86 protein-coding genes, 1 tRNA gene and 3 pseudogenes (1 of these 90 running past the window's edge) are annotated in these 115343 nt (G+C 73.4%); 46 read left to right on the forward strand and 44 right to left on the reverse strand.

The genetic code is table 11. The annotated features are described in order from the left end of the window. A protein-coding gene (locus AF335_RS23125) for a class I adenylate-forming enzyme family protein (RefSeq protein ID WP_102920349.1) crosses the window boundary here: on the reverse strand, window positions 1–1493 show its 5' portion. The gene continues 88 nt to the left of window position 1, outside the view; the window shows 1493 of its 1581 coding nt (coding positions 1–1493); its start codon is at window positions 1491–1493; its stop codon lies off the left edge, out of view. 129 nt (window positions 1494–1622) lie between these two features. Here AF335_RS23125 and AF335_RS23130 point away from each other — a divergent pair, with 129 nt between their 5' ends. From AF335_RS23130 to AF335_RS23145, 4 genes are all read left to right on the forward strand, one after another. Further along, complete coding sequence (locus AF335_RS23130; RefSeq protein ID WP_102920350.1) at window positions 1623–2822, forward strand: amidohydrolase family protein; 1200 nt, start codon at window positions 1623–1625, stop codon at window positions 2820–2822. Between the two features lie 4 nt (window positions 2823–2826). Next, window positions 2827–3996, forward strand: coding sequence for an acyl-CoA dehydrogenase (locus tag AF335_RS23135; protein WP_102920351.1), 1170 nt, complete (start codon window positions 2827–2829; stop codon window positions 3994–3996). A 2-nt stretch (window positions 3997–3998) separates the two neighbouring features. Next, window positions 3999–5042 (forward strand): acyl-CoA dehydrogenase family protein, encoded by a 1044-nt coding sequence (locus tag AF335_RS23140; RefSeq protein WP_102920352.1) that lies wholly within the window; start codon window positions 3999–4001, stop codon window positions 5040–5042. A gap of 413 nt (window positions 5043–5455) precedes the next feature. After that, window positions 5456–5932: an ATP-binding protein gene (locus AF335_RS23145; RefSeq protein ID WP_184743797.1), complete on the forward strand. Its 477-nt coding sequence runs from the start codon at window positions 5456–5458 to the stop codon at window positions 5930–5932. Window positions 5933–6193: 261 nt separating this feature from the next. Here AF335_RS23145 and AF335_RS23150 read toward each other — a convergent pair whose 3' ends face one another. Next, window positions 6194–7120, reverse strand: a complete 927-nt coding sequence (locus AF335_RS23150; RefSeq protein WP_102920353.1) for a cyclase family protein — start codon at window positions 7118–7120, stop codon at window positions 6194–6196. A 97-nt stretch (window positions 7121–7217) separates the two neighbouring features. On the opposite strand from AF335_RS23150, the gene AF335_RS23155 reads away from it, so the two are divergent. From AF335_RS23155 to AF335_RS23170, 4 genes are all read left to right on the forward strand, one after another. Continuing rightward, window positions 7218–8138: an SDR family NAD(P)-dependent oxidoreductase gene (locus tag AF335_RS23155; protein WP_102920354.1), complete on the forward strand. Its 921-nt coding sequence runs from the start codon at window positions 7218–7220 to the stop codon at window positions 8136–8138. Window positions 8139–8159: 21 nt separating this feature from the next. Further along, complete coding sequence (locus AF335_RS23160; RefSeq protein ID WP_102920355.1) at window positions 8160–9317, forward strand: acyl-CoA dehydrogenase family protein; 1158 nt, start codon at window positions 8160–8162, stop codon at window positions 9315–9317. Then, window positions 9314–10777, forward strand: a complete 1464-nt coding sequence (locus tag AF335_RS23165) for an aldehyde dehydrogenase family protein (RefSeq protein ID WP_102920356.1) — start codon at window positions 9314–9316, stop codon at window positions 10775–10777. The genes AF335_RS23160 and AF335_RS23165 overlap by 4 nt, the downstream gene beginning before the upstream one ends. A gap of 169 nt (window positions 10778–10946) precedes the next feature. Next, the gene (locus AF335_RS23170) at window positions 10947–12017 is read left to right on the forward strand and encodes a Zn-dependent alcohol dehydrogenase (RefSeq protein WP_102920357.1); all 1071 of its coding nucleotides are present in this window, start codon (window positions 10947–10949) and stop codon (window positions 12015–12017) included. Between the two features lie 37 nt (window positions 12018–12054). Here the strand turns inward: AF335_RS23170 and AF335_RS23175 are convergent, their stop codons facing one another. Then, window positions 12055–13092, reverse strand: a complete 1038-nt coding sequence (locus AF335_RS23175; protein WP_102920358.1) for a GlxA family transcriptional regulator — start codon at window positions 13090–13092, stop codon at window positions 12055–12057. A 150-nt stretch (window positions 13093–13242) separates the two neighbouring features. Between AF335_RS23175 and AF335_RS23180 the strand changes: the two genes are divergently transcribed. Continuing rightward, window positions 13243–14613 carry an MFS transporter gene (locus tag AF335_RS23180; RefSeq protein WP_102920359.1) on the forward strand — a complete coding sequence of 457 codons (1371 nt, stop codon included), beginning with the start codon at window positions 13243–13245 and terminating at the stop codon, window positions 14611–14613. A 63-nt stretch (window positions 14614–14676) separates the two neighbouring features. Next, window positions 14677–15684: a hypothetical protein gene (locus AF335_RS23185; RefSeq protein ID WP_102920360.1), complete on the forward strand. Its 1008-nt coding sequence runs from the start codon at window positions 14677–14679 to the stop codon at window positions 15682–15684. Between the two features lies 1 nt (window position 15685). Here the strand turns inward: AF335_RS23185 and AF335_RS23190 are convergent, their stop codons facing one another. The 3 genes from AF335_RS23190 to AF335_RS23200 all read right to left on the reverse strand — a co-directional run bounded on the left by AF335_RS23190 (window position 15686) and on the right by AF335_RS23200 (window position 19569). Continuing rightward, entirely contained in the window at window positions 15686–16324 is a 639-nt protein-coding gene (locus AF335_RS23190) for a flavin reductase family protein (RefSeq protein WP_228773400.1), read from the reverse strand. A 79-nt stretch (window positions 16325–16403) separates the two neighbouring features. Continuing rightward, complete coding sequence (locus AF335_RS23195) at window positions 16404–17288, reverse strand: enoyl-CoA hydratase/isomerase family protein (protein ID WP_102920361.1); 885 nt, start codon at window positions 17286–17288, stop codon at window positions 16404–16406. Between the two features lie 55 nt (window positions 17289–17343). Beyond that, the gene (locus AF335_RS23200) at window positions 17344–19569 is read right to left on the reverse strand and encodes an acetate--CoA ligase family protein (protein WP_102920362.1); all 2226 of its coding nucleotides are present in this window, start codon (window positions 19567–19569) and stop codon (window positions 17344–17346) included. A 192-nt stretch (window positions 19570–19761) separates the two neighbouring features. On the opposite strand from AF335_RS23200, the gene AF335_RS23205 reads away from it, so the two are divergent. Then, window positions 19762–20181, forward strand: coding sequence for a Zn-ribbon domain-containing OB-fold protein (locus AF335_RS23205; protein ID WP_102920363.1), 420 nt, complete (start codon window positions 19762–19764; stop codon window positions 20179–20181). A gap of 46 nt (window positions 20182–20227) precedes the next feature. Here the strand turns inward: AF335_RS23205 and AF335_RS23210 are convergent, their stop codons facing one another. Then, window positions 20228–21403 carry a thiolase C-terminal domain-containing protein gene (locus AF335_RS23210; RefSeq protein ID WP_102920364.1) on the reverse strand — a complete coding sequence of 392 codons (1176 nt, stop codon included), beginning with the start codon at window positions 21401–21403 and terminating at the stop codon, window positions 20228–20230. Window positions 21404–21496: 93 nt separating this feature from the next. Between AF335_RS23210 and AF335_RS23215 the strand changes: the two genes are divergently transcribed. Together AF335_RS23215 and AF335_RS23220 are read left to right on the forward strand one after the other, a co-directional pair. Next, window positions 21497–22714: an acyl-CoA dehydrogenase family protein gene (locus AF335_RS23215; protein WP_102920365.1), complete on the forward strand. Its 1218-nt coding sequence runs from the start codon at window positions 21497–21499 to the stop codon at window positions 22712–22714. Between the two features lie 29 nt (window positions 22715–22743). Beyond that, a complete protein-coding gene (locus AF335_RS23220) occupies window positions 22744–23253 on the forward strand; it encodes a nitroreductase/quinone reductase family protein (RefSeq protein WP_376697855.1) in 510 nt (169 codons plus the stop codon). 108 nt (window positions 23254–23361) lie between these two features. Here AF335_RS23220 and AF335_RS23225 read toward each other — a convergent pair whose 3' ends face one another. Then, on the reverse strand, window positions 23362–24009 hold the full coding sequence (locus AF335_RS23225) for a TetR family transcriptional regulator (RefSeq protein WP_087927647.1): 648 nt from the start codon (window positions 24007–24009) through the stop codon (window positions 23362–23364). 506 nt (window positions 24010–24515) lie between these two features. Here AF335_RS23225 and afsK point away from each other — a divergent pair. After that, window positions 24516–27045, forward strand: a pseudogene (gene afsK / locus AF335_RS23230) (protein serine/threonine kinase AfsK). A gap of 87 nt (window positions 27046–27132) precedes the next feature. On the opposite strand, the gene AF335_RS23235 reads toward afsK, so the two are convergent. From AF335_RS23235 to AF335_RS23245, 3 genes are read right to left on the reverse strand one after another with little or no spacing between them, the layout of a single operon-like run. Beyond that, the gene (locus AF335_RS23235; protein WP_102920366.1) at window positions 27133–27915 is read right to left on the reverse strand and encodes an enoyl-CoA hydratase/isomerase family protein; all 783 of its coding nucleotides are present in this window, start codon (window positions 27913–27915) and stop codon (window positions 27133–27135) included. Then, window positions 27912–28397: a Zn-ribbon domain-containing OB-fold protein gene (locus AF335_RS23240; RefSeq protein ID WP_102920367.1), complete on the reverse strand. Its 486-nt coding sequence runs from the start codon at window positions 28395–28397 to the stop codon at window positions 27912–27914. Before AF335_RS23240 ends, AF335_RS23235 begins: the two co-directional genes overlap by 4 nt. A 6-nt stretch (window positions 28398–28403) precedes the next feature. Beyond that, window positions 28404–29555: a lipid-transfer protein gene (locus tag AF335_RS23245; protein ID WP_102920368.1), complete on the reverse strand. Its 1152-nt coding sequence runs from the start codon at window positions 29553–29555 to the stop codon at window positions 28404–28406. 102 nt (window positions 29556–29657) lie between these two features. On the opposite strand from AF335_RS23245, the gene AF335_RS23250 reads away from it, so the two are divergent. Next, window positions 29658–31481 carry an AMP-binding protein gene (locus AF335_RS23250; protein ID WP_102920369.1) on the forward strand — a complete coding sequence of 608 codons (1824 nt, stop codon included), beginning with the start codon at window positions 29658–29660 and terminating at the stop codon, window positions 31479–31481. 464 nt (window positions 31482–31945) lie between these two features. On the opposite strand, the gene AF335_RS23260 is transcribed toward AF335_RS23250, so the two are convergent. The 3 genes from AF335_RS23260 to afsR all read right to left on the reverse strand — a co-directional run bounded on the left by AF335_RS23260 (window position 31946) and on the right by afsR (window position 36941). After that, the gene (locus AF335_RS23260) at window positions 31946–32212 is read right to left on the reverse strand and encodes a hypothetical protein (protein WP_102920370.1); all 267 of its coding nucleotides are present in this window, start codon (window positions 32210–32212) and stop codon (window positions 31946–31948) included. A gap of 927 nt (window positions 32213–33139) precedes the next feature. Next, window positions 33140–33394: a hypothetical protein gene (locus AF335_RS23265; protein ID WP_102920371.1), complete on the reverse strand. Its 255-nt coding sequence runs from the start codon at window positions 33392–33394 to the stop codon at window positions 33140–33142. Between the two features lie 613 nt (window positions 33395–34007). After that, on the reverse strand, window positions 34008–36941 hold the full coding sequence (afsR, locus tag AF335_RS23270) for an SARP-family global regulator AfsR (RefSeq protein ID WP_102920372.1): 2934 nt from the start codon (window positions 36939–36941) through the stop codon (window positions 34008–34010). Between the two features lie 154 nt (window positions 36942–37095). Here afsR and AF335_RS23275 point away from each other — a divergent pair, with 154 nt between their 5' ends. From AF335_RS23275 to AF335_RS23305, 6 genes are all read left to right on the forward strand, one after another. Then, a complete protein-coding gene (locus AF335_RS23275; RefSeq protein ID WP_102920373.1) occupies window positions 37096–38325 on the forward strand; it encodes an amidohydrolase family protein in 1230 nt (409 codons plus the stop codon). Window positions 38326–38491: 166 nt separating this feature from the next. Continuing rightward, window positions 38492–39403 carry a TIGR03619 family F420-dependent LLM class oxidoreductase gene (locus AF335_RS23285; RefSeq protein ID WP_102920504.1) on the forward strand — a complete coding sequence of 304 codons (912 nt, stop codon included), beginning with the start codon at window positions 38492–38494 and terminating at the stop codon, window positions 39401–39403. Window positions 39404–39778: 375 nt separating this feature from the next. Further along, window positions 39779–40903 (forward strand): LLM class flavin-dependent oxidoreductase, encoded by a 1125-nt coding sequence (locus AF335_RS23290; RefSeq protein WP_102920374.1) that lies wholly within the window; start codon window positions 39779–39781, stop codon window positions 40901–40903. 170 nt (window positions 40904–41073) lie between these two features. Next, a complete protein-coding gene (locus tag AF335_RS23295; RefSeq protein WP_102920375.1) occupies window positions 41074–42828 on the forward strand; it encodes an N-acyl-D-amino-acid deacylase family protein in 1755 nt (584 codons plus the stop codon). A 252-nt stretch (window positions 42829–43080) separates the two neighbouring features. Continuing rightward, entirely contained in the window at window positions 43081–44688 is a 1608-nt protein-coding gene (locus AF335_RS23300; RefSeq protein ID WP_102920376.1) for an APC family permease, read from the forward strand. A 134-nt stretch (window positions 44689–44822) separates the two neighbouring features. Next, the gene (locus AF335_RS23305; protein WP_102920377.1) at window positions 44823–45233 is read left to right on the forward strand and encodes a hypothetical protein; all 411 of its coding nucleotides are present in this window, start codon (window positions 44823–44825) and stop codon (window positions 45231–45233) included. A gap of 24 nt (window positions 45234–45257) precedes the next feature. Here the strand turns inward: AF335_RS23305 and AF335_RS23310 are convergent, their stop codons facing one another. After that, entirely contained in the window at window positions 45258–45488 is a 231-nt protein-coding gene (locus AF335_RS23310; protein ID WP_102920378.1) for a DUF397 domain-containing protein, read from the reverse strand. After that, window positions 45478–46347, reverse strand: a complete 870-nt coding sequence (locus AF335_RS23315) for a helix-turn-helix domain-containing protein (protein WP_102920379.1) — start codon at window positions 46345–46347, stop codon at window positions 45478–45480. The genes AF335_RS23310 and AF335_RS23315 overlap by 11 nt, the downstream gene beginning before the upstream one ends. A gap of 261 nt (window positions 46348–46608) precedes the next feature. Here AF335_RS23315 and AF335_RS23320 point away from each other — a divergent pair, with 261 nt between their 5' ends. Together AF335_RS23320 and tgmC are read left to right on the forward strand one after the other, a co-directional pair. Then, complete coding sequence (locus AF335_RS23320; RefSeq protein ID WP_146045606.1) at window positions 46609–47079, forward strand: DUF6415 family natural product biosynthesis protein; 471 nt, start codon at window positions 46609–46611, stop codon at window positions 47077–47079. Then, window positions 47069–48208: an ATP-grasp peptide maturase system methyltransferase gene (tgmC, locus tag AF335_RS23325; RefSeq protein ID WP_102920381.1), complete on the forward strand. Its 1140-nt coding sequence runs from the start codon at window positions 47069–47071 to the stop codon at window positions 48206–48208. Before AF335_RS23320 ends, tgmC begins: the two co-directional genes overlap by 11 nt. Before the next feature lie 23 nt (window positions 48209–48231). Here tgmC and AF335_RS23330 read toward each other — a convergent pair whose 3' ends face one another. Both AF335_RS23330 and AF335_RS23335 read right to left on the reverse strand, forming a co-directional pair. Continuing rightward, entirely contained in the window at window positions 48232–49299 is a 1068-nt protein-coding gene (locus tag AF335_RS23330) for an EF-Tu C-terminal domain-related protein (RefSeq protein WP_102920382.1), read from the reverse strand. Window positions 49300–49344: 45 nt separating this feature from the next. Next, entirely contained in the window at window positions 49345–50865 is a 1521-nt protein-coding gene (locus AF335_RS23335) for a CehA/McbA family metallohydrolase (protein WP_170127788.1), read from the reverse strand. A gap of 622 nt (window positions 50866–51487) precedes the next feature. On the opposite strand from AF335_RS23335, the gene AF335_RS23345 reads away from it, so the two are divergent. Beyond that, window positions 51488–52348 (forward strand): TIGR03619 family F420-dependent LLM class oxidoreductase, encoded by an 861-nt coding sequence (locus tag AF335_RS23345; protein WP_102920384.1) that lies wholly within the window; start codon window positions 51488–51490, stop codon window positions 52346–52348. A gap of 200 nt (window positions 52349–52548) precedes the next feature. Here AF335_RS23345 and AF335_RS23350 read toward each other — a convergent pair whose 3' ends face one another. Together AF335_RS23350 and AF335_RS23355 are read right to left on the reverse strand one after the other, a co-directional pair. After that, entirely contained in the window at window positions 52549–54729 is a 2181-nt protein-coding gene (locus tag AF335_RS23350; protein ID WP_102920385.1) for a WD40 repeat domain-containing serine/threonine protein kinase, read from the reverse strand. A 78-nt stretch (window positions 54730–54807) separates the two neighbouring features. Next, the gene (locus AF335_RS23355) at window positions 54808–56865 is read right to left on the reverse strand and encodes a WD40 repeat domain-containing serine/threonine protein kinase (protein ID WP_102920386.1); all 2058 of its coding nucleotides are present in this window, start codon (window positions 56863–56865) and stop codon (window positions 54808–54810) included. 487 nt (window positions 56866–57352) lie between these two features. Here AF335_RS23355 and AF335_RS23360 point away from each other — a divergent pair, with 487 nt between their 5' ends. The 3 genes from AF335_RS23360 to AF335_RS23370 all read left to right on the forward strand — a co-directional run bounded on the left by AF335_RS23360 (window position 57353) and on the right by AF335_RS23370 (window position 62631). Continuing rightward, on the forward strand, window positions 57353–59947 hold the full coding sequence (locus AF335_RS23360) for a bifunctional FO biosynthesis protein CofGH (RefSeq protein WP_102920387.1): 2595 nt from the start codon (window positions 57353–57355) through the stop codon (window positions 59945–59947). A 454-nt stretch (window positions 59948–60401) separates the two neighbouring features. Beyond that, entirely contained in the window at window positions 60402–61421 is a 1020-nt protein-coding gene (locus AF335_RS23365) for a DUF8017 domain-containing protein (RefSeq protein WP_244927132.1), read from the forward strand. Between the two features lie 76 nt (window positions 61422–61497). After that, window positions 61498–62631, forward strand: a complete 1134-nt coding sequence (locus AF335_RS23370) for an ADP-ribosylglycohydrolase family protein (RefSeq protein WP_102920388.1) — start codon at window positions 61498–61500, stop codon at window positions 62629–62631. 133 nt (window positions 62632–62764) lie between these two features. On the opposite strand, the gene AF335_RS23375 is transcribed toward AF335_RS23370, so the two are convergent. The 3 genes from AF335_RS23375 to AF335_RS23385 form a co-directional block, all read right to left on the reverse strand. Continuing rightward, the gene (locus AF335_RS23375) at window positions 62765–62968 is read right to left on the reverse strand and encodes a DUF397 domain-containing protein (RefSeq protein WP_102920507.1); all 204 of its coding nucleotides are present in this window, start codon (window positions 62966–62968) and stop codon (window positions 62765–62767) included. A 196-nt stretch (window positions 62969–63164) separates the two neighbouring features. After that, entirely contained in the window at window positions 63165–64022 is an 858-nt protein-coding gene (locus tag AF335_RS23380; RefSeq protein ID WP_102920508.1) for a helix-turn-helix domain-containing protein, read from the reverse strand. A gap of 376 nt (window positions 64023–64398) precedes the next feature. Then, the gene (locus AF335_RS23385) at window positions 64399–65169 is read right to left on the reverse strand and encodes a GOLPH3/VPS74 family protein (RefSeq protein ID WP_102920389.1); all 771 of its coding nucleotides are present in this window, start codon (window positions 65167–65169) and stop codon (window positions 64399–64401) included. A 262-nt stretch (window positions 65170–65431) separates the two neighbouring features. On the opposite strand from AF335_RS23385, the gene AF335_RS23390 reads away from it, so the two are divergent. Then, the gene (locus AF335_RS23390; RefSeq protein WP_102920390.1) at window positions 65432–68491 is read left to right on the forward strand and encodes a D-alanyl-D-alanine carboxypeptidase family protein; all 3060 of its coding nucleotides are present in this window, start codon (window positions 65432–65434) and stop codon (window positions 68489–68491) included. A gap of 249 nt (window positions 68492–68740) precedes the next feature. Further along, window positions 68741–70651 carry an MFS transporter gene (locus AF335_RS23395; RefSeq protein ID WP_376697816.1) on the forward strand — a complete coding sequence of 637 codons (1911 nt, stop codon included), beginning with the start codon at window positions 68741–68743 and terminating at the stop codon, window positions 70649–70651. A 45-nt stretch (window positions 70652–70696) separates the two neighbouring features. Here AF335_RS23395 and AF335_RS33845 read toward each other — a convergent pair whose 3' ends face one another. Genes AF335_RS33845 through AF335_RS23415 form a run of 4 tightly spaced genes read right to left on the reverse strand, consistent with a single transcriptional unit; the run spans window position 70697 to window position 78783 of the window. Then, on the reverse strand, window positions 70697–72985 hold the full coding sequence (locus AF335_RS33845; RefSeq protein WP_107503492.1) for an ABC transporter substrate-binding protein: 2289 nt from the start codon (window positions 72983–72985) through the stop codon (window positions 70697–70699). Next, window positions 72982–74625, reverse strand: a complete 1644-nt coding sequence (locus AF335_RS23405) for a VWA domain-containing protein (RefSeq protein ID WP_146045608.1) — start codon at window positions 74623–74625, stop codon at window positions 72982–72984. Before AF335_RS23405 ends, AF335_RS33845 begins: the two co-directional genes overlap by 4 nt. Before the next feature lie 13 nt (window positions 74626–74638). Continuing rightward, window positions 74639–76939, reverse strand: coding sequence for a serine/threonine-protein kinase (locus AF335_RS23410; RefSeq protein WP_102920391.1), 2301 nt, complete (start codon window positions 76937–76939; stop codon window positions 74639–74641). Further along, window positions 76936–78783, reverse strand: a complete 1848-nt coding sequence (locus AF335_RS23415) for a S1 family peptidase (protein WP_102920392.1) — start codon at window positions 78781–78783, stop codon at window positions 76936–76938. Before AF335_RS23415 ends, AF335_RS23410 begins: the two co-directional genes overlap by 4 nt. A gap of 420 nt (window positions 78784–79203) precedes the next feature. Between AF335_RS23415 and AF335_RS23420 the strand changes: the two genes are divergently transcribed. Both AF335_RS23420 and AF335_RS23425 read left to right on the forward strand, forming a co-directional pair. Continuing rightward, window positions 79204–79734, forward strand: a complete 531-nt coding sequence (locus AF335_RS23420) for a hypothetical protein (protein WP_102920393.1) — start codon at window positions 79204–79206, stop codon at window positions 79732–79734. 1323 nt (window positions 79735–81057) lie between these two features. Continuing rightward, a pseudogene (locus AF335_RS23425) lies at window positions 81058–81878 on the forward strand (class F sortase). Here AF335_RS23425 and AF335_RS23430 read toward each other — a convergent pair. Continuing rightward, entirely contained in the window at window positions 81808–82380 is a 573-nt protein-coding gene (locus tag AF335_RS23430) for a MarR family winged helix-turn-helix transcriptional regulator (RefSeq protein ID WP_102920394.1), read from the reverse strand. The pseudogene AF335_RS23425 and the gene AF335_RS23430 sit on opposite strands and share 71 nt — an antisense overlap. A 113-nt stretch (window positions 82381–82493) precedes the next feature. Between AF335_RS23430 and AF335_RS23435 the strand changes: the two genes are divergently transcribed. Beyond that, the gene (locus tag AF335_RS23435; protein WP_102920395.1) at window positions 82494–83591 is read left to right on the forward strand and encodes a questin oxidase family protein; all 1098 of its coding nucleotides are present in this window, start codon (window positions 82494–82496) and stop codon (window positions 83589–83591) included. A 163-nt stretch (window positions 83592–83754) separates the two neighbouring features. Here AF335_RS23435 and recQ read toward each other — a convergent pair whose 3' ends face one another. Both recQ and AF335_RS23445 read right to left on the reverse strand, forming a co-directional pair. Continuing rightward, complete coding sequence (gene recQ, locus AF335_RS23440; protein WP_102920396.1) at window positions 83755–85635, reverse strand: DNA helicase RecQ; 1881 nt, start codon at window positions 85633–85635, stop codon at window positions 83755–83757. 299 nt (window positions 85636–85934) lie between these two features. Further along, window positions 85935–88049, reverse strand: a complete 2115-nt coding sequence (locus AF335_RS23445; RefSeq protein ID WP_184743474.1) for a restriction endonuclease — start codon at window positions 88047–88049, stop codon at window positions 85935–85937. Window positions 88050–88630: 581 nt separating this feature from the next. Between AF335_RS23445 and AF335_RS23450 the strand changes: the two genes are divergently transcribed. Then, window positions 88631–89131 carry an RICIN domain-containing protein gene (locus tag AF335_RS23450; RefSeq protein ID WP_102920397.1) on the forward strand — a complete coding sequence of 167 codons (501 nt, stop codon included), beginning with the start codon at window positions 88631–88633 and terminating at the stop codon, window positions 89129–89131. Between the two features lie 83 nt (window positions 89132–89214). On the opposite strand, the gene AF335_RS23455 is transcribed toward AF335_RS23450, so the two are convergent. The 3 genes from AF335_RS23455 to AF335_RS34795 form a co-directional block, all read right to left on the reverse strand. Next, window positions 89215–89287 (reverse strand) — tRNA-Arg (locus tag AF335_RS23455). A gap of 44 nt (window positions 89288–89331) precedes the next feature. Next, on the reverse strand, window positions 89332–89703 hold the full coding sequence (locus AF335_RS23460; RefSeq protein WP_376697817.1) for a DUF4190 domain-containing protein: 372 nt from the start codon (window positions 89701–89703) through the stop codon (window positions 89332–89334). A gap of 1 nt (window position 89704) precedes the next feature. Beyond that, the gene (locus AF335_RS34795) at window positions 89705–89854 is read right to left on the reverse strand and encodes a hypothetical protein (protein WP_170127789.1); all 150 of its coding nucleotides are present in this window, start codon (window positions 89852–89854) and stop codon (window positions 89705–89707) included. A gap of 106 nt (window positions 89855–89960) precedes the next feature. On the opposite strand from AF335_RS34795, the gene AF335_RS23465 reads away from it, so the two are divergent. Beyond that, on the forward strand, window positions 89961–90587 hold the full coding sequence (locus AF335_RS23465) for a TetR family transcriptional regulator (protein ID WP_102920398.1): 627 nt from the start codon (window positions 89961–89963) through the stop codon (window positions 90585–90587). Here AF335_RS23465 and AF335_RS23470 read toward each other — a convergent pair. Beyond that, window positions 90553–91851 (reverse strand): M6 family metalloprotease domain-containing protein, encoded by a 1299-nt coding sequence (locus AF335_RS23470; protein WP_102920399.1) that lies wholly within the window; start codon window positions 91849–91851, stop codon window positions 90553–90555. The two genes, AF335_RS23465 and AF335_RS23470, sit on opposite strands and share 35 nt — an antisense overlap. 324 nt (window positions 91852–92175) lie before the next feature. On the opposite strand from AF335_RS23470, the gene AF335_RS23475 reads away from it, so the two are divergent. Both AF335_RS23475 and AF335_RS23480 read left to right on the forward strand, forming a co-directional pair. Then, the gene (locus AF335_RS23475) at window positions 92176–92820 is read left to right on the forward strand and encodes a TetR/AcrR family transcriptional regulator (protein ID WP_102920400.1); all 645 of its coding nucleotides are present in this window, start codon (window positions 92176–92178) and stop codon (window positions 92818–92820) included. A gap of 89 nt (window positions 92821–92909) precedes the next feature. Further along, window positions 92910–94418, forward strand: coding sequence for an MFS transporter (locus AF335_RS23480; protein ID WP_102920401.1), 1509 nt, complete (start codon window positions 92910–92912; stop codon window positions 94416–94418). A gap of 94 nt (window positions 94419–94512) precedes the next feature. On the opposite strand, the gene AF335_RS23485 is transcribed toward AF335_RS23480, so the two are convergent. Beyond that, entirely contained in the window at window positions 94513–95073 is a 561-nt protein-coding gene (locus tag AF335_RS23485; protein WP_102920512.1) for a MarR family winged helix-turn-helix transcriptional regulator, read from the reverse strand. A gap of 125 nt (window positions 95074–95198) precedes the next feature. On the opposite strand from AF335_RS23485, the gene AF335_RS23490 reads away from it, so the two are divergent. Beyond that, window positions 95199–95993 carry a dioxygenase family protein gene (locus tag AF335_RS23490; RefSeq protein WP_102920402.1) on the forward strand — a complete coding sequence of 265 codons (795 nt, stop codon included), beginning with the start codon at window positions 95199–95201 and terminating at the stop codon, window positions 95991–95993. Between the two features lie 32 nt (window positions 95994–96025). On the opposite strand, the gene AF335_RS23495 is transcribed toward AF335_RS23490, so the two are convergent. Continuing rightward, window positions 96026–97108 (reverse strand): questin oxidase family protein, encoded by a 1083-nt coding sequence (locus tag AF335_RS23495; RefSeq protein WP_102920403.1) that lies wholly within the window; start codon window positions 97106–97108, stop codon window positions 96026–96028. Window positions 97109–97202: 94 nt separating this feature from the next. Then, the gene (locus AF335_RS23500; RefSeq protein WP_102920404.1) at window positions 97203–97634 is read right to left on the reverse strand and encodes a hypothetical protein; all 432 of its coding nucleotides are present in this window, start codon (window positions 97632–97634) and stop codon (window positions 97203–97205) included. Window positions 97635–98468: 834 nt separating this feature from the next. Here AF335_RS23500 and AF335_RS23505 point away from each other — a divergent pair. Beyond that, on the forward strand, window positions 98469–99596 hold the full coding sequence (locus AF335_RS23505; protein ID WP_102920405.1) for a sigma-70 family RNA polymerase sigma factor: 1128 nt from the start codon (window positions 98469–98471) through the stop codon (window positions 99594–99596). Between the two features lie 195 nt (window positions 99597–99791). Here the strand turns inward: AF335_RS23505 and AF335_RS23510 are convergent, their stop codons facing one another. Then, window positions 99792–100763 carry a helix-turn-helix transcriptional regulator gene (locus AF335_RS23510; RefSeq protein WP_102920406.1) on the reverse strand — a complete coding sequence of 324 codons (972 nt, stop codon included), beginning with the start codon at window positions 100761–100763 and terminating at the stop codon, window positions 99792–99794. A gap of 95 nt (window positions 100764–100858) precedes the next feature. On the opposite strand from AF335_RS23510, the gene AF335_RS23515 reads away from it, so the two are divergent. The 4 genes and pseudogenes from AF335_RS23515 to AF335_RS35900 all read left to right on the forward strand — a co-directional run bounded on the left by AF335_RS23515 (window position 100859) and on the right by AF335_RS35900 (window position 106581). After that, on the forward strand, window positions 100859–102388 hold the full coding sequence (locus AF335_RS23515) for an MFS transporter (protein ID WP_102920407.1): 1530 nt from the start codon (window positions 100859–100861) through the stop codon (window positions 102386–102388). A gap of 192 nt (window positions 102389–102580) precedes the next feature. Then, window positions 102581–103342 carry a DeoR/GlpR family DNA-binding transcription regulator gene (locus AF335_RS23520; RefSeq protein WP_102920408.1) on the forward strand — a complete coding sequence of 254 codons (762 nt, stop codon included), beginning with the start codon at window positions 102581–102583 and terminating at the stop codon, window positions 103340–103342. Then, window positions 103339–104226 (forward strand): annotated as a pseudogene (pfkB, locus tag AF335_RS35895) (1-phosphofructokinase); the annotation flags it as partial. The gene AF335_RS23520 and the pseudogene pfkB, both read left to right, overlap by 4 nt. A 324-nt stretch (window positions 104227–104550) precedes the next feature. Beyond that, window positions 104551–106581, forward strand: a complete 2031-nt coding sequence (locus AF335_RS35900; protein ID WP_170127792.1) for a PTS fructose transporter subunit IIABC — start codon at window positions 104551–104553, stop codon at window positions 106579–106581. Window positions 106582–106785: 204 nt separating this feature from the next. Here AF335_RS35900 and AF335_RS23530 read toward each other — a convergent pair whose 3' ends face one another. The 5 genes from AF335_RS23530 to AF335_RS23545 all read right to left on the reverse strand — a co-directional run bounded on the left by AF335_RS23530 (window position 106786) and on the right by AF335_RS23545 (window position 110860). Continuing rightward, the gene (locus AF335_RS23530) at window positions 106786–107325 is read right to left on the reverse strand and encodes a DUF6879 family protein (protein ID WP_102920513.1); all 540 of its coding nucleotides are present in this window, start codon (window positions 107323–107325) and stop codon (window positions 106786–106788) included. A gap of 26 nt (window positions 107326–107351) precedes the next feature. Further along, window positions 107352–108512 (reverse strand): methyltransferase domain-containing protein, encoded by a 1161-nt coding sequence (locus AF335_RS23535; RefSeq protein WP_170127790.1) that lies wholly within the window; start codon window positions 108510–108512, stop codon window positions 107352–107354. Next, window positions 108509–108643, reverse strand: coding sequence for a hypothetical protein (locus AF335_RS36285; RefSeq protein ID WP_260421988.1), 135 nt, complete (start codon window positions 108641–108643; stop codon window positions 108509–108511). The genes AF335_RS23535 and AF335_RS36285 overlap by 4 nt, the downstream gene beginning before the upstream one ends. Before the next feature lie 345 nt (window positions 108644–108988). Next, complete coding sequence (locus tag AF335_RS23540) at window positions 108989–110224, reverse strand: helix-turn-helix transcriptional regulator (protein ID WP_102920411.1); 1236 nt, start codon at window positions 110222–110224, stop codon at window positions 108989–108991. 99 nt (window positions 110225–110323) lie between these two features. After that, window positions 110324–110860 carry a DUF6879 family protein gene (locus AF335_RS23545; protein WP_102920412.1) on the reverse strand — a complete coding sequence of 179 codons (537 nt, stop codon included), beginning with the start codon at window positions 110858–110860 and terminating at the stop codon, window positions 110324–110326. 281 nt (window positions 110861–111141) lie between these two features. On the opposite strand from AF335_RS23545, the gene AF335_RS23550 reads away from it, so the two are divergent. Continuing rightward, window positions 111142–111609 carry a hypothetical protein gene (locus AF335_RS23550; protein ID WP_102920413.1) on the forward strand — a complete coding sequence of 156 codons (468 nt, stop codon included), beginning with the start codon at window positions 111142–111144 and terminating at the stop codon, window positions 111607–111609. Window positions 111610–111800: 191 nt separating this feature from the next. Continuing rightward, window positions 111801–112202: a hypothetical protein gene (locus tag AF335_RS23555; RefSeq protein ID WP_102920414.1), complete on the forward strand. Its 402-nt coding sequence runs from the start codon at window positions 111801–111803 to the stop codon at window positions 112200–112202. 66 nt (window positions 112203–112268) lie between these two features. Here the strand turns inward: AF335_RS23555 and AF335_RS23560 are convergent, their stop codons facing one another. Then, on the reverse strand, window positions 112269–112568 hold the full coding sequence (locus AF335_RS23560) for a hypothetical protein (RefSeq protein WP_102920415.1): 300 nt from the start codon (window positions 112566–112568) through the stop codon (window positions 112269–112271). Window positions 112569–112911: 343 nt separating this feature from the next. On the opposite strand from AF335_RS23560, the gene AF335_RS34815 reads away from it, so the two are divergent. Together AF335_RS34815 and AF335_RS23570 are read left to right on the forward strand one after the other, a co-directional pair. Beyond that, complete coding sequence (locus AF335_RS34815) at window positions 112912–114354, forward strand: ATP-binding cassette domain-containing protein (RefSeq protein ID WP_102920416.1); 1443 nt, start codon at window positions 112912–112914, stop codon at window positions 114352–114354. After that, entirely contained in the window at window positions 114351–115325 is a 975-nt protein-coding gene (locus AF335_RS23570) for an ABC transporter permease subunit (RefSeq protein ID WP_102920417.1), read from the forward strand. Before AF335_RS34815 ends, AF335_RS23570 begins: the two co-directional genes overlap by 4 nt. The last annotated feature ends 18 nt before the right edge of the window (window positions 115326–115343 follow it).

A 115343-nucleotide genomic window follows, 5' to 3' on the forward strand; every position in this document is an offset into this window, starting at 1 on the left:
TCCAGCTGCTCGGGAACCTTGTGCACGGACAGCCCCGCGTCCCGGAGGAAGGCGGCGACGTCCGTAAGGGTGAGCGGTGGGACCCCGGCGGGCTGCTGGACGACCGCGCAGACCCGCTCGCCGCGTACCTCGTCGGGGAGGCCGATGACGGCGACGTCGGCCACGCCGGGATGTCCGTGGAGGAGTCGTTCCACCTCCTGGGCGGAGATGTTCTCGCCCTTGCGGATGATGACGTCCTTCGTGCGCCCGGTGAGGACGAGATGCCCGTCGGCCGTCAGATGGCCGAGGTCCCCGGTGATCAGGAAGCCCTCGGGGTCGAAGGCCCCGGTGTGCTGCTCCGGGTCGAGGTAGCCCCGGCAGACCGCTTCGCCGCGCAGCCGGACGTGCCCGTCCGTCCCGGCCGCCACGGGCAGACCGGCCTCGTCGACCACCCGGATCTCCATCCCCTCCGGCGGCCGTCCCTCGGTCCCCGCCAGGTGCTCGTCGGTGTCGTCCGGGTCGCCCATGGTGATCATCGGGGCCTCGGTCATCCCGTAGCCGTGGACGAGCCGGCAGCCCAGTTCCCGGACGACCTGGTGGTACAGCTCGGGCGGCTTGGGCGCGCCGCCGCCCGCCAGCAGCCGCAGGGCCGGGAGCAGCGGCCGGCCGGGGTCCTTGCGCTGTTCGGCGAGGAACATCGCGTAGAAGGCGGTGGAGCCGCCCGCGACGGTCACCCCGTGGCGGCGGAAGGCGCCGAGGGAACCGGGGAGTGCGAAGTGCTCCATGAGCACGGCGGGGAAGCCGCACAGCAGCAGCATCACGGTGTAGTCGGGCCCGGCGACGTGCGCGTAGGGGAAGGCCATGGAGCCGACGTCGTCCGGGGTGAGGCGCAGGGCGCGGGCGAGGCAGGTGCCGGCGGCGATGAGCCCGCGGTCGGTGTGGAGGGTGCCCTTGGGGTCCGAGGTGGTGCCGGAGGTCCAGTAGACCCAGCGCACGGAGGTGCCCTCGGCGGGCGGCTCCGGAAGGACCGCGGGGTCGCCCTCCGGGAGGGTGTCGTAGGCGGTGAACACCAGGGGTGGGGACGGGAGGGACAGGGCGAGCCGGAAGCCCATCGCCGTGTGGTCGAAGCCCCGCCACACCCCGGGCACGGCGAAGAACCCGGCCCCGGTGGCGCGGAGCGCGTGGCCGGCCTCCCGGTCGCGGTAGTAGGGGATGAGCGGTGTCTGCACGGCGCCGAGCCGGGCCAGCGCGAAGGACAGGACGACCGTTTCGAGGCGGGTGGGCAGCTGCCAGGCGACCCGGCCGCCGGGCCGTACCCCGAGGCCGTGCAGGCCCGCCGCGACCCGCTCGGCGCGGTCCCGCAGGGCGCCGAAGGTCAGGCTCCGGTCGGTGCCGCCGGGCCCGGGGTCGTCGGCCTGGACGAGCGCGAGGGCGTCGGGGGTGCGGGCGGCGCGGCGGTCGAGCAGCTCCCACAGGGTCCGGGAGGCGGCGAGGTCGGCGGCGGTACCGGTCATGGGGGCTCCCGACTTGACCTGACTGGGTGTCAGGGTGAGCGGGAAGCGTAGGGCGCCGCGCCTTGTCGGTCCAGGGTGCCGGGGCTAGCCTCGAATCTGACGTGTCGTCATATATTTGGGAGGGGTGCCATGGAACTGCCGCGCATCGTCAGCGTCGACGACCATGTGATCGAGCCGGCCCACCTCTTCGCCACCTGGCTGCCCGCCCGGTACCGCGACCGCGGCCCCCGCGCGCTGACCACCGGAATCGGCGAACTCCGCTACACCGGAGGGAAGTACGTCACCACCATGGACCCCGACGGTCCGCCCGCCGACTGGTGGGTCTACGAGGACCTCGCCTTCCCGTACAAGCGCAACATCGCCGCCGTCGGCTTCGACCGCGACGAGATGACCCTGGAGGGCATCACCCGCGCCGAGATGCGGCCCGGCTGCTGGGACCCCGTGGAACGGCTGAAGGACATGGACCTCAACCACGTGGAGGCGTCGCTCTGCTTCCCCACCTTCCCCCGCTTCTGCGGTCAGACCTTCGCGGAGGCGCGCGACAAGGACGTCGCGCTCGCCTGCGTGCGCGCGTACAACGACTGGATGGTCGAGGAGTGGTGCGGTGACAGCGGCGGCCGGCTGATCCCCCTCTGCCTCATCCCCCTGTGGGACGTCGCTCTCGCCGTCGCCGAGATCCGGCGCAACGCCGCCCGCGGCGTCCGGGCCGTGACCTTCAGCGAGATCCCCACCCACCTGGGCCTGCCCAGCATCCACTCCGGCTACTGGGACCCCTTCTTCGCGGCCTGCCAGGAGACGGCCACCGTCGTCAACATGCACATCGGCTCGTCCTCGCAGATGCCGGCGGCGTCCCCGGACGCCCCCGTGGCCGTACAGGCGACACTGTCCTTCAACAACGCCATGGCCTCGATGGCGGATTTCCTTTTCAGCGGCGTCCTCGTGCGCTTCCCCCGTCTCAAGCTCGCCTACAGCGAAGGGCAGATGGGCTGGATTCCCTACGCGCTCGAACGCGCCGACGACGTATGGCGGGAACACCGCGCCTGGGGCGGAGTACGTGATCTGATCCCCGAACCTCCCTCCGTCTACTACTACCGGCAGATCTTCTGCTGCTTCTTCCGCGACAGACACGGGATCGCCTCGCTGGACGTCGTGGGTCGCGACAACGCCACCTTCGAGACCGACTATCCCCATGTCGACTCGACCTTCCCGCACACCCGGGAAGTGGCACTCGACCATATGCGGGGCCTCGACGACGAGACCGTCCACAAACTCGTACGGGGCAACGCGATCCGCATGCTCGGCCTGGACCTCGACCGGGCGGGCGGCTGATCCCATGGACCTTTACGAGACCCCCGAGGAGCAGGAATTCCGGCACCGGCTCCGCGCGTGGCTGAGGGGGAAGCTGCCTACGCTGCCGCCCGAGCCGGCCGCCACGGACTGGCCCGGCCGGCGGGCCTACGACTGCGCCTGGCAGCGCGCCCTCCACGACGCCGGATACGCCGGACTGCACTGGCCGGCCGACGCCGGCGGCCGGGGCGCCACCCCCACCCAGCACCTGATCTTCCTGGAGGAGACCGAGCGGGCGGGCGCGCCCTACGTCGGCGCCAACTTCGTCGGCCTGCTGCACGCCGGCCCCACCATCGCGGCCGAGGGCACCGACGGGCAGCGGGCCCGCTGGCTGCCGCCGATCCTGCGCGGCGAGGAGGTCTGGTGCCAGGGTTTCTCCGAACCCGAGGCCGGCTCCGACCTCGCCGCCCTCCGCACCCGGGCCGTCCGGGACGGCGACTGCTACGTCGTCGACGGCAGCAAGCTGTGGACCTCGCACGCCGAGGTCGCCGACTGGTGCGAGCTGCTCGTCCGCACGGACCCCACGGCCCCCCGCCACCGGGGTCTCTCCTGGCTCGCCCTGCCCATGGACGCCCCCGGCGTCACCGTGCGCCCGCTGCGGACCCTCGCGGGCTCCACGGAGTTCGCCGAGGTCTTCCTCGACGCCGTGCGGGTGCCCGTCACCCACCGGCTCGGCGCCGAGAACGACGGCTGGCGGGTCACCATGGTCACCCTGTCCTTCGAGCGCGGGACGGCCTTCGTCGGCGAGGTCGTCGCCTGCCGCCGCACCCTGGCCCGGCTCGCCCGCGCGGCCCGGGAGAACGGCCGCTGGGACGACGCCGTCCTGCGCCGCCGCCTCGGGTCGCTGCACGCCGAGTTCTCGGCGCTGTGGCGGCTGACCCAGTGGAACGTGAGCGAGGCCGAGCACGCCCCCTCCGGCGGCCGTGGCGGTGTGCCGGGCGTGGCGGGCTCCGTCTTCAAGCTGCGCTATTCCCAGGCCCGCCAGGAGCTCTACGAGGCGGCCGCCGAGGTCCTCGGCCCCGACTCCCTCGACGGCGGCCACGAATGGACCGCGGGCCGCCTCTCCTCGCTCTCCTACACGATCGCCGCCGGGACCTCGCAGATCCAGCGGAACATCGTCGCCGAGCGCGTCCTCGGCCTTCCCAGGGCCCGGTGACCATGGACTTCCGGCTGACCGACGACCAGCGCGCGCTCCGGGCCGGGATGCGCGAGCTCCTCGCCGCGAGGTTCCCCCGCGAGCGACTGCGCTCCCTGGTGGACGGCGACCCGCTGGACGGCGCCGGGGCCGTCCGCGAGCTGTGGCGGGCGCTCGGGGACGCCGGGCTCTTCGCCCTGCGGCTGCCCGAGAGCGACGGCGGGTCGGGCCTCGGACTGCCGGAGGCCGTGCTCCTCTTCGAGGAGACGGGGCGGGCCCTGCTGCCCGGCCCGCTGGCCGCCACCCACCTCGCGGCCGGCCTGGTGCCCGGCGCCGCCGAGGGCCACCGGCTCGTCACGGCCCTGGACCGCCCCGGCCCCGTCGCCCACCTCGCGCAGGCCGCCGCCGTACTGCTGCTCGACGGCGCCACCGCCCGTGTGCTGACCCCCGGCGAGGGCGAGGGCCCGAAGGCCCTGGGCGCCGCCCCGCTCCGGTCCGTGGACCCGGCGACGCCCCTGCACCGGGTGCCGCACCTCCCCCCGCCCTTGGGGGGAAGCTCACTTGAAGTGACCGCCGACGCCGGTCGGTTGTACGGGGAAGCGACTTTGCTGACCGCCGCGCAGCAACTGGGCAGCGCCCGCCGCACCGTGGAGACGGCTGTCGCCCACGCTCGTCGGCGCTTCCAGTTCGGTCGCCCCGTCGGAGCCTTCCAGGCCGTCCAGCACCTCTGCGCCGATATGCACGTACGCGCGGAACTCGCTCGCGTGAGCGTCTACGCGGCCTCGATCACCGCGGATCCGGCCGAGATCGCCGGCGCCAAGCTGCTTGCGGACAGTGCTGCTATCCGCAACGCACGTGACTGTCTGCAAGTGTATGGGGGCCTGGGCTTCACCTGGGAAGCCGATGTCCATCTGCATCTCAAACGCGCCTGGATTCACGCCGGTCAGTGGCAATCGGTTGCCGAAGGCGAGGAATTCCTGGCGAACAGGCTGCTCATGAGTGGTCCCCCGGAAACTTCCTCGGATGTTTTGGCCGGAGGTTTGGACGGCGGCAATGTCGCCCTGTAATCGGCATGGGTGAAATGCCGGGCATGTCATACATAACCCATCACAGGACGTCGATATCAGGCTGTGTCCTGTGCGTTACTCGTTACTGGGCGGAGTCGGCCCCGCCCTCCGGTACTCTCCCTTGGATGCGAGTGGTTCAGAGGCGCAGCGAGCCGGATGTTGTCCATGTGGCGACGTCTGGCGGGAAAATGTCTGGCACTCGTGTCGGAACGGGGCCCGTGGTCCCCCGATGTTCGAGTCTCCGCAGCGCGCGTCGCACAGTATGCAGTACGCATACTCCTTTGCGCCGGAATATGCCCGAAGCGCTTGTTGAGGTGACTGAGCGTCAACCATGCTGTCTTGGAAAGGGATCACGTTCCGTGACCCCTCGGAGACGCGAGGCGTTGTGTCCGCCGGTTCGGATGGTGTGAGCGGTGCAGGTGCTTCAGATGCAGATGGAGGTCCGGGCCGATCCCGCGGAGGTGGGGCGGGCCCGCAAGTGGGCGAGGTCGCGCCTCGCGGGTTCCGGGATAGGTGTCGACGAGCCCCTGGCGGAGACGCTGATCCTGCTCATCTCGGAGCTGGTCACCAACGCGGTGGTGCACACCGGCTGTCCGGCCGTCCTGCGCATGCTCTTCCCGGATGTGGGAGGACCCTCGGGTGCCGCGGGGTGCTGCGCTGGCACGGTCCGGGTCGAGGTCGCCGACATCAGCTCCCGCCCGCCCCGCCGACGGCGCGCCGAGGGTGATGACACCGGTGGCCGGGGCCTGGAACTGGTAGACGGCCTGGCCGACCGCTGGGGCTGGCAGCCCGAGGGTGACGGCAAGCGCATCTGGTGCGAGGTCGATCGCGGTGCCGCCTCCTGGGTCGGCGCTTTCGAGCCTCCGCGCGCCGTGACAAATAGGGCTTAGTCGACAAAGTCCAGACCAGGTGTTGACGTGAAGTGTCCACGTGATCACCCTTGGACGCAGCGATTCGTTGCGAGGGGACGTCGAGAGGCCCGTTCGTACTGGGCTGCCTCGGCGAGTGCGGGTCGCGGTCCGGCGCGTACAGGGCTACAGCGCCGGAGCCGGCGGCGACGTGCGGTGCCGTGCTCGGGGTGCGCATCGGCGCGTCGCCGCCCGCCCGTCCTGTCGCGGGTCGGCCGGCCCCTGGGGGCCGTTGTGTTCCGGTCAGAGGATCGCGACCGGCGCGACCGGGGATCCCACGCCGCCCACGAAGGGCTCGGGCGTGGCGGTCAGCAGGAAGGCGTACCGCCCTTCCTCGGCGCAGGCCGCCGACAACTCCTCCAGGTCCCAGTTCTGCCCCTGGAGCATCCCCATCTCGACCAGGTGGAGGGCGTGCACCGGGAGCCAGAGGCCGTCGAGCTCGGGCGGGACGATCTCGAAGGTGAGCGTGTCGTTGGCGACCGCGGCGACGTCGTGGGCGTGGAACCACTCCGGGGTGCGGATCGACAGCCCGGGCGACGGATAGCCGTACGCCTCTCTGTCGCCCGCCAGATACCGCTGTATCTGACCTGTCCTGACGAGCGCGATGTCGCCGGCTCGGACGGTGACCCCGGCCAGCTCCGCCGCCGCGTCGAGATCCTCGGGGGTCACGACGTGCCCGGCGTCGAGCCGCTCGACGCCCCGGGCGCGGGCCACGTCGAGGAGCACGCCGCGCGAGACGAGGTGCCGGACCGTCTGGATCCCGCTGTGCCCGGCCCGGCCGTGCACGGTGACGGAGCCCGACGGGCGTCCGTTGTAGATCCGCCCGCCGTGCGACACATGCGGCAGGGCGTCCCAGTGGGTACCCGCCTGGAGGCCCATCGTCACGGCGTCGTCGCTCGTGGCGATCGTGTCCGGGCCGAACATCTCCTGATTGACCGCGATCATTGTGTGCAGGGGGTTCACTCTGCCGGGGATCAGTCCGGTCTGCACCCCGTCCTGCCGTAAGGGCACCGCCAGGGGAACGCGGCGGCCGGTCCGTACGGTCGCGGCGGCCTCGTGGACGACCGGCCCGGTGATGAGGTTGAGCGTGCCGATCTCGTCTTCCTCGCCCCAACGGCCCCAGTTGTTTACTCGTTTGGCGATCTCATGGAATTCCGGCGGCAGTGACATGTGATCCCTTCCGGATCGGAGGTCGTGCGGGTCTTGTGCCCACGCCCAGTCTGCTCAAAAATCTAACGGTCCGTCAGATGGTGGGGAGGGGTGCCGCGTGGGGAACTTCTTGGCCGGCAAGGTCGTCGCCGTCACCGGGGCGGGCCGTGGCATCGGACGGGCGGTGGCCCTCGCCTGCGCCGCGGAAGGCGCACGGGTCGTCGTCAACGACTACGGCGTCTCCCTCGGCGGCGGGGAGCCGACGAGTGAGATCGCCACGGCGGTGGCCGAGGAGATCGAGGCCGCCGGGGGCACGGCCGTGGCCCTCGCGGACGACATCTCGACGATGGCCGGAGGCCGGCGCGTCGTCGACACGGCACTTACCCGCTACGGGCGGCTCGACGGCGTCGTGTGCGTCGCCGGCATCCTGCGGGAACGCATGCTCTTCAATATGACCGAGGAGGAATGGGACCCGGTCGTCGCCACCCACCTCAAGGGCACCTTCACGGTGTTCCGGGCCGCGTCCGCCGTCATGCGGCAGCAGAAGCACGGCACCCTCATCGGCTTCACCAGCGGAAGCCACCAGGGCAGCGTCTCCCAGGCCAACTACGCGGCCGCCAAGGGCGGTGTGATCTCCCTCGTCCGCAGCGCGGCCCTGGGCCTCGCCAAGTACGGCGTCACCGCCAACTGCGTCGCCCCCGTCGCCCGGACGCGCATGTCCGCCAACGTGCCCACGGAGCTCACCGAGATCGGCGAACCCGAGGACGTCGCACCGCTGGTCGTCTATCTCCTGAGCGAGCGCGCCCACGACGACGGCGTCACCGGACAGGTCTACACCGTCGCCGGCCCCAAGATCGCCGTCTGGGCCCAGCCCCGCGAGCTCCGCGCCGCCTACGCGGACGGCGCCTGGACCCCGGAACGGATCGCCGACCTCCTGCCCGGCACCGTCGGCACCGATCCGATGCCTCTGCTCACCCACCCGCAGGCCGCGACCCGTCCGAACGGGTCGAAACCGTCCGGAGAACGCCCCGACGCCTGACGGGCAGAGAGCGAGAAGCGCGTGGACTTCGCATTCGGGCCCGAGGACGAGTCCCTCCGGGAGGAGGCCCGCGACTGGCTCACCCGCCACCTCGCCCCCGGCCCCGCCCCCGACCCCCGTGCATGGGAGCGCAGGCTCGGCGCCGACGGCTGGATCGGCCTCGGCTGGGACGCCGCCCACGGCACCTACGGCAACCGCACCGCCACCCTGACCGGCCAGGTCGTCTGGGCCGAGGAATACGCCCGTGCCCGGGGCCCCGCCCGCCTCGGTCACATGGGCGAGCAACTCCTCGCCCCCACCCTCCTGGCCCACGGCGACGCGGCCCAGCGCATCCGCTTCCTTCCCGCCATCGCCCGTGGCGAGGAGCTCTGGTGCCAGGGCTACAGCGAGCCCGGGGCCGGCTCCGACCTCGCCTCCCTGCGGACCGCCGCGGTGCCGGACGGACGCGGCGGCTACCGGATCACCGGGCAGAAGATCTGGACCTCGTACGCCCACGAGGCCGACTGGTGCTTCCTGCTGGCCCGCACCACCAAGGGCTCCCACCGGCACCACGGACTCTCCCTCCTGCTCGTGCCGATGGACCAGCCCGGCCGGATCGAGGTCCGGCCCATACGCCAGATGTCGGGGACCGCCGACTTCAACGAGGTCTTCCTCGACGGCGCCCGAGCCCGGGCCGGGCACCTCGTCGGCGGCGAGGGCAACGGCTGGAAGGTCGCCATGGATCTCCTCGGGCGCGAACGGGGCGTCTCCACCCTCGCCCGGCAGATCGGCTTCGCGGCCGAACTGTCCCGGGTGCTCCAACTGGCCCTGGAGACGGGAGCCGCAGAGGATCCGGCCACACGCGACCGGCTCGTACAGCTGTGGGCCGAGCTGCGGACCATGCGCTGGAACGCCCTGCGGACCCTCGGGGCGGCGGGGGACCCCGGAGCGCCCAGCGTCGCCAAGCTGCTCTGGGGCCGCTGGCACCAGCGTCTCGGCGAACTGGCCATGCGGGTCCGCGGCCCGGCCGCCACCCTGGGCCCGTACGACTGGTGCGCCGAACGGCCCTATGAACTGGACCCGTTGCAGGGTCAGTTCCTCTTTTCCCGGGCCGACACCATCTACGGCGGTTCGGACGAGATCCAGCGGACCATCATCGCCGAGCGCGTGCTCGGCATACCCAAGGAGCCACGTCCATGACCACGTACGGACACTGGATCGACGGCTCCTGGCACGCGCCGGAGAAAGGGCACTATCCAATTGTCAATCCGGCGACCGAGAAGGTCGTCGGGGAGGCCCCGGAGGCGACTCCCGCCGAAGTCGCCTTGGCCGTGACCGCCGCGCGGGCCGCTCAGGACGGCTGGTCCCGCACCTCGCCACGCGAGCGCGCGGCCGTACTGGACCGGATGGCGGATCTGATCACCGAACATCAAACCGAGCTCGTGTCCCTCCTTCAGGCCGAGACAGGCGCGACCCTTCGCCTCACCTCGGCCATGCAGGTGCCCGTGGCGGCGGACCGCTTCCGCCGCTACGCGCAGGGCGCGCTCGAACCGACAGTCATCCCGCTCGCACCACACCCCGTCCAGGGCAGCCCGATCGCCCCGGGCGGCCTCATCGGCGCCGCGGCGGTCCGGCGCCCCGTGGGCGTCGTCGGGTGCATCACCTCCTACAACTTCCCGATCGTCAATCTCGCGGGCAAGGTCGCCCCGGCCCTGGCCATGGGGAACGCCGTCGTCGCCAAACCGGCGCCGCAGGATCCCCTCTGTGTGCTCGCGCTCGGCCCGCTGCTGCGCGAGGCGGGCCTGCCGAACGGCGTGCTCAACATCGTCACGGGTTCGGGCCCCGACGCGGGCCGAGCGCTCGTGGAACACCCCGGCGTCGACATGATCAGCTTCACCGGGTCCACCGCCGTCGGAAAACAGATCGCCGGGACCGCGGGGAGGTCGATGAAGCGCACCCTGATGGAGCTGGGCGGCAAGGGCGCGGCCATCGTCCTGGGGGACGCCGACGAGAAGGCGGTCAAGTCGGCGATCGGGGCGGTCGGTTCGGTCTGGTCCTTCCACAGCGGACAGATCTGCACGGCGCCGACCCGGGTTCTCGTCCATCGATCGCTGTACGAGGAGGTCGTCACCGGCCTCACACACTACGCCCGTACGCTGAGGGTCGGGGACCCTGTGGATAACTCCACGGTCGTCGGCCCGTTGATCTCCGCCGCCCAGCGCGACCGCGTCGAGGCGTACATCGCCGGGGCCCGCGCCGAGGGCGCCCGTATCGCCGTCGGCGGTACCCGCCCCGACCTCGCCCCCGGCTTCTACGTCGCCCCCACGCTCATCACCGGTGCCACCCCCGATATGACCGTCGCGCGCGAGGAGTTGTTCGGGCCCGTCGTCGTCGCGCTCGCGTTCGACGACGAGGACGAAGCCGTCCGGATCGCCAACGGCACCTCGTACGGCCTCCACGACTACGTCTTCAGCGCCGACACCGCCCGTGCCTGGGCCTTCGCCGCCCGTCTGCGCAGCGGGAACGTCGGCGTCAACACCGTCCAGCGGCACCCGGAGACACCGTTCGGCGGATTCAAGGAGAGCGGTATCGGCCGCGACGGCGGCTCCTTCGGCCTGCACTCCTACAGCGAGCTCCAGTCGCTCGTCTGGCCGTCCTGAGCCGGAACGCACGCCTCCAGAGCCCCGCTTGAGCCCTGCCCGAGCCCCGTCCGAGCCCCGTCCGAGACGAAACCGTTCCGCGGGCGGCCGCGCCGGACCACATGGAACTCCACATGACCGCATGGGAGCGGACGAGACCGTTCGTGACCGGATGAGAGGCGGAACCGCCATGAGAGGCGTCATCTTCGACGGCGAGCGACCGCAGGTCGTCGACGACCTGGAAGTCCGCCCACCCGGCCCCGGCGAGGTCCTTGTCGCGATCGCCGCCGCCGGGCTCTGCCACAGCGATCTCTCGGTCGTCGACGGCACCATTCCCTACCCCCTTCCCGCCGTCCTCGGCCACGAGGGAGCCGGGGTGGTCGAGGAGGTCGGGCCGGGCGTCACGCACGTGGCCCCCGGTGACCACGTCGCCTTGTCGACCCTCGCCAACTGCGGCACCTGCGGCGAGTGCGACCGCGGCCGCCCGACCATGTGCCGCACGTCGATCGGCCGGCCCGGCCGCCCCTTCACCCGGCGCGGCGCCCCGCTCCACCAGTTCGCGGCCAACTCGGCCTTCGCCGAACGCACCGTCGTCAAGGCCGTCCAAGCCGTCCCGATCCCGGCCGAGATGCCCATGACCTCGGCCGCCGTCATCGGCTGCGGCGTGCTGACCGGCGTGGGCGCGGTCCTCAACCGCGCGCGTGTCCGGCACGGCGAGACGGTGGTGGTCATCGGGGCCGGCGGTATCGGCCTCAACGTCCTCCAGGGCGCCCGGATCGCCGGGGCCACGACCGTCGTCGCCGTCGACGCGAACCCCGCGAAGGCGCCGGTGGCCCGGCTGTTCGGAGCCACTCACTTCATCGACGCCGGCACCGTCCCCGACACCCCGGCCGCCGTCCGCGCGATCCTGCCCGACGGCGCCGACCACAGCTTCGAGTGCGTCGGGGACACCGCCCTCGTCCGGCAGGCCGTCGACCTCCTCGGCCGCCACGGCCAGGCGGTGCTCCTCGGCGTGCCACCCGCCCACGCGGAGGCGTCCTTCCTCGTCTCCTCGCTCTACCTCGACAAGTCGATCCTCGGCTGCCGCTACGGATCGTCGCGACCGCAGCACGACATCGCCCTGTACGCGCGCCTCTACCGTGAAGGCCGCCTTCTGCTGGACGAACTCGTCACCCGGACCTATCCGGTCGAGGACTTCACCAAGGCCGCCGACGACGTGCACCGCGGCCGGGTGGCCCGCGCCGTCCTCACCTTCTCCTAGACCCCGTTGGACCCCGTCCGGTCCTTACGGAGCCCGCTCAGCGGCGCGCGTCCGCCGGACGGGCGGGCGCCGCGCGGAACGTGCGCCGGTACGCCGTCGGCGAGACGCCGAGCGCGGCCTGGAGGTGCTGCCGCATCGACGCGGCCGTCCCGAAGCCCGCGTCCTGCGCCACCTGGTCCACGGAGAGATCGGTGTCCTCCAGCAGGTGACGCGCCCGCTCGACCCGCTGCTGGGTCAGCCACTGCCCGGGGCTGATGCCCACCTCCTCACGGAAGCGGCGGGTGAAGGTCCGTACGCTCATCGCCTCCCGCTCCGCCATGTCGCGCAGCTGGATCGGCTCGTGCAGCCGCCCCAGCGCCCAGGCCCGCGCGGCCGTGGTCGTCGCGACCTGCGGCTCCGGCACCGGACGCTGGATGTACTGGGCCTGGCCGCCGTCGCGGTGGGGTGGCACGACGCTGCGCCTGGCCACCTCGTTGGCCACCGCCGAGCCGTGGTCACGCCGCACGATGTGCACGCAGAGGTCGATGCCGGAGGCCACCCCCGCCGAGGTCAGGAGATCACCGTCGTCGATGAACAGCACATCGGCGTCCACCCTGACCGACGGGTACAGCCGCTGGAAGCGGTCCGTGCTGCTCCAGTGCGTGGTCGCCGGCCGCCCGTCCAGGAGCCCCGCCGCCGCGAGCACGAACGAGCCGGTGCAGATCGACACCATGCGGGTCCCGGGGCGTACCCAGGCCAGCGCGGCCGCCTGCTCCTCGTCCAGCCGCCCCTCCGTGAACGCCGGGCCGAGCTCGTACGAGGCCGGTACGACGACGGTGTCCGCCGTCGCCAGGGCCTCCGGCCCCCGGTCGACGATGATGTCGAAGTCCGCGTCCGTACGGACCCCGCCGGGCGCCAGCGCACAGGTGACCACCTCGTACAGCGGGTCACCGGCGGAGGTCGTGGCCTTGCCGAAGATGCGGTACGGGATGCTCAGCTCGAACGGGATCACGCCGGGCAGGGCGAGGACGACGACGCGGTGCGGCGGCGCGTCCGGATGCTGATCGCTCCGCCTGACCCCGGTGGACTGCGACATGTGTGTACGCCCCCTCAAGCGATACCCGATGCCTGTCGGTCTGTGTCCTGACAAGGCTGCCCCGGAGCCGGGCATTCCAGGGACCCCACGACGGCGATCCCAGGGGTCCCACTACTCCGCCGCCCCTACCCTATGGCCCGATCCTGACGAATGCTGTCCTTCGGGCCACTCGATGCCCCGGGCGGTGCGCCCGATGCTGACCGGGTGACCCAGACGACCCGTCCCCCCACCCTCCCCGCGCGCGGCGACCGGCGGCGCCGTGTCCACCGCGCCTGGTCCGTCGCCGCCGTCACCTTCGTGACGATCATCGGCGCGGCGGGCTTCGCCTCCCTGCCGGGCCTGCTGATCGAACCCCTGCACGGCGAGTTCGGCTGGTCCCGGGGCACGATCGGCCTCGCCGCCTCGGTGAACCTCGCCCTCTACGGGCTCACGGCGCCGTTCGCGGCCGCCCTCATGGACCGTTTCGGCATCCGTAAGGTCGTCGCCTGCGCCCTTACGGTCATCGCGATCGGCTCCGGGCTCACCGTCTTCATGACGGCGAGCTGGCAGCTCGTCCTCTGCTGGGGCGTGCTCGTCGGCCTCGGCAGCGGCTCGATGGCACTGGCCTTCGCCGCCACCGTCACCAACCGCTGGTTCGTCGCCCGGCGCGGCCTGGTCACCGGCATCCTCACCGCCGCCGGCGCCTCCGGACAGCTGGTCTTCCTGCCGCTGCTCTCCTGGATCGTCGAGCACCACGACTGGCGGCCCGCCGCCGTGACCGTCTCGGTCGCGGCCCTGGTCGTCGTCCCCTTCGTCTGGCTGCTGCTGCGCGACCACCCGGCGGACGTCGGGCTCAGGGCGTACGGGGCCGAGTCGTACGCCCCCAAGCCGCCTCCCGCGCCGGGGGCGGCGCGGCGCGCCCTGAAGGCCCTGACCGAGGCCGCCCGCACCGGCCCCTTCTGGCTGCTCGCAGGCACCTTCGCGATCTGCGGCGCCTCCACCAACGGCCTGGTCAAGACGCACTTCGTGCCGGCCGCCCACGACCACGGCATGCCGATCACGGCCGCCGCCGGCCTGCTCGCGGTGGTCGGCGTCTTCGACGTCGTCGGCACGATCGCCTCCGGCTGGTTCACCGACCGCTTCGAGGCCCGTCGGCTGCTGGCCGTCTACTACGCGCTGCGCGGCGTCTCCCTGATGTTCCTGCCGATGCTGATGGCGCCGTCCGTCCACCCGCCGATGATCTTCTTCATCGTCTTCTACGGCCTGGACTGGGTCGCCACCGTCCCGCCCACCATCGCCCTGTGCCGGGAGCACTACGGCGACGACAGCGCGATCGTCTTCGGCTGGGTGCTCGCCTCCCACCAGGTGGGCGCGGCCCTGGTCGCCTTCCTCGGCGGCGTGGCGCGGGACGCCCTCGGCTCGTACGACCTGGTCTGGTACGCCTCGGGGGCGCTGTGCGCGGTGGCGGCGCTGATGGCACTCATCATCCGCAGGCGCCCCGCCGCCGCCCCGGCACCGGCCGGAGCGGCCGCCGCTGTGTGATCCCTCTCGCGGAGGCAACCTTGCGGGCCCCGGGGGAATCCTTCTGGGGGAGAGGGGCTGGTCATGACACAGCAGGCCGAGCCGGACGCGATGCCGGCCGACGACAAGCACGACGCCGCGCCCGGGGAGACCCCTCGGGCGCCGAAGCGTGTGACGCACGCGGACGGCTTCGGCGCGGCCTTCTGCGCGTCCATGGCCGCCCTGTGCGCCGAGGCCGCCATCGGTGGGACGGCCGCCCTCCTGGTGATGCTCTCGCGTGACCACGACAGCCTGCCGAGCGGCATCGTCGTGGTCGCCGGGCTGGTCGTCGCCGTCGCGCTGCTCGCCGTACTTGTCAGCGGCTTCGTCACGGCCGTGACGGTGATGCCCGTTCTGGCCCTCGCCCGCAGGGTCGCGCGGCGCGCCGGACGGGCGGAGCGCTGGTGGTGGACCCTGGCCGCGGTGCCACTGGTGGCGGCCGCCGCGGTGGTGGTCTTCGGCGGTGTGGCCGCACTGGGCAGCCTCTCCCTGGCGCCTCCGCCCGCCTACCTGCTGTGGTGGGGCGCCCTTACGGTCGGACTGTCGCCGGCGTCCCTGGTCGCCGGGGCGGCGAGCCGCCGGGTCCGCGACGGGCGCCCCGTGCGCATGGCCCGCAGAGTGGTGCGCGACGGACTGCTCGCCTGGCTCGCGGTCGGCGCCCTGGGCGCCGGGGCGTACGGCACCGGTCTGGTGAAGGTCTACGAACCGCCCCGGCTGGAGAAGGCGGACCTCGTGGGCGTCTGGAGCGACGGGCACGGCGGCGAGGTTGAGCTGACCTCCACCGGGACCGCGGTCGCCAAGGGCCTCGACAACTACGTCTGGGACGGCATGGGCCATGCCCAGCCGAAGGACTGCGACGGCTCCGGCAAATGGGTGCCGGTGAAGCGCGAGGGGAGCGTCGAGGGCGTGTCCCTGACCATAGGCAGCTGCGAGCTCGCCCGGACCTGGAGCGTCGGCGGCACCGGGAAGGAGCCGCGGATCTCCCACGAGGTCGGCAAGCCGGGCTCCGGGAAGCACTACACGCTCGCGAAGGTCGTCGCGCACAAGAAGTAGGTCAGGGGGTCAGTGTGCCGAACACGCCCCGGTGGAAGAGCAGCGGTCCCGCGCTGGCTGCGCCCTCGTCCGTCCCCAGCGCCTCGACCCGTCCGACGACGATGAGGTGGTCCCCGCCCGTGTGTACGGCATGGACCGCGCAGTCGACCCAGGCGGGCACCCCGGCGAGCAGGGGCGAGCCGGTGACGGGCGCAGGCGCGTGCCGTACGCCCGCGAACTTGTCGGCCGTCCGCGCGCCGCTGACCGCGAAGGAACGGCACAGCGCCTCCTGACCGGCGCCGAGCACATTGACGCAGAAGACCCCGGCGCGGGCGATGCGCGGCCAGCTGGTGGACGTCCGCGCCACCATGAAGACGACCAGCGGTGGGTCGAGGGAGAGCGCGGCGAAGGACTGGCAGGCGAACCCGGCCGGCGGCTCCACGGTGCCGGGCCGGTCCGTGCCCGGGGCGGTGACGACGGTGACGCCGCTGGCGAAGTGCCCGAGCACGCGCCGGAAGTCCTCCGGGGTCGGCGCGGGCCGGTCGTCCGCCCGGAGCGTTCGCACCGGCCGCGGGGCGGGGCGGGGCGCGACGGCGGTCGGTGCGCCGGCCGACCGCAGGTAGCGCACGGCGACGGCGGCCATCCCCGCGTGTCCCATCATGCCTCCATTGAATCTGATGGTCTGTCAGTTCGGAAGGTGTGGCGCGGGACGGGAAGGGGCCGGGTCCGGGCGGAACGGTTCAGCGGCCCCGGTAGACCGGGGCGCGGCGCTCCACGAAGCTCGCCACGCCCTCCCGCGCGTCCTCCGTCGCCATATTGATCTCCTGCGCGGCGGCCTCGGCGGCGAAGGCGGCCGTACGGTCCATCTCGAGCGAGGCGTTGACCAGCTGTTTCGTCAGGGCGAACGCCCGGGTCGGGCCGGTCGCGAGGCGGTCGGACCAGGAGCGGGCCGCGCCCGCCAACTCCGCCTCCGGCACCACGCGGTTCACCAGCCCCAGCCGTTCCGCCTCGGCGGCCGTGAGCGCGTCGCCGAAGAACATCAGCTCCTTCGCCCGGCGCGGCCCGACCAGCCGGGGCAGGAGATAGGCGCCTCCACCGTCGGGCACCAGCCCCCGGCGTGCGAACACCTCGATGAACGTGGCGCGTTCGGCCGCGACGACGAGGTCGCAGGCGAAGGCCAGGTGGGCGCCGAGCCCCGCGGCGGTGCCGTTGACGGCGGCGATCACGGGCTTCTCGCAGTCCAGCACCGCGCCGATCAGGCGCTGGGCGCCGCGCCGGATCACACGGGCCACATCGCCCGCGACGCGCCCGGCCGGCGGGCCCGGGCGCTGCGCGGCAGGCGCGCGGAGATCGGCCCCCGCGCAGAACGCCCGGCCGGTCGCCGTGAGGACCACGGCCCGCACGGCCGGGTCGGCGGAGTCCTGAACAAGTCGTGAAATCACGCGTTCCCGCTGCTCAGGGGTGAGGGCATTGCTCGCCCGGGGCCGGTTGAGGGTGATCCACGAGACGCCGTTGTCAGTGGTGTGGAGTATCACTGAGTCATCGGGCCCCACGGGCTCGACGGGCCGCGCCGCGTCCTCGGGACCGACGGGGCCGAGGGCATTGCCACGGGGGGATACGGGCATGGGGGAGCTCCTGGTTCTACGGGCCGTCGCGGTCCCGCGGGACGCCGCGCACGGCTCAGCGGCAGTAGGCCAAGGCGTCCAGGGCCACGGCGCCCTGGCCGCGCGGCAGCACCACGAGGGGGTTGATGTCCAGCTCGGCGAGTTCGCCGGCCAGCTCCAGCGACATCCGCTGGACGCGCAGGACGGTCTCGACGAGCGCGTCCACATCGGCCGGGGGCGCGCCCCGGACGCCGTCGAGCAGGGCACGGCCGCGCAGCTCGGTGAGCATCGTGCGGGCGTGCTCCTCGCCGAACGGCGGGACGCCCACGGCGGTGTCCCGCAGGACCTCCACCAGCGCCCCGCCCAGGCCCACCGTCACCGTGGGGCCGAAGAGCGGGTCGGGGGAGACCCCGACGACCATCTCCACCCCGCGCCCGACGAGCTGGCAGACCAGCACGCCGTCCAGTGGCAGCCCCTCGTAGCGCGCGATGTCGGTGAGCTCGCGATAGGCGTCCCGCACCTGGCTGGCCGAGGTCAGCCCGACCTTGACCAGACCGAGCTCGGTCTTGTGGGCGAGCCGGGGGCCGGACGCCTTCATGACGACGGGGTAGCCGACCAGCCCCGCCGCCCGGACGGCAGCCGCGGCGCTGGTCACCAGCTGCTCGCGGGGCACGCGGATGCCGTAGGCGCGCAGCAGCTGCTTGGCCGCGTGCTCGCTCAGCTGCTCGCCTGGGCGCATCAGCTCCTGGGCCTTGCGCGCGGAGGGGGAGAGGACGCGCGGCGCCTCGTTGAAGGGGGAGCGGTAGGCGGCGGTGAAGCGGTGGTGGCGGAGATAGGCGCTCACCGCGGTCACGCAGTTGGAGAAGGTGCGGAAGGTGGCCACGCGCGAGGAGCCGAGGAGGGTCGTGCGATAGGCGTCCTCCGTGCCGACGGGCGACCCCCACACCACACAGACCAGCTTGTCCGTCTCCTCCGCCGCGGCCACGAGATCACGCACGAGCCGGTCGCTCATGGGCGGGAAGGGCCCGGTGACGGGGCAGACCAGGACGCCGACGGCCGGGTCGGCGAGCAGGGCGTCGATGATCCTGCGGCCGCGCTCGTCGCCCACGGGGTGCCCGCCGCTGTCGACGGGGTTCTCGACGCTCAGGTACTCCGGTATCCACTGGTGGAGCTCGCGCTGCTTGGCGGCGGAGAGGGTGGGGAGGGCGAGCCCGACCGCGGCGGCGAGGTCCGCGAAGTGGGCGCCCGTGCCACCGGAGATCGAATAGACGGCGACGCCCTCGGCCCGTGGCGGGCGGGCGCGCGCGAGCAGGGCCGAGGTGTCCTGGAGCTCGTCCAGCCCGTCCACCCGGATCACGCCGAACTGCCGCATGGCCGCGTCCACGACCTTGTCCGCGCCGGTGAGCTTGCCGGTGTGGGAGGCGGCCGTGCGGGCGCCGGCCTCGGTCCGGCCGACCTTGACGGCGACGACCGGCACCTTGTGCCGCGCCGCGCGGTCCGCGGCGAGCAGGAAGGCGCGGCCGTCTTTGAGCCCTTCCACATACGCGGCGATGGCGCCGACCTCGGGGCGCGTGGCGAAGTAGGAGAGGAAGTCCGCGCACTCCAGGTCGGCCTCGTTCCCGGTCGGCGCCCAGTGGGAGAGCCGGATGCCCAGCTCCTGGAGGGCGAAGACGGGCCGGCCCTGGTGGCCTGACTGGGTGATCAGCGCGATGGCCGGGCCGTCGAGGTCGTCCCGGAACCGCTCGAAGGCGTTGAGGTTGGTGTTCGGCCCGAGGAGCCGGACCCCCGCCGCGCGGGCCGCGGCAGCGAGCCGTTCCTGGGCGGCGGCGCCCTCCGGGCCCGTCTCGGCGAACCCGGAGGCGAAGGCGACGGCGAACGCCGCCTTGGCGCCGGCCAGTTCGGCCATGACGGGCAGGGGATCGCCCACCAGGAGGACGGCGAGGTCGACCCGCTCGGGAAGGTCCGCGACGGAGGGATGGCAAGGGAGGTCGAAGACGGTTCCGCGGGTGGGGTGGACGGGGTGGAGGCGGGCGCCGACGCGCTCGCACCAGGCGAGGAGCTGACGGGTGATCCCGGTGTTGGGGCGGCCCTCGGCGTCCGAGGCGCCGATGACGGCGACGGTCTCGGGGCGGAAGAGCCGGTCGAGGTCGGGGACGCCCGAGTGCAGCGGCTGGCCGCTGACGTCGACGTCGGCGATGTCGGTGGCCAGGCCGTGGACGGCGGGGCCCGGACGCTCGCCGCAGGCCACCACGCGGGCCGGACGGGAGGTGGTGGTGAGTGTGCCGTGAGTCGATCCAAGCATCGTTCTCGTCCACTCCTGCTCAATGGCCGATACGTTGACGTATAGTCAGGCTACCGATCTGACGTCGCGTCAGGAATGGTGCGGAGCCGCGGTGCCGGCCGAAAGTGGCGCCTCTCCCTCCTCCTCGTCTGGGCTGCCGCTCACGGCGAGGGCCCGGCGTCGCGAGCGTCGCCGTGACGGGAGGCAGCCGACATGACCGTGTCCGTCCGTTTCGACGTGCCAGGGGTCGACGCGTTCACCCGGACCTACTGGGACGCCGCCGCCCGGCACCGGCTCCTGCTGCGCCGCTGCCGTGCGGCGGGGTGCGGCGCGGTCCACCACTATCCGCGCGAGTTCTGCCCGCGCTGCTGGGGTGAGGACGTCGTCTGGGCCGAGGCGAGCGGCCGGGCCACGCTCCACACCTGGTCGGTGGTCCATATGAACGACCTGCCGCCCTTCGGGGAGCGGCTGCCCTACGTCGCCGCGGTCGTGGACCTCGCGGAGGGCCCGCGCATGATGACCGAGATCGTGGAGTGCCCGGAGGACGCCCTGCGCATCGGGATGGGGCTGCGGGTCCGCTTCCGGCCGATACCCGGAACGCCCCTGAAGGCACCGGTGTTCGGGCCGGGATGAGCCGAGGGGCGACGGGGCCCCGGCCCTCCCGCCACGCCTCCCGCCGTCAGTCGCGGCCCAGGACCAAGGTCCCCGAGGAGCAGAACCAGCCCCCCGTCCCGGACGCGAGGGCGAGCCGTGGCGGCCCTCCGTCGCGGCCGCGCACCTGCCTGCCCTCCTCCGCCTCTCCCCGTAGCTGCCGCACGGCCTCGACCAGCAGGAAGAGGCCCCGCATCCCGGGGTGGCAGGCCGACAGCCCGCCGCCGTCCGTGTTCACCGGCAACCCGCCGCCGATGGTGAGCCTGCCGTCCGCCACGAACGCGCCGCCCTCGCCCTTCGCGCAGAATCCGAGGTCCTCCAAGGTCACCAGGGGCATGTACGTGAAGGCGTCGTACAGCTCCGCCACCTCGATCTCCTCCGGCGTGACGCCCGCGCGCCGGAACGCCTCGGGCCCCGAGACCGCTGCGGGGGACACCGTGAAGTCCTCCCACTCCGACATCGTCGTATGCGAGACGGCGGTGCCCGAGCCCAGCACCCATACGGGTGGTTTCGCCGTGTCCGCCACATACTCCTCCCCGGCCAGCAGCACGGCGCAGCCGCCGTCGGAACGTATGCAGCAGTGGAGCTTGGTGAACGGGTCGGCGATCAGCGGCCCGCCGAGGACATCGTCGACGGTGATCGGGGTGCGGTACATGGCGTGCGGGTTGTGCAGGGCGTTGGCGCGGGCCTGGACGGCGACGTCGGCGAGCTGCTCCAGCGTCGTCCCGTACCGGTGCATATGGCGGCGGGCGGCCATCGCGTACTTGGCGACGAGGGTGTGACCGTAAGGAGCCTCGAACTGCGCGGGACCGTAAGGCCCCAGGGAGAGGCCGGCGGCGCGGCGGCCCGCCTTGAGGTCGGCGCGGGCGGTGGAGCCGTAGACGAGGAGGACCGCGTTCGCGTGGCCCGCGGCGATGGCGTCGGCCGCGTGGGCGGCCATGACCTCCCAGGTGGAGCCGCCGACGGTGGTGGAGTCCACCCAGGTGGGCCGCAGGCCCAGGTAGTCGGCGATCTCAAGGGGGGCGAGGGTGCCGGTCCCGGCGGAGGCGAGACCGTCGACGAGTCCCCGGCCGAGGCCGGAGTCGGCGAGGGCGCGCCGGGCGGCTTGCGCGTGCAGGGCGAAGGAGGTGGCGTGGTCGACCCGGCCGCAGTCCGAGAGGGAGACGCCGACGACGGCCACCTTGCGTGTGCTGCCTGGGCTCATAAATCTGACGGTACATCAGTCATTGGGCCCCGGCTCTGGGAAAGTGCTCCACGCGCCTCTAATGTGACGACCCATCAGTATGGGAGGTCTGCCGTGGACGCCGCGCTGAGCGAGGAGCAGGAGAGGATCCGGCGCACCCTGCGTGACGTGCTGCGGGAACGCTGCGGCCCGGGCGAGGTCAGAGCCGCGGTCCGCACCGAGGCCGGTTACGACGAGGAACTGTGGCGCCGGCTCGCCGGCCGGGTCGGGCTGGCGGGGCTGGCCGTGCCGGCCCGCTACGGCGGCGCCGGCTGCGGCCCCACGGAGCTGGCGCTGGCCTGCGAGGAGACCGGCCGGGTGCTGCTGCCGTCCCCGCTGCTGGGCACCGCCGGCCTGGTGGCTCCCCTGATCGTCGCGCTGGGCACGGAGGCGCAGCGCGCGGAGCTGCTGCCGCGGCTCGCCGCCGGTGAGCTGACGGGCGCCTTCGCCGTGCCGGCCGGGGCGCTGCCCGCCGCCCTGGGACTGACGGCGCCCAATGACGGGGACTGGTCCGGCGGCGGGCGCGCCGGTGGTGTGCAGGCCCGGCCGGCCCCGACCGGGCCGGGCTGGCGGCTCTACGGGGAGGCGTCCCAGGTACTCGGCGGGCACAGCGCCGATCTGCTGCTGGTGGCCGCCCGCACCGGAGGCTACGCGCGCGGCCGGACGCTGCTGTTCGTCCTGCGCCCCACGGGAGCGCGCGGTGTGACCCGGGCCCGGCTGACCGCCCTGGACGAGACCCGCCCGCAGGCCCGCGTCCAGCTGCGGGACACGGAGGCCGCCCTCCTGGGAGACGCGGAGGCCGACGTGCCGGACGCGCTGGCGCGGCTCGGCCGGTGCGTGGCCGCCGTGCTCGCCGCGGAGGCGGTCGGCGCGGCGGACCGGGCGCTGGAGCGGACGGTCGCCCACGCGTGCACCCGGGAGCAGTTCGGCAGACCGATCGGGTCGTTCCAGGCGGTCAAGCACCGGCTGGCCGATCTGTACGTGGCGGTGCAGGCGGCGCGTTCGGCCGCGTACTACGCGGCCTGGGCGGTAGGCGGGGGCGCCACGGACGACGGCACGGCGGGCGGGCTCGCGCTCGCGCAGGCCCTGGAGGCGCTGCGCAAGGTCGCGGGCGAGGCCGTACAACTCCACGGAGGTATCGGAGTGACGTGGGAGCACGAGGTGCAGCTGTACTTCAAACGGGCCGCGTCGGACGAGCTGTTGTTCGGTCCCGTCCACCGGTTGCGGGCCCGCGCGGCGGACGAGGCCGGGCTGTTTGCCGGCCGGACGGCCGGGGAAGCGGTGGCCCTGTGACGAACGCCGTGGAGCGCATCGTGAGAAGGGTGTCCTCGACTCGTACGTTCGCGAGGATCGCGCCGCATGTCGTACCGGCCCTCGACCGGGCCGTGCACCGGTTGACCGGCGGCAGGAGGATGCTCAGCGACCGGATGCTGCCGAGCCTCGTCCTGACGGCGAAGGGGGCGAGGAGCGGGCGCCTCCGGCGGACACCGCTCGCGTGCATGCGGGAGGGCGATCCGGCGAGCGCCTGGGTGCTGGTCGGCAGCAACTTCGGCAGGCCGGGGCACCCCGCCTGGACGGGGAACCTGCTGGCGCACCCGGATGCGGAGATCAGCTGGAAGGGACGGGACGTCCCCGTACGGGCACGGCTGCTGGGCGGGGCGGAGCGGGAGACCGCGTGGGCGGCGGTGGTGCGGTTCTGGCCTCCGTACGCGCGCTATCAGGCGCGGGTGGAGCGGGAGATCCGGCTCTTCAAGCTGGTGCCGAGGGATGTGGCGGACCCGGGGGCCGCGGGGGCTTCGGGAGAGGGCCCGGTCGCCGGGCCCGGACGCTGAGCGGAGGTCGCGGGGCGACGGGCGGTGGAGGTCACTGCGGCGGGCCGCTCCGGGCCGAGCCGGTGCGGCCCGCCGCTGCGATGACAGGACGTGCGAGGAGCCGGCGCGCTACCTGGTCGGCTTCTTGCCGGTGATGCCGAGGTGGACGAGGAGCGCGAGGTTCGGCTTCAGCTCGGCCTGCTTGACCCCCCAGCTCTGGAAGCCCTTCTGGTGCGAGGCGACCGCGGCGAGCATCGCGACGAGCGAGCCCGCGACCGCCGCGGGGTTGACGTCCTTGTCCACCTTGCCCTTGGTCTGGAGCTCCTTGACGGAGTCGGTGAGGGAGCTGGTGACGGCGTTGAGGATCTTCATACGGATCTTGTAGAACCGCTTGTCGCCCTCGGCCGCCCCGAGGTCCACGACGCGCAGGATGGCGTCGTGCTTGCGCCAGAACCCGAGGAAGCCGTCGACCAGCTCCTCGGCCGCCTGCCAGCCGGACTTGCCGACCCAGGAACGTCCGGCGACGAGATCGGTCAGGCTTGCGCCTTCCTTCGCCATTTCCTCGGCGATCTCCAGCACCGCGCCCTCGACGTCGGGGAAGTACTGGTAGAAGGTGGCGGGGGAGGTGCCGGCCTTGCGCGCGACGTCGATGACCTTCACGTCGCGATAGGGCGAGGAGCTGAGCATTTCGCTGAGGCAGTCGAGCAGCTTCTGCCGCGTCGCCTGGCCGCGTCGGCCGGCCACGCGGCCGTCGACGGTGCGTACTTGTCCTGTCATGCCGTCAGCTTACCGAGGGGTGATCGGAGCGCGATTCGGCCGCATGCAAATGGGGGCAGGGGGGTGGGGAGGGGTGTAAGGCCAGCTCAGGCGGCATATCGAGGCCCGCCGGGAGATCGGGACGGATTGGCCCGTACCGGTGAATCGTCTTATCAACAGGCTGTGGACAAGGCCGGTCGAGCGGACTCCCCGGGGTTATCCACAGGGCCGGGCGAAACGCTCGGCACCCCGATAACGTGGCAGTCGGAACAGCGTGCGCGGGGCAGGGCGGAGCCCCTCTGATCGTAACGGAGAGTCACGGAGCGGGAGGCGGGCCGGAGGCAGGGTTCAGGTCGCGGGACAGGACGTTCCGCATGTGGTGGAGACACGGCGAAGCACGACCCGGGTTCGCAACCGCGGCCTTCGCCAGGAAGAATCAGCATGCGTACCCCCGGAGATAATTCGCGGTGAGACGCTGCACGGGGCTGAATCCCTTCAAGCCCCCACGGGGAGGTGGCAGGCCAGTGGTGGAGCAGCTTACGCAGCACGACCCGAGACGGATCGGCCCGTTCGAGGTGCTCGGCCGACTCGGCGCCGGCGGCATGGGGCTGGTCTATCTCGCCCGCTCGGCATCGGGCCGACGGGTCGCGATCAAGACGGTGCGCACGGAGCTGGCGGAGGACCAGCTCTTCCGGGTCCGCTTCACCCGTGAGGTGGAGGCGGCCCGGGCGGTCAGCGGTTTCTACACCGCCGCCGTCGTCGACGCCGACCCGCGCGCGGCCGTGCCCTGGCTGGCCACCGCGTACGTCCCCGCACCCTCGCTCGAGGAGATCGTCAACGAGTGCGGGCCCCTCCCGGCCCAGGCCGTGCGCTGGCTGGCCGCCGGGGTCGCCGAGGCCCTCCAGTCCATCCACGGCGCGGGCCTCGTGCACCGCGACCTCAAGCCGTCCAATGTGCTGGTCGTCGAGGACGGCCCCCGCGTCATCGACTTCGGCATCGCCTCGGGCGTCTCCAACACCCGGCTGACGATGACCAACGTCGCGGTCGGCACCCCGGCCTACATGTCGCCCGAACAGGCACGCGACTCCCGCAGCGTCACGGGCGCCAGCGACATCTTCTCGCTCGGCTCCACCCTGGTCTTCGCCGCCACCGGCCACGCCCCCTTCCACGGGGCGAACCCCGTGGAGACCGTCTTCATGCTGCTCAGGGAGGGCCCCGACCTCAGCGGCCTGCCGGACGAGCTGCGCCCGCTGATCGACTCCTGTATGCAGACGGCGGCGGAGCTCCGGCCGACCCCCGCCGACCTTCAGGCCGAGCTGGCGCCCCACCTCTTCGCCTCCGGCGGGGGCGACGACAGCGGCACGGCCTCCGCCTGGCTGCCGGACAACGCCACCGGCCTCATCGAGCAGCGCCGGGCCGGGCAGCGGCCCGCGGCGGCGGCCGGTGCCGGCGCCCGGGGCGGCCGGGCGCGGTCCGTGGCCCCGCCCGCCCCGCACAGCCTCCGACCCCGCCGCGCGGCCCCGTCCCGGCGTACGAGCCGCCCGCCGCCGACGCCCGCAGCGGCCCCGCGTGGGGTGACGGCGGCACCGGCCGCTCGGGCATGGCCGCCGTCCGTGACCCGCGCGGCGGCCTGGGCGCGCCGCCCGCCGGGCCCGGCACCGGCCAGGCCGGCGGGCAGGGCAGGCACGCCGCCGCGCCGGTGCCCGCGCACGACGGCTCCGTACGGCTGGCCGGCTCGCAGGTGCCCATCGGCCCCGGTCCACGCGTCGCCGACGGCCGGGAGTCCCAGGCCCGCACGGGCACCGGGCCGCCACCGGCTGGGTGCGGCCCCCGGCCGGCCTCCCGGCCACCGCCCCGGCCGCCGCGTCCGTGCCGGTGCAGGCGCCCGCCCCGCAGGGCGACGGCGGCAACACCCAGGGCGAGCCCGGCCGTTGGCGGCCGTGGCGCTTCCGGATGTCCAACGACGTCTGGGGCACGCCGACCGTCGCCGGTGATCTGCTGTACGTCACCTCCTTCGAGGTCCACGCCCTCGATGTCGCCAGTGGGCGACGGCAGTTCAAGACGCGGGACGTCGCCTGGGCGATGGCCGTGGCGGACGGCCGCATCCACGCCTCGGACGGCCCGACGCTCTACGCGCTGGACGCGGCCGACGGCGCCGAGCGGTGGCGGCTGGCCACCGACGGCTGGGTCTACTCCCTCCGCGCCGACCGGGGCACGGTCGTCACGGGCACGCGCGGCGGCGGCGTTCAGGCGTGGGAGGCGGCCAACGGCGAGCTGCTGTGGGAGATGGGCGGCCTCCAGACCGATTTCGAGACGCCCGACTGCGGTCCCTTCCTCCAGGACGGCACCGTCTATGTGTGGGCCGACGCCCGGCTGCGCGCCCTGGAGGCGCGCACGGGCGCCGAGCGCTGGTCGTACCCCGTGGGCGACACGGCGGCGTGCGGCGGTGTGCCGGTGCGGCTGCTGCCCGCCCCGGACGGCGTCGTCTACGTCGTGGCGGGCACGCGCGTCCTCGCCATCGACGTGGCGCGCGGCGACGTCCGCTGGCGGTTCGAGGCGCCGGCCGTCTTCCTCAGCCCGCCGGCCTACGCGCCGGGGCCCGCGGTGACGGGCGGCGGTGTCTATGCGGCCGACTATCTGGGCACGGTCTACGCCCTGGACGCGGCGACCGGCCGCGACCGCTGGCGCATCGCGACGGAGCCCCGGCAGTCGACGGAGCCGGTGCTGGTGGCGGCCGGTTCCGTGCACCTGGGCAGCGGCGGCGCGCTCTACACCCTGGACGCGGTCACCGGCACCCCGAGGTGGCGCTTCGCGGCGGGCGGCGACGTCGTGGGCGCCCCGGTCGTCGCCGACGGCCGGGTCCACTTCGGCTCCGCCGACCACTGCCTCTACACGGTCGACGCGGCGGGCGGCCAGCTCCGCTGGAAGCTGGCGACCGGCGGCGAGATCACGGGCTCGCCCGTGGCGACGGGCGGCGTGGTCTACGCGTGCAGCAAGGACCGCTGTGTCTACGCCCTGGACGCCGCCAAGGGCACGGGCCTCACCCAGCGCCGCTGAGCCCCGCCGCAGACGGCGGCGCGGACGGCGGCGCGAGGGGCGGCGGAGCCCCCGGGCGGTCGGCGGTGATGCCCGCGGCCCGTGCGCCTACCGCGTGCGGTAGGCGCGGCTCCGGGCGGTGAAGAGGCGCGCCTGGTCGGCCGCCGGGCGGTTGCCGAGGGAGATCAGGTGCGGGGCGAGGGCGAAGGCCCGCTCCCGGGTGGCCTCCTTGGCCGCCCACAGGGCCCGGACTGTGCCCTGGACCGCCTCGGTGGGGTAGGAGGCGAGGACCGCCGCCGCGCGGAGGGCGGCCGGGACCGCGCCGCCCGGCGGGGTGAGCTCGGAGACCAGCCCGGTCTCGTACGCGCGCCGGGCGGAGAGGCGCTCGGCCGTGCCCATCAGGGCCAGCCGGGCGGCTTCGCCGAAGGGCATGCGCTGGGCCAGGTGGACCGCCTCGTAGGCGCTGACCATGCCGTACGAGGTGTGCGGGTCGAAGAAGACGGCGTTCTCGGAGGCCACGACGAACTCCGACTCGCCCAGGAGGTAGAACGCCCCGCCGCACGCCATCCCGCCGACCGCCGCGACGACCGGCTTCCACAGGTCGGCGGCCTTGGGGCCGACGGTCAGGAGCGGGTCGTCGACCGAGTACGGGGAGGGTGGCTGCGGGACGTCGGCGGAGCGGTCGATGCCGGTGCAGAACGCCCGGTCCCCGGCGCCGGTGAGGACGACGGCGCGCACGGCCGCGTCGTGGCGGAAGCCCCGCCACACGTCGGCGAGCCGGGCGGCGGTGGCCGGGTCGATCGCGTTGTGGCGCTCGGGGCGGTCGAGGGTGACGAGGGCGACGCCGTCCGCGCCGATCTCCGTACGGACCGTCGGCGCGGCGCCGGTCATGGCCGCTCCAGCAGCCAGCGGGGCACGGTGACGCCTTCGGCGAGCTCGTCGAAGGTCACGCGCACGGACGCCCCGATCCGCAGCAGGGCGGGGTCCAGGGAGTCGAGCCGGGCGCCCGGCGCGGCGACGACGTTCCCGACGAGGCGGATGCGGGGGGCGTCGGCCAGCTCCACGACCGCCACGTTGTACGGGGCCCGGTCGGCGTAGAAGGGCAGGAGCGGCGGGTGGGGCAGCACGTACGACCAGATGCGGCCGCGGCCCGTCATCCGCCGCCAAGCGGTGGCGAAGGACTGGCAGTGCGGGCAGCACGGGCGGGGCGGGAAGCGCGGCTCGTGGCAGTCCGCGCAGGTCTGGACGCGGAGTTCGCCGCGGGCGGCGAACTCCCAGAAGGGGGCGCCGTCCTCGTCCGGTTCGGGCAGCAGGGGGCCCGGCGGCCGGGTGTCGGGCCCGTTGTCAGTGGTGCCCCTCATGATGGAGGACATGAAGACTCAACTCCTCAGCAGCAGTGCTGAAGTGGGGACTCCTTCGCCTGCCGTGACCAGACAGGCGGTGGCGTCGGGGACCTGCGCGGTGGAGGTGCCGCGGAGTTGCCGGACGCCCTCGTTGATCAGGTTGAAGCCATGGACGTAAGCCTCGCTGAGACCGCCGCCCGCGGTGTTGAGGGGGAGCCGGCCGCCGAGTTCCAGCGCGCCGCCCTCGGTGAAGGCCGCGCCCTCGCCGCGGCCGCAGAATCCGTAGCCTTCGAGCGAGAGCGGGACGAGGGCGGTGAAGGCGTCGTAGATCTGCGCGACGTCGACATCGCGCGGGGTGAGGTCGGCGTTCTTCCAGAGGTGCCGGGCGGCCGTCCAGGCGGGGCCGGTCAGCGGGTCCTCGTTCCAGTAGTTGACCATGCCGTGGTGCTGGGCGGGCAGGCCCTGTGCGGCGGAGTGCACATACACCGGCCGTCGGCGGCAGTCGCGGGCCCGCTCGGCGGAGACGACGACGCAGGCGAGGGCGCCGTCGGTCTCCAGGCAGTTGTCGAAGAGGCAGAGGGGTTCGCTGATCCATCGCGAGGTCATGTACATCTCGCGGGTCAGCGGGCGCTCGTACATGATCGCGCGCGGGTTCTGGTTGGCGCGGTTGCGGCAGGCGAGAGCGACGTGGAAGAGGTGGTCGCGCGTCGCGCCGTACTCGTGCATATAGCGGCGGGTGAGCATGGCGATCTCGTCGGCGGGGCGCAGCAGGCCGTAGGGGCGGGTCCACTGGGCAGGGGTGGGCAGCTGGGCCCGGGTGTCGCGCCACGGCCGGGGGCCGGAGCCGCGCTTGCGGGAGCGCCAGGCCACGCCGACATGCGCCTGGCCGGTGGCGATCGCCATGGCGAGGTGGGCGACGGTCGCGCAGGAGCCGCCACCGCCGTAGCCCGCCTTGGCGAAGAAAGTGACGTCGCCGGCGCCGATGGCCTTGGCGACCTCCACCTCGTCGGTCTCCTCCATCGTGTAGGAGGCGAAGGCATCGACCTGGGACGGAGGGATACCGGCGTCGTCCAGCGCTTCGAGGACGGCGCGGCAGGCCAAGGTCTTCTCGGATGAGGGGAGTTGCCGTGCGAAGGGGGTCTGTCCTATGCCGACGATCGCGGTCGCGTCCTTGAGTCCCGCCGACATCGCCACCTCCGTGCTGTCGCTGTTGTCACTGCTGACAGCGCGGAAGGGTATCGCTAATCTGACGCTTAGTCAGCCAATGGCGGTGGGCCGGGAGGTCACGCGATGCGCGGCGATCTGGAATTCATGTCCGTACCCCGGCTGGTCCGTACGGCCGCCGCGCGGTACGGCGACCGTGAGGCGGTGGTCGAGGGCCGGACCCGGATCGGTTTCGCCCAGCTGGCCGGGCGCGTCGAGCAGGCCGCGGCCGGATGCCTGGCCGCGGGGGTGGTGGCGGGCGACCGGGTGGCCGTCTGGGCCCCGAATACCCTCGACTGGATCGTCGCGTCGCTGGGCGCCGTCTCGGCCGGCGCGGTCCTCGTCCCGGTCAACACCCGGCTCAAAGGCACCGAGGCCGTCGAGGTGCTGGCGCGTACCCGGGCCCGGCTGCTGTTCGTCACCGGCACCTTCCTCGGCACGTCGTACGTCGCCGCCCTGCGGCGGGCGGCGGGCGGGGGAGCGGGCGCGGGGGCGGCGTGGCGCGGGACGGGGTGCCGGGGGAGGGCGCGGCCGGGGTCCGGGCGGGGCGCCGGGGCCGGTGCCGGCCCGGCGGAAGGGGCGTTGCCAGGGTTGCCGGAAAGGTCGCTGTCAGGGTTGCCGGAAGGGTCGCTGCCCGGGGTGTCCGAAGGTCCGCTGCCCGGGCTGCCGGATCTGCGTGAGGTCGTCGTCCTGGCCGACGACGCCCCCGCCGAGTTCCGCACCTGGAAGGAGTTCCTGGCGGCGGGGGAGTCGCAGCCCGGCTGGGCCGTACGGGCGCGGGCCAACACCGTCGGACCCGACGCGGCCTCGGACATCATGTTCACCTCGGGCACCACGGGTGAGCCCAAGGGTGTCGTCGTCACCCACGCCCAGACGCTGCGCACCTTCGGCGCCTGGTGCGATCTGGCAGGGCTGCGGAGAGGAGACCGCTATCTGATTGTGAACCCCTTCTCCCACACCTTCGGTTACAAGGCCGGTGTGCTGGCCTGTCTGATGCGGGGCGCGACGATGGTGCCGCAGTCCGTCTTCGCGGCGGACACGGTGCTGGCCAGCGCCGCGACCGAGCGGATATCCGTGCTGCCGGGCCCGCCCACCCTGCTCCAGGCACTGCTCGACCACCCCGGCCGGGCGGCGCACGACCTCTCGTCGCTGAGGCTGGTGGTGACGGGCGCGGCCATGGTCGACGGGAAGCTCGTGGAGCGGCTGCGGACCGAGCTCGGCGTGCCGGCGGTCCTGACCGCGTACGGGATGAGCGAGGCCACCGGCGTGATCACGATGTGCCGGCGCGGGGACCCGCCGGAGGCCGTCGCGGCCTCCTCGGGCCGGGCCCTCCCGGACACCGAGGTCACGGTGGTGGGCGCGGACGGGGAGGTGCTTCCCCCCGGGGAGCCCGGCGAGGTCCTGGTGCGCGGCTTCCAGGTCATGGCAGGCTACTTCGAGGACCCGGAGGCGACGGCGCGGGCGATCGACGCGGCCGGCCGGCTGCACACCGGGGACGTCGGGGTGCTGGACGCCGTGGGCTACCTCCGGATCACCGACCGCGTCAAGGACATGTTCGTGGCCGGCGGGTTCAACGTCTATCCGGCGGAGGTCGAGCGGCTGCTGGTCCGGCACCCGGGGGTCGCCGAGGTGGCCGTCGTCGGCGTGCCGCACGGCCGGCTGGGCGAGGTGGGGAAGGCGTTCGTGGTGCGGGGGCGCGACGCCGGGGAGCTGACCGCGGACGCGGTGATCCGCTGGGCGCGCCGGGAGATGGCGAACTACAAGGTGCCGCGCTCGGTGGAGTTCGTGACGGCACTGCCCCGCAACGCGGCCGGCAAGGTCCTCAAACACGCCCTGCGCGCCCTGCGGCAGGGCGGGGGCAGCGCGGACGGCGGGAACGACAGGGACGGCGAAGGCCGCAAGGGGCGGTGAGGGCGCCGGGCCGAAGGCTCCCGGAGGCCCCGCCCGCCGGGGCCGCGTGCGCCGTGCGGGACCCGGAAAGTCGCGGTGGCGGCGCCGAACCCCGCCCCCGTTCCTGTCCCCGCCCCCGTCCCCGCCCCCGCGGCCGCGGCCGCCGTCCGGCGTGAGTGGGACGCCGGGGCCGGTCAGGGGTGCGGCACGGTGCGCGTGCCCGGTCCGGGTATCGGCCGGGCCGTGGTGTCATGGCGCGTCACCGGCCGCACCCCCGCCGTGAGGCGCGGCTCGTCGCCGTTGCCGGGCGCCGCGCGCCCCGGCGGACCGGAGGGCCGTCGGCTGCCGTCGCCGACCGGCGGATGTGGCCGTGGCACGGCACGGGGCCTGGGTGCCGGCCGACTTCCGTGGCGGTGGGCGCGGTCGCCGTACGACCGTGGCGTCGGCTCTCGGCGGATCCGGGTGGTACGAGCGTGCCTCAGGTGCTAGCCGACGTGTTCATCGGTGGGGTGGTCGTCCCGCCCGCCGTTGAGACGGTGCGCCGTGGCGCCGGTGGGGTGGTCGTCGTCGATGCCGGTGGGGTGGTCGTCGTGCGGTGCGCCGTTACCGCCCCCGTGGCCCAGGAAGATGCCGGCCGGGGGGAGGGTGGGGTGGTCGTCGGCGCTTGCGGGCACCGCGGTGGCGATCGCCGCCGCTGCGGCGAAGGCGGCTATGGCGAGCGCCCGCCTCGTGCGGGTGCGCGTGCTGTTCATTTTCCAACTCCTTTGTTCGGGGGCGGTGTTGCGGTGGTGATGCCCGTGCACGCGAACGTAGCCTCCGAGGAAGACGGCGTCCGCGACTTGGTCCGGAAACAGGTGAACCTTGGCCTGTCCGCCCGTGTTCGACGGTGAAAGGCGGCGGCTCGGCGGTGGCCCACCGGCTCCGGACGCTGCGGTCCTGACGATTTCCTGACGCCTTTCGACACATGACCGCAGGGGCCGGCGTCGACGGCTCCCCCTCCGCGCTGCCGACGCCGGCCCCTGTCAGTCCCCCGTTGGTCGGTCCCCCCGTTGGGACTTACCTGTTCAGTTGTCGTGCGGGGCGCCCGGCGGCCGCGGTTCGACTCCCCCGTTCGAGAACGTCAGTCGAACCCCGGCCGCCGGGCGCCCCTTGGTGCTTTCCCCCCGGCGGTGGATCCCCCGTGTGCTTCCCCCGTGGCGGATCCTCCGTGGTATTTCCCCCCGTGTGGGTTCCCCGCGCGGCTTTTTTCCCCCCGTCGCGGATCTCCCTTACGGGGCCCCACGTGTGGTTCCCCCCACGTGGGGTTTCCCCCGGTGCGGCGGCACTTCCCCCGTCGTGCTCCCCCGTTGTCCGTGCCGCCGCCGCTATGGAATTGTCGGACTCATTCCGTGGTGCTCATTCGGTGCTTCCCCCGTGGGTGTTCCACCCGTGAAGTCTTTCCCCCGTGGAACTGCTCTCCTCCGGTTCGGGCACCCGTCCGCCCGGCTCGCGCCGGACGCCCCCGTGGTGCCTTTCCCTGGAGGTTCCCCACGTCTTTCCCCCTCCGGGTTCCCGCTGCTTTCCCCCGTGCGGTCCCCCGGTCGTTCCCCCGTGATTCCCCCTGTGGTTCCCCCGTGGTCCCCCAGGTCACCCGGCCGGCCCGGGATTCCGGTCGGCCGGGACCGCTCGGCGGCCCGTGGTCAGGCGGGCTCGCTGCCGGCGTGGTCGTCCTGCAGGACGTCCAGCGGCGTCGGGCTCCCGGCGTGGTCGTCCATGGGGGCGACCAGCGGCTTGGGGCTCCCGGCGTGGTCGTCCATCGGGGCGAGCAGCGGCTTCGGGCTGCCCGCGTGGTCGTCCGCCAGCACGTGCTGCGGTGCGGCGAGAGTGGCACCGCCGGCGTGGTCGTCCTGCGGTGTCGTCACCACTCCCGGCCTGAGCAGTTTTTCGTCGCTCATAGCGATCACTCCGTTGGTCAGTGCGAGTCGTCTTGGTGTGAAGGGGAAGTGGTGCGGTGGTTCTCCGGGATTGCAAAACCCGCCCGGCGACTCCCCCGAGGATCGCCGGACGGGGGATGGGGCTGATCAGGGTGACCACCCCAGAGGTGAAGCCGTATGCCTCACCTACGACCCGCCTGCCCCCCGACGCGACGGATCGACATGAGTAAGGTTGACGTGTCGCGATAAACGATCGATGAACGGCCACGTGAAAGCGCTTTTTCGGAGCCTTTCGGCCCTGGCGCGGTCACGCCGTCGCCCTGTATTGAGCGGTTCCTCACCGGCGTTGTCCGACGAGCCGGTGAGCCCTCGCACCTCCAGGACCCCGCCGAGCCCCCCGAGCCCCTTGCCCACCACCCCGCTCGGCCACCACCCCGCTCGGCCGCCCCGCCGCGAGACCGCCTCGCCGCGAGACCGCCCCCCACCGCCCAGCCGCCCGCCCTTCGCCACCGACCCGCACCGTCCTCCCCGCGTACACCCGCCCGCAAACCCCGGACACGGCGGAGCCGCCCGCTCCCCGGCCGACGGGGTGCGGGCGGCCCTGGCGGACCGGCCCGGTCGTGCCGGGCCCTGCCTAGGCGGCCGTCACGACTCCCGCGAGGAGCCTGCGGACGTCCGCGGCCTCCGAGGTCCCCAGCTGCTCGAAGATCGACAGGGCCTCCGTCCAGCAGGCGCGCGCCCGCCCCGGCTGGCCCAGCGCGTCGAGCGAGCGGCCGAGGACGATCAGGACGTTCCCGCGCCGCCACTCGCCGCCGATGCCCCGCAGCTTCAGCGCCTGCTCGGCGTGGTGCGCGGCCGCGGCCGGCCGCCCGGCGGCGAGGTGGACCTCGGCGAGGCGGTAGTTCGTCATGCCCTCCCACAGCCGTTGCCGGTTGTCCCGGAAGACGGGCAGCGCCTCCGAGAGCCGGTCGAGGGCCTCCTCGTACCTCCCGCCCTCGGTGAGGGCGAGACCGAGCGCGTAGAGGGCGTTGGCGACCCGCCAGGAGGCGCCGATCTCGCGGTAGAGGGCGAGCGCCTGCTCGGCGAGCTCCACGGCCGAGCCGACGCGCCCCGCGTCCAGCCGCACCCGGGAGAGGTTGCTGAGGGCGCTGGCCTCGCCCGGCCGGTTGCCGTCGGCGCGGAAGGCCGCGAGCGCCTGGCCCACGTACACCTCGGCGTCCTCGTGCCGGTGCTCGTAGATGGCGATGATGCAGCGGATGTTGGCGGCGTAGCAGCAGGGGATGGGGTCGCCGCAGGAGCGGCCGAGGAGGACCGCCTGCCGGGCCTGCTCGTCGGCGAGGTCGAACCGGCCGGCGATGCTGTGCACATGGGCCAGGACGTACCGGGCGCGCCCCTCGGCCCGCGGGTCGCCGGCCTCCCGGGCCGTGACCAGCAGGGCCTCCGCGGCCTGCTCGTACAGCCGGGAGTCGGCGCCGGACTCGGCGAGGTCCTTCGCGGCGAGCAGCAGGTCGACGGCGCGGCGCAGCGTGCTGCCGGTGGACGAGGCGTGCTGCCGCACGCAGGCGAGCAGGCAGCCGGCCTCGGCGAACAGCCAGTCGCCCGCGGCGCTGCGTTCGGCGAAGGTGAGGCCGGGGTGGGTGGTGGGGGTCAGGTGGGTGAGGAGCTGGTCGCCGGGGCGCTCCAGGACGTAACCGCCCGCGGCCGTCTCCAGATAGAAGTCGAGGAGCCGGGACATGGCGGCGTCGCGCTCGGCGGGCGGCTGTTCGTCGCGCTCGGCGCATGCACGCGCGTAGAGGCGCACGAGGTCGTGGAAGCGGTAGCGGCCCGGTGCGGCGGATTCCAGGAGCGAGGTGTCGACGAGGGACTCCAGGACCTCCTCGGTGGCGTCGAGGTCCAGGTCGAGCACGGCGGCGGCCGCGGCCAGGGACATGTCCGGGCCGTCGGCGAGGCCGAGGAGGCGGAAGGCGCGGGCCTGGGCGGGCTCCAGCTGGCCGTAGCCGAGCTCGAAGGTGGCCTTCACGGCGAGGTCGCCGGCGCGCAGCTCGTCGAGGCGGCGGCGCTCGTCGCCGAGCTTGCGGGCGAGGACGGAGACCGTCCAGGTGCGGCGGGCGGCCAGCCGGGAGGCGGCGATGCGGATGGCCAGCGGCAGGAAGCCGCAGGCGGCGACGACGTCCATGGCGGCGTCGCGCTCGGCGCCCACCCGCTCCGCGCCCACGATGCGGGTGAAGAGGACGAGCGCCTCCTCGGGGCTCATCACGTCCAGGTCGACGAGGTGCGCGCCGGCCAGGTCGACCATGCGGGAGCGGCTGGTGACCAGTGCCGCGCAGCCCTCGGTGCCGGGCAGCAGCGGGCGGATCTGCGCGGCGTCCCGGGCGTTGTCGAGGAGGGTGAGGACGCGGCGGCCGTCCAGGGTGGAACGGAAGAGGGCGGCGCGCTCCTGGAGGCCCTCGGGGATGGCGCTGTCGGGCGTGCCGAGGGCCCGCAGGAAGGCGCCGAGGACGGCCTCGGGCTCGGCGGGCACCGGCCCGGCGCCCTGGAGGTCGACGTAGAGCTGGCCGTCCGGGAAGTGGTTACGGGCGGCGTGGGCGACGTGCACCGCCAGCGTCGTCTTGCCGACGCCGCCGATGCCCGCGACCGCGGAGACGGCCATGATGCGGCCCTCGGCCGTGGCCAGCTGATCGCTCAGCTCGTCGACGAACGCGACGCGGCCGGTGAAGTCCGAGACCGTCGCCGGCAGCTGCGCGGGCCGGATGAAGGCGGGGCCGGCGCCGGGCCGGTCGGCCGGGGACAGGTGCAGGGCGAGGTCGGTGTCGGCTTGGAGGATGCGTTGCTGGAGTTCGGAGAGTTCGGGGCAGGGGTCGACGCCGAGTTCGTCGGCGAGGAGGCGGCGGGTGTCGGCGTAGACGGCGAGGGCTTCGGCTTGGCGGCCGCTGCGGTAGAGGGCGAGCATGAGGAGTTCGCGGAGGCGTTCGCGGAGGGGGTGGGCGGCGGTGAGGGCGGTGAGTTCGGCGACGGCTTCGGCGTGGGCGCCGACTTCGAGGTCGAGGTCGAGGCGGGTTTCGAGGAGGGTGAGGCGCCATTCTTCGAGGCGTGTGCGCTGGGTTTCGGCGAAGGGGCCGGGGAGTCCGGCGAGGGGTTCGCCGTCCCAGAGGTCGAGGGCTTCGTTGATGAGTTCGCGGGCGCGGGTGCGGTCGCCGGTGGTGCGGGCTTTTTCGGCGTGGGTGGCGAGGTGTTCGGCGCGGTCGGTGTCGAGGCAGCCGTGGCCGGTGCGTATGGCGTAGCCGCCGGATTCGCTGATGAGGGTGTCGGCGTCGGGGCCGAAGGCTTTGCGTAGTCGTGAGGCGTAGGTGCGCAGTGCCGCGAGGGCGGCGTGGGGTGGTTCGTCGCCCCAGAGGGCGTCCACCAGCTCGGGTGCGGTGGCGGTGCGTCCGCCGCGCAGCAGCAGCGCGGCCAGGAGTGCGCGCTGCTGGGGCGAACCGGTGTGGAGGAGCTCCCCACCGCGCCGGGCCCGCACGGGCCCGAGCACGGTGAAACGAAGCTGCTGCCCGTGCCCTGTATCGCCGGCCATTGTGACCCCCTGCTTGTCCCGCTCGGTCGCACCGGCCAGTCTGCCTTGTTCGGAGCCTCTACGTCAGCAGGGGTCCGGCCTCTCCACAAGGCCCGCCCCGGACCGTCGCACCAGCATGCTGACGGGCCGTCAGTTCGTCGCTAACGTGTCAGCCATGGCGAGCATCCCCAAGATAATCTCGGTGGACGACCATACGGTCGAGCCTCCCCACGTCTGGCGGGACCGGCTACCGGCGAAGTTCCTCGACGTCGGACCGCGAATCGTACGGGCCCCCGTGAAGGAGATGACCTTCGTGGGCGGAAGATTCGCACCGGTCATGGGGGCCACCGGGGACGACGGCCCGATGGCCGACTGGTGGATCTATGAGGATTTGCACCGTCCGCTCACTCGGCTGGATACCGCCGTCGGATGCTCCAGGGATGAGGTCAGACTCAAGGGAATCACCTACGACGAGATGCGTCCGGGGTCCTACAGCGTGCCGGAACGATTGGCCGATATGGATCGCAACCATGTCCAGTCCGCGCTCTGCTTCCCCACCTTCCCGCGCTTCTGCGGGCAGACCTTCACCGAGGCGAAGGACCGCGAGCTGGGCCTGCTGGGCGTCCGCGCCTACAACGACTGGATGGTCGAGGAATGGTGCGGCCCGGACGCGCGCGGACGCCTGATACCCCTCGCCCTCGTCCCGCTGTGGGACGCGGACCTCGCCGCCGCGGAGGTGCGGCGCAACGCCGCCCGTGGCGTACGCGCCGTCTGCTTCTCCGAGATCCCCCCGCACCTCGGCCTGCCGTCGGTCCACACCGACGCCTGGGACCCCTTCCTGCGGGCCTGCGCCGAGACCGGCACGGTCGTCGCCATGCACATCGGCTCGTCCTCCCGGATGCCCTCCACCTCGGCGGACGCACCGCCCGCGGTCGGCTCCACGATCACCTTCGCGAACTGCTGCTTCTCCCTGACCGACTGGCTGATGTCCGGGGTCTTCGACCGCTTCCCCGGCCTCCGCGTCATGTACGCGGAGGGACAGATCGGCTGGATCCCGTACATCCTGGAGCGCGCCGACGTCGTCTGGGCGGAGAACCGCGGCTGGGGCGGCGTCGCCGGCAAGGTGCTCCGGCCGCCCTCCGAGCTCTTCGCCGCGCATGTGTACGGCTGCTTCTTCGACGACGCCTTCGGCCTGCGCAACCTCGACGCGATCGGCGTGGGAAACGTGCTCTACGAGACGGACTACCCGCACTCGGACTCGACCTGGCCGCGCTCGCGGGAGGTGGCGGAGGAACAGATGGGACATCTGGCGCCGGACGTGGTGGAGCGGATCGTGCGCGGGAACGCGATCGAACTGCTGGGGCTGACGGAGGAGGGGCTCTGGGCGGGGGCCGGGAGTGCGTGACACGGAGTCCGGGGGCGGGTACGAGGACGGGGGCGGGTACGAGGACGGGTCCGGGGGCGGGTACGAGGGCGGGGGCGGGTACGAGGACGGGTACGAGGACGGGTACGAGGACGAGGGGGCGCGCACCGGCCTCGGGGTGCTGCCCGGCGACCGCCTGTCGTACGGCATGCAGGTGCCCGTCACCTCCCTGAGCACGCTCTACGCCGAGCCCTGGGAGGTCGAGGCCGGCCCCCGTGAGCTGCGGGAGGTCGCCCGCGCCGCCGACCGGCTCGGCTTCGCCTACCTCGCCACCTGCGACCACGTCGCCGTGCCCGCGAGGCTGGCCGCCGCCATGGGAACCGTCTGGTACGACCCGGTCGCCACCCTCGCCCACCTCGCCGCCGTGACCGAGCGGACCCTGCTGCTCAGCCATGTCGCGGTCGCCGCGCTGCGGCACCCGCTCGCCCTCGCCAAGCAGTACGCCACCGTCGACCGGCTCGCGGACGGCCGGCTCGTCCTCGGCGTCGGCGCCGGGCACGTACGGGAGGAGTTCGAGGCGCTCGGGGTGGACTTCGCGCGGCGCGGCGCCGTACTGGACGAGACCGTCGACGCCCTGAAGGCGGCCCTGGGTCCGGCGGAGTTCCCCGAGTTCAGCGGCCGGCGCTTCGCCTTCCGCGGCCTCGGCCAGGGGCCCCGGCCGGTCCGTACGCCCCGGCCGCCCCTCTGGGTGGGCGGCTCCTCGCCCGCCGCGCTCCGCCGCGCCGCCCTCAAGGCCGACGGCTGGCTCTCCCAGGGCGACCGGCGCGAGGCCCTGCCCCGGCGCGTCGCGACACTGCGCCGGCTGCGCGAGGAGGCCGGGCTGGACGGCCCCTTCGCGGTGGGGGCGATCGCGGAGCCGCTGTACGTGGGAACGCCCGCCTGGGACACGGGGGCGGGGACGCTCACGGGGGCGGCGGGGACGGTGGCGGAGTCGCTGCGGGTGTACCGGGGGATGGGGGTGGATCAGGTGCAGGTGCGGTTTCGCTGTCGCGGGGTGGGGGAGTTGCTGGCGCAGATGGAGGTGTTTGCGGAGTTGGTGGGGCCGTTGCTCCTGGATTAGCGGCGGGTGGGGCGTGGGGGCGGGGTGCCGCTGCGCGGGGCTTTGTCCCCGCCCCGCCCCTTCCCGAACCGGGGCTCCGCCCCGGACCCCGGTCCTCAATCGCCGGACGGGCTGAAATTCAGCCCGTCCGGCGATTGAGGACACCGCGCGTCAGCGCGGCCGGGGGCCCGGGGGCGGAGCCCCCGGTTACGGGAAGGGGCGGGGCTGGGGAAAAAGCCGCCCGCAGGGCACCTCCCGCCGCACCCGACGCCGGCCCCCGCGATGCCTTGACGCTGCTCCACCCCGGGTGCCAGAGTCTGGAGATCTGACGGAGAGTCAGAAAACTGTCAGACCGCTGCCAGGAATCCGTCAGAGATCTAGGGACGGTGAACCTCCTTGGAATTCGGGATCTTCGTGCAGGGCTACGTACCGGCTGACCGGTCGCGGACCGACCCCGAGGCCGAGCACCACGCGCTGCTGGAAGAGACCGAGTACGTCATCCAGGCCGACCGGTCCGGTTTCAAGTACGCATGGGCCTCCGAGCACCACTTCCTGGACGAGTACTCGCACCTCTCCGCCAACGACGTCTTCCTCGGCTACCTCGCGCACGCCACCGACCGCATCCACCTCGGCTCCGGCATCTTCAACCCGCTTCCCCAGGTCAACCACCCCGCCAAGGTCGCCGAGAAGGCCGCCATGCTCGACCACCTCTCCGGCGGCCGCTTCGAGTTCGGCACCGGCCGGGGCGCGGGCAGCCACGAGATCCTCGGGTTCATGCCGGGCGTCACCGACATGAACGTCACCAAGGAGATCTGGGAGGAGACGATCGCCGAGTTCCCCCGGATGTGGCTCCAGGACGAGTACCAGGGCTTCCAGGGCGCGCACTGGTCGCTGCCGCCGCGGAAGGTCCTCCCCAAGCCGTACGGGAAGGCTCACCCGGCCATGTGGTACGCGGCCGGCTCCCCCTCCTCGTACGCGATGGCCGCCCGTAAGGGGCTCGGGGTGCTCGGCTTCAGCGTGCAGAAGGTCGCCGACATGGAGTGGGTGGTCGACTCCTACAAGACGGCGATCAAGGACGCCCGCGCGGTCGGCGCCTTCGTCAACGACAACGTCATGGTGACCTCGACCGCGATCTGCGCCGAGACCCACGCCGAGGCCGTGGCCACGGCGGCGCGCGGCGGGCTGCACTACCTCCAGTCGCTCCTCTTCCGCTACCACGACACCTTCCCCCGCCCCGAGGGCATCCCGCGGTGGCCCGAACTGCTGCCGGAGTACACCGAGGAGATCATCGAGCTGCTCATCGCCGAGGAGCTGATGATCTGCGGTGACCCGGACGAGGTCTTCCGCCAGTGCAAGAGGTGGGAGCAGGCGGGCGCCGACCAGCTCTCGTTCGGGCTGCCGGTGGGGGTGCCGGCCGAGGAGACCCTGCGGACGATCCGGCTGATCGGGGAGCACGTCATCCCGAAGATAGACACGGACCCCTTGCACCGGACGACGCGATTCCGCCAGGCGGCCGGCTGACCGGGGCTCCCCCCCATACGCCGGGGCGGTGCCTCCCGGGTCACCGCCCCGGCTTCCGGCCGGGCGCCTTCGAGGAACGGCCGGCCCGGGACGTCCGTACGCCCCCAGCCCCGGCCGGGCGCGCCCTCCGGCCGCCCCCACGCTCCCGACAGAGACCGAGGTGAGCCCTCATGCTCGACCATCTGATCAGGCGCGCCACCGTCGTCGACGGCACCGGAGGCCCCTCCTACACCGCCGACGTGGGCATCCGGGACGGACGGATCGCCCTGATCGGGCGGTCGAGGGTGCACGCCGGGCGGATCGGGGAACGGGCGCGGACCGAGGAGGACGCGAGCGGGCTCGTCCTCGCCCCCGGCTTCGTCGACCCGCACACCCACTACGACGCGCAGCTCTTCTGGGACCCCTGCGCCACCCCGTCCCTGAGCCACGGCGTCACCACCGTCGTCGGCGGCAACTGCGGCTTCACGCTCGCGCCCCTCAACCCCGCCCGCCCCGCCGACGCCGACTACACGCGCCGGATGATGAGCAAGGTCGAGGGGATGTCGCTGGCGGCCCTGGAGGAGGGCGCGCCCTGGAACTGGTCGACCTTCGGGGAGTACCTTGCGGCGCTGGACGGGCGGATCGCCGTCAACGCCGGGTTCATGGTGGGCCACTGCGCGCTGCGCCGCCACGTCATGGGGCCCGGCGCGGTGGGCGGCACGCCGGACGACGGGCAACTGGCGGCGATGACGGGCCTGCTGCGGGACGCGATGGACGCGGGCGCCTGGGGCCTGTCCACCACGCAGTCCACCACCCACTCCGACGGCGACGGCAGGCCCGTCGCCTCCCGGCACGCCCGCCCCGGCGAGCTGCTGGCCCTCGCCCGCGCCGTGGGCCGGCACGAGGGCACCCAGCTGGAGGCCATCGTCACCGGCTGCCTCGACCGCTTCTCGGACGCCGAGATCGACCTCCTGGTGGACCTCACGGCCGCCGCCGGCCGGCCGCTGAACTGGAACGTCCTCACCATCGACGCCGCCGTCCCCGAGCGCGTGCCCCGCCAGCTCTCCGCGAGCGCGCGGGCCCGCGCCGCGGGCGGCCGGATCGTGGCGCTGACCATGCCGATCCTCACGCCCATGAACATGTCGCTCGGCACCTTCTGCGCCCTGAACCTGATACCCGGCTGGGGCGAGGTCCTCGCCCTGCCCGTGCCCCGGCGCATCGCCGAGCTGCGCCGCGCGCCCGTGCGTGAGGAGATGCTGCGCCGGGCGCGGAGCGAGGAGGCGGGGGTCTTCCGGCGGTTCGCGGACTTCGGGCGGTACGTCGTCGGGGACACGTACGCCCGGGAGAACGACGGGCTCACCGGCCGGGTCGTCGGCGACATCGCCGCCGAGCGCGGCCTGGACCCCTTCGCCTGCCTGGTGGAGATCTGCGCCGCCGACGGGCTGCGTACGGTGCTGTGGCCGATGCCGGCCGACAACGACGCCGCGAGCTGGGAGCTGCGCCGCCGCACCTGGGAGCACGAGGACGTGCTGCTGGGCGGCTCGGACGCGGGGGCCCACCTGGACCGGATGTGCGGGGCGCCGTACACGACGCGGTTCCTGGGCGACTGCCTGCGCGGGCGGAAGCTGGTGCCGCTGGAGACGGCCGTGCGGATGCTGACCGGCGACCCGGCCCGGCTCTTCGGCCTCCGCGACCGGGGCCGGATCGCCGAGGGCGCGCACGCGGACCTCGTGCTCTTCGACCCGTCCCGGATCGACGCGGGCCCGGCCTCGCTCGTCCACGACCTGCCGGGCGACGGGCCGCGGCTGGACTCGCGGGCGGTGGGCGTGGTGAGCGTGCGGGTGAACGGGGTGGAGACGGTCCGGCACGACGTGGCGACGGGGGCGCTGCCGGGGCGGGTGCTGCGGTCCGGGCGGGACACGGAGACGGTGGCGACGGGGGGCTGAGCGGGACCGGGTGCTGAGACGGCCCGGTGTCCCGGGGTGGGTTCGGGAAATTTTCGAATCGGGACGAATGGGACGCCGCTGCGGTTCCCGCAAAGCGCCCGGAGCGCGGTGGGCCCTTGGTGTTACCGGTCGTAACGTGCGGATGTCCTTTCTTTGCCAGGTCAACTCGCCTTGGAGGGCGCTACGTTCAAGGTTCGAAAGCTGGACCGTGGCAGCCGGGATACGGAAACAGCAGCACCTAACGTCCTGCCCATGGTTCAGATCGCCCCGCGGCCACGGGCCGGAGACACGGTAATGAGCGTCGGCCGCAGACGGCGCGGCGGAGGCGCGGACGGCCCCCGTGCGGGGAGCGCCGGTGCCGCCGCCGGCGGCAAGGGCCTCAGCGGCAACTCCGTAGGGCTGCTCGGCAGTGCCGTCATCGGCATCTCCACCGTCGCCCCCGTCTACTGCCTGACCTCCACCCTCGGCCCCACCGTGGGCCAGGTCGGCGTCCAGATGCCCGCCGTCTTCCTGGCCGGCTTCCTCCCGATGCTGCTGGTCGCCTTCGCCTACCGCGAGCTGAACAAGGCCGTGCCCGACTGCGGTACGTCCTTCACCTGGACCGTCCGGGCCTTCGGCCCCAAGGTCGGCTGGATGTGCGGCTGGGGCCTGGTGATCGCGACGATCATCGTGCTGTCCAATCTCGCCGGCGTCGCGACCTCCTTCTTCTACCTCCTCCTCGGCGAGCTCACCGGCAGCGGCGCGGTCGCCGCCCTCGACGGCAACCGGCCCGCGCACGTGGCGACCTGCCTGGCCTTCATCGCCCTCGCGACCGCCGTCAGCTACCGCGGGATGACCGCGACCAAGGGCGTGCAGTACGCCCTCGTCGGCCTCCAGCTCGCGGTGCTGGCCGTGTTCGTCACCATGGCCCTGGTCAAGGCCCGCTCCGGCGACCTGCCCGGGTCCGTCGACTTCTCCTGGACCTGGCTGGACCCCTTCGCCGTGCGGTCCTTCGCGGCCTTCACCGCCGGGCTGTCCCTGTCGATCTTCATGTTCTGGGGCTGGGACGCCTGTCTGACGGTCAACGAGGAGACCGAGGGCAGCGACCGGACGCCCGGCCGGGCCGCGCTGATCGCCATGGTCGTGCTCGTGGGCTCGTACCTCCTGACCGCCGTCGCCGCCCAGATGTACGCGGGCGTCGGCGACCGGGGCCTGGGCCTCGGCAACCCGGAGACCGCCGACAACGTCTTCGCCGCCCTCGCCGACCCCGTCATGGGCACGGCGCTCGGCATCCTGCTCTTCGTCGCGGTCCTGGCCTCGGCCGCCGCGAGCCTCCAGACGACGTTCCTGCCGGTCGCCCGCACGGTCCTGGCCATGAGCGCCTACCAGGCGCTGCCGCCGTCCTTCGCCCGCGTCCACCCGCGCTTCCGGTCCCCGGGCCGGGCGACCGTCGCGGCGGGCGTCGCCACCGGCGTCTTCTACGCGGTGATGAGCTTCCTCAGCGAGAACGTCCTGATCGACACGATCTACGCCCTCGGGCTGATGATCTGCTTCTACTACTCGATCACGGCCTTCGCCTGCGCCTGGTACTTCCGGGGCGAGCTGCGTCGCTCGGTCCGCGACGCGCTCTTCAAGGGCGTCTTCCCGGTACTGGGCGGGCTCTTGCTGGCCGCCGTCTTCTGCAAGACGCTCTACGACATGTGGGACCCGGCGTACGGCAGTGGCAGCTCCGTCCTGGGCATCGGCTCGGTCTTCGTCATAGGGGTGGGGCTGTTGCTGGTGGGCGTGGTGCTGATGCTGGTGATGCGGTGGCGGAGCCCGGCGTTCTTCCGGGGCGAGGTGCTGACGGGGGCGACGCCGGTGCTCGTGGCCGAGGACTAGCCGAGGACCGGGGGCGGGGCAAGAGCATCGGTCCGTTCCGGACATGCTCGGTCACGGCTCTGGCCGGGGCCCCGGCGGATGGGCAGCATGTGCGGCTGACGGCATCCTCGACCTCACCGCAGGGGAGTCAGCCCATGAGAACCCGCACGCGTACCCTCCTCGCCTCGGCCGCCTCGGCGGCGGCCCTGCTCGCCGGCGGCACCGCCGCGAGCCCCGCGGCGGCGGAGTCCCACGTCACGGCGGAGACCTGCCAGCCGCCCCGCACCATCACCGACACGGGCGGGGAGGCCACGTACACGGAGTGCCGGCGCACGTACAAGGGCAAGCGGCAGAGCAGCGTCCGCATGTACCTGTGGGACCGCGCCTACTGCGCGGACCCCTTCGCCCGCGTGCTCATCGGCACGTACGACGTGACGTACACCTACTTCGACCCGGTGTCCTCCGGCCGCAGCCCGAAGTACGAGACGGGGTGGCACAACGGGGCGGACGCGGAGGTGTGGTTCAAGATGCGGCGCATGTGCCACGGCGGTGACCTCAAGGGCTGACCGAGGGGGCCACGCGGGGCCGCGTCAGCGGCCCATTCGCCCGGCCCGGACCTCGCGGATGAACGCGGACCAGGATGTCGTCGGGACGACGACGGCTGGGCCGTTGGGCTGTTTGGAGTCGCGGAAGCCGACGTGGTCGGGCAGCGCCGCGACGGAGACGCATCCGCCTGCTCCGTTGTCGCCGCTGTGCGAGGACTTGAACCAGACGTCGCCGGACGCTACTTCGAGGGCGGTCAGACGGGGGCTAGTGCTCATCGATCTCTCTTCCCAGTCGGTGCAGGAAATCCGCTGTCTTGGCGGGAGCGAGGGCGCCCTCTCGCAGCGCGTCGAACTTCCGGGCATGCTTCCAGACCTCGCGCGGCCGGTCGCTGACCGTCATGACGGACGGGCTGTCTTCCATGACGACGGGGTCGAGACCGGAGTCGAAGTCCAGGATGACGAAGTTCGCGTTCGCTCTGTAGGTGGGCAGGTTCATCGGGAGGATCTGGACGGTCACGTGGTCGAGCTCAGCCGCCCTCGCGATCTCTTCGTATTGCTCACGCATGACAGCAGGACTGCCGACCACGCGCCGTAGGGCAGCCTCGTCGAGGATCACGCGCAGTTCGACCGGATCGTCGCCGAAGACCACTTCCTTGCGCTTCATCCGGGCGGCCACGGACTCTTCCACGAACTCGGTTGTCCTCTCCTCGACCGGCTTGGCCGTCGTGAACAATGCATGTGTGTAGCGCTCCGTTTGCAGGAGGCCGAAGACGACCTGGGAGTGCCAGGCGCGCATCGTGCGGGCATCGGTCTCCAGTCCTACGTACAGAAGTTGGCCGGACGGCATGTAGTTCTGATAGGGCCTGTACCAGTCAGCGCTGAGGGAATCCCGGTGGAGCCCCAACAGCTGATCACGGTCGTTGCGGTCGGTTACGCCGTAGAAGTCGAGCAGGTCTTCCAGATCGCGGACACGCGGAAGCTGGTTGTGGCCGGACTCGACCCTGTTGAGCTTGGTGTCCGAGCTCTCGATGGCCGCAGCCGCTTCCTTTGTGCTGTAGCCCTTCTTCTCCCGCAGGCGGCGGAGCTCCTTGCCGAGCTCCCTCCGACGGAACGTCGGACCGCGTCGTGCTGCCACTTTGAGCCCTCCCGGTGCTGTACCCGGTACCGCGCCTCTGTACCCCGACGGCGCATCGCTGTTGGTTCGCAACAGGCCCCTGTCGTCTTCCGGGGCCCTGCTGTTGGCAGTCTTCCACCGCCTGTCCCCTGCCGTGCAAGCGATGCCCAGAGTTAGGCATATGCCAATTCTCCCGAGACTCTTTGACCGGCTTGTGGTGTAACTCGCTACTGCGGGACCGTAGTTCGGCCAGCCCCCACACGCTTGCAAAGGAGCCGTCCCATGCCCGCGTCCTCCCGCACCGGACACCCCGTCGGAGAGCTCACCCCCGTACGCCCTCAAGCCGCTGACGGCCCCCGTCGATCCCCCATCGAGGACGTGATCCGCGAAGCCCTCTCCATGGACCGCCTCCTGCCCACCCCCGACCGCATGCGCGCCCTCACCACCCGCCTGCTCGCCTTCGTCGGGGCCGCGGCCACCGCGCTGGAGGAGTCCGTGGACGACCTGCCCATGGACGACCCGGTACGGCGGGACGCCCTCGCCGTCGTGAAGGAGGCCCGTTACCGGCGGGGGATCGGGCCCGGGGACGGGTACGGATCGGCGATGGCCTTCACGAGGAGCCTCGGGCAGGCCGCCGACGCGCTGGTCCGGCAGCGGCGACGGTTGGCGCACGACCAAGGTGGCCACGATCCCGTCGGTCCCGACGCCTCGCCGATCGGCTTCAACACCCCGGAGTGCCTCGATGAACGTTGACAGCGGCCAGTACCGACGCGAGCTCGCCGGCGCGATCGTCGCGACCGGGGTCCTGACGGACCCCGCGCTGAGAGAAGCGGTCGAGAGCGTGCCCCGGGAGCTCTTCCTGGGGGAGGCGGTCTACCGGCCTGAAGGCGCCGCGTGGGTGCCCGTACGGCGCGAGGAGGTGGGGGAGGCCGAGTGGATCGGCATGGCCTGCGCCGACCGGACATGGGTGACACAGGTGGACGGCCTGGACGCCGATCGTGCCGATGTCCCCGTGACCGGAAGCCCCACCTCCTCGTCCACCCTGCCCTCCCTGGTCGTGCGCATGCTGCAACTCGCCGATCTCCGTGAGGGAAGCAGTGTCCTGGAGATCGGTACGGGCACCGGCTATTCGACCGCGATCCTCGCCCACCGCCTCGGAGACGGCAGGGTGACCTCCGTCGAGTACGACCCCGGCGTCGCGCGCCGGGCTGCCGCCCGTCTCGACGCGGCCGGATACTCGCCGTTCCTGGTCGTCGGCGACGGCCTCCAAGGCCACAAGGAGCGGGCGGAGTACGACGCCGTAGTGGCGACCTGCGCGGTACGCCACATTCCCCCTTCGTGGCTGTGGCAGGTCCGTGTGGGCGGGACCGTCACGACCACCCTCAGCGGGTGGATGCTCGCCTCGGGCCTGATCCGGCTCACTGTCGCCGAGGACGGCAGCGCTTCGGGCCGCTTCACCGGGGACCCCGTCTCGTACATGCCGGCCCGGCCGCACGAGCGCCCGCCACGGCCCGCGTTCTTCCGGCGCCGGGGAATCACGCGCTCCGGGCGGGTGGACCCTGTCGTTCTCGACGACTGGACGGGTCATTTCGTCGCACAGCTCGCGGCTCCCTCCGCGGAGGTGATGACCACGGGTGACGGCCCGGTCCTGGTGGACGTCGCCACGGGGTCACAAGCGTGGACCGAACCTTCCGGGAGCGGGTGGACGGTGCACCAGCACGGGCCGCTGCGGCTGTGGGACCAGGTGGAGGAAGCCATCCTGCTCTGGCAGGGCGCCGGGGCCCCCGACCAGTCCCGGTTCGGGATGACCGTCGATGCCGAGCACGCCCAGACCGTCTGGATCGGCTCGCCCGACGGGCCCTCCTGGCAACTGCCCGCCTGACGGGTCCGTTTCCGAGGCTCCGGCTATGCCACGACCCGCGTCACCACCCCCGGCCCGATCGCCTTGCCCGACACGCGCATCGAGAACGGCGTTCCCGCCTCCATGGCGAGGGGCGCCGTCAGCCGGACCGTCAGGGAGACGTGGCCGCCCCGGGTGGACTCGCGTACGTCGCCGTCCTGGCGGAGGGTGGTGATCCGGCCGGTGACGTCCGTGGTGCGGAAGTAGAACTGGGCCTCGGGGCGGGCGGAGAAGGTCACGGCGAGGCCGCCGTCGTCCTCCGGGAGGACGTACGCCTCGGCCTCGAACTCGGTGTGGGCGGTGGCCGTGCCCGGGGTGGTGAGGACCTGGCCGCGTACGGGGGTCGTGTCCGCGAGGGCCAGGCCGATGTTGTCGCCTGCGGTGGCCGTGTCGACGTCCTTGCCGAGGCTCTCGACGGCGGTCACGGTCACCGTGCGGCCAGGGTCCCCGAGGCCGACGAGTTCGAGGACGTCGCCCGGCCGGACCGTGCCCCGCTCGACGCGGCCCGTGACGACCCGGCGGCGGGACGCCGGGCGGTCCTTCAGGTGGAAGGTGTCCTCCACCGGCATCAGGAACGGGCGGTTCATGGCCTCGTCCTGGCTGGGGACCGTCGTTTCCAACCCCCTGAGCAGGGTGTTCACCGCTTCCGCGTCCCCGGTCAGCGCCGCGCGCGCCGAGCCGAAGACGACCGTCCCCCCGCCCGGGTAGCCGTGCGCCGTCAGCGCCTCCTGGACCTCCAGCCGGAGCACCTCCCTCAGCTGGGGGTCGGGCAGCAGGTCCGCCTTGTTCGCGAAGACGGACACGTGCCGTACGCCCACCCGGCCCGCCAGCGCCAGGAGTTCGCCGACCCGAGGCGTCACACCCGCCGTGGCGTCGAGCACGAGGACGATCCCGGCCGGGCGGCGCGAGATCAGTTTCTTCTCGGCGGGGGTGTGGGGCGGCCGGCCCCACGGGCGCTCACCGGCGGGACCCGTCAGCCGCGTCACCGCCGCGAGCAGCGTCGTCGTGCCGCTGCCCGGCTCGCCGATGTACTCGATGTGTTCGGCGTGCTCGTGGCGCACCGCCGCTGTCATCACGTTCTCCCAGGTCCCGGCGGTCCGGACGCCGCCGTCACCCGTTCATTCTCGCCCCAGAAAGATCGGGTTCGTCATGGCCGCCATCGGTCCCGGCACCCCCGGCGTCCCGCCGTCCGCCGCCGGATGCCGCACCTCCGCCCGTACGTAGGCCGCGTACGACGGCGTGGTGTGCCACTCCACCCGGCCGTCCGCCGGTACGGGCGTGCTCAGCAGCCGGCCCTGGTCGGTGACGATCGACGCCGTGCAGCCGCCCGGCACCCCGGACACCTCCAGCCGTACGGTCACGGCCGCGTCGCCGTCCACGCGCAGCCGTTCGCCGATGCCCGCGTGGGCGCCCCGGCCGCCCGTCGCCGTGAAGGACAGCCGGACGGCCGAGGACTCGGCGATCCAGCTGTGCCCGGACCGGATGCCCGCCAGCAGTGCCTCCCGGGACAGCCCGTCCGCCAGGACCACGGTCTGCGGGTGGCCCACCCGCTCGGGCTCGCGGTGGGCGTCGCTGTTGCCCATGGCGGGCAGCCAGCGGCCGCCGCCACGGGCCGCCGCGACCAGCGTGTTGTCCCACTCCGCCAGCGTGACCTCGTCGTCCGGTGTGAACGGCCCGTTCCAGACCTCCACCGCGTCCGCGTCGTTGAGGCCGAACTTCCAGTTGCAGCCGACGCAGGTCGCGTGCGGATGCGCCGGTACGACCAGGCCGCCCGCGCGGCGGATCGCGCGGGCGTAGCGGCCGAAGGCGTTGTCACGGGCGCGGTAGCGCCAGTCGACGAACGTGCCGGGGTCGGTGCCGAGCGCCAGGACGTGGCCGTTGCGGGTGGTGACCTCCTCGCCCGTGAGGATCAGGAGGTCGTCGCCCCACAGGCCCTCCCAGGCGCCGTGCGACGACGTCGTGTTGTGCTCCGTCGTCGTGATCCAGTCCAGCCCGGCCGCCCGCGCGGCGGCGGCGACCTCGGCCGGGGTGCGCTTGCCGTCGGAGTACACGCTGTGCAGGTGGTTGTCGCCCCGGTACCAGGCGCGGCCGCGCCCCTTCGCGCGCTGCGGCGGGTACACCGGCGCGGGGGCCGCGCCCGCCGCCCCGTAGCGCAGGGTCACCGTCACCTCGTAGGCCAGGCCCTGCGGCGCGACCGTGTACGGGCCCAGGCACACGTGCCACCTGCCCGGGCGCACGGGCCCGGCGAGATAGCCCGGCGTGGCCCGCTCCGTGCCGACCGTGAACTCCGTGCGCGCCCCGCCCGACCAGCCCCGGAACCCCGGCCCGCCCGGCCCCGTGCCGCGCTCGTCGAAGACGCCGATGTCGCAGGCGTTGCCGGGGGTGCCGGGCGGTACGGCCGGCCGGTCGTAGGAGTACGACACGGCGATCTCCCGGACGCCGCGCGGCACGTCCACCGGGAGGTACACGAAGTCCGGGGCGCCGGCGGGCAGCCGTCCGGAGACCGTACGGGACTCCTCGGCGCCCGCGGACCCGTCGGCGGACCCGTCGGCGTGGGCGAACGTCACGGTGTCGAGCGTAAGCGCGCTCGCCGCCCCCGCGGCGGCGGCCGTCAGTCTGAGCAGGTCGCGTCGGTGCATCCGGGGCCTCCGGGAGGACGGGAGCGGACATTCACGCACGGGAGCGGCGGGGAGCGGCGGGGAATGGCGGGGAGCGGCTGCGAAACGGCGGGGTAGCGGCGGCGCGGGAGCGGGAAGGGCGGGACGGAAGTGCGTCTTGGACACCGTTGTACGCCCGGGTGGCGCACAGCGGAACGGGTACGGACGGGTGGATTGCGGTCCGCCGTCACCTGGCCGCCCGCCGGACCGGGCGGCCCGCGCGGGAACGGGACGGAAGGGCCGGGACGCGGCCCGCGCCGACGGCCCGCCCCGGCCGTGACCAGGCCCGCCCCGGCCGTGACCAGGCCCCGCCCCGGCCGTGACCAGGCCCCCGCCATGGGCCGGGCCGGGATCCCGCGGGGGCCGGGCCGCACCCCGGCGGCCACCGGCCCCGCCCTCCGGCACGATCCGGACCAAGGGCCCGATTACGACAGTCGCATGGCGTTCGGCGCCGTTCGGGATCCACGGCGCGCCGTTGGGCATACGGTGATCCCACGCCGCCCGTGCCCCGCACCCGCGCGCCGTCACGCCTGCCCGTCCCCTGACCCCGGCCATGCCGGCTTTCCGCCAGACACACGTCACGCCACGACGGAGGTGCCCCCGTATGCGGATCTCCACCACGATCTTCCTCACAGACGAGACGATCAGCCCGGTCCGGCTCGCCCGCGAGCTGGAGCAGCGCGGCTTCGACGGGCTCTATCTGCCCGAGCACACCCACATCCCGGTCAGCCGTGACACGCCCGCCCCGTCGGGCGACGACCCGCTGCCGCGCGAGTACGGGCGGTCCCTCGACCCCGTCGTCGCGCTGGGCCAGGCCGCCGCGGTGACCGAGCGGATCACGCTGGGCACCGGGATCGCGCTGATCGCCCAGCACGACCCGATCGTGCTCGCCAAGCAGGTCGCCACGCTCGACTTCGTCAGCGGCGGCCGCTTCACCCTGGGCATCGGCTTCGGCTGGAACGTGGAGGAGAGCGCCGACCACGGCGTGGAGTGGACGACGCGGCGGGCTCTGGTACGGGACCGGATGGCCCTGATGCGCGCGCTGTGGGCGCCGGAACCCATGGCCTACGAGGGCGAGTTCGGGTCCGTGGGGGCCAGCTGGGCGCACCCCAAACCGCTGCGCGCGCCCCGCGAGCGCAAGGGCGCCGAGCCGCTCTTCGGGCCGCGCGTCCTGATCGGCGGGGCCGCCGGGCCGAAGCTCTTCGCGCACGTCGCGGAGTACGCGGACGGCTGGCTGCCCATCGGCGGCAGCGGCCTGGGCGAGGCGCTGCCGCAGCTGCGCCGGGCGTGGGAGGACGCGGGGCGGCAGGGCGAGCCGGACGTCGTGCCGTACGCCGTGCACCCCTCGGCCGGGAAGCTCGCGCACTTCGCCGAGCTGGGGCTGCGGGAGGTCGTGGTCGGGCTCCCGGCGGCGGACGAGGCGGAGGTGCTGCGGGCGCTGGACGCGCACGCGGAGTTCCTCTGACGGGCGGCCGGGGGCGCGCACGTGACGACGGCCGGTCCGTCCGCCTGCCCGTGGTCTCCGGTGGGGTGCGTCCGCCGACCCTGACGGCCGCCTCCGGCGTGCCCCGTACGACGGCTCCCCGCGATCGCGGGCAGAGCCCGATCGGCGCGGGCAGAGCCCGATCGGCGACGCCGGGCCCGATCCGCGACGCCGGAGTCGGGTCAGGGCAGCCGCCAGAGCAGGACCGAGTCCTTGGCGGCGAAGTCGACCGCCATGCTGAGGCCGATCGCCACGGTCTTGCCGTCCGGGCTGACGGCCACCGCCTCGATCCCGTTGGGGCACTTGTAGCGGCCGACTTCCTTCCCCTCGACCGTGTCCCAGACATGGGCGGTCGAGTCGTCGCCGCCGACCAGGAGGCGCCCCTCCGGGTGGAACGCGAGGGCCGTGACCCGGTGCAGGTCCTTGAACCGGACGACCTCCGAGCGGGAGTCGACGTTCCACAACACCAGGTGGCCGCCCTGCGTCCCGTAAGCGAGGAGATGGCCGTCCGGGCTGAACACGGCGGCATTGGCACCGTCGCTGTCCTTGACCGCGCCGGTGGGCTCTCCCCCGGGGGTACGGGTCTGCAGGGAGTACCCGCTGACCAGCGTCCGGCCGTCGCCGCTGATCGCCACGGGGCCGCCGGGCGCGCTCGTGGAGACGCCCTTGTCCTCGCCGGACGGCAGCGCCCAGAGGCGCAGGCCCTCCGGGGTGCTCGCGGCCAGCGTCCCGCCGTCCGCGCTGATGGCCAGGCCCGTGGGCCAGCCCCGCTGGGTCGGCCCCTGCTCCGTGGGCAGCGTGAATGTGTGCACGGTCCTGCCGGTGGCCGTGTCCCAGACGCGGACCTTGTTCTCCTCGGCCCTGACGAGGAGGCCGAGGTCCCGGCTGAACACCGCGGGCTGGAGGTACCCCGGGGCGCCGATGCGGACGGGGGCGCCTTCCCTGGTGCTCGGGTTCCAGCGCCAGATGCTGTTGTGGCCGGTGCCGTACAGCTGCTTGCCGTCCTTGCTGAAGGCGAGCGCCCGCGCCGTTTCGAGGCCCTTGAGACGGACGGGCTCGGCCCCGGCCGGCTTCGAAGCGTCCGGTTTCGAAGTGCCCGGTTCCGAAGCGCCCGGCCCGGTGCCGGCGTCCGGGGAGTCGCCCGCCGCGTCGTGGCGCAGCAGGATCGGCAGCCCGACCGCCGTGGCGGCGGCCGCCGTCCCGAGCCCGGCGAACAGGAGCGTGCGCCGCGACAGCTTGCCCGTCCGCGGCCTGTCACCCGCGTCGGCGGGGGCGCTCGCGCCGGCGGGGGCGCTCGCCGGCCCGAACCCCGGTGGCGGGGTGCCGGGGGGTGCGGCGACGGTCGGCGGGTGGCTCATCAGCGGGGGCGCGGCGGCCACGGGCGCACCCGCGGCAGACATGGGTACGCGAGGATCCACAGGGCGGGGTCCCGCAGGGCGGGGTCTCGCCGGCCCGGATCCCACAGGCCCGGATCCCACAGGCCCGGATCCCACAGGCCCGGATCCCACAGGCCCGGATCCCACAGGCCCGGGCCCCACGACAGCACCCCCGCCCCCGCCCGCCCGCGCCGCGAACCGCGCGGGCAGCCCGTCGACGGCCGGCCGCGCCCCGGGCTCCTTGGCCAGGCACGCGGTGAGCAGCTCCCGCAGCGCACCGTCGTCGACGCCGTCGAGCGCGGGGGCCTCGCCCAGGATGCGCTGGACGACCTCGATCAGCGTGGGCGCGTCGAAGGGCCCGCGTCCGGTCGCGGCGAACGCGAGCACCGAGCCGAGCGAGAACACATCGCTCGCCGCCCCCGCCCGGTCGGCGCGGATCTGTTCCGGCGACATGTACGAGTAGGTGCCGATGACCGTGCCCGTCGCGGTGAGCGAACTGGCGTCCACGGCGCGGGCGATCCCGAAGTCGATGATGCGCGGCCCGTCATCGGCGAGGATGACATTGCCGGGCTTCAGGTCCCGGTGCACCAGGCCGCACTTGTGGATCGCGGCGAGCCCTTCCGCGAGCCCCGCGCCGAGCCGCAGCACGGCGGCGGCGTCCAGCGGTCCGTCCTCGGCGACGACGTCGTGCAGCGTCGGGCCCGGGATGAACGCCGTGACCAGCCACGGGCACTCGGCCCCGGGATCGGCGTCGACCACCTGCGCGGTGTGGAAGCCGCCGACCCGCCGCGCCGCGTCCACCTCGCGCGCGAACCGCTGCCGGAACTGCGGGGTCGCCGCGAGCTCCCGCTTGATCAGCTTGACCGCGACCTTCCGGCCGCCCGGTGACGTACCGAGGAAGACCGATCCCATGCCGCCCTCGCCGAGCCGTCCTTCCAGGCGGTAGGGGCCGACCCACTGCGGGTCGTCGGGTCTGAGCGTGTCCATGGGCTCCGTCCGGTGCGAAAGGAATTCAGAGGGGGCGGGGTGAGGCAGGTGGTTCGAGCGGCCCTCCGTGACCGCTGCTTACGGCAGCTTCCACAGCTGGACCGACGGCTTGGCCCCGTTCTCGCCGGCCGCCGGGATGCACACGCCCGCCAGGGTCCTGCCGTCCGGGGTGAAGGCGAGGCGGGAGACGGAGGCCCGCAGCGGGGTCTTCGGATCGCCCACGACCAAGGTGGCGGTGAGCTTCCCGCTGTCCGCGTCCCAGATGCTGACCGTGCGGCCGACGGTGTCGGTCTTCTTGATCTCGACGAAGCCGCCGGCGCCCGCGACGACCGCCTTGCCCGAGGTCCCGGCGTCGGCGGGCCGGTACGCCGCGCAGGCCAGGTGCGTGTGCGCGTCGGTGAGCTTCCTGGTGAGCTTTCCGGAGGCCACGTCCCACAGCTGGACGCCGGGGCCGTTCGCGATGAGGGTCTTGCCGTCGGGGCTGAACGCCACTCCGGAGTAGTTCGTTTCCCCGCCGTCGCTCAGGGTCTTCAGCGAGCCGCCGTCCGCGGTGTTCCACAACCGGATGCCGTTCTTGCCGACGTCGGCGGCGACACTGGCGAGGGTCTTGCCGTCCGGGGCGAAGGCGACCCAGTGCATGCTCCCCGTGTGCCCTTCGAGCGTCTCGCGGACCCGGCCCGTGCCCGGGTCCATCAGCTCGATCCGGCTGCCGACGCCCACGGCGAGGGTCTTGCCGTCCGGGCTCGTGGCCAGGCAGCTGACGTAGTCGAACTCGCCGTTGTACGTGGCCAGCTTCTCCTTCGCGGCCCCGCTGTTCACGTCCCAGACCAGCAGCTCCTTGAAGGCGCCGGAGTACAGGAGGGTGCCGTCGGCGCCGAAGGCCACCGAGATGGCGGCATCGGTGTGGCCTTCGCAGGTGAATTTCTCGCGGCCCGCGGTGAGGTCCCACAGCTTCACGTTCTTGTCGTAGCCGCCCGTGGCGAGGAACCTTCCGTCCCGGCTGACCGCCAGGCAGACGATGTCCCTTTCGTGGCCCTTGAGTTCGCCGACGGGTCTGGTGATGTCCCGGTCGGGGCTCTTGCCCGCCCGAGGCTCGTCCTTCGGCCGGTCCTTCGGCCGGTCCTTCGTCCCGGTGGGTGATCCGCCCTCCGGCCACAGCGCGAAGGCGGTGGGCACGGCGACCGCGGCCGTCGCGGCGGCGAGCCCGCCGAACAGCACGGCTCGACGCCGGACCGGACGTCCGGCGACGGGAGGCGTGGCCGGGGGCACGGCCGGGAGCGGGGGCGGGACCGGGGGCATGGCCGGTACAGGAGGGGCGGCGGGGGTTGTGACGGCCAGCCGGTGCAGGACCTCGACGGTCGGCGGGCGCCCGGCGGGGTCCTTGGTGAGGCAGTGGTGGACCAGGGTGTGCAGCGGGCTGCCCTCGGCGATGCCGGTGAGCACGGGTGCCTCGCTCGTGACCCGGTGGATGATCGCCGGGACGGTCGACGCGTCGAACGGGCCCCGGCCGGTGGCGGCGAACGCGAGCACCGAGCCCAGGGAGAAGACATCGCTGGCGGGGGTCACCCGGGCGGGGGTGCGGATCTGTTCCGGCGACATGTAGGCGTAGGTGCCGATGACGGTGCCCGTGTGGGTCAGCGGCCCGGCGTCGGTGACGTGCGCGATCCCGAAGTCGATGATGCGCGGGCCGTCGGCGGCGAGGATGACGTTGCCGGGCTTCAGGTCCCGGTGCACGAGGCCGCAGTCGTGCACCGCGGCCAGGCCCTCGGCGATCCCGGCGCCCAGCCGGAGCACGGCACCGGGGGCGAGCGGACCGTGTGCGGTGACGACCTGCTGGAGGGTGGGGCCGGGGATGTACTCGGCGGCCAGCCAGGGTGACGCGGCCCCGGGGTCGGCGTCGACGATCTGGGCGGTGTGGAAGCCGCCGACCCGCCGCGCCGCCTCGACTTCGCGGGCGAATCGCGCGCGGAACGGTGCGGCGGCCGCGAGTTCCGGCCGGATGACCTTCAACGCGACCTTGCGCCCTCCCGGCGAGGTGCCGAGGAAGACTTGCCCCATGCCGCCCGTGCCGAGCCGCCCTTCGAGCTGGTACGGGCCGATGTGCCGGGGATCCGAAGGGGCCAGGGGATCCACCATGGCTACGCGGATCTTCCAGGTATGTGTGTGATCACGGATGGCATTGAACCATGGCCGGATGGCCGGGGGACGGCGTATGGAGCCCCGGAGTTCCCCCGTCGAACGGCACGGGCCGGTACCGGAGGGCACGGGTCCGGGAGGGCCGGCGGTCATGCCGGAGCTGTGCCGCGCCGCGCCGGGCGGCCTGCGCCTTCCGGTGCTGGGCGGGCCTGCGCCCTCCGGTGCTGGGCGGCCTGCGTCTTCCGGTGCCGGGCGGGCCTGTACCCCTCCGGTTCCGGGCGGCCCGCGCACCGGCACCCCCGCCGCCCGGAACCCCCCTGGCCGAAAGGCGCCCCTCCTCGCCGGCAGCCTTTCTTCGCAGGTCCAGGCCCCGGCCACCGCTCCCCGCAACGTTTCGGAGGCTCCCTCCGTCTGACGTGATGAGAGGCACACAAAAGGTCCGGGCGGTCCCTCGGGCGACGGCCGGGTGCGCTCGTATGCTCGGACAATGACTTCGAGCGCACAGGGATCCGAGCAGGCGGCACCGACCGCGAACTCCATGCGGCGGGCGCTCAAGCGCGCCCGTGACGGTGTGGCGCTCGACGTCACCGAGGCCGCCGTGCTGCTCCAGGCGCGCGGCGCGGACCTCGACGACCTCTGCGCCTCCGCCGCCCGGGTGCGGAACGCGGGCCTGGAGGCCGCCGGCCGGCCGGGCGTCATCACCTACTCCAAGAGCGTCTTCATCCCGCTCACCCGCCTCTGCCGCGACAAGTGCCACTACTGCACCTTCGCCACCGTCCCCGGCAAGCTGCGCCGCGCAGGCCACGGGATGTTCATGTCGCCCGACGAGGTCCTGGACATCGCCCGCCGCGGCGCCGAACTGGGCTGCAAGGAAGCGCTGATCACCCTCGGGGACAAGCCCGAGGACCGCTGGCCCGAGGCGCGCGAATGGCTGGAGGCCGAGGGGTACGACGACACCATCGCGTACGTCCGGGCCATGGCGATCCGCATCCTGGAGGAGACCGGCCTCCTCCCGCACCTCAACCCCGGCGTCATGTCGTGGACGGACTTCCAGCGCCTCAAGCCCGTCGCCCCGTCCATGGGCATGATGCTGGAGACCACGGCGACCCGGCTGTGGAGCGAGCCCGGCGGCCCCCACTACGGCTCCCCGGACAAGGAGCCGGCCGTCCGGCTGCGCGTCCTGGAGGACGCGGGCCGCAGCTCCGTGCCCTTCACCAGCGGACTCCTGATCGGCATCGGCGAGACGTACGAGGAGCGCGCCGACTCGCTGTTCGCGCTGCGCCGCGTCTCCCGCGCCTACCACGGCGTCCAGGAACTGATCATGCAGAACTTCCGCGCCAAGCCGGACACGGCGATGCGCGGGATGCCCGACGCGGAGCTGGACGACCTGGTCGCCACCATCGCCGTCGCCCGGCACATCATGGGTCCCTCGGCCTGTCTCCAGGCGCCGCCCAACCTGGTGGCGGGAGAGTACGAGCGGCTCATCGGCGCCGGTATCGACGACTGGGGCGGCGTCTCCCCGGTCACCCCCGACCACGTCAACCCCGAGCGCCCTTGGCCGCAGATCGACGAGCTCGCCGAGCGCTCCGCCGCCGCCGGGTTCGAGCTGCGGGAACGGCTGGCCGTCTACCCCGAGTTCATCCAGCGTGGTGAGCCCTGGCTGGACCCGCGCCTGCTGCCGCACGTCCGCGCCCTGGCCGACCCGGAGACGGGCCTGGCACGCGAGGACGCCGTCGTGGAGGGCCACCCCTGGCAGGAGCCCGAGGACGTCTTCGTCGCCACCGGACGCACCGAACTCAACCGCACCATCGACACCGAGGGCCGCACCTCCGACCGCCGGGACGACTTCGACGAGGTCTACGGCGACTGGGAGGCCCTGCGCGAGGCCGCGGCGCCGGGCATGGCGCCCGAGCGCATCGACGGTGACGTGCGCCAGGCGCTGAAGCAGGCCGCCGACGACCCCACCCGGCTCACCGACGCCGAGGCACTGGTCCTGCTGCACGCCGACGGGCCCGCGCTGGACGCGCTCTGCGGCATCGCCGACGACCTCCGCCGGGCCACCGTGGGCGACGACGTCACCTACATCGTCACGCGCAACATCAACTTCACCAACGTCTGCTACACCGGCTGCCGGTTCTGCGCCTTCGCCCAGCGCCGCACCGACGCCGACGCGTTCACCCTCTCCCTGGAACAGGTCGCCGACCGCGCCCAGCAGGCGTGGGAGGTCGGCGCCGTCGAGGTGTGCATGCAGGGCGGCATCCACCCCGACCTGCCCGGCACGGCCTACTTCGACATCGCGCGGGCGGTCAAGGAGCGCGTCCCGGGCATGCACGTGCACGCCTTCTCGCCCATGGAGGTCGTCAACGGCGCCACGCGCACCGGCATGTCGATCCGCGAGTGGCTCGTCGCCGCCAAGGAGGCCGGGCTGGACTCCATCCCGGGCACCGCCGCCGAGATCCTCGACGACGAGGTCCGCTGGGTCCTCACCAAGGGCAAGCTGCCGACCGCCACCTGGGTCGAGGTCGTCAAGACCGCGCACGAGGTGGGGCTCCGCTCGTCCTCGACGATGATGTACGGGCACGTCGACCAGCCCCGGCACTGGCTGGGCCACTTCCGGAAGCTGACGGAGATCCAGAAGGAGACGGGCGGTTTCACCGAGTTCGTCACCCTCCCCTTCATCCACACCAACGCGCCCGTCTACCTCGCAGGCATCTCCCGCCCCGGCCCGACCATGCGGGACAACCGGGCGGTCACGGCCATGGCGCGGGTGCTGCTCCACCCGCACATCACCAACATCCAGACGAGCTGGGTGAAGCTGGGCACGGAGGGCGCGGCGGAGATGCTGCGCTCCGGGGCGAACGACCTGGGCGGGACGCTGATGGAGGAGACCATCTCCCGGATGGCGGGCTCCTCCTACGGCTCGTACCGCTCGATCCAGGACCTGGAGGCGATCGCGGAGGCGGCGGGACGGCCGGCGCGGGCGCGTACGACGACGTACGGGGCGGTGCCGGCCGAGCGGCTTGCGGCGGCGGTGGCTTCGGATGGGCATCTGCCGGAGTTGCTGCCGGTGCTGGGGGATTGACGGGGGGCTTTTCCCCAGCCCCGCCCCTTCCCGCTGCATCCGATGTGCGGCTCCGCCGCGTGCGGGGCTCCGCCCCGGACCCCGGTCCTCAATCTCCCCCAGCTACCGCTGGGAGGTGCCCCCAGACGGGCTGAGTTGTTGCCCGGCACGGGCGGAAAGCCGAGCTCGGACCGGGCGAAAATCCAGCCCGGCCGGCGTTTGAGGCCACCGCGCGTCAGTGCGGAACCGGGGTCCGGGGCGGAGCCCCGTTCGGGAAGGGGCGGGGCTGGGGAAGCCCACCGATGTTGCCGATCTGTCGAGAACAGGCGACCGGACGGCCACAGTCCGTCGCCTATGGTGGCGCGCATGTCTTGGCCTCAGAACCCCCCACAGCCCCACCAGCCATACGGCACCCCCCAGGGCGGCCCCGAGGCCACCGCCGTCGATCAGCCGGCCGTGGCCCCGCCGCCCGGCGGTGTGCACGCGCAGCCCACGGTGTTCGCGCAGCCGGCCGTTTCCCCGCAGGGACAGCGGCCGCAGGGACCCCGCCCCCGCCGCCGGCCCCGGCCCGCCCGGCGCGCGCCCGTCCGCGCCCGCGCCGCAGCAGCCGTACGGCAACCAGTGGCAGGGCCAGCAGCCCCCGCAGCAGCCGCACTTCCCGCAGCAGCCGCAGGCACCTGCCCCGCCGCAGCCCTCCGGGCGGGGCAACCGCACGCTGCTCGCCGTCGTGGGCGGTGTCGTGGCGCTGGCCGTCATCGGCGGTGGCGCCTTCTTCCTGCTCAAGGACGGCGACGACAAGGAAAAAACGGCCGCCCCGGCGCAGGGTCAGGACAAGGGTCAGGGTCAGGACAAGGGCCAGGACCAGAGCGACAAGCCCGCCCCGCCCGCCGGTGATCAGCCGATGGTCGCCGGCTGGCAGACGCAGACCAGCCGGGAGTACAAGTACCGCTACGACGTGCCGGGCAAGGCCGAGCAGTGGAAGCTCTTCCCGCAGGACACGATGATCGCCTACGCGGACGAGTCCGGTAAGCCGCAGATCACCATGCGCGACACGGCCAGCTTCCACGAGGGCGGCTGCACTTCGGGTGCCAACCCCAACGCGATCGGGGAGGCGGGCAAGGGGCAGCTCGCCAACGTCGGCACGATGGGCGGCGACACCTCGCTGAGCATCCAGGAGAACGCCCGTAACTGGGCCGGGAACTGGGGCTTCTACGCCTACGGCGGCAAGGGGAACAAGCCGAGGATCGAGGTGACTCCGGCCAAGCCCTGGAAGAAGAACGGCATCGACGGCTGGACCGCCACCGCCAAGGTCACCGTCGCCAACCGGCCCAGCCAGTGCGTCCCGGCCACGGCGATCGTGAAGAGCATCGTCGAGAAGCTCCCCGACGGCGGCTTCCACAGCTGGGTCCTCTACGCCGACCAGGGCGTTCCCGGCGCCCTGACCGAGGCGCAGATCGACAAGATCATGGGGACCGTCCGGCCGGTCAGGGGCTGAGGCACCGGCGGGCGCGTCGCTTACAGTGCTCGTCCGGTCCGGCACCGGACCGGACGTCGACGCAGGAGGCCAGGAAGTGACCACCACCGCCGGCGCGAGCACCGCGCTGTGGAGCCGGGTCCGGCAGCAGGACCACCGCGCGCGGGTGCGGGGCGCGCTGCTGGGCGGGGCGATCGGGGACGCGCTCGGCGCGGGCATCGAGTTCGCGTCCCTCGCCGCGATCCGCGCCGCCCACGGACCGGACGGCGTACGGGACTACGTCAGCGCCTACGGGCGGCGCGGTGCGATCACCGACGACACCCAGATGACGCTGTTCACCGTCGACGGCCTGATCCGGGCCCATGTGCGGCGCGACACCGGCGCCTGGCACCCGGCGACCGACGTCCACCAGGCGTATCTGCGCTGGGCCGCCACCCAGCACGCCCACCGGCCGGGCGAGCGCCGGCCGGACTCCGGCTGGCTCGACCGCCAGGAGTGGCTGTACTCGCGGCGCGCGCCCGGCAACGCCTGTCTGGGCGGGCTCGCCGACGACCGGATGGGCACCCTGGAGGCGCCCAGGAACCCCGAGTCCAAGGGGTGCGGCGCGGTCATGCGCTCGGCCCCCTTCGGGCTGCTGGCCGGCTGGGACCCGCGGCACGTCTTCCGGCTGGCCGCGGAGTGTGCCGCGCAGACCCATGGGCACCCCTCCGGCTACCTCGCGGCCGCCGCCTTCGCGGTCGTCGTGCACGCCGCGGCGCACGGTGAGACCCTCGACGCGGGCGTCCACCGGGCGCTCGCCCTGCTCGCCTCGTGGCCGGGCCACGAGGAGACGACCGGGGCACTGCGGCAGGCGCTGGACGCCGTCCGGCAGGGGCCGCCCACGGCGGAGCGGCTGGAGTCGCTCGGCGAGGGCTGGGTGGCGGAGGAGGCCCTCGCCATGGGCGTCTACTGCGCGCTCGTCGCGCAGGACATGGGCCACGGTCTGCTGCTGGCCGTCAACCACGGTGGCGACTCCGACTCCACCGGCTCCCTCTGCGGCAACCTCCTCGGCGCCCTGCACGGCGAGACGGCGCTGCCGCCGGTCTGGCTGGCCGAACTGGAGGGCCGGGCGGCGATCCTGGAGCTCGCCGACGACTTCGCGATGGAGCTCACCCAGGGGCAGGCACTGCACGCGCCCGGATCCTCCTCGGGCGTCTGGCTGGACCGCTATCCCCGCACCCTGCGCGCATAAACGCCGAGCGGTTGCGATAGCACAAGAGGACCCGGACACGGCCGAGCCCTCTCTGCCCGGAGGACGTACCGGGGCGAGAGGGCCCTGCGCGGAACTGCTTATCGATCAGGAAGGGTTCTATCGGCCGGATCTATCAGAGGTCGTAAGCGCCATCGGTAACGGTCGTCACGAACGAGGCCCAGGCATCGGGGGTGAAGCCGAGGACGGGGCCCTGCGGGTCCTTGGAGTCACGGACCGCAATGGACTGCGGGAGGGGGGAGGCGACCTCCACGCAGTCGCCGTGGGCCAGCGAGTACGAGGACTTCCGCCACGTGGTCTTTCCCTGCTGGATCGCCATGATTGCTCCCATGCCTTGGTGAGTGCCGTGTGAGTATTGCTCCGCCGGAACCGCCGGTCGAAGCACCGGTTTTCCCGCGGTGCGACCGACGTTACGCGCCAACATCAGATGATGAATGGCCCGTTCACTCGACCGGATGGCATATACCAGGAGTCTCTTCCCTCGATGGTGGAAGTCGGTGTACTGTGCGGCCGCCTCAGCTGGTCCACTCCTCCGCGACCCTGTCGATGAACTGTCGTGAGTGGTCCGCGTTCAATGCCTGCATCCGCAAATGTTCATACATCACGCTGTAGGTCTGGACATCATTCGGCTTCTCCAGGTAAAGGTCGCTGGTGATTCCCTCCAGATAGACGGTGCTGGCGTCCTGCGGATCGGTGAACTCGAGGATGGAGAACTTTCCGTACATCCCGGGGTGCGCGCCCACGTCATAGGGCAGCACCTGCACCGTGATGTGCGGTTCCAGACTGAACTGCACCAGCTGCCGCATCTGTTCGCGCATGATGGCCCGGTTGCCGACGATCCTGCGCAGCGCCGATTCGTCGATGACCGCCCACAGCCGGAGCGGGTTCTCCGGGTCGGTGATGCGTTCCTGCCGGCGCATCCGCACCTGGACGCGGCGCTCGATGTCCGCCGTCGTCGCCTCCGGCCAGGAGCCCTCCGTCACGGCGTTCGCGTAATTGGGGGTCTGGAGCAGTCCCGGGACCAGCGACGCCTCGTACACCCGGAGCGAGGCGGCATCGGTCTCCAGGCCGATGTAGACGCTGTACGGGATGTCGCCGAAGGCGTGCCACCAGCCTTGCTGACGCGACTCCTTCGCCATCTGCATCAGCGAATCGACGATGCGGTGGTCCTCGACGCCGTACACCCCGCACAGATCGCGGACGTCGCGCTGGCTGATGCTGCGACGCCCGTTCTCCAACCGGCTGATCTTCGATTGCGAGACCAGTAGCCGCTCCGCCACCTCCTCGGCCGTCATGCCCTTGAGTTCGCGGAGCTTGCGCAGCTCCTGCCCCAATCGGCGTCGCCTAACGGTGGGATTGACACTGGACGCCACGGGACGCACCTCCGGCTCCGTCATGCTGCTGTCTCCTGACCTCGCAGCCTGCCACCACTGGCCGGGGCGGCGCTGGGAAATGCCGACACAGAGTGCACTCGTGGTCAGCGCTGACGTGCGGTGATCCGGTGAGTCCGGCCGGATACGCCGGAAACGCGTGCGCGGGGTGGCGGGCCCCGCCGCCGTCCCGGGCGGCCGGCCCACCACCCCGCGCGATGTCGCGGCTCCCGAATCGGCCGGGGGACTGCGGTGCGGTCTGCTGGAGCTGTGCGTGTGCTGGGGGTGTGCTGGGTGCGGAGAACACCGTGTGCGGTGCGGAGAACCGCCGGCAGTACGGGTGCGCGGCGGTCGGGGCCTTCACCGGCTGGGGGACCGGCTATGAGACTCCGGCACGGGCCATCACTGCCGCCCCGTGCACCACGGGCTGCTCGGCGGGTGCCACCGAGGCCCGCACGGACGCCGCACGGCGTCCCGCTCCGGCGCCGTTACCGGCCGCGGTGGCCGGTGCCCGCCGCGGCTGGGCGGCGACGCCGTTCTGTACGTCCATCACCGCGTGGGCCACGAGTCCGCCCATCGGGTCGTGCCTGATCAGATCCCGGAGCCTGGAGCGGGAGGACCGCCCCTCGTTCCCCGGGTAGAGGTGCTTGCCCAGCCCCACCGCGTGCGCGAGCGCGGCCAGTGCGGCGGTCCGCGGGTCCGGCGGGACGCCGGTGCGGATCGCGCTGTCCAGTCGGGCCCTGATCTCCCGGCTGATGGCTGTGTCCGTCGCCTGATAGCGAGTTGTCGGGAGCACCCCGCACATCTGGCCCGCCACGGCATGCACCATGCCGCACCGCTCCAGGTGCGTGAGATACGTCTGACGGAGCCCCAGCCGGGGTCCGCCGATCCAGTGGACCGCGCGCACCGGACTGCCACGACGACGCAGCAGCTCCAGTGCGGAGTCCAGGGTCGGATCTCCTGTCGGCCGTGGCATCACCACGGCGATACGATCCCCGTCTGGGGCTATCCGTCCAGCCAGAGCCAGCTCCACTAGCTGAGCTCCGGCGAGACCGAGGTCGAGCGACTGCGGCTGCGCCGTGGTTCCCGTGGCCGGGTCCAAGGCGAGCAGCAGAAGCTCCTCCGGAATTGTTCTGCGGCTCCTGCCCATCCATGCCTCCCCGCGTGGATGAGTGACAGGGTGACCCCTCTCACATTGGTCTGTCGAGAGTGCGTGGTGGCTTCGGGTGGGAACCGGTAGGTATGTCGTCTCGTCTTGCACGAGGGTGAGGCCAGTCGAACCCCATTGACGGAGCGGTTGCGCGGTGGCGTGGCGGCGACACAGGACACTGGTAAGCGTTGTGAAGGTTCGGGCGGCGGGGTGCTGAGCGCCTCGCGGCGGCGTATGGCGTTGGGAATTCGAGGAGGCATCGGTGGCGGGCGAGTCCCCCGACAAGTCGGAGCAGCGGAAGTCGTCGGGGGAGACGACTGTCGGCGAGCGTGATCCCAGGCTCGGGATTTTCCGGGATTCCGGGGAATCGGGTGCGGATTCGGCCGCGCCGAAGGCCGCGGATACCGATGCGGATGCAAAGTCGCCGTCCGGCGAGGGTGAGGCTTCCGGCGCGCCCAAGGCGGGCGACGCCCGGCTGAAGGCCGCGGTGGCGGCGTGGGTGGCCGTGGACGGCGAGGAAGACGCGGACGCCGCGGACGGCGCCGCGGGCGCCGGTCCCGACGAGGAGGCACCGGCCGCCGGTGACTCCGGTGCCGCGGACGCGCCCGCGAAGGGCGGCGACGCGGCGAAGGCCGCCGCTCCCTCCGCCGAGGGCGACGGGGAGGCGCGTACGTCCGTGCAGGCCGGCGAGGCCGACGACGTTCCCGCCGTTCCCGCCGACCGTGCCACGGCCGTGTTCGGCACGCTGCGGTCCAAGAACGACGACAGCGACGCGAAGGCCCCCGCGAAGGCCGCTGACGACGACGCCGAGGCGCCCCGTGAGGACGGCGCCGACCGGCCCGAGGCCGAGGGCGCCTCCGAGGCCCCTGCCAAGGGTGAGGACGTTCCCGCTGACCGGGCGACCTCTGTGTTCCGTGCTGTGCGGCCCGAGGCCGACGGTGGTGCGGAGAACCCCGCGAAGGACGCCAAGGGCGCCGACGACGCGAAGGGTGCGAAGGCCCCTGCCAAGGGTGAGGACGTTCCCGCTGACCGGGCGACCTCTGTGTTCCGTGCTGTGCGGCCCGAGGCCGACGGTGGTGCGGAGACCCCCGCGAAGGATGCCAAGGGCGCCGACGACGCGAAGGGTGCGAAGGCCCCTGCCAAGGGTGAGGACGTTCCCGCTGACCGGGCGACCTCTGTGTTCCGTGCTGTGCGGCCCGAGGCCGACGGTGGTGCGGAGACCCCCGCGAAGGATGCCAAGGGCGCCGACGACGCGAAGGGTGCGAAGGCCCCTGCCAAGGGTGAGGACGTTCCCGCTGACCGGGCGACCTCTGTGTTCCGTGCTGTGCGGCCCGAGGCCGACGGTGGTGCGGAGACCCCCGCGAAGGATGCCAAGGGCGCCGACGACGCGAAGGGTGCGAAGGCCCCTGCCAAGGGCGAGGACGTTCCCGCCGACCGGGCGACCTCCGTGTTCCGTACCGTCCGGCCCGAGGCCGACGGTGCTGCGGAGGCCCCCGCGAAGGGCGCCGATGACGCTAAGGGTGCCGACGACGCCAAGGCCGCGAAGGCCCCCGCCAAGGGCGAGGACGCCCCCGCCGACCAAGCCACCGCCGTGTTCCGCGCCGTCCGCCCCAAGGGCGACGACGGCTCGGAGGCCAAGGGTGCCGAGGCCGCCAAGGGTGAGGACACCCCCGCCGACCGTGCCACCGCCGTCTTCGGTGCCGTGTCGCCGAAGAAGAACGGCAAGGCCGCCGCCTCCGTCGATCAGCCGACCGAGCTGCTCAAGGCCCCCGAGGCCGAGCCCGGTGGCAAGGGCGGGAAGACCCCCGCCGAGTCGGACTCCGAGCGTACGAGCCAGTTCGTCCCGCTGAAGTCGCTCGACGGCGCGCCCGCGAAGCCGGAGAAGCAAGAGAAGCCGGGGAAGCCGGAGAAGGCCGCCAAGGCCCCCGCCATACCGGTCTCCGTCACGCCCCCCGCCCCGCCGAAGGCGCAGCCGCCGAAGGGCGGGCCCGCAGTGGACGGCGCGGCCGCGCCCGCGCAGCCCGCCGCGCCCCTCGACCTGCTCGCGCAGCTGACGAACACCCCGCCGCCGCCGGAGACGCCCGCCCGCAACGCGATGCGCCGGGTCAAGATCTACGCCCCGCTGGTGGTCCTGCTCCTGATCGTCTTCTGTGCGGTGCAGGCGTTCCGGCCGCTGCCGGACACCAAGCTCTCGATCGCCTCGGCCAAGGCCACGTTCACCTTCGAGGGCCAGAAGTTCGACATGCCGTGGCCCGGCGAGGGCCAGGCCGCGGCGATGGTCCAGGGCGTGGGCAGCCTCGGTACGTACGGCGAGGAGAAGCCCGTACCGACGGCGAGCGTCGCCAAGGTCATGACCGCGTACGTGATCCTGAAGAACCACCCGCTGCAGAAGGGTGACAAGGGTCCCGACATCGAGGTCGATGCCGAGGCGGAGCAGGAGGCGAAGTCCCAGGACGAGTCGCGCGTGCCGCTGACGAAGGGCGAGAAGTTCTCGGAGTACGACATGCTCCAGATGCTGCTCATCCCCTCCGGCAACAACGCCGCCCGGCTCCTCGCCCGCTGGGACGCCAAGACCCGGGACGCGTTCGTCGCGAAGATGAACGACGCCGCCAAGGAACTGGGTATGTCGAAGACGACGTACACGGACCCCAGCGGCTTCGACAAGACGACCGTCAGCACGGCCGTCGACCAGCTGAAGCTGGCCGAGGCGGTCATGAAGAACGAGGTCTTCCGCGAGATCGTCGCCAAGCCCAACGCGGACGTCCCCGGCGGCCCGCACCTGAACAACAACAACGACACCCTGCTGCTCAAGGTCGGTGTGCTCGGCATCAAGACCGGCTCCAGCACCCCGGCCGGCGGCACCCTGATGTGGGCGGCCAAGCGCACGGTCGGCGGCAAGGAGCACATGATCCTCGGCGCCACCATGGACCAGCACTTCAAGGGCGGTCCGGACCCGAACGCCGAGAACAGCCTGCTGATGGTCAAGAACGTCAGCTACAAGATGATCAAGGCCGTGCAGGACAGCCTGACCTCGGTGACGATCGTGAAGAAGGGCGACGTCGTCGGCTACGTCGAGGACGGCCTCGGTGGCAAGACCCCGGTCGTCGCGACGAAGGACCTGACGGGCGCGGGCTGGCCCGGCATGGCGGCGAAGCTCACGCTCGGCAAGGGCGCCAAGCCCGTGCCGCACGAGGCCAAGGCAGGCACCGAGGTCGGCGAGCTGACCGTCGGCAGCGGCACCGGGGCCATGAAGGTGCCGGTGGCCCTCCAGAAGAACCTGGTGGAGCCGTCCTTCGGCGCCAAGCTGACCCGCCTGGGCTGAGGCCCGCACCACAGGCCCGGCCCGGCCGCCCGGCGGCGCCCCGGAGCCCCCTCGGGGGCCCCGCGGGTCCCCCGGACGGCGGTGCGCGACGGCGGTCCCCGGCCCGTACCCATCGGTACGGGCGGGGGGCCGTTTTCGCCGTTCCGGACGGGTCCCGGCGGCGTGCTAGCGTCGCGAGGGTTTGCGCACGGCCGGGCGCGGTGCCGGACGATGGGGGAAGACTTCGGGGGAAGACGGGGAGAAACGGCAGTGACCACGGTGGGGCCGACACGGACCGGCGAACAGGAAGAGCCGGGCGAGCGGCACGGCGAGGGAGCCCCCTCCCGGACCGCTCCCCCGGGGACCGCTTCCGCGGAGATACGACGGCGGCCGCCGGCCGCCACGACGGGCGACACGGGCGACACGGGCCCGCGTGCCCGGCTGCGGCGGGCCCGCCGCGCACTCGCGCGCCGACCCGTCCTGACCACCCTCGGCGCCGCCGCCCTGCTGCACGTGCTCTGGGTGCTGATCTTCGCCACCAGCGGTGGTGACCTGGCCGCCCAGGACGCCTGGGCGGAGTTCGCGCTCCAGCATCCGACCTCGGCGTACAACCTCTCCTGGTACGGCGGGATGCACCCCGTCTCGTACAGCGCGATCTCGCCGTACCTGATGGCCCAGCTGGGCGTCCGGCCCACGATGATGATCGCGGGCACCCTGTCGGCCGGGCTGATCGCCCTGCTGCTGGTGCGCAGCCGCGTCGTGCGCCGCCCGCTCCGGCCGGCCCTCTACGGAGCCTTCGCGCTGGCCTGCAACGCGATCTCGGGGCGGGTGACGTTCGGCCTCGGCATGATGTTCGGCCTGGCGGCCGTGGCCGTGATCTTCGCCTGGCCCACGCGCTGGCGCTCCGAGGGGAAGTACCGCTGGGGCCGCGCCGCGCTGGCCGGCGCGATGGCGGGCCTGGCGACGGCGTCCAGCCCGGTCGCCGGCCTGTTCGTGGGCATCGTGGCGGCCGCCCTGTGGCTGAGCAAGCGCCGCCCGGCGGCGTACGCGCTGGGCCTGCCGCCCGTCGTGGTCGTGGCCCTGTCGGCGTGGCTGTTCCCCTTCTCGGGCCGGCAGCCGATGGGTTTCGCCTCGGTGATCCTGCCGCTGCTCAGCGGTGTCTTCGGGATGGTCTTCGTCCCCAGGGCGTGGCGCACGGTCCGCGCCGTGTCCGCCCTCTACACCGTCGGCGTGCTGCTCGTCTGGCTGATCCCCTCGCAGATCGGCACCAACATCTCCCGGCTCGGGATGATCATCGGCGGGGTGGTGCTGCTCGCCGCCCTGGTGGAGCGGAAGACGCCGCCCCGGGCCGAGCTGCTGCGCTCGGCCCGCTCCTGGACCGCGCTGGTCCTCGCCCTGACCACCCTCACGGCCTGGCAGGCCGCCAACTCCATCGGCGACATCCTGCACGCCACCCCCGCCGCCTCCTGGGCGCGCGAGCTGGCGCCCGTCGTCGACCGCCTCCAGCGGGTGGACGCCGGCCGGGGCCGCGTCGAGGTCGTCCCGGCCCGCAGCCACCGCGAGGCGTCCGCCCTCGCCCCGTACTTCAACCTGGCGCGCGGCTGGAACCGGCAGGCGGACCGCGAGCGCAACCCGCTCTTCTACGAGCCGGACATGCTCACCCCGGACAGCTACCGCGCCTGGCTCGGCCGCTGGGCCGTGCACTACGTCGTGCTGCCCGTCGGCGAGCCCGACCCCGCCGCGAAGAGCGAGGCCAGGCTGGTCGCCAAGGGCCAGCCGTACCTGCGCGAGATCTGGTCCGACGCGAACTGGCGGGTGTACGAGGTGCAGTCCCCGACGCCGCTGGCCGACCCGCCCGCCACCGTCGAGCGCGCGGACGCCGACGAATGGACGATCACGGTGCGGGAGGCCGGCCCGGTCCTGGTCCGCATCCCCTACTCGCCGTGGCTGGGCCTGCTGGACGAGTCCGGCAAGGACGTCCAGGCGCCGCGGCCGGGGCCCGGCGGCGAGCCGCCCGTCAATGTCGCCGGCTGCCTGTCCAAGCGGGTGGAGGAGACGCGGCCGGGGGAGCCGGAGGACAACTGGACGGTGCTGCACGCGCCGAAGCCGGGGACGTACCGGATCGCCGCCAAGTACAAGCTGCCGCGTGGCACGGGGTGCCCGCAGGAGCTGCTGCCGTAGCGGGCCCCCGGGCGGGCCGGGAGGCCCGCCCGGTGCCGCGAGCCGTCAGTTGCACACCCGGGGCGGCTCCGCGTGCGGGGTCCGCGCCATGCCGTCGCGCACCGCGTCCAGGTAGGTCAGGACGCGGGTGAGCGTCGCCTCGTCCGGCGAGCTGAGGTAGTCCAGCACGCCGTACTGGAAGGCGGAACGCAGCCGCGGGGGCATGACGTCCGAGGCGTCCAGGCACAGCGGGGCCCGCGCGTGCAGCTCCTCGTCGACGCGGGCGTTGACCGAGCCCTTGGGCAGGTCCTCCCGGAAGGTGAGGAAGAACGGGCGCATGGGGTCCTCGCCGGGGGGAGGGGGATCTTCGCCGCCCGGGCCAGGCAGGGGCTTTGCCCAGGCGCGCTGCGCCTCGTCCGTGGTGAGGAACTCCATCAGCTGCCGGGCGGCCCGGTTCTCGCGGAACAGCGTCGCGAAGTCCGCCGAGACCTCGCGGGCGGTGGTGGTGCGGTCGGCTCCGGGGAGCAGCTCCCGGGACGGGGTGAACGCGGCGGGGGCGCCCTTACGGTAGGTGGTGCGGATGAAGGAGCCCTGGTGCTGGAGGGCGCAGGCGGGCGGGGCGCTCTCGCCCTTCGCCGGGGGCTTCGGGAAGGGGCCCCAGGTGTACTCCTGCCCGAGGGCCTTCTCGGCGGGCCCGGCGCCGAGCCGTCGGCCGAAGAGCCGCCACGCCTCCCGGACCTTCTCCGAGGCCCAGGGCAGCTCGCCCCGGGTCCAGGCCGTGTAGGCGTCCTTGCCGCTCCGCTGGAGCAGGATGTCCTCGACCCAGTCGGTGCCCGGCCAGCCCGACGTCGCGTCGCCGCCCATGCCCGCGCACCACTGCCCGCCCTGGGCGGCGAGCGCGGCCAGGTCGCCGGTCCGCGCCTTGTCGTGCCAGACGATGCTCTTCAGGGAGACCTTGACGGGGATGGCGAAGACCGGGCCGCCGGGGCGGGCGGTCCAGAGCGGCTCGTAGGGCGCGTACGAGCCGATGGTCTTCCTCAGGGCGCTCCCGAGCGGTCGCAGCTTGCCCTCGTGGATGTACTCGGCGGCCTCGCCGAGGCTGGGCAGGATGGCGATGTCCGGGGCGGTGCCCGAGTTCACCCGGGACAGCAGGACGTCGCGCAGGGAGGTGGTGCCCTGGTAGGTCACCTCGATGTGCGTCTTCTCGCGGAAGCGTTCCAGGACGGCCTTGAAGCGCTCCTCCTCGTCGCCGGACCACGAGGCGAGGACCGTGACCTTGCCCTGCGGGCCGGGCCGGTCGCCGATCCCGAGGGCGCCGAAGAGCACCAGCCACAGGACGAGCAGCGCGACGGCGACCTGCCGCGGGCGGCCCCGCGCCCCCGGGGCGAGCCGCCCCTTGGCGAAGCGGTACTCCTCGATCCGGGGCAGGAGGCCGACGACGACCAGCGCGGCGAGTACGGCGGTGGCGAGCGGGATCCAGCCCGTGGCCGCGGCCCGCCAGTGGGCGCCGCTCAAGCCGTGCCGTACGTCGCCGAGGGCCTGGTCGGGGACGCCGATCTCGCGGAGCCGCCCTGCGGCCCCCGCCAGGCCGGCCTGGATCTGGACGGCGAGCACGGTGAGCGGCAGTACCAGGACCGTCAGCGCGGTGGCCCCCGCCAGCGGTGGGCTGAATCGCCTGCGGAACCGCCGGCGCAGGGTGCGCTGGGTGTCCACGAGGAGCCAGGTGAGGGCGCCGGAGAGCAGGAAGGCCACGGTCCACAGGAGCCACAGCAGCCCGTCGAACGACGTCTCGTCCGCCAGGCGCTGCCGCTGGCTGCGCTGGACCTGTTCGAGGCGGGGGACGATGCCGCTGCCGTCCTTCCGCAGGAGAGTGTTCTCCGCGTAGTGGAGATAGGCGTTGCGCAGCGTGCCGTTGCCCGCGTCCGTCGCGCTCCCCGCGCTGCCGCTGCTCCGGGCGGCCTGCTGGACAAGGAAGTCGTACGAGGAGACCTGCCCGGTGGCCGTCCGCAGGGTGTCGCGCCCCGCGTCGTCGGCGACCGTGCTCAGGGCGGCCTTCTCCAGCTGCTGCCGGGCGGCGTTGAGCTCGGCCTGGTACGTCTCGCCGACGCCCTCGGCCTTGGCGGTGTCCTTGTCCGTCAGGCTGGCCTTCGCCGCGGTGTAGGACCTCTGCAGCGCTTCCCGGGCCGCCTCGACCTGCACGATCGCCGGGGCCGTGCGGTCCGTCACCGCGGCGGCGTTGCCGCCGACCCCGTAGTAGGCGGCCAGCAGGGTGCCGAAGGCGAGGGCGGTGGCGGTCAGTAAGGCGGCGAGGCGGCGTATGAGGTACGGGCGGGTGCTCGGGGGGTCTGTGTTCATCCGGGGTTTCCACGGGGGCCGTGGGTGTCGGGAGGCCCGGGGGAGCCGGACGTATCAGGGGAGCCGGACGTATCAGGGGTGCCAGGGGTGTCAGGGGTCCCGGGGTCCCGCGGGAAGAGGTAGCGGCACTGGGCGCAGTGCCTGTCCGTGGGCGAGGCGAGGCGCTCGCAGTTCGGGCAGCGGCGGTCCCGGGCCGGGTGCCGCGCGGAGCGGGCGGCGGGGACCGCCCGGGCCCGCCCGGCGGCGGATTCCGACGGCGCCGTCCACTGGGTGCTGTGGTCGGCCGTCACCCAGGCGGCGTTGAGGTCGCCCCGCGAGACGTCGCCGCGGACCCGCACCGCGCCGCGCGGCGGGTCGGTGACGTGCACCAGCCGGCCGAGCCTGCGCAGCACCTTCTCGTCGCCCAGCTCGTGGGCGAGCCGCACCGCGCGTCCCCACTCCTCCTCCGCCGCGTCCCGGGCTCCGCGTTCGTACGCCTCGCAGCCGGCGACGACGGCCCGGCCGAGGTCGGCGTAGCCGCCGTAGTGGGCGACGCGGGGGTGGATCCGGGTGGACAGGGCGTGGTCGTCCGTCCAGTGCAGCAGCATCGGGCGGGGCGCGGGCAGGGCGATGCCGCCATCGCCCTCGTCGGGGCCCGCCGCCAGTGTGACCAGGGCGAGCTGGAGGTCCTGGCCGCGGGGGTCGCCGGCCGCGGCGGTGGCGACGCAGAGGTGGAAGTCGCGGGCCTCGTCGCCCCAGGCGCCGGTCGGGAACTCCCAGGCGCGCTCGCCGGTCCGGACGCCCTCGGCGGTGAGGTCCAGCTCGGTGGGGAAGACCTGCTTGAGGAAGCGCAGTTCGCCGCCCTCGCGGAGGCTGACCCGGATCCTCAGGTCCGGCAGGGCCTTCGCCATCGCGGTGGTCATCATGGCGCGGAACTCCGCCTCCAGGTCGGAGTCGTCCTCGACGGCGTCCGCGACGCCGTGCAGCCGGCCGGCGATCTCGCGGAGCTCGGTGGCGGCCCACTGGTCGCCGATGCCCCGGGCGTCGCAGGTGAAGGCGGCCGCACAGGCGTCGAGCACGCTCTCCAGCCGGCCGGGCGGGTCGTGTTCGTTGCGCCCGTCGGTCAGTAGCAGGACGTGCCGGATGGGGGCGCCCTGCCCGGCGGGACCGGCGGGACCGGCGGGCCCGGAGAGCCCGGAGAAGAGATCGAGGGCGCGGTCGAGCCAGCTGGCGATGGCGGTGCCGCCGGCCGCGACGAGCCCGGTCGCCACCCGGGCGGCGTCGGCCCGGGAGTCCGGTCCGGCGACGGCCATGCCCCCGGACGGCGGATAGACGACGCGGGCGCGGTCGGTGCCCTCGACGAGCGCGAAGAGGGTGCCGTCGCGCAGCACTTCGACGGCCGCGGCGGCGGCCCGCCGGGCTGCCGCGATCTTGGTGCTCGGCCAGTTCATCGAGCCGGAGCAGTCGATGACGATGACCTCGGCGGAGCCGGCGCGGGCGGTGAGCCGGTCCAGGCCGTCGGCTTCCACGGTGAGGATGGCGTGCGCCGGTACGGTGCCGTCGCCCACGGCGAGGTATTTGTTCTGTCCCAGCTGCGCGGCCACGGTGGGCGGCCGGTGCCCTCTGGCGTGCTCGGCGGGGCTGCCGTTCGCTCGGTGCATCTGGTCCCCCTGGTCAGAAGCGGGTCTTGGGGCGGACGCGGTTGGCCAGATCGACCAGTGCGCCGAGGTCGGCAGGGGTACTCGCCTGCCGGGCGAGGCCGCGCAGCTTCGCCTCGAGCCGGGTGCGGATGGCGAACTCCTCGTCGGCGGTGCCGAACAGGCCGCCGCCGGTGCGGTCGGCCGCGGGCGTGGACTCCGCCCGGATCCAGTCCAGGGCGACGTCGAGGATCTCGGCCTCCAGCCGGTCGCGGGCCGGGCCGGTGCGGTGGCCCTCGTCGAGATAGAGCTCCGGCAGGCGGGTGAGGGCCTCGGTGAGCTCGGCCAGGACCGGCAGGCCCCGCCCGGCGTCGGCGCGCAGCCGCCCGGCGAGGATCCGTACGCAGGCGGTGCGCGCCGCGTCGTGGTGACGGGAGACCTCGGGGACCCTGCTGAGCAGGGCGACGGCGCCCGTGCGGTCGCCGTCGGCGAGCCGGAGGCGGGCGAGGCCGAAGGCGGCGCTGCCCTGGGAGCGGTTGCGCTGCCAGACGGCCTGGTAGTAGCGCTCGGCGGAGTCCGGGTCGCCGCGGTGCTCGGCGCAGTAGCCGAGGGCGAGCTTCGGGGCGTACTCGCCGGGCAGGTCGCTGTAGACCCGGTCGAAGGAGCCCTCCGCGGTGTCGGTCTCGCCCTGGGCGAGGCTGAGCAGCCCCTGGTGCCACTGGATCCGCCAGTCGTACAGGCCGCCGTGGTCCAGGGCGTGCCGGGCGGCCGTCAGATAGCGGGCCGCCTCGTCGAGTTCGCCGAGCTCCAGGGAGGCGCGGCACTGCCGGAGCCGGATCTCCACGGAGCCGTACCCGGCGGCCTCCAGCTGCTGGACGAGCCGGCGGGGGCCGCTGGTGGTGGGCTGGAGGAGCAGCATGGCGGCCGGGTCCGCCGGGTCGGGGGAGGGCACCGGCAGGTCCAGCGGCACCCGGCCGGGCGCGGGCAGGCCGCCGTCGAGCACCGGCCGCCGCCCGCCGGAGAGCCAGCGCGCCAGGGGCGGTACGCGCCCGAGCGAGGCGTCCAGGAGGGCCGCGGTGGGGGTGAACAGGGTGGACGGCTCGGGGTGTTCGTGCTCGGTGCGCAGCGACCGGATCTCGCGGAGGACGCCGCGCAGTTGCTCGGACATGGCCCGGGCGCCGGGGTAGCGGGCGAGCGGCTCCTCGGCGACGGCGCGGGCGACGGCGCGCTCGTAGGACTCGCCGGCCAGGCCCGGCGGGCGGGGGCCGGCCTCGTCGGAGAGGGCTCTGAGGGTCATTCCGGCGCTGTAGAGGTCCGACTGCGGCGAGAGCCCGGTGGCGAGGTCGCGGATGACCTCGGGCGCCATGAAGGGGCGGGCGCCCATGACGGGGCTCTCGTGGTCGTCGACGGTCCGGGTGGCGCCGAGGTCGATGAGCTTCACCCGGTCGCCGTGGTGCATCACGTTGTTGGGCTTGAGGTCGCAGTAGAGGAGGCCCTCGCGGTGGAGGTGGTCGAGGGCGTCGAGGATGTGGCAGCCGTAGGCGAGGACGTACTCGAAGACGCGCTCCTCGCCGAACGGGCCCTCGCGGCGGCCTATGCGGTCGCGGACCTGCGAGAGCGACATGCCGTTGACGAACTCCATGACGATGTAGTCGACGGGGGGCTCGTCGGTGCCGGCGAGGCCCGGGTGGGTCACGTAATTGATGATGCGGACGATGCGCGGGTGGTCGAGGCGGGTGAGGTGGTCGCGCTCGACGCGCAGGGCGCCCAGGGAATCGCCCGCGTGGATAAGGCCCTTGAGGGCGACGAGGCGTTGCTCCAGGTGGATGTCCTCGGCGAGATAGACCCAGCCGAGGCCGCCGTTGGCGAGGCAGCCCACCACACGGTACTGCTCGCCGACGAGGTCGCCGGGGGAGAGCTGTGGGGTGAAGTCGTAGGGGTGGCCGCAGCGCCCGCAGAAGCCGGTGGTGAGCGCGGGCTGACCGGCGTAGGCCCGCCCGACGACGGCGGTGCAGCCCGCCCAGCCGCAGGTGCGGCCGCCGGGCGGGGCGTACCGGTCGGTGACGACCAGGTCGCCGGGGGAGGGGGCGTGCACCACGGGCAGGTCGAGCAGGCCGTCGCCGGCCGGGTCGACGGTGAACAGCCGGTCGGTGACCCTCCGGCGGTGGGTGCCGGCCGTGGGCGGGCTCTCGGCGAGGCCGTCGGCCTCCGTGGGGGTCCGCAGGGCGTGGCCGGTGACGCGGCAGAAGCCGGTGCCGTCGGCGGAGCAGCCCTGGCAGTCGGGCCGGTCGCAGTCGGCGCGCGGGACGTGCGGGGCCTGCGGGCTCTGAGGGGTCACTGCCGGTCGCCTCCTCGCGGGCGGTGGGTGTGCAGCCGCACGGCCTCGGCGAACCGCTCGACGGCCCGCTCGGCCTCGGTCAGCTCGCAGGGCGCCTGGTAGAGGAGGTTGTGGGCGACGCGGTAGAGGGGCGCGGTGGCCCGCTCCTCCGCCAGGCTGCGGGTGGCGAGCAGGGCGTAGAACGCCTCCAGCCGGCCGCGCAGCTCGTCACGGCGGGCCACGCCCGCCTCGGCCAGGCCGATGACCTCCTCGACCCGCAGCAGCCCCGACTCCACGGCGCTCTCGAAGGCCGCGAGCTTCGGCAGGAACCTTCTGCTGCCGCGCTCGGGGTCGCAGCGCAGCGTGGTGAGGTCGAGCCGCAGCCCCGTGGCCTCCTGCGGCACGGCCCGTACGGGCGCGATCAGCGCGGTCCGGTCGTAGGCGGCGCGCTCGCGGCGGGCGATGTGCTCGATGCGGTCGCGGACCCGGTCGAGCCGGGCCGTGATCTCGTCCTTGCTCGGGTCGGCCATCCTCAGCGCCAGCTCCAGGCTCTGCGATTCGGGGTTTCGGAAGACGAGGAGCAGCCGGGCGCCCCGGGCGGCCAGCAGGTCGGTGAACTCGACCAGCGCCATGGGGTCCGCGGCGTAGTCGACGCCTTCGGCGACGACCGTGAGCGGCACCGTGCGGATCTCGCCGAACCGGCCGACGGCGGTGGCGCCGTCACCGGTGTGCAGGCCGAGCCGGTCGGCGACCCGCTCGGCGACGTGGGCGACGGTCTCGCCGGAGACGTCGAGGGCGAGGTCGACGCTGCCGACGGGCGGCACGGTCTCGTCGACGGGGCGGGGCGGCCGGAGCGTGCGGGGCGGGCCCGGGGAGCCGCCCGGCCGTGCCGTGCCGGGCGGGGCGGGCCGGGCGGCGGACTGGTCAGGCGGCCGGTCGGGTGGGCCGGCCGGCGGGGCCGGGCGGCCGGCCAGGGGCGGGCAGTCGGCGGTCACCTCGCGGTCGGCGAGGGCGACGGCCCGGCTGAGGGTCGCGGCGCGGGCCGCCTCGCCCTTCTTGATGACGATCGCCTCGATGCCCGGACCGCCGCCGTCGGCGGCTCGGAGCCAGCGGGCCAGCCAGCGGGCGAAGTCCCGGTCGAGCGGGGCGCCCCGGGGCACGGAGGGCAGGTCGTTGCCGCGCCGGCCGCCGACGTGTTCCTCGATCTGCGGCAGGTGCCGCACGATGGTCTCGATCGGGATCATGTACGAGAGGTGCAGCCGCTGGCCCGCGGGGGCGTCCACGGTCCGGTCGTCGTAGCGGCTGACGACCATGCCCAGCACCCGGTGGGTCTCGACGTCGGTCACGGCCGCCCCGCTGAAGCCCGGGCGCACGGCCTCGGCGGGGGTGCGCGGGGACAGCTGCACCCATTCGCCGCGCGGGCCGCAGGGGCCGTCGATCGTGGCCCAGAAATACACGCCGTCGCGCAGCCCGGGGACGTCCGGGTGGCCGAACATCCGTACGGTCCGGCCCGGTGAGGGCACCATCCGGTGCAGCGGGGCCGCGTGCCGGGCGTGCTGGGGCTCGGCCAGTCTCAGCAGGGCGACGTCGCCCCGGGAGTCCTCCTGCTCCGGCACCCAGGCGCCCTCGGCGACCCGGGCCCGCACGGGCGCCGCGTCGGCCACGCCGACGAGCTCCACCAGGACCTCGCCGCCCGGCTCCGGGCCGTCGCCGTCCCAGGGGATGACATGGGCACAGGTCAGCACGGTGTCGACGCCCAGCAGGATCCCGGCGCCCAGCATCCCGCCGCCGGGCATGGAAATGCGCACCCGCCACGTTTCCTCGAACGCCTGGTCGTTGACGGGGACTTCGGTGCTCTCCCCCATGGGCGCAGAGCATACGCGCGGGCTCCTCGGCTGTGACCCCTTGTGACTCATGGGCCACCGTTCCGTGTGGCTCTGGGTAAAGGTCGCCATGGGAGGGGTGTGAAGGGTGGGGGAGGAGTGGCGTCCGAGGCGCGGAAAGGGGGCGTGCGCCGGGGTGGTGCGTACGGTCTCGCGGGCGCCTACGGGTCACCCGTTCGCCGTGCTCGGGCGCCGCCGGGCCGGTGAGCGCACGGTCGCCCCCGGTGACCTGCCGTTACGCCGTCCGGTGGGCCCGGCGGGGGCGGCCGGGGCGGTGGATCTGATGTGACGTCAGGGTGCGGGGGTGCCGGAACACCGGTTCCCTCGGCTTGGAGGAGCGCGGAACCCCCCACTCCGTCGCCGGCACACCGGTGCCGCGTCCGCGCTCTCGGAGGAACAGGCATGCGTACAGCACGAGTGCTCACCGGGACCGCCATGACCATAGCCGCCCTCGGGCTGGCCGGCTCGCCCTCGCTCGCCGCGACCTTCGGGAAGGTCGAGGTCAACCCGAACCCCGCGCAGCCCGGCACGATGGTCACGGTGAACACGACCGCCTGCGGGTCGAACGGCTCCGGCACGGGTGACGCCAGCGCGGTCGGCGGTCCGGCTTCGTTCCAGCTCATGCCGGGCACGCACAAGGAGGTCGTGGTCGGCCAGTTCACCGTGCCGAACAAGGCGAAGCCGGGCACGTACGGCATCGGCGTGCGGTGCAAGAACGGCAAGGAGGCCACCGGCGACCTGGTCGTGACCAGCGCCGGTGGGGGCGGCGGCACCGCGAGCACGAAGCCCCCGACGGGCGGCGTGAAGACCGGTGTCGGCTCCACGAGCGACGGCTCCGGCATGACGGAGATCGTGGCCGGTGCGGCGTTGCTGGCGACGGCGGCCGTCGGCGGTACCTGGTTCCTGCGCCGGCGCGGCGGCGACCGGATCTGACGCCCGCGCACCCCGTCCGGCAGGCTCCCTCCCCGGTCCCCGCGCGCGAACGCCCGGGGACCGGGGGCGCGGTGGAGGATCCCGATGTCCCAGAAGCACGGCGCCCGACGGACCCGCAAGCGGGCCCGGCAACGCCGCGCGCGCGAGTCCCGGAGACGGGCGGTGCCGCCGGGGGTGGCGACGGAGGAGCGGGGGCGGGTGCGGCGCGGGACGGGGTGGCGGGGGCGAAGGGGAGGCGGCGCGGGCGGGCGGTGCGGGCAGTGCGGCCGGTGCGGCCGGTGCGCGTGGGCGGCGGGCGGCGGGGCGGTGAGGGTGGTGGGGCGCGGGCGGGGTGGCTGGTGGGAGTGGGCGGCGCGGCGGGGCGGGCTGTCCGGTGGACGCAGGGCTGCGGAGCCGCGGGGTGGTGGGTCCGGTGCGGTTGGTGGGTCCGGGAAGGTCGGGCGGGGCGAGCCGTCTGGTGGGCACGGGGCCGCTGGTGTGTCCGGTGCGGTTGGTGGATCTGGGCCGGTCGGGCGGGGCGGGTCGTCCGGTGGGCGTGGGGCGGCGCGGTCGCGGGATGGTGCGGCCGGGGCGGCTGAAGTGCGGGGTGGTGGGTCCGGTGCGGCTGGTGGGTCCGGGCCGGTCGGGCGGGGTGAGTCGTCTGGTGGGCGTGGGGCGGCGTCGCGGGGTGGTGCGGCCGGGGCGGCTGAAGTGCGGGGTGGTGGGTCGGGTGCGGTTGGTGGGTCCGGGCCGGTCCGGCGGGGTGAGTCGTCCGGTGGGCGTGAGGCGGCGCGGTCGCCGGGCGGCGCGGCCGGGGTCGCTGAAGTGCGGGGTGGTGGGCCCGGTGCGGCTGGTGGGTCCGGGCCGGTCCGGCGGGGCGGGTCGCCCGGTGGGCGTGGGGCCGCTGAAGCGCGGGGTGGTGGGTCCGGTGCGGTTGGTGGGTCTGAGCCGGTCCGGCGAGGTGAGCCGTCCGGTGGGCGTGGGGCCGCGCGGTCGCGTGGCGGCGCGGCCAAGGGCGTGGCGCGGCCGGACGGGGCTGCCGGTGCGGCCGGGCGCCGGGAAGGGTGTGCTCCCGGGCCCGCCGCGGGCCCGGCCCGCGCCCCGCGCCGACCGAGCGCGACGTCGGCGCGCGGGAGGAGGCCCCGCCGGGGCCCCTCCGCCGGATCGGGGCGCGCGTCGCCCTCCGGCGCCGGGCGTGGCACCTCCACGGCGTACGGACGTGGGGCGCCGGCGCGTACGAGCCGTGGGGTACCAGCCGGAGGCACGGGCACGGGCACGGGCCGTGGGACGACCGCCCGTACGGGGAGCGGCGGGCGCGGGGCTCCGGCCCGTACGGCGGCCGCGATGCCGGCCCGTACGGCCGGACGCCCCGGACCCCGGGCCCGGCACGGGCCGTCCCGCGGGCGCGCGCCCGCGCGGCGAGCCGCGGCCCCCGCCTACGGCTCCGGCCACCGGGCCCGCTGCGCCGAGGAGTCCCGGCAGAAGACCGTCGTCGCCGTCGTCCTCGCGGTCGCGCTGTGCGTCGGGAGCTGGCTGATACAGCACGGCGCCGGCGCCCAGGGCCCGCCGCCGCAGCCCTCGCCCGCCGAGGCGTTCGCGACCGGCCGGCCCGGCCCCGCCGCCCCGGCCACGCGGCGGAGGCGCCGCCGCTGCCCCCGGCTCAGCCCATCGGGATCCGGATCCCGTCCATCCGGGTCGACGCCCCGATGCACCCCCTGGCCCTGCTCCGCGACGGCAGCCTCTCCAGCCCGCCCGAGGACGACCGGAACCTCGCGGGCTGGTACGCGGACGGGGTCCCGCCCGGCTCCACCGGCACCGCGATCGTCGCCGGGCACGTCGACACGGCCACCGGACCCGCCGTCTTCTACAACCTCGGCGCCCTGAAGAAGGGTTACACGGTCGAGGTGCCGCGCGCGGACGGCCGCACGGCCGTCTTCACCATCGACGCGATCGAGGTCTACAGCCGCAAGGACTTCCCCTCGCGGAAGGTCTACGGGCACGCCGCACGCGCCGAGCTGAGGGTGATCACCTGCGGCGGCGGCTTCGACGAGGAGGCCCACGCCTATCTGGGCAACGTCGTCGTCTACGCCCACCTCACCGGCGTGCGGCAGTCGCCCCGTCCTGGGCTTGAACCTCCCGCGCCCACGCCGTCAGCCCCGCGATGAACCCCGCGCGGTCCCGGGGCGACAGGCTGTCGAGCGCGCGCAGCAACGGCTGCGAGCGCGCGGCGATGAACTCCTGGACGACGGACAGCCGGTCCGCCGGGATGGCGACCAGGGTGCGCCGCCGGTTCGCCGGGTCCTCGCGGCGCTCGACCAGCCCGGCCCGGCTCAGGGCGCCGACGAGCTCGCTGGTGGTCGACAGCGAGAGCCGCAGCCGCTGCGCCAGCTCGCCGACGGCCAGGGGCTGTTCGGCGAGCAGCTGCGGGAGGACCGCGCCGTGCCGGGGCGTGAGGCTGTGGGCCTCGAAGGCCGTCCGCAGTTCGTCGGGCATCTGGCCGCGGGCCTGCTTGAGGTAGGGGGCCAGCAGGGGGACGAGGCCGATCGCCTCGATCTCCCGCGCGGTGGGGACCCGGGGCGCGCGGGGCCCGGCGGCCGGACCGGCCGCGGTCGCGGGGTCTTCCGGGGATGACGGGGGGCGTTCCGCGGCTGCGGGGTCGTGCGGCATACTGCGAGTGTAGACGCTTCGGAAAACCAAACTATTCGGGAAGCCGAACAGAGCGCGTCGGGTCCGTCACGCCCCGCCGCCCGTCCGGACCCGTACGGAGGGGGAGTACCGCCATGCCCGTCATCGGATACCAGGACGCGCTCAACGACGCGCTGGAGCGCATGACCGACCTCGGCTACGAGCGCGGGGCCGGCGCCGACCTCGCCAACCACGGCCCCATGGGCGCCGAGGCCCTGGCCGTGCTCGGCCACGGCGACGAGGTCGCCGCGTGGGTCGAGGGCTACCGCACGGCCATGCCCCACCACGAGGTGCCCGCGCGGAGCTTCCCGCTCGACCCGGCCGACGAGACGTCCTGGCGGCCGGCCCTCGGCGACTTCTCCCGGGCCGGCGACTGGGAGCAGCTCTTCGCCCGCGAACTCGCGGACGAAGCCTGGCGCGGCGTCGTCGCGCGCTGGTGGCCCCGGCTGCTGCCCGGTCTGCTGGCCGGCCTGACGCACGGCCTGATCCGCACCGCCCACGCGGTCCGCTCCCTCGCCGCCGCCCCGGTGCCCACGCCACACCAGCTCACGGAGCTGTCCCGGGGCCTCGCCTACTGGGCGGCCCGCTTCGCCCACCTCCCCGGCCAGGTGCGGATGCGCGGCGGCCTGGACCTGGCCGGCGCGGTCGCCGCGCTGCCGCGCACCCCGTTCCCGGGCGAGCGGGACCGGGCCATGACGGCCCGCCGCCTCGCCCGCCCCGACGAGCTCGCAGGCTGGTCCGAGGCGCTCGACGCCCTCGCCCCGGGCCGCGCGGAGTGGGTGCTCAGTGAGATGACCACGGAGTTCGCCGGGGTCTATCTGGGCCACCCCGAGGTCTTCCCGATCCCCCTCGTGCACGGCGTCACGGCACCCGCCGCGGCGCGCCTCGTCCTGCCCCACCTGCCGGTGGAGCTCCACGAGCCGACGGTGGCCGCGCTCTGGCAGGTGCACGCGGCGTTCCTGCTGGCCTTCACGGCGGACCGGGGCGGCGAGGCGGTGGCGGCGCGCGAGGCCGCGGAGACGGAGCTGCCGTCCTTCGGGGAGCTCGCCGCGCGGGCGGTGGAGCACGGGGACGAGCACGTACTGAAGTTCACGGAGGCGTGCGCGAGGGAGCACGCGCTGCGGCCGGACCCGCGGTTCGCGGCGGCGGCGCTGGCGGCGCAGCGGCGCATCGAGCCGGTGGACTGGGCGTAGGGGGGCTCCGCCCCGGACCTCGGTCCGGGGCGCCGGACGGGCTGAAATCAGCCCGTCCGGCGCTTGAGGACACCGCGCGGAGCGCGGAAAGGGGGCCCGGGGGCTCGCCCCCGGTTACGGGAAGGGGCGGGGTGGGGAAAAGGCCGCCCGCCAGGGCCACCCGCTACGCGGCGGGCACCCCCAGCAGCCCCAGGATCGCCTCGCCGTGCTTCGCGAGCTTGCTCTCGCCCACGCCGCTGACCCCCGCCAGCTCGTCCAGCGACGACGGCGAGACCGTGGCGATCTCCCGGAGCGTCGCGTCGTGGAAGATCACGTACGCGGGCACCCCCAGCTCCTTCGCCGTCGCCGCCCGCCACGCCCGCAGCGCCTCGAAGACCGGCACCGCCTCGGCGGGCAGGTCCACGGGCGCGGCCCGCTTGCCGGAGCCGCCGGACCGGGACGAGCTCTTCGCGGCGCGGGCCGGCTTCTCGGGCTCGCGCCGCAGCAGCACCTCGCGCTGTCTGCCCAGCACCTCCGCGCTGGTGTCGGTGAGGACCAGCGTGCCGTAGTCGCCCTCGACGGCGAGCAGGCCCTGGGCCAGCAGCTGCCGCACCACGCCCCGCCACTCCGCGACGCTCAGCTCGGTGCCGATGCCGAAGACGGTCAGGCCGTCGTGGTCGTGCTGGATGACCTTGGCGGTCTTCTTGCCCAGCAGGATGTCGATGATCTGCCCCGCGCCGAACTTCTGCCGCCGCTCCCGGGCCAGCCGCAGCACGGCCGAGAGGAACTTCTGGGCGGCGATCGTGCCGTCCCAGGTCTCGGCGGGCGTCAGGCAGGTGTCGCAATTGCCGCAGGGGCCGCTCGCCTGCCCGAAGTACGCGAGCAGGCGCACCCGCCGGCACTCGACCGTCTCGCACAGCGCCAGCATCGCGTCGAGGTGCGCGCCGAGCTTGCGGCGGTGGGCGTCGTCGCCCTCCGAGCCGTCGATCATCTTGCGCTGCTGGACGACGTCCTGGAGTCCGTAGGCCAGCCAGGCCGTGGACGGCTGGCCGTCGCGCCCGGCGCGGCCGGTCTCCTGGTAGTAGCCCTCGACGGACTTGGGGAGGTCGAGGTGGGCGACGAAGCGGACGTCCGGCTTGTCGATGCCCATGCCGAAGGCGATCGTGGCCACCACGACCACGCCGTCCTCCCGCAGGAAGCGCGACTGGTTCGCGGCGCGCGTCGCCGCGTCCAGGCCCGCGTGGTACGGCACGGCGTCGATGCCGTTGGCCACGAGGAAGCCGGCCGTGTCCTCCACGCCCCTGCGGGACAGGCAGTAGACGACGCCCGCGTCACCGGAGTGCTCGGTGTGCAGCAGCTCCAGGAGCTGCTTCTTCGGGTCGTTCTTCGGCACGATCCGGTACTGGATGTTCGGGCGGTCGAAGCTCGCGACGAAGTGCCGGGCGTCCGTAAGGTTCAGCCGCGCCGCGATCTCGCCGTGGGTGGCCTCCGTGGCGGTCGCGGTCAGCGCGATGCGCGGCACGTCCGGCCAGCGCTCGTGCAGCTGGGAGAGGGCCAGGTAGTCGGGCCGGAAGTCGTGGCCCCACTGGGCCACGCAGTGCGCCTCGTCGATGGCGAACAGCGCGATCTTGCCGCGGTCGAGCAGCCGCAGCGTCGACTCCACGCGCAGCCGCTCCGGGGCCAGGTAGAGCAGGTCGAGCTCACCCGCCAGGAACTCGGCCTCGACCATCCGCCGCTCGTCGAGGTCCTGCGTGGAGTTCAGGAACCCGGCCCGGACCCCGAGCGCCCGCAGGGCGTCGACCTGGTCCTGCATGAGGGCGATCAGGGGAGAGATCACGACGCCGACGCCCGGCCGGACGAGCGCCGGGATCTGGTAGCAGAGCGACTTGCCGCCACCGGTCGGCATCAGGACGAGCGCGTCGCCGCCGGCGACGACGCGCTCGATGATCGTTTCCTGCTCGCCCCGGAACGCGTCGTAACCGAAGACGCGCCGCAGGCAGCTCAGGGCCTCGCTGGGGTCTGTGCCGGGGTTTGTGGGGCAGGCGGTCTCAGTGGGGTCGGCCATTCGGAAAGTCTACGAGGATCGGCTGACACGGATGGGTGATGTGGATAAGTGGGGGGGGGCGGAGGGGTGGGGCGCGCCTGCGGCGGGCCTTTTCCCCTACCCGCCCCTTCCCGAATGTCCTCAAACTCCCCCAGCTACCGCTGGGAGGTGCCCCCAGACGGGCTGAAAATCAGCCCGTCCGGCGCTTGAGGACCGGGGTCCGGGGCGGAGCCCCGCACGCGGCGGAGCCGCACATCGGATGCAGCGGGAAGGGGCGGGGCTGGGGAAAAGCCCCGCGCAGCGGCACCCCCCACCCCCCCCTACGCCACCTCGATCCCAAACTCCCGCACCAGCGCCTCCAGCCCGCCCCCATACCCCTGCCCGCCCAGCACGAAGTCCCAGTCGCCGTTGGCGCGCCGTCGGAAGGAGCCCAGGACCAGGGCCGTCTCCCCGGGGCGTCCGTCGGAGACCTCCAGCTGCCCGAGCTCGGCCCCCGACGCGTCGCACAGCCGGATCCGGGCGTCCGTGAACCCCGTCAGATCGGCCCTCGGGTCCACCTGCGGGTCCACGGCCGCGACGAGGACGAGCCGGTCGGCGGTGGCCGGCAGCGTGTCGAAGGACACCCGGACCGCGGCCTTGTCCTCGGCGGCCGGCGGGACGCTGCGGACGGAGCCGTCCGGGGTGGCCGGATTGTTGTAGAAGACGAAGTGGTCGTCGCTGAGCACCTGGGTGCCCCGGCAGACGAGGGCGCAGATGTCGAGGGCGACGCCGCCGCTCCAGGACATGCCGAGGACGTTGTGCGCGGCGGCGGGGTCCGGCGCCGCGCCGCCCTCCGGGCCACCGGTCCCGGCGCCCGTACCCGTACCGCCCGCGCCCGCGTCCGTGCCCGCACCCGCCGAGGCCCCCCGCCGCGGCGGCGTCGCGCTGGTGTCGCCCAGCCGCCCACGCAGCCCGTGCCGCCCCAGCAGCCCCACCAGCTCCTCGCCGGACACCAGGGTCAGCGGCTTGCCGTTGGCGAAGGCGTACGAACCGGGGCCGAAGCCCGACGTCGTCACCAGGACGCCCTTGTTCGCACCGGCGCCCTGCACCGTCCCGTACAGGTCCCGCACCGCGGTCGGCGGCACCGTCTTGCGGTAGCGCTTCACCTGGACGATGATCCGGCCGCCGCTGATCGGGTCCGGGTCCAGGGCCTCGACGTCCACGCCGCCGTCGTTGGACCGCTGCGTCATCACCGCGCGCATGCCCCGGGCCCGGAACAGCTGGGCGACGAGCTGTTCGAACTCGATGGGGTCCATGGCGTAGAGGTCCGGGTCCTCGCCCCCGCCGTGCGAGACGACGCCCTGCCCGACCTCGTCGGGCATCCGGCCGGGCCGCACCGCCGTGAGCTGGTCGGGGCGGGCCGACAACTGCCCGCCCAGCCCGTCGGTCAGGCAGTCCACGGCGCTGACCTGCTCCAGCCGCAGCCCCTCGAAGACGGGCCGCGAGACCGCGACCGCGGCGAGAACGATCTCGGCGCGGCGGCCCGTGGCCGGGTCGTGGTCGTCGACGAAGCCGTTGACCGAGACCGACTCCAGCGCGCCGAACTCGTCGGCGGCGAAGAGCTCGCGCAGGACCAGCAGCACGGACTGGGCCAGTACGTCGCGGTGGATCGCCCGCCGCTGCGCCACCGGCCGGGCGGTCTCCTTGTCCTGGTCGGCGGTGGGCATGTAGCGCACGGACTTCGCGGCGGGCACGAGGTCGTACCCCGGCAGCTCCCAGGTCAGCACGAGCTGCCGGGCGCCCGGGTCGTAGGCGGCGGAGAGCTGGTGCGGGAACTCCTCGGGCCAGGCGGCGGAGGCGTAGAGCGCGGCGGAGAAGTACTCGACGACGGCGTCGGGGTCGCGGCGGCGCAGCGCCGCGGTCATCTCCTCGACGCCCGCGTTGTGCGCCCGGGTCTCGGCGAGCCGGTCGGCGGCCCACTGCTCGTACTGCTGCCGGTAGGCGGCCAGCTGCTGCTGACGCTGTGCCTCGGCGAGCTGGGCCGTGTGCCAGTCCTGCTCGAACTGCGGCCGGGCGAAGCGGTAGAGGGCGGGGTCGGGCATGGGTACGGGGCGGGCGAGGTGGCCCGGCTGGAACGGCTCGACCTCCTCGGACCGGCGCAGCGCCGCCGCCGTGAAGGCGGGTTCTCCGCAGCCCGTGAGCAGAACACCCGTCAACTCCGCGACCCGCGCGTCGAGCTCCTCGGTGCGGCGCCGCGCCCCGGCCTCCCGCCGCTGCCGGTAGGCCGCGCGCTGCTCGCGGTCGAGCCGGGCGGCCTCCCGCTCGTGCGCGCGCTGTTGCCGCTCCTGCTCACGCTGGGCCTGCGTCCGCTCCCGGTGTTCGGCCTCCCGCTGGCGCTGCTGCTGGCGCTGCGCCTCGGCCCAGATGCCTATCAGTCCGTTGGAGCGACGACTCATGCGGATACATGTCCTCCCCCCGAGACCTGAGGGGTCCCGGAAAAACCACGCACTGGCCCCGAAAACCAGCGGTCATGAGTCGACTTTAGTCACATTAGTAGGCGTAATCCGCCTGGATGGATCTTCTCGGCGTGGCCCGGCGTGGGCCGTGTGGACGCCTTCCCCGGGGACCGCCGCCGTGCGGTGCCGGGCCGGGGCCGGGTTCGAGCCGGGACGTACGAGGGGCGGTCCGCCGGGCCTGGCCGGAAGCTCGCGCTCCGCGTCCGGTCCGCCGGGCATCCGGCCATGGCGCGTTCCTTTGCCCGGGCTATGCGTCCTGCGAAATCGCAGCCGCCGGCCGGCCCGCCCGGTGAAGGTTTACGGCCAGTGTCGGACTGGCCGCCGCACAGGCTTGCCGAAAGGCGTTTCGCACGGGAATGCGGCCGCGCGGAACGCCCGGTTTTCAAGGAAATTCACTGACGCGAAACACCGCTGTCTTCCCGGCGTGCCGCCCGTAGGTTTCTCGAACGAGGCGAGTGCCTCGGGAAGTTGCCCGGTGGAATACCCCGGGCGACCGTGAAGCCGTCGGAAAGGAAGGCAACATGACCAGGATCAGGAACGCCGCCGTCGCCGTGACCGCGGCCGCCCTGCTCGGCGGGGGCCTGCTGGCCTCCGGAACCGCCACCGCGGCCGGCCACCCGGCCGATCCCGGTGACGTCTGGTACACGTTCCAGAATTTCAGCACGGACCGCAACCTCGACGCGTACGGCGGCACGCACGCCAGGTCGTACAGCCCCGACGGGACCATGGACCAGGAGTTCCGTCTCGTCACCGGAAAGCACCCCGGCTACCAGGTGGCGAGCAAGCGGCACGCGAACATGTGCTTCACGGCCAAGGGCATCAACAAGGAGATCACGCTGGAGAGCTGCAACAGCAATCTCCAGTCGCAGTACTGGAATTACGACATCAAGGACTCGGGCTCGTCCTTCCAGAGCCGTAAATTCCCGCAGGGCTGTATCCAGGACAACGGCACCGCCAACGCGGTGGTACTCCGCGCCTGCAACGGCGGCGACCTCCAGCGTTACCTGCCGCTGGTCGTCTGACCCTCCGTAGTCCCGCCGAACGGAGCCCGAAAAACCGGAGGCCCTCCCGTCATGAACGACGGAAGGGCCTTCGGCCTTCACGGTGCCCCCGGGCAGATTCGAACTGCCGACACCCGCTTTAGGAGAGCGGTGCTCTATCCCCTGAGCTACGGAGGCGAGGCAGGGCCGCCGTCAGTGTAGCGGGTGGTGGGGGCGGAGGGTCAGGTGGCGAGGGACCAGGAGAGGGTGTGGTCCGTCGCCGTCAGGGCCGCGAGGACGATCAGGTCCGCCGCGCCCAGGGTCAGGCCCAGGGCGGCGCGGCCCCGGCGGGTGGTGTTCCGGCGGAGGGCCAGGGTCGCCAGGGTCAGGGCGACCGGGCCCAGGACCAGGTTGAAGACCAGCAGGCCGACCAGGCCCAGGACGAACGACCAGACCGCCATCGAGTCCGCGTCCGAGCGCCGGGGACCCCGGCCGGCGGGCTCCCGGGGGTCCCGGTCGGCGGCCTCGATCATGTTCCGGTCGGCGGTCGCCCCGGGGGTCTCCTCGGGGGCGGTCCGCGCGGGAGTGGTGTGGTCCGTCGTCGTGGTCGTCATGTCAGCGCTCCCTCAGGTGTTCGCGGACCGAGAAGGCCAGCAGCCAGAGGGCGATGGCCCCGGCCGCCGGGAGGAGGACCGGGAGCGGGGTGTGTGCCGCGGCTCCCACCAGGACCCCCAGGACGAGGAGGGCTGCGACGAGGAAGATCATCACGCTTCCTTTCTCGGTGAACAGTTGTAGTGACAGTTGTTCACTGAAGTCGGTTCGAGCGTACCCCCTCCTGGCTCCGTCCGGCAAACAGTTGTTTACTGACTCCATGAGCAGCAACACCCTCGGCGTCCGGCAGGCCCAGAAGCTGAAGACCCGGCAGGCACTCCTCGACGCCGGGCTGCGGCTGCTGGAGGAGCAGAGCCTCAGCAGCCTGGGGCTGCGGGAGGTGACCCGGGTCGTGGGGGTGGCGCCCGCCGCGTTCTACCGCCATTTCCGGGACATGGCCGACCTCGGGGTGGCCCTGGTGGAGGAGTCGCTGGGCAGCCTGCACGTCGTGGTGCGGGCCGTGCTCGCGGAGCAGTCGGAGGCCGAGGAGGTCATCGACGGCAGCGTCGACGCCGTGGCGGAGCACGTGGCCCTGCACCCGGCGCACGTACGGTTCATCGCGCGGGAGCGGCACGGCGGGGTGCGCGCCGTCCGGGAGGCCATCGGGGCCGAGCTGGACCGGTTCGGGGACGAGGTCGCCGAGGCCCTCGCCGCGCAGGAGCTCTCGGCGGGGTGGAGCGCCGGGGACGTCCGCATGCTCGCGGGGCTCTACGTCGACCACCTGGTGATGACCGCGTCCGCGTTCATCGAGGCGGCCGACGCCGGGGAGCGGCGGCGCATCGCCGACACCGCGCGCCGGCAGCTGCGGCTGATCAGCCTGGGGCGGCGCCACTGGCAGGACGGCTGAGCCGGGACGAGGGCGGGCGGCGCCGCTCCACCGTGACCTGCCAGTTGCCGTCCGCGTCCCGGCCCGTCACCGTGACGCGCACGCCGCCCGACGAGAAGCGTTCCCCCACCGCGTAAGGCGCGTCGCTCAGCTGCGGGTTCACATTCGGGTCGGTCGTCCAGCAGCCGTCGCTGCCCGGTGTCGCGTCCGAGACGTGGACGGGCCCGGCGCCCGAGGGGACGTCCGTGGCGAGCGTGGTGACGAGCACCCCGGGACGGCAGACCGTGTGGTCGAGGGGGCCGCGCTCGCGGGCCTCCACGGTGACGGCGCGCGTCCGGGAGAGCGGTACGACCGTCAGCTTGGTGCCGCCCGGGACCGAGGCGGGCGTCAGCGTCACCGTGCGCCGGCCGGGGGCCGGCACGCACTCCACCTGTTCCGGGGCCAGCCAGCCCAGCTTCCACTTGTGCCAGGCGAGGAAGTCGTCGGACGGGCCCCAGTCCTCGTCCATGAGGTCCCAGTGGCCCACCGGGGTCTTCAGCAGGCCGCTGCCGCCACGGGTGTAGTAGAGGTCGGGGAGGCCGAAGGTGTGCGCGTTCTCGTGGTTGAGCACCCGGAAGGGGCTGTTCCCGGTCTGCCGGCTCCAGATGAACGAGACGTTCTTGAACGGCACACCGTCGCCGGTGGTGAGCCCGGTGGGCGCGCCCGCGAAGGTCACGGACCGCACGTCCTCGGTGGCGGGCGGGCCCGCGTTCGGCGTGACCAGCACATTGACCAGGTCGAAGCGGCGGAAGTCCACCGTGTCGTCGACCGCCGTGACGATCTCCTTCGAGAGGGCCCGGTAGCCGCGTTCGAAGGGGGTGCCGCGCTCGATGCCGTACGCCGCGTACGGGCGGGACATCCGGATCCAGCGCGACACCGGGGTGGAGCGGTAGTCGAGCCGCCCGTACGAGGACGCCCGGTAGTAGTCCGCGACGGCCGGGAAGAACTCCGCGTACCGCTCCTGCGGGGTGCCTTCGGCCGGCGCGTCGGGGAAGTCGACGAAGACGGTGAGCGCCCGGACGGTGCCGTTCGAGGGGGCGAAGCCGGGCGGGGTGTCGGCGGCCTCGGAGACGCTGTCGTCGATGCCGTGCAGCGCGCACGGGCCGGACGGCCGCCGGCCGTCGGTCTCCCGGGTGACCGGCTCCCCGGCGGGCTCCGGCTCGGCGACCGGCTCGGCGCGCGAGGCCGCGGGCGAGGTCAGGGCGAGCGTGGTGAAGGCCGTGACCAGGAGAGCCAGGAACCGCATGCCGCCCACCTCCAGCCGCGTACGACGGAAGACCGCTCTGTCCGATCACCCTGTGCCGCGACGCGGCCGCGCGCCCTCTGGCCGTGGCAGATGGGGGTCGGGGCGCCCCCGTCGGGGGTGTGACGCGCGTCACGGAGATCCGGGCGAAATCGGGGAAATAAACGGGGAGCCCCTCCCCGTTTAACCCCTCGCCGGGCGAAACGGGGAATCGCTCCCCGCTTACGCCGCGGCACTCACGGGCGTCACCGCCCGCCCGTACGCACCAGTCAGACCAGTTCCAAGCCAGTTCCAGACCAGTTCCAGACCAGGAAGGAGTGCCACCACATGGCAACCGCCCAGCAGCCCCGCCTCCGCGCGGACGCCCTTCGCAACCGGGAGCGGATCGTCTCGGCGGCCCGCGAGGCGTTCGTCGAACACGGGGTCGAGGGCTCGCTCGATGAAATCGCTCGACGGGCCGGGGTCGGTAATGCCACGCTGTACCGGCACTTCGCGGATCGCTCCGAGCTGATCCACCACGTCACCCTCTCCGTACTGACCCGTGTCGCGGACCAGGCGGAGGCAGCAAGAGCTGAGGAGCCCGATGCTTTCCGAGCGCTGAGGCGTTTCGCCCACGCCGCGGTCGACGAACGGGTGGGCGCGCTGTGCGCGATGGTCCAGGAGGGCATCGACCCGAACCACCCCGACCACATGGTGGCGCGCGAGCGCGTCGACCGCGGGGTCGAGGAGCTGATGGCCGCGGCCCGGGTCTCCGGCCAGCTGCGCGAGGGCGTCGACGTCGGTGATCTGATGGTCGCCATCGCCCAGTTGACGAGGCCGCTGCCCGGAAGCTGCGCCAGCTCGATGTTCGACCGCTTCGCGCACCGGCACCTTCAGCTGTTCCTCGACGGGCTGATGGCCCCGGCCCGTTCCGAGCTCCCCGGCTGCGCGGTCACCCTGGAGGACCTGCGCCGCACCGAGTGTCCCGGCTGACCCGCGCCCCACGACGCGCCCCACGAACTTCGTAACCCCCCACTTTCCGCCCACGCTCCCACCGACGCACCACTGAGGTAGGCACTCCCATGCCAGAAACCACCACTCCCGACCCCAGGCGCTGGAAAGCGCTGATATTCATCGCCCTGGCCCAGCTGATGGTCGTCCTCGACGCGACCATCGTGAACATCGCGCTGCCCTCCGCCCAGACCGACCTCGGGATCTCGGACGGCAACCGCCAGTGGGTCATCACCGCCTACGCCCTCGCCTTCGGTGGTCTGCTGCTCTTCGGTGGCCGGCTGGCCGACCTGTGGGGCCGTAAGAAGACCTTCGTCATCGGTCTGATCGGCTTCGCGGTCGCCTCCGCGCTCGGTGGCGCCGCGGTCAACCTCGGGATGCTGCTGGGCGCCCGCGCGCTCCAGGGCGTCTTCGGCGCGCTGCTCGCGCCGGCCGCGCTGTCGCTGCTCTCGGTGATGTTCACCGAGGCCCAGGAGCGCGCCAAGGCGTTCGGCGTCTTCGGTGCCATCGCCGGTGCCGGTGGTGGCGTCGGCCTCATCCTCGGCGGCGTGTTCACCGAGTACCTGAACTGGCGCTGGACGTTCTTCGTGAACATCCCCTTCGCCGTCGTCGCCGCGGCCGGTGCCATCGCCGTGATCCACGAGCCCGCCGGCAGCCGCAACCCCTCGAAGCTCGACATCCCCGGCGTCGTCCTGTCCACGCTCGGACTGGTCTCGCTGGTCTACGGCTTCACCCGCGCCGAGTCGGACGGCTGGACCTCCGGCAGCACCATCGCGATGTTCGTCGCGGCCGTCGTGCTCCTCGCCGCCTTCGTCGTCGTCGAGTACAGGGTGAAGGCCCCGCTGCTGCCGCTGCGCGTCCTCACCGAGCGCAACCGCGCCGGTGTCTACCTCTCGCTCGGCCTCGCCGCCATCGCGATGTTCGGCCTCTTCCTCTTCCTCACCTACTACCTCCAGGTGGTCAAGGGGTACAAGCCGGTCACCACCGGTCTCGCCTTCCTTCCGATGATCGCCACGATGATCGCCGGTTCGACGCAGATCGGCGCCCGCCTGATGACCCGGGTCGCGCCGCGCTGGCTGATGGGTCCGGGCTTCCTGCTCGCGGGCGTCGGCATGCTGCTGCTCACGCAGATCGACCTGGGCACCTCGTACGTCACCGGCATCCTGCCCGGCCTGGTCGTGATGGGCCTCGGCATGGGCACGGCCTTCATGCCGGCCATGAGCCTGGCCACGCACGGCATCCAGCCGCGCGACGCCGGTGTCGCCTCCGCGATGGTGAACACCTCGCAGCAGGTCGGCGGCGCGATCGGCACCGCCCTCCTCAACACCATCGCCGCCAGCGCCACCACGGCCTACGCCACGTCCCACGTGGCGGGCGCCAAGTCCGTGGAGCTGCTCAAGCTCCAGTCCATGGTGCACGGCTACTCCACCGCCATCTGGTGGGCCGTCGGCATCCTGGCGCTGTCCGCGCTGATCGCCTTCCTCGCCATCAACACCGGTCACCAGGGCGGGCACACCGTCGCGTCCGGTGACGGCGAGGGCGTCGAGGCCGCCGACTCCGTGCCGGTCATGGTGCACTGACGCCCGACGGCGACCCGTCACATGTAAGGCCCTCCGCCCATGGGCGGAGGGCCTTACGCATGCCCGCGCGGGGCGGATGTGGGCCGCCCGCTCCTCACCGCAGCCAGGGCAGGTCCGCTCCCGACGCCGGCTGGAGGCCGTTCGCGATGGTCCGGCAGATGTCACCGAGCTGGTCGACCTGTTCCGGGGTGAGCCGGTCGAAGATGGCGCCCCGGACCGCGGACACATGGCCGGGCGCCGACCTCCGCAGCATCTCGAAACCGTCGTCCGTAAGGACGGCCAGTTGCCCACGCTTGTCGGAGGGACACTCCTCGCGCCGGACCCAGCCGTACTTCTCCAGGCGGGCGACCGCGTGCGAGAGCCGGGACCGGGTGATCTTGGCGTCGTGGGCGAGCTCGGTCATCCGCAGCCGCCGCCGGGGCGCCTCGGAGAGGTGGACGAGCAGCCCGTAGTAGATGTGCGGCATGCCGGCGTCGCGCTGGAGCTGCCGGTCGAGATGGTCCTCCAGGAGTGCGGTGGCGTTCAGGAACGCCTGCCAGGTGCGCTGCTCCTCCGCGCCGAGCCAGCGCGGTTCCCCGGCCGCCGGGGCCGCGGTGGCCGCCGGGGTCCGCTCCGGCGCCGTGTCCGCTGCGTCCGTTACGCGTCGTTCGGTCATGACATCCACTGTTTCACCCACCGGCTTCCTGTTGATGCTTGTTCCTTGAAGTTTAAATAAAGCAGGGTTAAGCTCAAACCAAGACGCTTGAGAGTTCAAGCATTTGTCTCCAGCCTGGAGGGCTCATGCAGGTCGACGCAACCCCGGCCGCCGGGCGGATGCCCGCGCTCTATCTCTCCCACGGCGCCCCGCCGCTCGCGGACGACGCGCTGTGGCCCGGCCAGCTCGCCGCCTGGGCCGCCGGCCTGCCGCGCCCGAAGGCGATCCTGATGATCTCCGCCCACTGGGAGGAGGCCCCGCTCGCCCTCGGCGCCACGGAGACCGTGCCGCTGGTCCACGACTTCTGGGGCTTCCCGGAGCACTACTACCGGGTCCGGTACGAGGCGCCCGGCGCCCCCGGGCTCGCCGAGAAGGTGCGCAAGGCGCTGCGCGCGCCCGGGACGCCCGTCCAGGACATCCCGGACCGGGGGCTCGACCACGGCGCGTACGTACCGCTGGTCGAGATGTTCCCGGCGGCGGACGTGCCCGTCCTCCAGGTGTCCATGCCCACCCTGGACCCGCGGCGGCTGATGGAGACAGGCCGCCGACTGGCGCCGCTGCGCGACGAGGGCGTGCTGATCGTCGGCAGCGGCTTCTTCACCCACAACCTGGCCGCGCTCCGGCACACCGGGCCCACGCCGCCGGGCTGGTCGGCGGAGTTCGACGCGTGGGGGCGCGAGGCGCTCGACGCGCGGGACGTCGACGCGCTGCTGGACTTCGAGCGGAAGTCCCCGGCGGGCCGGCTGGCCCACCCGCGCACCGAGCACTTCGCGCCGCTGTTCGTCACGATGGGCGCCGCCGAGGACGAGCTGGACAGCCAGCGCAGCGTCATCGACGGCTTCTGGATGGGCCTGGCGAAGCGGTCGGTGCAGTTCGGCTGAGGCCGGGGGCGGCGGGGCCGGGGCCCGCCGCATCAGGACGGGGCGATCAGTTCGCGGCTCACGGCCGCGGCCGCCCAGACCAGTGGCGCCCGTTCCGGTTCGGCCGCCGCGACGTCCAGCGCCGTGTCCGTGAACTTGATCGTGTGCGCGTCGCCGTGCGCGGCGGCCCGCGCGAAGACCTCCTCGGCGGTGACCGCGGTGACCGCGGTGACCGCGGTGCCGGGAGCCGTGACCGGGGCGGGCTCGGCGGGGGAGTAGGCCGTGGTCACCGCCGCGCTCGCCTCCCACGCGGCGGCCAGGCTCGCCGCCCACAGCTCGCGGGGCAGCGCGGGCAGGGTGCGCAGGACGGCGCTCGGCGCGGTCGCGGCGTGCACCAGCATGACCGGGCTCCCGTGCCCGTAGGCCGCGTACCGCACCGTCGCCTCCCGGACCAGTCCGGCGAGCAGCTCCCGCGCCTCGTCGGGCCCGGCGGCCGGGCGCAGGGTGGCCGCCCCGGCGGGCCAGCCGGGGGTCGAGGGAAGCTGCGCGAGGCGGTCGAGGATGCCGCCGCGCTGATCCGGTACGAGGGGGACGGCGGCCAGCGCCTCGGCCGGGCCGGCGGTCCCGGAGGTGCCGGGAGCCCCGAGGCGGAGGGGTACGGGCAGCGGCTGGTGGCGGGCCGCCCAGTAGCCGAGCGCGTGGCCGAGCTCGGCCACGCGCGGCCCGGTGGGGGAGGTCCCGGCGAGCAGGGTGCGTACGGCGTGGCCGACGCGGATCACCGGGTGGGTGGCGGCGGCCGTGATGCCGGGCAGTAGCCGGGGCCACCACACGGCGAGCACGTCGCGCCAGGGGCGCTCGGCGAGCAGCCGGGTGAAGTGGGCGATCCAGTCGCCCGCGCGGCGGGGGTCGCCGAGCGCCTCCCGCCAGTTGGCTCCGGTGACGGGGTAGCGGGCGGCGGGCAGTTCGTCGAGCCGGGTGCGGTAGGCGTCCAGCCAGGGGTGCACGGTGACCGCGTGCCCGTGCCGGACCAGTGCCTCGACGGCCATCGGCCCGTGGTTGCTCAGCCAACCGCCGAGCTCCGGACCGGTCGTGTGCAGGCGTTCGAGGGCTTCGTCGAGCGTTCCGGTGTCGGCCATGCCCCCACGCTAGGGGCGACGGTAAGGGGCGCGGAACGGTCTCTGGACCTACATCCGAGGACCCTGTCAGGTTCGGTCCGGGCCGTTCCGGGGCTCAGTGTTCGTGCCAGTAGAAGACGTAGTACGAGGCCAGGCCCATCCCCAGGCCGGCCAGCAGGCCGATCTGCGAGGCGCGGAGCACCGTGCCGCCGCCGAGGCTGTGCAGGAAGCCCATGGAACAGCCGAAGAGCGTGCCGAAGGCGGCCGCGCGCACTTCGGTGATCATCCGGCCGCGCTCGCGGATGAGGACGTAGCCGAGGCCCATGGAGACGACGGCGACGGCGAGCCCCATCATCCAGTACCCGAGCGTGGAGAACCCGTTCTGGCTCGCGAGGTACGTGGCGTACAGCCCGAGGACGATGCCGCCGACGACGGGGACGTTCCGGGTCCAGCGGCCTTCCCTGCGGGCGTGCGGGAGGCGGGTGCCGCGGGCGACCGGGCCGGGGGCGTCGTGGTGGTGCCCGGGCGTGAGCGAGTGGGTCGGCATGGCGGGCTCCTCTCGGGGTGTCTCGTCTCCTCAGGGCACACCTGTGGGTGGGCGGGGGCAACTCGATCATTGGGGTGACGACGGTGGTGCCGGGTTCGGGTGGCGGTGGTGGGGCCGGGTGCGGCGGGGTGGTGCCGCTGCGCGGGGCTTGTTCCCCTACCCGCCCCTTCCCGGAACCGGGGGCAAGCCCCCGGGCCCCGTTCCGCGCTGACGCGCGGTGGCCTCAATCGCCGGCCGGGCTGGATTTTCGCCCGGTCCGAGCTCGACTTTCCGCCCGGTTCCGGGCAACAACCTCCCAGCCCGGTTCCGGGCAACAACTCAGCCCGTCTGGGGGCACCTCCCAGCGGTAGCTGGGGGAGATTGAGGACCGGGGTCCGGGGCGGAGCCCCGGTTACGGGAAGGGGCGGGGCTGGGGAACAAGCCCGCCGCAGGCGCCCGCTCCCGCGCACGCCCCCGGAGAACCCGGCACGCCCCCGGGAACCCGGCACCCCCCGGAGAACCCGGCCCCCCGGAGAACCCCCCTTCCGGCCCCCCCAGGGCAACCACACACCCCTCCCCGCCGTCTTGAGAGGTGGAAGCGCCCGGCACCCCCGCCCGCGCACGGGCCGCCGAAGCGGGCCCGACCGCGGGCCTGACCTGCGCTTCCACCGGGTCCAGCGACCCGCTTCCCGCGCTGTGGCCGGGCAGGATACTGCATGATCACAAAAAATAAGACGTTCCGCGGGAATTCTGTCCGGATTCCAGTCGTTCTTTCCATCGGACGGGGCACTCGTGACAGGGTCCGCCCTGGGAGCCCCATCCGTCCCGCGACCCACTCATCGCAAGGGAGCACGCATGGCAACCCGTGCCGTCGCCCGTCGTCAGACCGCCGCCAAGGGCGCTGGGGGGACGAGCAGCGTTCGCGCCGCGAGCGGGGAGATCGCCGACCGCGACCTGGTCGGTATGTACCTCGACGAGATCGCGCGCACGCCCCTGCTCGACGCCGCGAAGGAGGTCGAGCTGTCCCAGACCATAGAGGCGGGCGTCTACGCCCAGCAGCTGCTCGACGGCCTCGACGAGGCCGCAGCGGACGCAGGAGGTGCAGCGGACCCGGCGCGCGCGGAGGCCGCCGGTGCCGCGGAGGATGCCGAGAAGCCCAAGCGGGCCAGGAGTGCCAAGGGCGGCAAGAACGCCAAGGCGGCCGCGGACTCCCCGCACCAGGGGGCGTCCCGCGCGGAGCTGGAGGCGATAGCCGCCGCCGGCGCGCATGCCAAGGACGTCTTCATCAAGTCCAACCTGCGCCTCGTCGTCGCCGTCGCCCGCCGCTACCCGCGCAGCGGTCTGCCTCTGCTCGACCTGATCCAGGAGGGCAACGCCGGCCTGGTCCGCGCGGTCGAGAAGTTCGACTACACCAAGGGTTTCAAGTTCTCCACGTACGCCACGTGGTGGATCCGTCAGGCGATCACCCGCTCCATCGCGGACCAGTCGCGGACGATCCGGCTGCCCGTCCACCTCGTCGAGGAGCTCGGCCGTATCCGGCGCGTCCAGCGTGAGTTCAACCGGGAGAACGGCCGTGACCCCGACCACACGGAGATCGCCGCGGAGCTCGGCGCCACGCCCGAGCGTGTGGGCGACGTCCTGGACTGGGCCCGCGACCCGGTCAGCCTGAACATGTCGGTGGACGACGAGGGCGACACCCAGTTCGGCGATCTGCTGGAGGACACCTCCGCGGTGTCGCCCGAGCAGTCCGTGATCGCCCTGCTGCGCAGCGAGGAGCTGGAGGACCTCATAAGCCGGCTCGACCAGCGCACGGCCTCGATCATCAAGGCCCGCTACGGCATCGAGGACGGCCGTGAGCGCACGCTCACGGAGGTGGGCAAGCAGCACGGGCTCACGCGTGAGCGGATCCGGCAGATCGAGAAGCACGCGCTGCTGGAGCTGAAGAAGATGGCCCACGACACGGGGTTCGACGCGGCGGCGTGAGTTCTGCGAAGCGGGCCATAAGGGCATAACCTCATAGACCGGACCCCGGCGCCACCCCCCCCGCGTCGGGGTCCTTCCCATGTCCGCACCGCGCGGCGGCCCCTGGCGCGGGCCCGGCCGGGCCGCCGTACGGGGGGCGGCCGGGTCCCGTACGGGCCCGGGGAATCACCCGCGCACCCCCGGGGACCGGGCCCGCTAGTCCTCGGCCGGTTCCGCCGCCCGGCTGACCCGCGCGCCCAGTTCACGCAGATGGTCGATCAGCTCGCGCGGCTCGTGCACCCGGAACTCGCAGTCCAGCAGCGCCAGCCGGAACGCCACCCACTCCAGCGAGTCCGCCGTCGGGATGTCCAGCCGGCAACGCCGGTCGTCGATCGGCACCGGGGTGCCGATCGCGCGCGGGAGGCGCGCGGCGACGAAGGACGCCGGGGCCTCCAGCGTCGCCACCACCCGGTACGTCGGCTGGAGCCGGGCCAGGGAGCGGCTCATGAACTCCGCCGCGTCCGCCGCCGGCAGCTCCCGCTGGACGAACCGCGCCCCCGTCGCGAACGGCTCGCTGACCCGGTCCACCCGGAAGGTCCGCCAGTCGCCGCGGTCGAGGTCGTACGCGACGAGGTACCAGCGGCGCCCGGTGCTGACGAGGCGGTGCGGCTCGACCAGCCGCTGTGTCTCCGTCCCGTCCCCCTTGCGGTACGCGAAGCGCAGCCGCTCCTGCCCCGTGGCGGCGGCCGCCATCACCGTCAGCGTGCGCGGGTCGACGGTGGCGCCGTCGCCCCGGGTGAGCGGGACCGTCGCCGCCTGGAGCGCGGCCACCCGGTGCCGCAGCCGGGACGGCAGCACCTGTTCCAGCTTGGCGAGGGCGCGCACCGACGCCTCCTCGATGCCTTCGACGGCGTGGCCCGCGCCCGCGCGCAGCCCCACCGCGATGGCCACGGCCTCCTCGTCGTCCAGGACCAGCGGGGGCATGGCCGCGCCCGCCGCCAGCCGGTAGCCGCCGATCGCGCCCATCGTGGCCTGGACGGGATAGCCCAGGTCCCGCAGGCGCTCGATGTCGCGCCGGATCGTCCGGGTGGTGACGCCGAGCCGCTCCGCCAGCTCGCTGCCCGGCCATTCACGCGGCGTCTGGAGCAGGGAGAGCAGATTCAGCAGCCGTGCGGGAGTGTCGGTCATGTCTCTCAGCCTGTCAGCGATATGGGACACGCTCTGTCCTACATGCGGGTTAGCGTCAGGGACGTACCCGAAAGTCCAGGAAAGGCCACCGCCCGATGACCGCCGCTTCGCCACCCGCCGCACAGCACGACGGACCACTCGCCCCGCCGACCGCCGACCGCCGCCGCTGGCTGGCGCTGGCGGTCGTGATGACGGCGTCCTTCATGGACCTGGTCGACGTCACCATCGTCAACATCGCGATGCCGAGCATCCAGCGCGACATCGGCGCGTCCTTCAGCGTCCTGCAGTGGCTCAGCGAGGGGTACGCGCTCGCGTTCGCCATCGGTCTGATCACGGGTGGCCGCCTCGGTGACATCTACGGCCGGAAGAAGATATTCCTGCTGGGCATCGGGGGCTTCACGCTCGCCTCGATGCTCTGCGGCATCGTCAGCGACCCGCAGCTGCTGGTCGCCGCCCGGGTGCTCCAGGGCCTGATGGGCGCGCTGATGGTGCCCCAGGTGCTGTCGATCATCCATGTCACCTTCCCCGCCCACGAGCGCGGCAAGGTCTTCGGCATGTTCGGCGCGGTCGTCGGCCTCGGCGCCGTCTCCGGCCCGCTGCTGGGCGCCCTGCTCACCCAGTGGAACCTCTTCGGCCTGGAGTGGCGCCCGATCTTCCTGATCAACCTCCCGGTCGGCATCGCCGGTCTGGTCCTCGGCCGCCGCTTCATCGTCGAGTCCAAGGCGCCCCAGGCGCTCAAGCTGGACCTCGTCGGCATGGTCCTGGCCAGCGTCGGCCTGCTGATGCTGCTCTACCCGCTCACCCAGGGCCGCGAGCACGACTGGCCGCTGTGGGGCTTCGTCTCGATGGCGGGCTCGCTGCCGGTGTTCCTCGCCTTCGTCGCGTACGAGCGCCACAAGACCCGCAAGGACGGCTCGCCGCTGGTCGAGCTGTCGCTGTTCAAGGTCAAGAGCTTCGCGGGCGGCGTCGGCGTGCAGCTGGCCTTCGGCGTCACCACCGGCATCTTCTTCATGGTCTGGACGATGTACATGCAGATCGGCCTCGGCTGGTCGGCGCTGCGCGCGGGTCTGACCGGCATACCGTTCTCGATCGCCGTCTCGACGGCCGCCGGCATGTCCGTGCAGAAGCTGGTGCCCCGCTTCGGCCGTAAGGTGCTCCAGGCCGGTGCGCTGATCATGGCCGCCGGTGTGCTGGCCTACATCTGGGAGGCCGACCACTACGGCGCCGACATCGGCTCCTGGCAGATGGCGCTGCCGCTGATCGTGATGGGCGCGGGCATGGGCCTGATCGTCTCCCCGATCACCGACGCCATCCTCTCCGAGGTGCCGCGTGAGCACGCGGGCTCCGCGTCCGGCCTGATCAACACCACGATGCAGCTCGGCAACGCGGTCGGTCTGGGCCTGGTCTCCGTGGCCTTCTTCTCGGTGATCGACGACTCCGACCCGAGGCGCGAGGCGCTCGCGGACATCTTCGGGAGCGCGTTCGTCAACGCGATGTGGTGGGTCGCGGGCGGCCTGGCGGTGGTGTTCGTGCTGATGTTCCTGCTGCCGAAGCGGAAGCCGGCCGACGAGGTCACGGCCGCGGCCGTGACCCTGGACAAGGAGACGGAGGGGGCGGCGGCGTAGCGGCGCCCCCGCGCTTCCGGACTGCGGTTCCCGGGACGCCGGGCGGGCTGGTTCCTCCAGCCCGCCCGGCGTTCTTTTGCACAGCGGTGCCCATTTCTGTCTGTTCGATGCCTGAATCTGTTTACTTTCCAGACTTACGGGCGGTAACGTGACCGCCAACCACACACCCGGGCATCGAACGGACACAGAACCATGTACGGACCGGAGCGCCAGCAGGAGATCCTGCGGCTCGCCCGTGAGCGCGGCCGGGTGGAGGTGCCGTCCCTCGCCGAGGAGTTCCAGGTCACCGCGGAGACCGTCCGCCGCGACCTCAAGGCCCTCGACCGGGCCGGCCTCGTACGCCGGGTGCACGGCGGCGCCATCCCCGCCGGCCGGCTCGACTTCGAGCCGGACCTCGCCGAGCGCGAGACGACGGCGGCGGACGAGAAGGACGCCATCGCACGGGCCGCGCTCGCGGAGCTGCCGCCCGACGGCAGCGTCGTCATCGACGCCGGGACGACGGCGGCCCGCCTGGCGGCCCTGCTCCCGCTGGACTCCTCCCTCACCGTCGTCACCCACGCCCTGCCCGTCGCCGCCCGCCTCGCGGACCACCCCGGCATCGCGCTGCACCTCGTCGGCGGCCGGGTGCGGCACCGTACGCGCGCGGCCGTCGACGCCTGGGCCCTGCGCGCGTACGCCGAGATCCACGCCGACGTCGCCTTCGTCGCGACCAACGGCTTCTCGCCCGAGGGCGGGCTGACCACCCCCGACCCGGCCGAGGCCGCGGTCAAGCGGGCGGTCGTCGCGGCGGCCCGGCGGGTCGTCCTCCTCGCCGACTCCGGCAAGTACGGGCAGCGGCACTTCGCCCGCTTCGCCGGCCTCGACGAGATCGACCTGGTGATCACCGACACCGGTCTCGCCCCCGAGGACGCCCGCGCCGTCGAGGCCGCGGGCCCGGCGGTGGTCCGCGCGTGATCCTCACCGTCACCCCCAACCCCAGCCTGGACCGTACGTACGAGGTGCCGCGGCTGGAGCGCGGCGCCGTGCTGCGCGCCGGCACGGACCGGGTCGACCCCGGCGGCAAGGGCGTCAACGTCTCCCGCGCGGTGGCCGCCGCCGGCCGCCGCACCGTCGCCGTGCTGCCGCTGGGCGGCCCGGAGGGCGCGCTGCTGGCGCGGCTGCTCGGCGAGCGCGGCATCGAGGTCGCGGGCGTGCCCGTGGCGGGCTCCACCCGGGTCAACATCGCCGTCGCCGAGCCGGACGGCACCCTCACCAAGGTGAACGCGGCGGGCCCTGAACTGACCGCCGTGGAAGCGGAGTCGCTGCTGGTCACCGTCCGGGAAAGGTCGGCCGGCGCGGACTGGATCGCCTGCTGCGGCAGCCTGCCGCGCGGCCTCGCGCCCGAGTGGTACGGCCACCTGGTGGCCCGCGCCCACGCCGCCGGCGCGCGGATCGCCCTGGACACCTCGGGCCCGTCCCTGACGGCCGCGCTCCGCGAGCGCCCCGACGTGGTCAAGCCCAACGCGGAGGAGCTCGCCCAGGCGGTCGGCCGCCCGCTGGCCACGGTCGGCGACGCCGCCGGGGCCGCGCGGGAGCTGCGCGCGATGGGCGCGCGCTCCGTCCTGGCCAGCCTCGGCGCGGACGGCCAGCTCCTGGTCGACGACTCCGGTACGTACTTCGGCACCGCCCGGGTGCCCGCCGTCCGCAGCAACGTCGGTGCGGGCGACGCCTCCCTGGCCGGCTTCCTCGCCGCCGGCGGCACCGGCCCCGGGGCCCTGGCCGCCGCCCTCGCCCACGGCGCGGCGGCGGTCCAGCTCCCGGGCAGCGCGATGCCGGCGCCCGCGGACCTCGACCCGGCGGCGGTCACGGTCACGTCCGACGTGCCGTGGGACCGCGCGCTGACGGAGCCGGCCCGTGAGCCCGCGCTGCGCCGCGGGCGCGGTGAAGTCCCGCTGCGCGGCCGCGCGCCGCCGGCCGGCCCCGCGGCGCCGGGGCCGGTGGGTACGCCGGCTGGTCGTGACGGTCGTGACGGCACTGGCCGCCCTGACACGGGCCCGCGCCGTACGACCGGGCCCGGTAGGCCCGTACTGCCCGGACCCGGCGGCCCGCCGCGACTGACGGCCCGTCCCCCCACTGAACCCCCCACCGCCCGCAGGGCGCGATCGCGAGCAAGGGAGCCCGCGTTGAGTGAGCTGATCACGGCGGCACTGGTCGACCTCGACCTGACCGCCGACACCAAGGAAGCGGCGTCGAGAGCGCTGGCCGAACGGATGCGGGAGCTCGGGCGCGTCACCGACCTCGACGGATTCCTCGCCGACGTCGCCGCGCGCGAGGCGCAGATGCCGACCGGGCTCGACGGCGGCATCGGCATCCCCCACTGCCGCAGCGCCCATGTCACCGAGCCCACGCTCGCGTTCGGCCGCTCGGCCGCCCGCGTGGACTTCGGCGCCCCGGACGGCCCGGCGGACCTGATCTTCCTCATCGCGGCCCCGGCCGGTGCGGACAGCGACCACCTGACGATCCTGTCGAGCCTGGCGCGCCGTCTGATGACGCCGGAGTTCACAGGGGCGCTGCGCTCGGCGGAGGACGCGGGGGAGGTGGCGGCGCTGATCAGGGGGGAGGAACCGGAGGGGGCGGCGCGGGCGAGGCCGGAGCCGGTAACGCGGATACCCGACGGGCCGGAGGCAACACTGGCACCGGAGACAACACCGGCTCCGGAGGCAACACCCGCACCGGAAGCCGCTCCCACCCCACCCGAGGCCGTTTCTCCCCCCGTTTCCCCCCTCTTCCGCATCGTCGCGGTCACCTCCTGCCCCACGGGCATCGCCCACACCTATATGGCGGCGCAGGCCCTCGAACAGGCGGCGCGGGAGGCGGGCGTCGAACTGGCCGTGGAGACGCAGGGCTCGGCCGGTTTCGTCGCGCTCGACGCGGAGGTGATCGCGCGGGCGGACGGCGTGATCCTCGCGCACGACGTCGAGGTGCGGGACAGGGCCCGTTTCGCGGGCAAGCCGGTCGTCGACGTCGGGGTGAAGGCCGGGGTGAACCGGGCGGCAGAGCTGATCGCGGAGGTACGGGAGAAGGCCGCGCACGGCCCGGCGCCCGAGCCGGCCGGGGTGCCGTCGCCCGTGCCCATGGACGCGGGCGCCGGGGCGGGCGACGGCTTCGCCACCCGCCTGCGCACGTGGCTGATGACCGGGGTCAGCTACATGGTCCCGTTCGTGGCCGCGGGCGGCCTCCTCATCGCGCTCGCGTTCGCGATCGGCGGGTACGAGGTGAACAAGGCGCCGTCCGTGGCGAGTCACTTCGTGTGGACCGAGTCCGCGAGCTGGGCCGCGCTGCTGTTCCAGACCGGCGGCGCCGCGTTCGGCTTCCTGGTGCCCGTACTGGCCGGCTACATCGCGTACGGGATGGCCGACCGGCCGGGTCTGGTCCCCGGCTTCGTCGGCGGCGCGATCGCGCTGACCGTCAACGCGGGCTTTCTCGGCGGCCTGATCGCCGGTCTGCTCGCGGGCGCGGCCGTGCTGGCCGTGCAGCGGGTGGACGTGCCACAGGTGCTGCGCGGGATCATGCCGGTGGTGGTGATCCCGCTGCTGTCGTCGGCGGTGGTCGGCTTCCTGATGTTCCTGGTGGTCGGCAAGCCGGTCGCCTCGCTCCAGAAGGCGCTGACCGACTGGCTGGCGGGCCTGTCCGGCGCCAACGCGGTCATTCTGGGCGTGATCCTGGGCCTGATGATGTGCTTCGACCTGGGCGGCCCGCTCAACAAGTGCGCGTACGCGTTCGCCGTGGGCGGCCTCGCGCACCCCAATGACGGCAGCCTCAAGGTGATGGCCGCGGTGATGGCTGCGGGCATGGTCCCGCCGCTGGCCCTGGCGCTGGCCACGACGGTGCGCGGCCGGTTGTTCACGGCGGCGGAGCGGGAGAACGGCAAGGCGGCCTGGGTACTGGGCGCGTCCTTCATCACCGAGGGCGCGATCCCGTTCGCGGCGGCCGACCCGCTGCGCGTGATCCCGTCCGCGATGGCGGGCGGCGCGGTGACCGGCGCCCTGTCGATGGCCTTCGGCTGCACCCTCCGCGCCCCGCACGGCGGCGTGTTCGTCGTCCCCCTGATCGGCGCGCCGTTCCTGTACCTGGTCGCGATCGCGGCGGGCGTGGCGGTGGCGGCCGGTTCGGTCGTGGCCCTGAAGAGCGTGCGGCGTCCGGCGATGGCCTGATTTCGACCGGGACATAGGGGGCTGTGACACGCTTCCCCGGTGGGGTGAACGTATGTCCTGTCCCCGTGCCTTTGTTCCGTCGTGCGCCCCGGGGGGGGGCGCCGTGCGGCGTCCCCCCTGTGCCACCGTCCGCTGCGGCCGGCCTCGGTGCGCGGCTCGCGCAGCCGCGCACCGAGGGCTACCGGCCTGCCTGGAAATCGGTGCTCACACAGTCGAAGGCACCTGTGCCTGGAACTCGGCTGTGGCGATTGCGTAGTGCCAGGCCATGTCTCTGACCTGGCAGGCGTGGACGACCGTCTCGGCGTCCTCGAGAAGGTACACGCCGAGCGTCTCGTCCTGGTCGTCGATGACGAACTTCATGACGATGCGGGAGTCGAACAACCAGAAGTCGTAGTCCGGCAGCCCGAGGCGGAGCGCCTCGGCGCGGTACATGTTCCGGATGTCCTCGCCCGCCTCGACGTTTCCCGGACCGGAGGTCAGCAGAAAGCGCTGCCCCTCGGTCGGTGGGTCGTCCACGAGCCGGACCCGTTCGAATCGTTTGCCCTGCTCGGTCTGCCGCCTGACACTGGCATGCCAGGGCTGGTCCGGCTCGTAGCCCAGTGCCTCCCCGCGCTGGAACCTTTTCCATTTGGGGCCCACGCGATCGGAGGCGTACCCGCGCCGGGTCTCCAGCCGCCACGCGGTATGGGCGAAGTCCTCGAAAAGATGGGCGACCTCCCCGAAGGGGATCAGATCTTCCGCCACGTCACTCCTCTGCTGCCTGCCGAATGTCACGTGCCTGTCAGGACAGCGGCCGGCTCGTCCAGCCAGACGCTGCTGTGTCCTTCCTCCGAGACGGTCAGCCCGAACCGCTCGAACCCGGGGCGGCCGTTGGCCTCCCACCACCGGTGGGCTTCCTCCAGCTCGTCCCAGAGGCGGCGCGGCCCGGACTGGACGACGGGGAACGTCGTGCGGCCCTTGTCGAAGCCGGCCGAGGCCCAGGAGGTCAGGGCGGTGTCGTACAGCCACAGCCGGTATGCGCCCTCCTCCCCGGGCTCCACCCGGCAGAAGAGATCCGGCACCCGGACCCCGATGACGAACATGTGGATCCAGTCGCCCACGTCGTCCGGGGACAGGTCCGTGGTCCGCCGCTCGGCCCGCCCGTCCGGCGAAGCCGGTACCGGCGGCAGGTTTTTGCGCTGAGCCCGCAGCCGCATGAACGCACTGGACCCGACGAACGGCCCGGACGCCGTGCCGTCCCCGGCCACGGTCAGGCGTGCCACGGCCTCCCCGCCGTACGTGGGCCCCCACGGGGTGACGATCACCCCGCCGGGCCGGGTCTGTTCGATCCACGCGCGGGGGACGGCGCCGATCGAGCAGGTGGCGATGACGCGATCGTAGGGAGCGTGCTCCGGACAGCCCTGGGCGCCGTCGCCGACGACGCAGCGCGGGGTGAACCCGGCGTGGGCCAGCCGTCGACGCGCCTCACCCGCACTCCGCACGTCGACCTCGACCGTGACGACGTTCCCGGAGCCGAGCCGGTGCGACAGCAGCGCCGCGTTCCAGCCCGTGCCCGTGCCGATCTCCAGGACGGTGCTGCCCTGTTCGACATCGAGCGCGGCCAGCATCGAGGCGACCATGGCCGGCATGGAACTCGACGACGAGGGGGTCCGGCCCCGGCCGGGGCCGGTGTAGGCACCGTCGTCCCACTGAGTGGTGATCGGTACGTCGCGGTGGACGGCCGCCCACCATGCCGCGGGGTCCTCGGTGCGGACCATCCGGTCGCTCTGCCGGTTCATGCCCGCCCGGCCCGGCCAGATGACGTCCGGCACGAAGCGGTGCCGGGGCACGGCCCGGAACGCGGGCAGCCAGTCGCTGCCGAGCACGCCCTTCTCGACGAGCCCGGAGACGAGCCCCTCGGGGCCCGTCTCCCTCTCTACGGGCACGCTCACTTGCCGTCCGCCGGGTTGCGGCCGTCATTGGTGTTGCCACCCTCGTCCGACCCGCCACCGCCGTGCTTGTTGCCGCTGTCGCTGTCGTCCTGGGGGTTGCCGCCGTCGGCCATCAGCCGCGATCCGTACATCGTGTGCCTCCTGGGTAGTGTCGTCGACGAGGGGACGTCCCTCGTGCCGTCGGTCCGCTCGACGTCGTGATGGGCTTCCTGCCGGTGCCGCACCCGTGCTTCTGCCGCTGCCATGGCGTCGTGCCATCGGCCGTCCTGGACGGCCGTGACATGCGCCAAGGTGAGGCGGGAACAGCCCATGCACCATGGGGGAGCGGCCGGATGGACGTCTGGGCGGTCATGGACTGCGGGCGGTTCCGATCTCTGGATCACACCGGAAACGTAGGGCCGTCCGCGTGGCCGAACCAGGAGCCTGGCGTGGTACTTCACCAGGTTCCGGGCGCTATACGACACGTAGCGTGGTAGTTACCGCACCACGCCGAGGTGGGCCGCCATCTCCCGCATGTCCTGGGTGAGGGTCCGCTTGCGGGACGCGAGCAGGTCGCTCATGACGTAGCGCGCCATGGCCTGGTGCTTCAGCCACTCGCCGGAGGATTTCCGTAGCCGCCTCAGCTCGCCCATCGCGTCCTGGTGGGAGCCGATGGACACGTATGCCTTGGCCACGTCGAGCCGGTGGCGGTCCCAGTTGTTCGTCGTCGGCCTGCCGTGACTCCTCAACGAGCTCTTGCCCAACAGACCGTTGTCGGCGCGCCGGAGCACCCCGCGGGCGTCGTCGACGATCGAGAGGTCCTCGACCTCCTTGAGCTCCGCCGTGACGGGCCCGAACGTCGACCAGTGGCTCCGGTGGTCGATGTGTTCGGAGTCCATCGCCCCGGCCGCCGTCCGGGCCATCCGCCGCGCCTCCCGGGCGACGTCCGGCCGGTTGTTGCGCAGGGCCGCCGACGCGATCCGCAGGGACAGCTCGCCCCAGACGGCGAGCTGTCCCGGATCGGCGGTCGAGAAACGCGGCTCCAACGCGGCCGCCGTGCGGCTGGCGAGCTGCTCGCTCTCGTCGAAGCGGTCCTGGCGCAGCAGCAGCCAGCACATGCCGACGACGCCCGTGGCCGCGGTATCGGTCCGGCCGGCCTCCCGGGCGAGCCGGATGCTCTCCGCCAGCGCGTGGTAAGCCATGTCGTACTGCCGCACCTGGGTGAGGTATTTGCCCGCGAGCAGCAGCGCTTGGGCGCGTAGGACCACCGCCTGCCGCCGCTCCTCGCCCTCCAGGGCGGCGACGCAGGCTTCGGCCGACCGGAGCAGCCCGGGAAGCCTCTTCGCGACGGAGCCGTAACGGTCCGCGTGATAGAGCGCGTGCCCGTCCGCGATGCCCTCGCGGAGTTCGGCCAGCTCCCGGGCCTCGCCCCGGTCCCCGAGCGTGTCGGTGAGCCCGATGGGAGGCATCAACGCCTGCCGCAGTTCCGCGAGATAACGCCGGTTCGCCTCATCGCCTATGACGGGTTTCGGCGCCTCGGTCGCGAAGAGGGCGGAAGTGGACACCCCCAGCGCGCGGGCGAGGGTGTGCAGCGTCTCGACGCGCGCGTCCCCGCCCTGCTCCACCTTGCGCACCACGCCCAGGGAGATGCCTGCCTCATGGGCGAGTTGTTCCTGGCTCAGGCCGGCTGCGCGGCGGTACTTCCTGATGTTGTCGGACAATCCAGTGGACATGGGCTCACCGTCCCTTCGAGCCCAGGGTAGGGCTGCCGCGTGGCGACGAGCGCTTTCCCTGAGCGCCGGGGGAAGCTGCGGCTAGCCGGTCGTCAGAGCTCAGCCTCCGGCACGGACCTGTTCGGTGAACTGCTCGTACCCGATCGCCTGGTGCCAGGCCGCGTCTCGGATCCGGCAGCACCGTACGACCTCGACCGGGTCGGTGATCAGCTCGATGCCGGTGATGCGGTCTGCTGCGTCGAAATGCAGCAAGGCGACCGCGCGCGAGTCGAAGAGCCAGAAGTCTTCGGCGGGCAGGCCGAGCCGGTCGGCTTCGTCGCGCCACAGGTTGCGGATGTCCTCCCCGACGGCGGCGTTCCGTCGAGCTCCGTCGAGGAGGTAGAGCTGTCCCGGGGTGGGCGGGGAGTCGACGACTCGTACGCGCTCGAACCTCTTGCCCAGGGCTGCCTGTTCGCGGCGCGAGCTGCACCACGGGTCGTCGAGGTCGTAGCCAGCGTCCAAGCCGCGTGCGAAGCGCCGATAGGTCTCGGTCTCTTCGTCGGAGTGGTACGCGCGCCGGGTTTCCAGACGCCACGCGGTGTGCTGGAAGGTTTCGAACATCTCGTCGAACTCGTTGAAGTCGACGTATACAGGCATGTGCTCTCCCTCTCGGGGCGTGAAGGCCATTGCGTACCCGGGAGGGCCTGAGCTCCGGGATCCGGGTCCCCAGCCCCGAGCGCTCTTTGTGAGGAACGGGTGGTGGATACCACCCACCCACCCTCCCAACTGCCGCCTATACCACGGTGTGTTCACTTTCGGTGATCGGGTTGCGACATCCTGTCGCCGCGTTCTAGCGTTCGCAGCAACAAATGACCCCGGCCGGTGCGCCAACACCGGGTCCGGGGTCTGACCACCGAGATCGAACGCGAGCGATCCCCATGGCTGACGCCGACTTTAGCCGCGCACCGCGCGACCCGCACCCCCATCCCGCCGCCGCCCGCGGCTACGGCAAGCGATCCGTACCCGATCAAGCCACCCGCCGCCGGGGCGACTTCGACCACCTCCGGCCCCGTGAAGCCTCCATCGCCACCTACATCGACCGGCTTCCCGACGGGTCTTCAATGGACGCCAAGACCCTGGCCTCGCAGCTTCCCGCCTACGGGCAGGCCGCCTGCCTCACCGCGTTACGACGCCTCTCGGAGGCCGGGCATCTGCGGCGGGTGACGGAGCGGATCAAGGGTGACGCCGGGAGCTGGAACTGGGTCACCCGGACGTACTTCTCCCGTACCGCCAGGGGTGACGACTGGTGGGAGACGTTCCTGGCCGGAAACCTGCCGGGCGGCACCGGCCCGCAGCCGGAGTGCGGCGGGAGGGGCGGGGCGGGGTGGGCCCGGCAAGGGGCGTGACGCGTGATTTGCGGGCCCCGTTGCGGAGTGACGATGCGATTCCGGGTGCCGGGCCCGTAAATCATGCAGCCCCGGAGGGCCCACCCCGCCCCGCCCCCGACCCACCACCCGCCCGCACCCAAAGCACCCGCACCCGCATCCACACCCCCGCCTACCTCCTCCTCGCCTCCGTCGGCCGCACCGACCCCCGCATGACCCTCTCCGCCGCCGAATGCGCCGCCCTCGAAGAGCTCGCCACCCAGTGGCTGGAACTCGGCGCCACCGACGCCGATGTCGTACGGGCGCTCACCGCCGGCCTCCCCCCGGACGTGCACAGTCCTGGCGCCCTCGCCCGGCGGCGGCTCGTCGACAAGATGCCCCCGGAGCTGCCCGCCGCCGACGTGGAACCCGTAGCCCGCCCGCCCCTGCGCATCGTCGAATGCACCGTTTGCCGCGCACCCGGCCGCCCCGAAGCCTTCCCCGGCGGCGTCTGCCGCCACTGCCGGGGCGAGGAAGGTCCATACATCCCGCGCGGCGTGCCCCCGGCCGACGTCCCCGCCCGCGTCGCCGCGATCCGGGCTGCCGTCCGGGCGTGCGGGCGGGGCGTCGACTGAGCACAACTGGAGCCCCCGGGGGCCCGTCATCGGAGGGCCGAGCCGCCTTCGTCGCCGATCCGTCGTTCACTTGCTGTACAGCCACCACCAGTGGCCGTGGTGCTCGCACTTGTAGTCGTGCCAGTCGCCATTCCGCTTACCGTGATCGCCCGCCGAGTGGCAGCAGTCCTGGTTGTGGTAGTACTCGCCACGCTTCGTCCAGCTCGCCCGTGCCGACTTGTCGTCCGACTTGCTCGCGGCGCTGCCGGTCGCGCTCGGGGATTCCTCCGACGGAGTCGCGACGGCCGCCCCCGACGCTCCGGCCAGCAGCAGACCCGCCGTGAGCGCCGCTACCGCCGGGGCGAGGCGGAACGCCCTCGATTTCATGGGGTTGTCTCCCTTCTCGGTACCTGCCCTGATGATGGGCCGGGACCGAACTCGCCGTAACGGGCGTGCGGGAGCGGCATCCTGAAGGCGTCCCGCGCGGGCGTGTCCGGGCTTCACGCGGCGTGGTGAGCGGGGCGGGTCGTCAGGCGACGGCTCCCGCCCCCGCCGGACGGGGCATCCTCCGGCCCGGCCGCCGGTACCCCCGCGCCCGGCGGGCACGGGCCCGCTCCGACCATCCCGTACGCACGCTCCGTGATCGCCCGCATCCTCCCCGCCGTGATTTGACGCCATCGTCGTACCCTCGCATCATTTCACTAACACCTTAGTGAAACGAGTGTGCGAAATGATCGCATTCCGGATAGATCGGCGCAGTGGGGTGGCGACCTATCTGCAGCTCGTGCATCAGGTCAGACAGGCCCTGCGCCTGGGTGCACTGGAGCCGGGCGACCGGCTGCCCACCGCCAGAGAGGTGGTGGCGGCCATCGCGATCAACCCCAACACCGTCCTCCGGGCCTACCGGGAACTGGAGCGCGAGGGGCTGGTCGAGCCACGCCCCGGGCAGGGCACCTTCGTACGGCGCTCGCTGTCCCGGGCCGCCGCCGGGGCCGACTCCCCGCTGCGCGCCGAGGCCGTCGCCTGGGTGGCGCGGGCCCGCGAGGCCGGGCTGGAGCGGGAGGATATCGAGGCGCTCACCGAAGCGGCCCTCGACGCCGAGTTCCAGGTGAGCGCGACCGGCCGGGCGATCACCCCCGGAGCGGGCCGCCCCGCCACCCCGGGAGCGGGCCCCGCCATCCCCGGCACCCCCGCCACTCCCGCCGCCCGCCCCGCCCGCACGGGCGACCCGCCGATCACCGCAGTCCATGGAGGAAGACACGTGACCGACCCGACCGTCCCCACGGCCCTGCGGGCCACGGGCCTCGGCCGCAGATTCCGCAGCCGGTGGGCGCTGCGCGACTGCGAATTCGCCGTGCCCGCCGGGAAGATCACCGCCCTCGTCGGCCCCAACGGCGCCGGCAAGAGCACGCTCTTCCACCTGGCCACCGGCCTGCTCCACCCCACCACCGGCGAGCTGAGCGTCTTCGGCGCGACCCCCGGCAGCGACGAGGCCCGCGCCCGTACCGCCTTCCTCGCCCAGGACAAGCCGCTCTACCCGCGCTTCACCGTCGCCGACACCCTCCGCTTCGGCCGCGAGCTCAACGACGACTGGGACCAGGCCGCCGCCGAACGGATCGTCCGCGCGGGCGACATCCCCTTCGACGCCCGGGTCGGCACCCTCTCCCAGGGCCAGGCCACCCGCATCGCGCTCGCCGTCGCCTTCGGCAAGCGCCCCGAACTGCTCCTCCTCGACGAGCCGCTCGCCGACCTCGACCCGCTCGTACGCATCGAGGCCATGGGCCTGGTCATGGAGGAGGTCGCCGACCGCGGCACCACGGTCGTGATCTCCTCACACGTCCTGTCCGAGCTGGAGAGCGTCTGCGACCACGTACTGCTGCTCAAGCACGGCGCCGTACGACTCGACGGCGACGTCCAGCGGCTGTGCGAGGCGCACGTACGGTTCACCGGCCTCGCCGACGGCTCCACCGAGGACGGGCTGCCCGCCGGGCTGGACCGGGACGGGGTCGTGGAGGCCGCCGTCACCGGCCGCCAGGTCACCGCCTTCGTCCGGGGCGCCGCGCCCGCCGGCGACGACTGGATCACCGAAACCCCCTCCCTGGAAGAACTGTTGCTCGCCTATCTGCGCTCCGACCGCGACGCACGCCCCGGCCGTAACGAGGCAGCCGCGTGAAGGGCACCCTCTGGCTGGCCTGGCGCCAGCAGCGCGCACTCATCCTGACCGGCGCCGCGCTCCTCCTCGCCTGTGTGGCGTGGGTCGCGTTCCAGCGCGCGGACATGATGTCGTTCATCGACGACCACCACTTCAAGCTCTGCAACGGCTGGGACTCCGAGGCGTGCCCGGGCACCGACCCCGAGCAGGCCCAGCGGCTGCTGGCGGACAACAACGACGGCATCCTCGCCCTCGGCACCCTCAGCGCCGCCCTCCCCGTGATCATCGGCATCTTCTGGGGCGCCCCGCTGCTCGGCCGCGAGCTGGAGAGCGGCACCTGGAAGCTGGCCCTCACCCAGGGCGTCGGCCTCCGCCGCTGGTTCACCGCCCGCTTCGGGCTCGCCGCCCTCTGCTCGGTCCTCGGCTCGGCCGTCCTCGCCGCGCTCGTCGCCTGGTGGTGGTCGCCGATCTCCAACATGCTCGACGGCCTGTACTGGCACGACGGCTACATCTTCAACGCCACCGGCCCCGCCGCGATCGCCTGCGCCCTCTTCGGCCTCACCGCCGGTACGGCCGCCGGTCTGCTGATCCGCCGCACCCTGCCCGCCATGGGCACCGTGCTCGGCGTGGTCGTCGGCCTCCGCTTCCTGCTCAACACCTTCCGCTCCGACTGGATCTCGCCCACCGCCAGGATCAGCCAGGGCGACGCGCCGCGGCAGGACGTCGGCAGCGCCTGGTCGACGGGCGAGTTCGGCTTCATCGACGGCGCGGGCCGCAAGCAGCCCATCGCGGACGCCTGCCCCTGGGGCGAGGGACTGCCCGACCTCAAGACGTGCATGGCCCAGAAGGGCTTCGTCGGCCGCTACCACAAGGTCTATCCCAGCAGCGACTTCTGGGTCTTCCAGTGGATCGAGACCGCGGTCTTCCTCGGGCTGGCCGCCGCGCTGTTCGCGCTGATCTGCGTCGTGCTGCGGCGCCGTGCCGTCATCTGACGGCGGCGCGCCGATTCC

It is taken from the genome of Streptomyces eurocidicus (assembly GCF_002891295.1).
Classification (GTDB): Bacteria; Actinomycetota; Actinomycetes; order Streptomycetales; family Streptomycetaceae; genus Streptomyces; species Streptomyces eurocidicus.

Bases quoted from the DNA above. Each gene is read 5' to 3' on its own strand.
- AF335_RS23130 (WP_102920350.1), top strand. From the start codon at position 1,623: ATGGAACTGCCGCGCATCGTCAGCGTCGACGACCATGTGATCGAGCCG.
- AF335_RS23135 (WP_102920351.1), top strand. From the start codon at position 2,827: ATGGACCTTTACGAGACCCCCGAGGAGCAGGAATTCCGGCACCGGCTC.
- AF335_RS23140 (WP_102920352.1), top strand. From the start codon at position 3,999: ATGGACTTCCGGCTGACCGACGACCAGCGCGCGCTCCGGGCCGGGATG.
- AF335_RS23150 (WP_102920353.1), bottom strand. From the start codon at position 7,120: ATGTCACTGCCGCCGGAATTCCATGAGATCGCCAAACGAGTAAACAAC.
- AF335_RS23165 (WP_102920356.1), top strand. From the start codon at position 9,314: ATGACCACGTACGGACACTGGATCGACGGCTCCTGGCACGCGCCGGAG.
- AF335_RS23170 (WP_102920357.1), top strand. From the start codon at position 10,947: ATGAGAGGCGTCATCTTCGACGGCGAGCGACCGCAGGTCGTCGACGAC.
- AF335_RS23175 (WP_102920358.1), bottom strand. From the start codon at position 13,092: ATGTCGCAGTCCACCGGGGTCAGGCGGAGCGATCAGCATCCGGACGCG.
- AF335_RS23180 (WP_102920359.1), top strand. From the start codon at position 13,243: ATGCTGTCCTTCGGGCCACTCGATGCCCCGGGCGGTGCGCCCGATGCT.
- AF335_RS23185 (WP_102920360.1), top strand. From the start codon at position 14,677: ATGACACAGCAGGCCGAGCCGGACGCGATGCCGGCCGACGACAAGCAC.
- AF335_RS23190 (WP_228773400.1), bottom strand. From the start codon at position 16,324: ATGATGGGACACGCGGGGATGGCCGCCGTCGCCGTGCGCTACCTGCGG.
- AF335_RS23195 (WP_102920361.1), bottom strand. From the start codon at position 17,288: ATGCCCGTATCCCCCCGTGGCAATGCCCTCGGCCCCGTCGGTCCCGAG.
- AF335_RS23200 (WP_102920362.1), bottom strand. From the start codon at position 19,569: ATGCTTGGATCGACTCACGGCACACTCACCACCACCTCCCGTCCGGCC.
- AF335_RS23205 (WP_102920363.1), top strand. From the start codon at position 19,762: ATGACCGTGTCCGTCCGTTTCGACGTGCCAGGGGTCGACGCGTTCACC.
- AF335_RS23210 (WP_102920364.1), bottom strand. From the start codon at position 21,403: ATGAGCCCAGGCAGCACACGCAAGGTGGCCGTCGTCGGCGTCTCCCTC.
- AF335_RS23225 (WP_087927647.1), bottom strand. From the start codon at position 24,009: ATGACAGGACAAGTACGCACCGTCGACGGCCGCGTGGCCGGCCGACGC.
- AF335_RS23235 (WP_102920366.1), bottom strand. From the start codon at position 27,915: ATGACCGGCGCCGCGCCGACGGTCCGTACGGAGATCGGCGCGGACGGC.
- AF335_RS23240 (WP_102920367.1), bottom strand. From the start codon at position 28,397: ATGTCCTCCATCATGAGGGGCACCACTGACAACGGGCCCGACACCCGG.
- AF335_RS23245 (WP_102920368.1), bottom strand. From the start codon at position 29,555: ATGTCGGCGGGACTCAAGGACGCGACCGCGATCGTCGGCATAGGACAG.
- AF335_RS23250 (WP_102920369.1), top strand. From the start codon at position 29,658: ATGCGCGGCGATCTGGAATTCATGTCCGTACCCCGGCTGGTCCGTACG.
- AF335_RS23260 (WP_102920370.1), bottom strand. From the start codon at position 32,212: ATGAACAGCACGCGCACCCGCACGAGGCGGGCGCTCGCCATAGCCGCC.
- AF335_RS23265 (WP_102920371.1), bottom strand. From the start codon at position 33,394: ATGAGCGACGAAAAACTGCTCAGGCCGGGAGTGGTGACGACACCGCAG.
- afsR (WP_102920372.1), bottom strand. From the start codon at position 36,941: ATGGCCGGCGATACAGGGCACGGGCAGCAGCTTCGTTTCACCGTGCTC.
- AF335_RS23275 (WP_102920373.1), top strand. From the start codon at position 37,096: ATGGCGAGCATCCCCAAGATAATCTCGGTGGACGACCATACGGTCGAG.
- AF335_RS23285 (WP_102920504.1), top strand. From the start codon at position 38,492: ATGCAGGTGCCCGTCACCTCCCTGAGCACGCTCTACGCCGAGCCCTGG.
- AF335_RS23295 (WP_102920375.1), top strand. From the start codon at position 41,074: ATGCTCGACCATCTGATCAGGCGCGCCACCGTCGTCGACGGCACCGGA.
- AF335_RS23300 (WP_102920376.1), top strand. From the start codon at position 43,081: ATGGTTCAGATCGCCCCGCGGCCACGGGCCGGAGACACGGTAATGAGC.
- AF335_RS23305 (WP_102920377.1), top strand. From the start codon at position 44,823: ATGAGAACCCGCACGCGTACCCTCCTCGCCTCGGCCGCCTCGGCGGCG.
- AF335_RS23310 (WP_102920378.1), bottom strand. From the start codon at position 45,488: ATGAGCACTAGCCCCCGTCTGACCGCCCTCGAAGTAGCGTCCGGCGAC.
- AF335_RS23320 (WP_146045606.1), top strand. From the start codon at position 46,609: ATGCCCGCGTCCTCCCGCACCGGACACCCCGTCGGAGAGCTCACCCCC.
- tgmC (WP_102920381.1), top strand. From the start codon at position 47,069: ATGAACGTTGACAGCGGCCAGTACCGACGCGAGCTCGCCGGCGCGATC.
- AF335_RS23330 (WP_102920382.1), bottom strand. From the start codon at position 49,299: ATGACAGCGGCGGTGCGCCACGAGCACGCCGAACACATCGAGTACATC.
- AF335_RS23335 (WP_170127788.1), bottom strand. From the start codon at position 50,865: ATGCACCGACGCGACCTGCTCAGACTGACGGCCGCCGCCGCGGGGGCG.
- AF335_RS23345 (WP_102920384.1), top strand. From the start codon at position 51,488: ATGCGGATCTCCACCACGATCTTCCTCACAGACGAGACGATCAGCCCG.
- AF335_RS23350 (WP_102920385.1), bottom strand. From the start codon at position 54,729: ATGGACACGCTCAGACCCGACGACCCGCAGTGGGTCGGCCCCTACCGC.
- AF335_RS23355 (WP_102920386.1), bottom strand. From the start codon at position 56,865: ATGGTGGATCCCCTGGCCCCTTCGGATCCCCGGCACATCGGCCCGTAC.
- AF335_RS23360 (WP_102920387.1), top strand. From the start codon at position 57,353: ATGACTTCGAGCGCACAGGGATCCGAGCAGGCGGCACCGACCGCGAAC.
- AF335_RS23375 (WP_102920507.1), bottom strand. From the start codon at position 62,968: ATGGCGATCCAGCAGGGAAAGACCACGTGGCGGAAGTCCTCGTACTCG.
- AF335_RS23385 (WP_102920389.1), bottom strand. From the start codon at position 65,169: ATGGGCAGGAGCCGCAGAACAATTCCGGAGGAGCTTCTGCTGCTCGCC.
- AF335_RS33845 (WP_107503492.1), bottom strand. From the start codon at position 72,985: ATGAACACAGACCCCCCGAGCACCCGCCCGTACCTCATACGCCGCCTC.
- AF335_RS23405 (WP_146045608.1), bottom strand. From the start codon at position 74,625: ATGCACCGAGCGAACGGCAGCCCCGCCGAGCACGCCAGAGGGCACCGG.
- AF335_RS23415 (WP_102920392.1), bottom strand. From the start codon at position 78,783: ATGGGGGAGAGCACCGAAGTCCCCGTCAACGACCAGGCGTTCGAGGAA.
- AF335_RS23420 (WP_102920393.1), top strand. From the start codon at position 79,204: ATGCGTACAGCACGAGTGCTCACCGGGACCGCCATGACCATAGCCGCC.
- AF335_RS23430 (WP_102920394.1), bottom strand. From the start codon at position 82,380: ATGCCGCACGACCCCGCAGCCGCGGAACGCCCCCCGTCATCCCCGGAA.
- AF335_RS23435 (WP_102920395.1), top strand. From the start codon at position 82,494: ATGCCCGTCATCGGATACCAGGACGCGCTCAACGACGCGCTGGAGCGC.
- recQ (WP_102920396.1), bottom strand. From the start codon at position 85,635: ATGGCCGACCCCACTGAGACCGCCTGCCCCACAAACCCCGGCACAGAC.
- AF335_RS23445 (WP_184743474.1), bottom strand. From the start codon at position 88,049: ATGAGTCGTCGCTCCAACGGACTGATAGGCATCTGGGCCGAGGCGCAG.
- AF335_RS23450 (WP_102920397.1), top strand. From the start codon at position 88,631: ATGACCAGGATCAGGAACGCCGCCGTCGCCGTGACCGCGGCCGCCCTG.
- AF335_RS23460 (WP_376697817.1), bottom strand. From the start codon at position 89,703: ATGACGACCACGACGACGGACCACACCACTCCCGCGCGGACCGCCCCC.
- AF335_RS34795 (WP_170127789.1), bottom strand. From the start codon at position 89,854: ATGATCTTCCTCGTCGCAGCCCTCCTCGTCCTGGGGGTCCTGGTGGGA.
- AF335_RS23465 (WP_102920398.1), top strand. From the start codon at position 89,961: ATGAGCAGCAACACCCTCGGCGTCCGGCAGGCCCAGAAGCTGAAGACC.
- AF335_RS23470 (WP_102920399.1), bottom strand. From the start codon at position 91,851: ATGCGGTTCCTGGCTCTCCTGGTCACGGCCTTCACCACGCTCGCCCTG.
- AF335_RS23475 (WP_102920400.1), top strand. From the start codon at position 92,176: ATGGCAACCGCCCAGCAGCCCCGCCTCCGCGCGGACGCCCTTCGCAAC.
- AF335_RS23480 (WP_102920401.1), top strand. From the start codon at position 92,910: ATGCCAGAAACCACCACTCCCGACCCCAGGCGCTGGAAAGCGCTGATA.
- AF335_RS23485 (WP_102920512.1), bottom strand. From the start codon at position 95,073: ATGACCGAACGACGCGTAACGGACGCAGCGGACACGGCGCCGGAGCGG.
- AF335_RS23490 (WP_102920402.1), top strand. From the start codon at position 95,199: ATGCAGGTCGACGCAACCCCGGCCGCCGGGCGGATGCCCGCGCTCTAT.
- AF335_RS23495 (WP_102920403.1), bottom strand. From the start codon at position 97,108: ATGGCCGACACCGGAACGCTCGACGAAGCCCTCGAACGCCTGCACACG.
- AF335_RS23500 (WP_102920404.1), bottom strand. From the start codon at position 97,634: ATGCCGACCCACTCGCTCACGCCCGGGCACCACCACGACGCCCCCGGC.
- AF335_RS23505 (WP_102920405.1), top strand. From the start codon at position 98,469: ATGGCAACCCGTGCCGTCGCCCGTCGTCAGACCGCCGCCAAGGGCGCT.
- AF335_RS23510 (WP_102920406.1), bottom strand. From the start codon at position 100,763: ATGACCGACACTCCCGCACGGCTGCTGAATCTGCTCTCCCTGCTCCAG.
- AF335_RS23515 (WP_102920407.1), top strand. From the start codon at position 100,859: ATGACCGCCGCTTCGCCACCCGCCGCACAGCACGACGGACCACTCGCC.
- AF335_RS23520 (WP_102920408.1), top strand. From the start codon at position 102,581: ATGTACGGACCGGAGCGCCAGCAGGAGATCCTGCGGCTCGCCCGTGAG.
- AF335_RS36285 (WP_260421988.1), bottom strand. From the start codon at position 108,643: ATGTACGGATCGCGGCTGATGGCCGACGGCGGCAACCCCCAGGACGAC.
- AF335_RS23540 (WP_102920411.1), bottom strand. From the start codon at position 110,224: ATGTCCACTGGATTGTCCGACAACATCAGGAAGTACCGCCGCGCAGCC.
- AF335_RS23545 (WP_102920412.1), bottom strand. From the start codon at position 110,860: ATGCCTGTATACGTCGACTTCAACGAGTTCGACGAGATGTTCGAAACC.
- AF335_RS23550 (WP_102920413.1), top strand. From the start codon at position 111,142: ATGGCTGACGCCGACTTTAGCCGCGCACCGCGCGACCCGCACCCCCAT.
- AF335_RS23555 (WP_102920414.1), top strand. From the start codon at position 111,801: ATGACCCTCTCCGCCGCCGAATGCGCCGCCCTCGAAGAGCTCGCCACC.
- AF335_RS23560 (WP_102920415.1), bottom strand. From the start codon at position 112,568: ATGAAATCGAGGGCGTTCCGCCTCGCCCCGGCGGTAGCGGCGCTCACG.
- AF335_RS34815 (WP_102920416.1), top strand. From the start codon at position 112,912: ATGATCGCATTCCGGATAGATCGGCGCAGTGGGGTGGCGACCTATCTG.